Here is a 114368-nt window from a genome sequence, read left to right as displayed (position 1 = left end):
CCAGGCAGGCCCAGGCGGCGTTCGGTGATCAGGTCGACCGCTACATGCTGCTCCAGCAGCTGGATGTTCGGGCGCAGGCGAGCCTGTTCCAGCAGCGTCGTGAAAATGGCCGCGCCGGTCGCATCGGCGGCGTGGATGATGCGCCGGTGGCTATGGCCGCCCTCACGGGTGAGATGGAACTCGAAACCACCGTCATCAACGCTGTAGTGCTCGTCGCGGGTAAAGGGCACGCCTTGCTCGATCAGCCATTGAATGGCTTCCCGGCTGTGCTCGACGGTAAAGCGCACCGCCTCTTCGTTGCACAGGCCGCCGCCGGCATTGAGGGTGTCCTCGACATGCGACTGCACGGTATCGGTGTTGTCGAGCACCGCAGCGACCCCGCCCTGGGCCCAGAAGGTCGAGCCGTTGGCCAGGTCGCCCTTGCTGAGCACGGCAATGCGCACGTGGCTGGGAAGGTTAAGTGCCAGGCTGAGACCGGCGGCACCGCTGCCGATCACCAGGACATCATGTTTGAATTGTTGGCTCATGTCGGGACACTAGTAATCTTTGGAAAGGGCGCGGCACAATAGTCACGCGCAGATGGCATTGTGAAACTATCGTTAAACTTGGCCGGGATGCCTTTATAGCAGCCCGGGGTGGCCAATTTCCATGCCACTTGCCAGGTTGCGGCAACCTTTGTGGGAACTTTCCGACATGGCCGGAAATCCTATGAAGGCTGCCCGCACGCCACAATTTGCCGCGGCGACGCAGGGTGGCAGGCCTGTCCGGGCTGTCTCTGCGTATTCGAAACCTGATTATCGACGTAGCCGGCCGTGACCGCGCCGCGTCTTCCGTGCAAGCCGACCAAGGGCTGCAGGAAACTTGCTTGGAGGGGAGAACTTTTGCGTAAAGCCCGAGTCTATGGTTGCAAGCCTGAACGATGGCTGTTGCAACGCTCCTTCGAGTTCACCGAGGAGTGTTCATGCTAACCCAGGAAGAGGATCAGCAGCTTGTCGAGCGCGTTCAGCGCGGTGACAGGCGAGCGTTCGATCTGTTGGTGCTGAAGTATCAGCACAAGATTCTCGGGTTGATCGTGCGGTTCGTTCACGATACCCACGAGGCCCAGGATGTGGCGCAGGAAGCCTTTATCAAGGCCTACCGTGCGCTTGGCAATTTTCGCGGTGACAGTGCGTTTTATACCTGGCTGTACCGTATAGCCATCAACACGGCGAAGAATTATCTGGTGTCCCGTGGAAGACGGCCGCCAGACAGTGATGTGAGCTCCGAGGATGCGGAGTTTTACGACGGCGATCATGGCCTCAAGGATCTCGAGTCCCCAGAGCGCTCGTTGTTGCGGGATGAAATCGAAGGCACCGTCCATCGCACCATCCAGCAACTGCCCGAAGACCTGCGCACGGCACTGACCCTGCGCGAGTTCGACGGACTGAGTTACGAAGACATTGCCAGTGTCATGCAATGTCCGGTGGGTACCGTGCGCTCTCGAATCTTCCGCGCTCGGGAGGCCATAGACAAAGCCCTGCAGCCGTTGTTGCAGGAAACCTGAGACAGCGGCGACAGCCAAGAGAGGAACCGCCATGAGTCGTGAAGCTTTGCAGGAATCGCTGTCCGCGGTGATGGATAACGAAGCGGACGAACTGGAATTGCGTCGGGTGTTGAACGCCGTCGACGATGCCGAAACCCGTGCCACCTGGTCGCGTTACCAGGTTGCCCGTGCAGCCATGCACAAGGAGCTGCTGCTGCCTAACCTGGATATCGCCTCGGCGGTGTCTGCCGCGCTGGCTGACGAAGCGGTGCCGGCCAAGGTCAAGAAAGGCCCGTGGCGCAGCATTGGTCGGCTGGCTGTAGCGGCTTCGGTCACCGTTGCGGTGCTTGCCGGTGTACGCATGTACAACCAGGACGAAATCACCGGTGCCGAGCTTGCAGCCCAGCAGCCTGTCCAGCAAGGCCTGAGCGTGCCACAAGCACAAGGCCCGGCCGTTTTGGCAGGCTATAGTGAGAGCAGTGAGCAACCGACCGGGCCAATGGCCAACGGTGTGCTGCAAAACCAGGCCGGCTGGGATCAGCGTTTGCCAGGCTACCTGCGTCAGCATGCCCAGGAATCTGCGCTCAAAGGCACTGAAACCGCATTGCCTTATGCCCGCGCCGCCAGCCTGGAAAACCGTTAAGTAAGGAGGATCATGCGCGCGCTACCTCTCCTGTCGCTGCTGATTGGCAGCTTCATGATGGTGCCAGCATTGGCGGCCAACTCCTCGCCCCAGGCGAGTGAGTGGCTGAACAAGCTGGCACAGGCCGAGCAAAAGCAGAGCTATCAAGGCTCTTTCGTCTACGAACGCAACGGCAGCTTCTCTTCCCACGATATCTGGCACCGGGTCGAGGACGGCAAGGTCAGCGAGCGGCTGCTGCAGCTCGATGGTGCCGCCCAGGAAATCGTGCGCGTGGATGGGAGGGTGGCGTGTGTCAGTGGGGCCTTGGTCAGCAGTGTCGCGGCACCGCCAGATACCGCGCCGCGTGTGCTTGATCCGCTGAAACTGATGGGCTGGTACGATTTGAGCGTGGCGGGCAAGTCACGGGTCGCCGGGCGCGACGCCGTGATCGTGACGCTCACGCCCCGCGACCAGCACCGCTATGCCTTCGAACTACACTTGGACCGTAATACCGGCCTGCCACTGCGCTCGTTGATGCTCAACGACAAAGGGCAGTTGCTGGAGCGCTTCCAGATGACCCGCCTCGATACCGACGAGCCGCCTGGCGACGATGACTTGCGCCCCAGCGCTGCCTGCAAGCCTGTGCAGCATGGCGCGCCCGTCAGCAATGACAGCGTTGCTGGCTGGCGCTCGGACTGGCTACCGCCCGGGTTCGAGCTGGTCAACAGCTCGGTGCGTCGCGACTCCAAACACAACAGTTCGGTCAGCAGCCTGATGTATGACGATGGCCTCGCACGTTTTTCCGTGTTCCTCGAACCGGTGAACGATGACGGCGGCACCGACATGCGCACCCAGCTCGGCCCGACTTCGGCTGTTTCGCGTCGCCTCAATACGCCAAAGGGCAAGGTGATGGTGACCGTGGTGGGCGAAATTCCGCTCGGTACGGCAGAACGCGTCGCTTTGTCGATGCGCCCTCAGGATGCCCAGGCGCGCCAGTGATGGCGCGCGTTTGCGGGCCGTGCGAAGGCAGGCGAACATACGGCTGAAATGAAATTAAAGCATTGTCATTTGCAATCCATCGGCAAATTTTCTATAGGTCAGGCTTTCAGGAGCCTGGCCTTTCCTGCTTTGTGCAGGGGTCTTTCTAAACTACCGCTCGTTGTGACGGGAGCCGTATGTCAATACCACGCTTGAAATCCTACCTAACGATGTTCGCCGCCGTGCTGATGCTTGGCCAGGTGCTCACCGCCCAGGCCGAGGAAGCCCTGCCGGACTTCACCACCCTGGTCGAGCAGGCCTCGCCGGCCGTGGTCAACATCAGTACCAAGCAGAAGCTGCCCAACCGCGTCGCCGCCGGGCAGATGCCGGACCTGGAAGGCCTGCCGCCGATGTTCCGCGAGTTCTTCGAGCGCAACATGCCGCAGCAGCCGCGTTCGCCGCGTGGTGACCGCCAGCGCGAGGCGCAGTCGCTGGGCTCGGGCTTCATCATTTCCAGCGATGGCTACGTGCTGACCAACAACCATGTGGTGGCCGATGCCGACGAGATCATCGTCCGTCTTTCGGACCGCAGCGAGCTGCAGGCCAAGCTGGTCGGCACCGACCCGCGCACCGACGTGGCCCTGCTCAAGGTCGAAGGCAAGAACCTGCCGACGGTCAAGTTGGGTGACTCCGAGAAGCTCAAGGTGGGCGAATGGGTATTGGCCATCGGTTCGCCGTTCGGCTTCGACCATTCGGTGACCAAAGGTATCGTCAGCGCCAAGGGCCGTACCTTGCCAAACGACACCTATGTACCGTTCATCCAGACTGACGTGGCCATCAACCCGGGTAACTCCGGCGGCCCGCTGTTCAACATGAAGGGCGAAGTGGTGGGTATCAACTCGCAGATCTTCACCCGCTCCGGTGGCTTCATGGGCCTGTCGTTCGCCATCCCGATCGATGTGGCGATCGATGTGTCCAACCAGCTGAAGAAAGACGGCAAGGTCAGCCGCGGTTGGCTGGGCGTGGTCATCCAGGAGGTCAACAAGGACCTGGCGGAATCCTTCGGCCTGGACAAACCGGCCGGTGCCCTGGTGGCCCAGGTGCTGGAAAACGGCCCGGCAGCCAAGGGCGGCCTGCAGGTGGGCGACGTGATCCTGAGCATGAACGGCCAGCCAATCGTCATGTCGGCCGACCTGCCACACCTGGTCGGCGGCCTCAAGGATGGTGAGAAGGCCAAGCTGGAAATCATCCGCAACGGCAAGCGCCAGACCCTGGACATCAGCGTCGGCGCGCTGCCGGACGATGATGCCGACATCGGCACCGGCACCGGTGCCGATGGCAGTGCAGAGCGCAGCAGTAACCGTCTGGGTGTGTCGGTCGCCGACCTGACCGCCGAGCAGAAGAAATCCCTGGAGCTCAAAGGCGGTGTGGTCATCAAGGAAGTGCAGGATGGCCCGGCAGCGCTGATCGGCCTGCGTCCGGGTGATGTCATCAGCCACCTGAACAACCAGGCCATCGGTTCGGCCAAAGAGTTCACCGAAATCGCCAAGGAGCTGCCGAAGAACCGTTCGGTGTCGATGCGCGTGCTGCGTCAGGGCCGTGCCAGCTTCATCACCTTCAAGCTCGCTGAATAAGCGGCCTGGCAAGGGAGAAAGGGCAGCTACGGCTGCCCTTTTTCATGATTATTCACAATTGGACGGTGGATTGCTGTGTACAGTCGGACAGAGGAATCTCCCATATCCCGGCAGCTTGAGGTACAATTCCCGGCTATTTTTCGGCGGGCGTCCGGCTCGCAGCCTTTTCGAGTGTTGACCCGTGAGTGATTTGAGTCATATCCGCAATTTCTCCATCATCGCCCACATCGACCATGGCAAGTCGACGCTGGCCGACCGTTTCATCCAGATGTGCGGTGGCCTGTCGGCACGCGAAATGGAAGCCCAGGTGCTTGATTCCATGGACCTGGAGCGTGAACGCGGTATTACCATCAAGGCCCACAGCGTCACGCTTCACTACAAGGCGCAGGACGGCAAGACCTATCAGCTGAACTTCATCGACACCCCCGGCCACGTTGACTTCACCTATGAAGTCTCGCGCTCGCTGGCGGCCTGTGAAGGTGCGCTGCTGGTCGTCGACGCCGGCCAGGGCGTAGAGGCCCAGTCCGTGGCCAACTGCTACACCGCCATCGAGCAGGGCCTGGAGGTCATGCCGGTGCTGAACAAGATGGACTTGCCCCAGGCCGACCCGGACCGCGTCAAGGACGAGATCGAGAAGATCATCGGCATCGACGCTACCGACGCTGTGGCCTGCAGTGCCAAAAGCGGCATGGGCGTGGACGAGGTGCTCGAGCGCCTGGTGCACTCCATTCCTGCACCCGAGGGCGAGATCGATGCGCCGCTGCAAGCGCTGATCATCGATTCCTGGTTCGACAACTACCTGGGCGTGGTCTCGCTGGTGCGCGTGCGCCAGGGCCGCGTCAAGAAGGGTGACAAGATCCTGGTCAAGTCCACCGGCAAGGTGCACCTGGTCGACAGCGTCGGTGTATTCACGCCGAAACACACCCAGACCGCAGACCTGAAAGCTGGCGAAGTAGGCTTCATCATCGCCAGCATCAAGGACATTCACGGTGCCCCTGTGGGTGACACCCTGACCCTGTCCTCGACCCCTGAGGTCGAAGTGCTGCCAGGCTTCAAGAAGATCCAGCCGCAGGTATACGCCGGCCTGTTCCCGGTCAGTTCCGACGACTTCGAAGACTTCCGCGATGCCCTGCAGAAGCTGACCCTGAACGACTCGTCGCTGCAGTACATGCCGGAAAGCTCTGACGCTTTGGGCTTCGGCTTCCGTTGCGGCTTCCTTGGCATGCTGCACATGGAGATCATCCAGGAGCGCCTGGAGCGCGAATACGACCTGGACCTGATCACCACAGCACCTAGCGTGATCTACGAGCTGGAACTGAAAACCGGCGAAACCATCGTTGTCGACAACCCGTCGAAGCTGCCAGACGTATCGGCTGTGGCCGACTTCCGTGAGCCGATCGTCACCGCGACCATTCTGGTCCCGCAAGAGCACCTCGGTAATGTCATCACCCTGTGCATCGAGAAGCGTGGTGTGCAGCGCGACATGCAGTTCCTCGGCAGCCAGGTTCAGGTGCGTTACGACATGCCGATGAACGAAGTGGTACTGGACTTCTTCGACCGTCTCAAGTCCACCAGCCGCGGCTATGCTTCGCTGGACTATCATTTCGACCGCTACCAGTCGGCCAACCTGGTCAAGCTGGATGTACTGATCAACGGCGACAAGGTCGATGCTTTGGCATTGATCGTGCACCGCGACAACGCGGCCTACAAAGGCCGTGCGTTGACCGAAAAGATGAAGGAACTGATCCCTCGGCAGATGTTCGACGTGGCGATCCAGGCAGCTATCGGCGGCCAGATCATCGCGCGGACAACCGTCAAGGCGCTCAGAAAGAACGTACTGGCCAAGTGCTATGGCGGTGACGTCAGCCGTAAGAAGAAACTGCTGGAAAAGCAGAAGGCCGGTAAGAAACGCATGAAACAGGTGGGCAACGTGGAGATTCCACAAGAAGCCTTCCTCGCCGTGCTCAGGTTGGATAGCTAGGTCCTATGTCGCTAAATTTCCCGCTGTTGCTAGTCATCGCCGTCTTCGTCTGCGGTCTGCTGGGCTTGATCGACCTGCTGTTCCTGGCCCCGCGCCGGCGCGCAGCAATCGCCAACTACCAGGGCAGCGTCAGCCAGCCCGAGATGGCGGTGGTCGAGCGCCTGAACAAGGAACCGCTGCTGGTCGAGTACGGCAAGTCGTTCTTTCCGGTGCTGTTCATCGTGCTGGTGCTGCGCTCGTTCCTGGTCGAGCCGTTCCAGATCCCTTCGGGGTCGATGAAACCGACCCTGGAAGTGGGCGATTTCATCCTGGTGAACAAGTTCTCGTACGGCATTCGTTTGCCGGTGATCGACAAGAAGGTCATCGAGGTCGGTGACCCGCAACGCGGTGATGTAATGGTGTTCCGCTACCCGAGCGACCCGAACGTCAACTACATCAAGCGTGTGGTTGGCTTGCCGGGTGATGTGGTTCGCTACACCAACGACAAGCGGCTGTTCGTCAACGGCCAGCCGATTGCCGAACAACTGGTGGGCACCGAGCCGGGTACCTTGGGCAGCGCCGAGCTGTACAAGGAAAAACTCGGTGAGGCCGAACACCTGATCCGCAAGGAAATGAGCCGTTATCGCATGCCGCCGGATCAGCAATGGACCGTGCCGGCAGGCCATTACTTCATGATGGGCGACAACCGCGACAATTCCAACGACAGCCGTTTCTGGGATGACCCGAACATTCCCAAGGAGCTGCACGGCATGGTTCCGGACCAGAACATCGTCGGCAAGGCCTTTGCAGTGTGGATGAGCTGGCCAGAACCCAAGCTCAGCCACCTGCCCAACCTGTCGCGGGTTGGCCTGATCCATTGATACCCATCGGCGCTGTCCAGCAGACAGCGCCGAATGCATTTCTGACATAGGCTGTGTTCTCAGGGATCGGGAGATTCGCCGCACATCGCGTGGCGAACCACAGCCAAACAGTCTTTCAGGATGTTGATTTGAACAACGCGTTGAACAACGAACGGGTGGCCGCATGAGTGCTTCCCTTGCCCGTCTGGAGCGAAAGCTCGGTTATACCTTCAAGAACCAGGACCAGATGCTCCTGGCGCTGACCCATCGCAGCTATGCCGGGCGCAACAACGAGCGCCTGGAGTTTCTCGGTGACGCCATTCTCAACTTCGTCGCCGGCGAAGCGCTTTTCGAGCGTTTTCCGCAGGCCCGTGAAGGCCAGCTGTCGCGCCTGCGTGCGCGGCTGGTCAAGGGCGAAACCCTGGCCCGGCTGGCCCGTGGCTTCGACCTGGGCGAATACTTGCGCCTGGGTTCGGGTGAGCTCAAGAGCGGCGGTTTTCGCCGCGAGTCGATCCTGGCCGACGCCCTGGAGGCACTGATCGGTGCCATCTACCTGGACGCCGATATGGAAACCGCACGGGAGCGCGTCCTGGCCTGGCTTGCCGATGAGTTCGAAGGCTTGACCCTGGTCGATACCAACAAGGACCCGAAAACCCGCCTGCAAGAGTTTCTGCAATCGCGCAGCTGTGAGCTGCCGCGCTACGAAGTGGTGGATATCCAGGGTGAACCGCACTGCCGCACGTTCTTCGTCGAATGCGAAGTGGTGCTGCTGAACAACAAAAGCCGTGGTCAGGGCGTTAGCCGGCGTATTGCCGAGCAAGTAGCTGCCGCGTCTGCACTGATCGCCCTGGGCGTGGAGAATGGCAATGACTGATAACAACCCGACTCGCTGCGGCTACGTCGCCATTGTCGGCCGCCCCAACGTCGGCAAGTCGACCCTGCTTAACCACATCCTCGGCCAGAAGCTGGCGATTACCTCGCGCAAGCCGCAGACCACCCGCCACAACATGCTTGGCATCAAGACCGAGGGTGACGTGCAGGCGATCTACGTCGATACCCCGGGTATGCACAAGGCCAACGACAAGGCCCTGAACCGCTACATGAACCGTAACGCCTCGGCGGCCCTGAAGGACGTCGACGTGGTGATTTTCGTAGTTGACCGCACCAAGTGGACCGACGAGGACCAACTGGTGCTGGAGCGTGTGCAGTACGTGACTGGCCCGCTGATCATCGCGGTCAACAAGACCGACCGCATGGAAGAGAAAGCCGAGTTGATTCCGCACCTGCAGTGGCTGCAGGAGCAACTGCCGAACGCCGAGGTGATGCCGATCTCTGCGCAGCAGGGGCACAACCTCGAGGCGCTGGAAGCACAGATCGCCAAGCACTTGCCTGAAAACGATCACTTCTTCCCGGAAGACCAGATCACTGACCGCAGCAGCCGTTTCCTGGCCGCCGAGCTGGTGCGCGAGAAGATCATGCGCCAGCTGGGTGCGGAGCTGCCGTACCAGATCACCGTGGAAATTGAAGAATTCAAGCAGCAGGGCCATGTGCTGCACATTCACGCGCTGATCCTGGTTGAACGTGATGGCCAGAAGAAGATCATCATTGGCGACAAGGGCGAGCGCATCAAGCGCATCGGCTCTGAGGCGCGCAAGGACATGGAAGTGCTGTTCGACTCCAAGGTCATGCTCAACCTGTGGGTCAAGGTGAAAGGCGGCTGGTCCGACGACGAGCGCGCCCTGCGTTCGCTGGGTTACGGCGACCTGTAAGCAATATTGTTGGGGCTGCACAGCAGCCCCACTATGCGGTTATTCCTGGCTACAGGGAACGAGTGATCTCCCATGGAACAACCTGTCGGCCAGCCAGCCTATGTGCTGCACAGCCGTGCCTACAAGGAAACCAGCGCGCTGGTAGACTTCTTCACCCCGCAGGGCCGCATGCGCGCTGTACTGCGCCGTGCGCGCGGCAAGGGCGGCAGCCTGGTGCGGCCGTTCGTGCCGCTTGAGGTGGAGCTGCGCGGGCGTGGCGAGCTGAAGAATGTCGGTCGCATGGACAGCGCCGGGATTGCGGCCTGGCTACACGGTGATGCCCTGTTCAGCGGCTTGTACCTCAACGAGCTGCTCATGCGCCTGCTGCCGGCTGAAGCGCCGTTCCCGGCCCTGTTCGAGCATTACACATTGACCCTGCAAGCCTTGGCCGCCGGGCGCCCGCTGGAGCCGCTGCTGCGTTCGTTCGAATGGCGGCTGCTGGACGAGCTTGGTTATGCGTTTTCCTTGAACCATGACGTCAACGACCACCCCATCGTGGCTGACGGCCTTTACCGCTTGCGCGTGGATGCCGGTCTGGAGCGGGTCGAGCTGGTGCAACCCGGCCTGTTTCGCGGCACCGAGCTCATGGCCCTGGCAGAAGCTGACTGGAACGCCCCAGGCGCCTTGCTCGCCGCCAAACGCCTGATGCGCCAGGCATTGGCCGTTCACCTGGGCGCAAAACCGCTGGTCAGCCGGGAACTGTTTCGCAAGCGCTGATCACGACGTATGCTGTGGGGCTCAATTTTCAGGAGAGCCTTTCGTGACTCACAGCAACCGCATGCTTCTTGGCGTAAACATCGACCACGTGGCGACCCTGCGCCAGGCCCGGGGCACGCGTTACCCTGATCCGGTCAAGGCTGCCCTGGACGCCGAAGAGGCGGGCGCCGATGGCATCACCGTGCACCTGCGCGAAGACCGCCGGCACATCCAGGAGCGTGACGTGGTGCTGCTCAAGGATGTGCTGCAGACGCGCATGAACTTCGAGATGGGCGTCACCGAAGAGATGATGGCCTTTGCCGAGAAGATCCGCCCGGCGCACATTTGCCTGGTCCCCGAAACCCGTCAGGAGCTGACCACCGAAGGGGGCCTGGACGTTGCCGGGCAAGAGGCGCGGATCAAGGCCGCCGTGGAGCGCCTGTCGCGCGCCGGTGCCGAAGTGTCGCTGTTCATCGATGCCGACGAGCGGCAGATCGAGGCTTCACGCCGCGTGGGGGCACCGGCCATCGAACTGCACACCGGGCGTTATGCCGATGCCGAAACCCCGACTGAAGTGGCTGAGGAACTCAAGCGTATCGTCGATGGCGTGGCCTTTGGCGTGGGGCAGGGACTGATCGTCAATGCCGGTCACGGGCTGCATTACCACAACGTTGAGGCGGTGGCGGCGATCAAGGGTATCAATGAGCTGAACATTGGCCATGCGCTGGTGGCGCACGCCTTGTTCGTTGGTTTCAAGGCCGCAGTGGCCGAGATGAAGGCGCTGATCGTGGCGGCTTCGCGCTGATTTGATGATCGCCTGTACCGGCCTCTTCGCGGGCACGCCCGCTCCCACAGGTATTGCACAAATCTCAAGGCCTGTGGAGTCCCTGTGGGCGGGCTTGCCCGCGAAGAGGCCAGTACAGACAGCTGATTACTCGGCAGGAAACACCAGGGTAAAGCGGGTAGGCCCTGGGGGGCTGCTAATCAATTCAACACGCCCACCATGTAATTGCATGATCGACTTTACGATCGCCAACCCCAACCCGGTCCCGCCCTCCAGCCGCGAGCGCCCCGATCCTACCCGGTAAAACCGCTCGAACAACCGCGCGTGGTGCTCGGCAGCAATGCCAGGCCCCTGGTTCTCCACAGATAGCCGTACTTCGCTGCCAGAGCGTTCGATACGCAGTTCGATGGGCTCACCCTCAGGGCCATGCCGTATCGCATTGCTCAGCAGGTTCGACAACGCCCGCTGCAACATCAACCGGTCACCCAGCGCTGTGCCCCAGCCCTGAACCCGCAACTCAACGGCTTTCACTTCGGCGCTGAAGGCAAACAGCTCGACCACCCTTGCAGCCTCGTCGGCCATTGCCATCGGCTTGAGCGTGATCTGCACTTGAGGCTGGCTGACCTGGGCGAGAAACAGCATGTCGTTGATGATGCGGTTGAGCCGCGTCAGTTCCTCGATGCTGTCTTCCAGCACTTCCCGGTAGTTGGCGTTGTCCCGCTCACGGGCCAGGGTCACCTGCGCCTTGCCCATCAGGTTGCTCAATGGGGTGCGCAGTTCATGGGCCAGATCGTCGGAGAACTGCGACAACTGGCTCACGCCCTGATCGAGGCGATCGAGCATGACGTTGATACTGCTGGCCAGTTCTGCCAGCTCCTGTGGCAACCCAGTGGCGGGCAAACGATGCTGCAGGTCCTGGGCCGATACCTGCCCGGCAATGCGCCGGAAGTGCCGCAGGGGTTTCAGGCCGCGCTGCATCAGCCACCAGGCGCCCGCACCAATCAAGACCAGCAGCAGTGGCAGAGCGAGCAAAGTGGAATGCAGGTAAGCCTGCAGCAGGGCGTTGTCGTCGGCGCGGTTGAGCGACATCATCACCTTCACCGGCGTGTTGTCGCGCAGGCGCATCAGCCGGGTCACGGTGAGGATCTGATTGCCGCTGCTGTCGCGCCAGGCGTGAAAGCTCAGACGGGCATCGGTGTGCAATTCGCCCACCTGCGACTCCAAAGCCGGGCCGAGGCTGAGCAGGTGCGGGTGGCGGCCCTCTAGGGCCATTACGCTGAGGCTGAGGTTGTCATGCCCCATTACCAGGTCGAGCAGGGGGTGGGCGCGGCTGCCCAGGTCCTCGCTGCGCAGGTCAACGCGCAGGTTGTGCTCGACCTGCAGCATCTTGCGCGCCAGGTCTTTGCGTGCGCGGTTGTCCAGTTCGTGATCCAGCGCGAACACCGCCAGGCAGGCAAGCAGCAGCACGAGTGCGGCGCCCATCAGTGTGACGCCCAGGCCCAGGCGCATCGACAGGCTGGGGTTTTTCAAAAGCGCGCCTCAAGTACATAGCCTACGCCACGTAGGGTGTGGATGAGCTTGTTGTCGAACGGGTCGTCTATCTTCGCCCGCAGGCGCCGGATCGAGACCTCGACCACGTTGGTGTCGCAGTCGAAATTCATGTCCCAGACCAATGAGATGATCTGTGTGCGCGACAACACTTCGCCGGTCTGACGCATCAGCAGGTGGAGCAGCGCGAACTCCTTGGCGGTCAGGTCGATGCGTTGCCCGGCGCGGTAGGCGCGGTGGCGGCCAGGGTCCAGCTCCAGGTCGGCGACGCGCAGGGTGCTGGGCTGCAGTTGCTGGTCGTTGCGCCGCAGCAGGCTGCGGATGCGGGCCAGCAACTCGGGGAACTCGAAGGGCTTGAGCAGGTAGTCATCGGCGCCCAGGTCCAGGCCTTTGACCCGGTCGGCGAGGCGGCCGTGAGCGGTGAGCATCATGATGCGCGTGGCCGACTCGGCACGCAGCCGCTGCAGCACGGTCCAGCCATCGAGTTCTGGCAGGTTGACGTCGAGGATGACCAGGTCGTACGGCTGCTGGCGGGCCAGGTGCAGGCCGTCGGTGCCCGTGTGGGCGCAGTCGACCACATAGCCGTTTTCGCGCAGGCCCTGTTGCAGGTAGTCGGCGGTACGCAGTTCGTCCTCGATGATCAGTAGGCGCATGAAGGGGCTCGGTGTGATGAAAGGGGGCGATTCTCGACCCTGTAGTGGCATCAGGGTCAAGTGGCGGGATGTTACGACATGAGAAAGCAATCGCGGCGCAGATAACGGATTTGTAATGCTGCGGTTATCTGGCTGTCTGTTCTGCGCAGATTGCAGGACTGTAATCCCCGCCTCACCTTGCTGTTAGCTACCTCTCACTAGGATGGCCGTGTCTGATCGGTTATCACGAGGCAACCACGATGAACCTGACCAAATACCTGCTGTTGGCCACCCTTGCCCTGGGCAGCGCCAGTGTTTACGCCGAGGGCGGTGCGGAGCGTTCCAGGCAATTCTGGCAAGCGTTCCGCGAAGACCAGCAGCGCCTGCACGGCGACAAGCAACAAGCCGTTGCCGAACGCGAGCGCAAGGCACAAGAGAAGGCCCGTGAGGTGGCCAAGGACTGAGGTAACAGCACCTGCGCGCGACAGCTCCTCGGCGCAGGTGTATTCAGGCGCCCAACCGGGCGCCTTTTTTATTTGCGCGCCAGCAGGGTGGCGCGGCGTGGGGCCGGCAGCCCTTCGATGGTCTTGCTGTGGTCGTTCGGGTCGAGGAAGTCACCCAGCGACTGGTAGCGCATCCACTCGGTACTGCGCTGTTCCTCGACGCTGGTCACGCTTACATCGACGCAACGCACATCGCTGAAACCGGCACGGCGCAACCAGCGCTCCAGGGCCGGAACCGATGGCAAGTACCAGACGTTGCGCATCTGCGCGTAACGGTCTTCAGGTACCAGTACCTGGTTTTCGTCGCCTTCGATCACCAGGGTTTCCAGCACTAGCTCGCCACCTTTGACCAGGCAGTCTTTCAGCGCCAGCAAGTGTTCGATGGGGGAGCGGCGGTGGTAGAAAACGCCCATGGAAAACACCGTGTCGAAACCTTCCAGGTTAGCGGGAAGGTCCTCCAGGGCGAACGGCAAATGCCACGCCGGCAGCTCCGGCAGGTATTGCTGCACGGCCTGGAACTGGCAGAAGAACAGCCAGTTGGGGTCGACGCCAATCACCATGTCGGCCCCGGCACCGAGCATGCGCCACTGGTAGTAGCCGTTGCCGCAGCCCACGTCGAGCACGCGCTTGCCTTTGAGGTCCAGGTGCGGCGCAACGCGTGACCATTTCCAGTCCGAATGCCACTCGGTGTCCACATGCACGCCAAACAGGTCGAACGGACCTTTGCGCCAAGGCGACAGGCCCATCAGTGCCTGGCGCATTTGCGCACGGGTGGCGTCGTCGCAGTCGCAGTCCAGACGCAGCCCGTTGACCAGGTCGATATCGCTGGGTTGCAGGGCGGGCAGGGCATCGAGCGCACCACGCCAGCGATCGAGGTCACCGTGGCCTTTCTCCAGCTTGGCTTCCAGTTGCGCTTGCAGGCCTTGCGACCAGGAAGCCAGGGGCGTGCCCGCCAGGCGGCGGACGAGGGGGGACAGATCGATCATGGCAGGGCTATCAACGAGGCGAAGTTAAGGCATTGGAACCAGGGCACCACTTTCGAGAAACCGGCGGCGCGCAGGCGCTGCTGGTGAGCTTCGAGGGTATCGGGGCGCATCACGTTTTCAATGGCGCTGCGCTTCTGGGCGATTTCCAGTTCGCTGTAGCCATTGGCCCGCTTGAAGTCCAGGTGCAGTTCATTGAGCAGGTCCTGCTCTTGCTCATCGGCGAACCGCAGCTTTTCCGAGAGGATCAGCGCGCCACCGGGCAGCAGTGCCTGGCGGATGCGGCCGAGCAGTTCCAGACGCTGGTCGGGGGCGATGAACTGCAGGGTGAAGTTCATCGCCACTACCGAGGCAGGCTCGAAAGGCAGGGTAAGGATATCGGCCTCCAGCACGTGCACCGGCAGCAGCTCCTGGAACATCGAGTCCTGGGCGGTGAGGTACTGGCGGCAACGCTCGACCATGGCGGCGGAATTGTCCACTGCGATCACCCGGCAGCCGTCGCTGCGCACATGGCGGCGCAGCGACTGGGTGACTGCCCCCAGCGATGCGCCCAGGTCGTACAGCGCGGTATTTGGCTGGGCGAAGCGCGCGGCCAGTACGCCGAGGTTCTCGACGATGGTCGGGTACCCGGGCACCGAGCGCTTGATCATGTCCGGGAACACACGCACCACGTCCTCGTTGAAGACGAAATCAGGCACCTGCTCCAGGGGCTGGGAGAAGAGGCGGTCGGGTTGTTTGCTCACGGCACGCTCGATACAGGGTGAAACGGGGGCGCATTTTATCCAATGGCCGCGCATCTTGCCATGGCAATGCTTCAGGGTCGGAGCGTTCAGACCGGGAGCAGTGAACTTTCCCACAGCGTTAAGTTATCAAGATGAATGAATTAAGCCGGTTGAAGAAGGACACTTCGAGTGCAGGATTACTGGATTTGAAAAAGGATATTGGGTTAAGTGATGAATGCCAATGCTCGGCGGGAAGAAGTTACCGTAGATGAACTGGACCCGGTGTCCAAGGTCAAGATGTTGCCGGAACGTTATTTTACGTTCATCGAGAACCGGCTTGAGGGTGGCCAGCATGTTGGCAGCTTATTGACGGCTGATAACCTGAAGGTCATCAAACGATACGCCAATACTGTAAACCAGTTGCCACGCACGCGAGCTGAAATCGAACGCGAAGTCGATTATGCGGCACTCGGCCTTGACGCCTCGATGGTTCATGACCTGTATAAGGCACTGCACAGGCATGTGTACGAATGGGACATACTGGAGCGTAGCATCAAGCAACTGGGCCCTGAAATTGAACTGTTCGCTGAAAGCTTGGTACAGCGTGGCGGCAGCCTGCTTGCGCATCTTGAGAACAGTGATGTCTTTGTGGCAATCAAGCAGCGACAGGCCGAGCAGGGCGATGATGTTTATACGTCGGAACTGAGTGAAGAAGATCAAGCGCAGATCGCCAGTGTGCTGACACTTGGCATCAACGAACTGGTCAAGGAAATTGAAGGCACTCGCCGGCGAATTGATGATGTCGACGCACGTGCCAATTGGTTCAACAGTGAGATCAAACGCGAGCTGAAGCCGCGAATGGTACGGTTGTTGAAACACTTCGACGAGAAGGTTTCCCATGAAGACATCCTGATGAAACGGCGGCAGCTGGATCAATGGGACGAACAGATTGACCAGTTGAAGTCCGAGTACGATGCCAACGTGGGCTACGCGTTCACAGGCATCTTACTGGGGCCGATTGGCCTGATCATCACCGGCGGTGTATTCGGTGACAAGGCAGAAAAAATCCGGGCCAGAAAAAACGTGTTGATCCAAAAGCGCGAAGAATTGGCGGATGCACTGGGCAGGATGGCCCCCGCGCTGAACGACTTCGAGCGTATCTCGACATTGGTCAGGGACCTGCAGTTCAGGTGCAAGGACCTGTCGGCAGCGACCCGGCGCCTGGCAGATGTATGGCTGTTTCTGGCCTCGTACGCCAATAACTCCGTGAACGAAGCCAAAGAGTTGAGCACCCTCACTCAACTTGAATCGTTTGTGCACGATTTCTCTGAGGTTATCAAGCCGTGGAGAAAGATAGGCAATATTTGCCACACATTGTCTGAGTTATTTAATGAATTGATTGAAGAATATGAGGACGTTTGACATGGACGTGACCAACGTTAATGTGGCCCTGCCGGATTTCGTGCAAATGCAAACCGTGCAAGATCAGGTATTCCACCTGATACAAAGCTGGGACATGAACGTGTTACCCGGGGCGCGTGAGCAACTGGGTGAGCTGCGTACATTGTTGCTGGGTGTCGAACGCGCCTTCAAGGAGAGCCTGATAGGCGCTATCGTTTTACTGGAAGACCGCGATTTCATCCCGAGCAAACTGGGGGCCGATACCCATTACCGGCTTGCCAGTGTGCTAAGCCGTTTGAGCCAGCTTCATTCACTGTTATCCAGGCAGAATCTGCGGTTGGAACTTTTCACCCTGTCTGCTTTGGTAGAGCCGTTATCGGAACTGGACAAACGAATCGTCAGCCTCCAGAGCCAGGCGTCAGCCTTCGATCAACGATTGGCCCAGTTGCGCCAGCAGCGGGCAGATATTGGCCAGGCTATCGAATTGTTCGAAAGACCGTCCGTTGCCAGCGCACTGAAGGGCTTGATCCCGAGCGATGATGAAATTGACCAGCTCATCGGGTTGATCGCGGACCCGAAGGTCGATGCCAGCCTGTTGAAGGCTGTGACTGGCAAGTTAGCCAAGCATGCTGATGCACTGGAGGGGGCCAAGACGTTCAGTGACTTGAGCAAGGTTCGCACCCGGCTTGATGCAAAAATAGAGGAAGCGCTGGGCGACCAGCGGCACCTACAGCGAGCGCTGCAAACTGCTCAGGATGAGCAGGAGGCACTCAAGGCCTTGTCCGGCCTTGAGCCGCTCAAGAACGAGTGGTTGCACGAACTGCGCAAGGTCGAACTGGAGTGGCAGGCGCAGGCTGCGAAGCTCAGCGCGACGACGGGGCTGGATGCTGCCACGGTCGCGCTGAAAGACCTCTGTGACTACCTGAAGGTCGTGCAGATGGCGTATGACCGCAGCTGATCGTGCTCAGCGGACGATAATCTTGCAGTCGAAGGTTTGCACCGGGGCGACGTCTGTGGCCCACGGCTGCTGGTAGACCAGCACCAGTTGGGCGTCTCCGGTGTTGCTGGCCTGGAAGCGCCAGGTGGAAACACCGGCGCTGCCGACCACGTCTTCTTCTTCGGGGGCGCTGTACACCTCCGGGCCGAGGCTGCGCAGGATGCTTGAGGCTGGGTTTTCGACACGCCAGCGATAGCCGGTGGACGGGTTGCTGGGCAAGCTCAGGGTGAGTGCCTGGCCTACCTGCAGCCGGGTTGGGCATTCACTCTCGGCATCCAGTTCGACGGGCTGTGCGGGGTGCTGGGCGCAGGCACAAAGCAGGGCGAAGCTCAGGGGAACGAGCAGACGAGGGGCGGTCATGTTGGCTCCGGGGGCTGGCGATGGCCCGAGGATAACCGATGCTGCTGGGTTTTGTGTTGTCAGTGCCGGCCTCTTCGCGGCTGAAGCCGCGAAGAGGCCAGTGCAGGTTAGAACAGGACCTTGGCCACATCGGCAAAGCGCTTGGCGAAGTGAACCGTCAGGCCTTCGCGCAAATAGTCCGGCAGTTCTTCGAAGTCCCCTCGGTTAGGCTCTGGCAAGATCAGCTCGAAGATTTTCTGCCGCCGCGCCGCAATCACCTTCTCGCGCACACCACCAATCGGTAGCACCTGGCCGGTGAGGGTCAGCTCGCCGGTCATGGCCACGCCTTTTTTCGGCGCCTGGTCGCGGGCCAGCGACAGCAGGGCACTTGCCATGGTGATGCCAGCGCTCGGGCCATCTTTGGGCGTAGCCCCTTCAGGTACATGCAGGTGGATGAACGCTTCGTTGAAGAAGCCTGGGTCACCGCCAAATTGCTTGAGGTTGGAGCTGACATAGCTGTAGGCAATTTCGGCCGACTCCTTCATCACGTCACCCAGCTTGCCCGTCAGCTTGAAGCCACGGTTGAGGGTGTGAATGCGGGTCGCCTCGATTGGCAGCGTGGCGCCGCCCATGCTGGTCCAGGCCAGGCCCGTGATCACGCCTTTGCCAGCCAGTACCTGCTCGCTACGGAACACCGGCGTGCCGAGCGCGGCCTCCAGGTCCTTGGTGCCGATCTTCAGTTTGGCTTCAGGGTCTTCCAGCAATTTGACCACGGCCTTGCGCACCAGCTTGCCCAGTTGCTTCTCCAGCTGGCGCACGCCGGCTTCGCGGGCGTAGCCTTCGATCACCATACGCAGGGCGCTGTCGCTGATGCTGAGGCTGGTCTTGGCCACGCCGGCCTTTTCCAGCTGCTTGGGCCACAGGTGGCGTTTGGCAATGGCCAGTTTTTCCTCGGTGATATAGCCGGACAGGCGGATCACTTCCATGCGGTCGAGCAGTGGGCCGGGGATCGAGTCGAGGGTGTTGGCAGTGCACACGAACAGCACCTTGGACAGGTCCAGGCGCAGGTCGAGGTAGTGGTCGAGGAAATCGACGTTCTGCTCCGGGTCGAGGGTTTCCAGCAGCGCTGAAGCCGGGTCGCCCTGGTAGCTCTGGCCCATCTTGTCGATTTCGTCGAGCATGATCACCGGGTTCATCACTTCGACGTCTTTCAGGGCTTGCACCAGCTTGCCGGGCTGGGCGCCGATGTAGGTGCGGCGATGGCCCTTGATCTCGGCCTCGTCACGCATGCCGCCAACGCTGAAACGGTAGAACGGCCGGCCAAGCGACTCGGAGATGGACTTGCCGATGCTGGTCTTGCCCACCCCGGGCGGGCCGACCAGCAGCACGATCGAGCCGCTGATCTCGCCTTTCCAGGCCCCCACGGCGAGGAACTCGAGGATGCGTTCCTTGATGTCGTCGAGGCCGGCATGGTACTGGTCGAGGACCTTGCGCGCATGCTTGAGGTCGAGCTTGTCCTTGCCGTAAACACCCCACGGCAGGGCGGTGGCCCATTCGAGGTAGTTGCGTGTAACAGCGTACTCGGGCGAGCCGGTTTCAAGAATGGCCAGCTTGCCCATCTCTTCGTCGATGCGCTTGCGTGCCTGGGGTGGCAAGGTCTTGCCTTCCAGGCGCTGCTCGAACTGTTCGAGGTCGGCACTGCGGTCGTCCTTCGTCAAACCCAGCTCTTGCTGGATGACCTTGAGCTGTTCCTTGAGGAAGAACTCGCGCTGGTGTTCGCCGATCTGCCGGTTGACCTCGGCCGAGATCTCGTTCTGTAGGCGCGCGACTTCCACCTCTTTGCGCAGCATCGGCAGCACCTTTTCCATGCGTTTGAGCATGGGTACGCAGTCGAGCACTTCCTGCAACTGGTTGCCGGTAGCCGAGGTGAGCGCGGCGGCGAAATCGGTGAGCGGCGACGGGTCGTTGGGGCTGAAGCGATTGAGGTAGTTCTTCAGCTCTTCGCTGTACAGCGGGTTGAGCGGCAGCAGCTCTTTGATCGCGTTGATCAACGCCATGCCGTAGGCCTTGACCTCGTCGGTGGGCTCGGCGGGCTGGCGCGGGTATTCGACTTCAACCAGGTAGGGCGGGCGGTGGTGCTTGAGCCAGGTGCGGATGCGTACCCGGGTCAGGCCCTGGGCAACGAACTGCAGCTTGCCGTTCTCACGGCTGGCATGGTGCACCTTGACCAGCGTGCCGTACTGCGGCAGCGCGGCGGTGTCGAAGTGGCGGTGGTCTTCTGGCGGGGTGTCCATGAAGAACAGTGCCAGGCAGTGGTCGGGCGACTTGGCCACCAGGTCGAGGGTTTCGGCCCAAGGTTCTTCGTTGACGATGACCGGCAGTACCTGGGCCGGGAAGAACGGGCGGTTGTGGATCGGGATCACATAGACCTTGTCCGGCAGCTGCTGGCCGGGCAGGGCGAGGGCATGGCCAGTTTCGGCCTGCGTGGTGGTGTGTTCGACTTCGCTGTGTTCGTCGGGGTGTTCCGGGAAATCCTGCTGGTCGCTCATGGGGCACCTGCGTGAATGACTATGGTGCTTAGATGGGGCAGAGGGGGATGGGTTTCAAGCTTCAAGTTTCAAGCTTCAAGCTGCAAGAAAAAAGCGGGACCGCATTGGCCCCGCTTTTTTCTTGCAGCTTGAAGCTTATGACTTGCAGCTTATTCAGCCAATTTGTAAGCGATGATGTAATCGCCCATTTTGGTGCCCAGCGAACCATGGCCGCCGGCAGTCACCAGCACGTACTGCTTGCCATCCTTGCCGGTGTAGGTCATCGGCGTGGCCTGGCCACCTGCTGGCAGGCGCGCGCTCCACAGTTCCTTGCCGTTGTTCACGTCATAGGCGCGCAGGTACTGGTCGAGGGTGCCGCTGAGGAAGCCGACGCCACCCGCGGTCACGATCGAGCCGCCCATGCTCGGCACGCCAACCGGCAGGCCGATCGGGACCGGGGTGCTGTCGCGGGTGGTACCGTTTTTGTGCTTCCACACCACCTTGTTGGTGAACAGGTCGATAGCGGCAACGTAGCCCCAGGCCGGGGCCTGGCACGGTACGCCCAGTGGCGACATGAACGGGTGCATGGTCACGGCGTACGGTGCGCCGGTGTTCGGCTGCACACCGCTGGTCTCGCTTTCGCGTTTGCTGCCTTCGGCAACTTGCTCACGCGGGACCATCTTCGACACGAAGGCCATGTAGTTGGGCGAGGTGAACAGCAGCTGGCGCACTGGGTCAACCGACACGCTGCCCCAGTTGAACACGCCGACGTTGCCTGGGTAGATCAGCGAGCCCTGCTCGGACGGCGGGGTGTACTGGCCTTCGTAGCGCAGCTCGCGGAACTGGATGCGGCACAGCATCTGGTCGAACGGCGTGGCGCCCCACATGGCCTGTTCGGTCAGCTCAGGGCCAAGCAGGTTGAGGTCGGAGCGCGCCTGGGTCGGCGAGGTGTGGTCGCCCTTCACCGCGCCTTGCGGGGTAGGGATTTCGCGAATCGGTACGATCGGCGTGCCGTCTCGGCGGTCGAGCACATACAGGCTGCCTTGCTTGGTCGGTACGATGATTGCCGGTTTTACCCCATCGTCGGTCTTCAGGTGCACCAGGGTCGGCTGGCTGCCAACGTCCATGTCCCACAGGTCGTGGTGGGTGAACTGGTAGTTCCAGCGGGCTTTGCCGGTGGCCAGGTCAAGCGCGACCACGCCGGCGCTGTACTTCTCGGCGCCCGGTGTGCGGTCGGCACCCCACTGGTCCGGGGTCTGGTTGCCCAGCGGCAGGTAGATCATGCCAAGGTCTTCATCGACGCTGGCGATCGACCACATGTTGGCCGAGTTGCGGCTGTACTGCTTGCCGGGGGCCAATGGCTTGGTGTCGTCCGGGTTGTTGCTGTCCCAGTTCCATACCAGGTGGCCGTCGTGCACGTCGTAGGCGCGGATCACGCCGGACGGCTCGTTGGTCGACTCGTTGTCGGTCACGTGGCCGCCGATGATCACCAGGTCACGGGTGACTGCAGCAGGCGAGGTGGAGTAGTAGCCGCCGGCGGTGAACGGGCCGATGCCGGTGGTGAGGTCGATCACGCCCTGGTTGGCGAAGCCTTCGCACACCTTGCCGTTGTCGGCGTTGATGGCGATCAGGCGGGCATCCGCGGTAGGCAGGTAGAGGCGGCGCGGGCAGGCCTGGGCCACGGCCTGGCCTGCATCGGTGATTTTCGGTGCCGGGCTGCCGTCGCGGCTGACGTAGCGGTTTTCGTCATAGTACGAAACGCCACGGCAGGTCATGTGGGCAAAGCCCTTGAAGGTGCCGACCGGGCTTTTGACCTGAGGGTCGTAGCGCCAGATTTCGGCGCCGGTGTCCGGGTCCAGGGCCAGCAGGCGGCTGTGCGCGGTGCAGGCATAGAGCATGCCGTTGACCTTCAGCGGGGTGTTCTGGTTGGTCAACTCCACCGGGTCGTTCTCGGTCGGCAGGTCACCGGTACGAATACGCCAGGCTTCTTCCAGGCGGTAGGCGTTCTGCGGGGTGATCTGGCGCAGTGGCGAGTAGCGGTCGCCATGTTCGGTACGGCCGTAGGCCTGCCATTCGCCGTCGGGCATGGCCGGGGCGGCACTGGCCATTTCGCTGCTTTCGCGGCCCAGTTCGCCGAACACTTCACCGGGGTGGGTGAACTGGCTGGCGATCGCGCAAGCGCCGGATGCGACCACGGCAACGCTCAGCAGCGCAGTGTTGGCTTTGCTGGCCGGGCCGATCAGCGGGCGACGTGCCCATGGCAGCAGCAGCACCACGCCGATGGCGAACCAGATGGCCAGGCGTGGCACCAGTTGCCACCAGTCCAGGCCCACTTCGAGCAGGGCCCAGACGGTGCTGGCCAGCAGCACCACGCCATACAGGCCCAGGGCGATACGGCGCTGAGCCAGCAGCAGGATGCCCGACAGGGCAAAGCCGATACCGGCGATCAGGTAGTACAGCGATCCACCCAGCTGGCTCAGCTTGATGCCGCCGGCCAGCAGGGCCAGGCCCATCAGCAACAGCAGCGCGCCCATCAGGCGCGGTAGCCAGCGGCTTCCATTGTTGGCACTTTCAGTGCTCATCGTAGGTTCTCCGTCAGGTCAAAAAGGGGTTAGAAACTGCTCTGGATCTTCAGGCCGCCGACCAGGGCGCCATCGACCTGCGACACCCCGCCCGGGTGGCGGATGTACTGCAGGTTGGGGCGAACCGTGAGCCAGTCGGCCAAATGAATGCCGTAGTACAGCTCGGCGCTGTATTCGGTGTCCTGCACGGGCAGGAAACCGGGGTTGTCGTAGTCATCGAGGCCGGCGGCCTGGTTGGCCAGGCGGGCGTTCTTGCGGTAGGCAGGGTTGACGTGCACGCGGGCCAGGGCGAAGCCGATGTCGTCCTTGGCGCGGGCGTCGAAAGGCCCTTTGTATACCAGTCCTGCCTGCACATAGTTGTCGATGGCATTGGTCTTCTTGTCATGCACCGTGGCGTTGGCGAACAGGCTCAGGCCACGCGACTGGTCGGAGGCCAGCGAAGTCACCTGCTGCTGGGCGCCGAGCCACATGCCGTGTTTGCTGGAACTGCTGCGGTAGGCGGCGCCGCTCAGGGCTGCCGGCTGGCCGTTACTGTCCTTCAGAACATCCTGTGCCTTGGCATTACTGTAGTAGTAGCCGGCGCGATATTCCCCTTTCAGGCCTTGGATACGTGGGGTCCATACCAGTTCGACTGGCATTACCGCGCCCTGGGTGCCGCTGCCGCTGAGCTTGAAGCCGTTGCCGGATTCGAGGTTGGAAGGGTTCTGCTCGAACACGCCGACCTGCGCGTACAGCTCCGGGTTCAGGTTGTAGCGCACGCGCAGGGCCCACTGGCTGACCGGCCAGTTGTACCAGATACCGCCCACCCAGTTGCCCACCTGCGAGCCGCAGAAGGCCAGGTTCTGGAAGTCGCAGGGGAAGCTGTTGAAGTCCTCGCCTTCGCCGAAGCGGCCGAATTTCACATCCAGTGCGCCGTCGAAGTACTTCTGCTTGATCCACATCTGCGTCAGCCGCCAGGTTTCGCCACGGCCCCAGACTTCCTGGGCCGAGGTGAAGCCGCCGACGCGAGGGTCGTTGATGCGGTCGTTGCTGATGTTGTCGCCGTGGCGTTCGGTGATGGTCAGCTGGAACTCGGTGTCATGCCAGCCCAGGATCTTTTCCAGGTCGAGGTGGCTGCCAAAGGTGAACTGGTCGCTGTAGCGCGCCGTGCGGTCGTGGTCGTAGCCCCCGTGCAGGTTGCTGCCCATCTCGCCGGTGTAGCCGAGGGTGAAGTCGTAGCCTTTTTCCAGCAATTCGCTGCGTTTGCCGCCCCAGTCGCCGAGCATCCAGGGGGAGTCGTTGGCGAACATTTCGCTGGCACTGGCGGGTGTCGCCAAGGCACTGAGGGCAAGGCCGATGTAACAGGGTTTGGGCAGTTGAAACATGAGATAGCGCTATCTTTTGATTATTGAAAAAACCGGCAAGCGCATCGAAGGGCGGGGCCTTCAATGGATATGGCGACAAGAGGGTTGCGATGAAGCGTTTCAGCTTGCGGCGAGGAGGATATAGGGGAAGTTGTAAGAAAAAAAGACAAAATGTCGCAGGGCATTATTGTTTGTCTGGTAACAATGGTCTGTAGGGGGCGCAAAGCGCCCCCGCGATTTCAGAAGGTAGTACGCAGGCCGACTTCCACACTGCGTCCTGGCGCCGGGGCAATGTCGCGCAGAATAGAGCTGGCATAACGCACGGTCTGGTCGGTCAGGTTTTCACCGCGCACAAACGCCAGCCACTGGCTCTGGCCAACCTCGAAGCGGTAGCCAACGCTCGCCCCCAGTGTGGTGTAGCCATCGGTGCTGGTTTCGTTGGCCGGCTTGCGGTGTTGCGATGCCGCATGGTGCACATCGACCCGTGCCTGCCAGCGGTCCAGTTCCCAGACCAGCCCGCTGTTCAGGCGCAGCGGGGCGATGCGTGGCAGCGGCTCGCCACTGTCGAGGTTCTTGGCCCGGGTGTAGTCGCCGGAGAGTTCCAGCGCGAAGCTGCCGTAACGGTTCTCGGCCAGTTGCCAGCGGTCCTGGGCTTCGATGCCATAGAAGCGCGCACGCACGCCCTGGTACTGGTACTCCGGGAAGCCGTCGTGGTCATGATCGTGGTCATGGTCATCCTCGCCATGGTCGTGGTCATGCCCACCTTCGCGGGTGTTGCCAGTGCCGATCAATCCGATGTAGTTGCGGAAGTGGCTGTAGAACACCCCGACACTGCCTTTGTGCGTGCCATTATCGAAGCGTAGTGCCAGGTCGGTGGAAATGGCCTTTTCCTTGTTCAGGCTGGCATCGCCAACTTCAAAGGCGCCAGTGGCCACGTGTGCGCCATTGGCATACAGCTCGTAGAAGGTCGGGGCGCGTTCGGTGTAGCCGAGGTTGGCGGCCAGCGACCAGATCGGGTCAAGCTGGTACACCGCACCTGACGACAGGCTGAAGGCGTTGAAGCTGCTGGCGCTGTCGGCATCGACGAAGTTTTCGTTGCCTTTGGCGTCTGGGTCTACCCGGGTGTGCTCCATGCGTGCACCCAGGCTCAGGTTCAGGCGCTCTGTGGCCTGCCACTGTTCTAGCATGAACAGCGCCAGGCTGTCGGTATCGGTGTGCGGGACAAAGGCTTCTTCGCCCAGGGCAGAGAACGCGTTGCGGCTGACCTGGGCGCCAATCACCCCTTCCACCGGCCCGAGCGGTTGGTGGCGGGCTTCGATGCGTGCTTCGTAGCCTTTGTTCTTGAAGGTGGTGTGCACCTCGCCTTCTTCAATCTCCCTGTGTTCGTAGTCGGTGTAGCCGGCATCGACCTTGACCGAGCTGAACGGGCCGTCGAGGTCGCGCAGTTCGGAGGCGAAGGCGTAGTGGTCCTGCTTCATGTCCAGGCGCACGCCGGATTCGGCCACCGAGCCGTAGTTGCTGTCATAGCCGCTGTAGGACAGGCCAGCGTAGCCGTGATCCCAATGGTACGCGCCACCGACCGCACCGCCATCCTGGCGACCGTCGCTGTTTTCCAGGCGGTGCTTGCTGCCGGGCTCGTCAGCGTCACGTACCTTGGAACTGCGGGCATAGCCGGGGATGCGCAGGTCGTTGAACTGGCGACTGTTGGCATCCAGGTGCAGGGCAAAGGCACCGTTGCCGGCCTCCAGCTTGCCAGCGCTGCTGCGGGTGGTGTCGGCGCCGCCGTAGCGCAGCTCACCGGCACCGTGAATGCCCTCGATGGGCGTATCCGGGATGCGGTTGTCGAAGGTGTTGACCACACCGCCGATGGCGTTACCGCCGTACAGCAGGGCGGCAGGGCCACGGACGATCTCGACACGGTCGACGGTGACCGGGTCCAGCGGCACGGCATGGTCGTAGGACAGCGACGAGGCATCCAGCGCGCCGACGCCATTGCGCAGGATACGAATGCGGTCGCCGTCCAGGCCACGAATCACCGGGCGGCTGGCGCCCGGCCCGAACCAGGTGGAGGCGACACCGGGCTGTTTGTTCAGGGTTTCACCGAGGCTGCCGTGCTGTTGCTGCAACAGGTTGTCGCCTTCAAGCACGGTGCTGGGAGCGGCCAGCTGGCGATTGCCCAGCGGGTTGGCGGTGATGACCTGGGGTTCGAGTTCCACGGCCTGGCTGGGCGATGCAGCCAGCCAGAGCGCGACGGCAAGTGGGGAGAGGCGAAGCGGTGAGTACAGCATGGGGATGGGGCGTTCCTTGGCAGAGGCTTCTGTAATGTTACAACATAACATATTTATTTCAGCACAGAGGTTTTGCCCATGGCCAGCGGTTTTTCTGTCGAGTCGACTGATCCCACCCACCACTACACTCGTGTAAGGTGCGCATCTTTCCTACGGAGCACAGCATGAGCACGGCCCAACACAACGCGCTACACGGCAAGACCCTTGAGCAGATCCTTACCGAGCTGGTGGCGCACTACCAATGGCAAGGCCTGGCCGAACGCATCGATGTGCGCTGCTTCAAGAGCAACCCGACCATCAAGTCGAGCCTGACCTTCTTGCGCAAAACACCGTGGGCGCGGGAAAAGGTCGAGCAGTTGTATGTGAAGCTGCAGCGCCAGGCCTGACATGGCACAGCGTCCATGGCTGAGCGGTATGGCTGTACTGGGCTGGTTCGGTCTGACTGTGCAGGTGTACCTGGTGCTGGTGGCGCGCTGGCAGGAACAGGCCAGCCTGATTGGCGGCCTGATCAACGTGTTCGGGTACTTCACCGTGCTGAGCAATACCTTGGTGGCGACGGTGCTCAGTTATGCAGCGTTTGGGCGGGAAGGGCGTGCCAAGCGTTTTTTCCTGTCTCCTTCGGTGAGTTCAGCCATTGCTGCCAGCATCCTGCTGGTTGCGTTGGCCTATAGCCTGTTGTTGCGCCATTTGTGGCAGCCGCAAGGCTGGCAGTGGCTGGCGGATGAACTGCTGCACGACGTGATGCCGGTGCTGTATGCCTTGTATTGGTGGTGCGAGGTGCGCAAGGGCACGTTGCGGCTATGGCACCTGGCGGTCTGGGCGATATACCCGGCGGTGTACTTTGCCTATGCGCTGTGGCGGGGGAGCGAAATTGGCGTGTATGCCTATCCGTTCATCGATGTGGCGAGCCTGGGGTATGGGCAGGTGATGCTCAATGCCTTGGGCGTGTTGGCGGGGTTCTGGGGGATTGGTCTCGTTTTGCTGGGGCTGGATCTGTGGCGTGGGAGGTACAAGTTTGCTTAGCCTGTCCCGGCCTCTTCGCGGGCTGCCCGCGAAGAGGCCGGACCTGGAAACGACAGTTTATTCGTCGTCCGCAGTCCCGTCAGCACGCCAGTAGGCCGCAGCCTTCAGCGCATCTTCCGGCACCCCTTTTTCCAGCAGCAGCGCCTTGGCCTGGCGGGTCAGGGCTTTTTCCAGCGCCACCCAGCCATACAAGCGGCCTTGCGGCAAGGTCAGGTTCTTCACCAGTGCCAGCAAATCTTCCTGCTGGCGGCGCACCCAGATCACTTCAACCTGAGCCTTGCTCGGCAGTGGCTGGCGCTCCTGCTCATCTTCGATCTGAATCACCGCCAGCACCTGGCGGCCCGCTGGCAACGCTTCCAGCCGACGGCCAATTGCCGGAATGGCCGTTTCGTCACCAATCAGCAAATAGCTGTCGAAAATGTCCGGCACCACCATTGAGGCCCGTGGCCCGGCGATATGCAGGGTTTGCCCCGGCGCGGCCTGCGCAGCCCAGGTGGAGGCAGGGCCGTCACCGTGCAGCACAAAGTCGATATCCAGCTCATTGGCCACCAAGTCGATACGCCGTGGTGTGTACTCGCGCATGGTGGGCCGTGCACCACCGTCACGCCCCAGATTACGGGCCTCGATAGCCTGCTGTTGTTCTGGCGTTTCGGCGAATAGCAGCTTGATATGGTCGTCGCTGCCCACGCTGGTGAAGCCTTGCAGCTCGGTACCACCCAGGGTGATGCGGCGCATGCGCGGGGTGAGGTCGGTGACCCGCAGTACCTGCAGGCGGCGTTGGCGGATCTCGTGATTGACGCGGTGGATGGTGTCACTCATGGGGGGGCTCCCTGACAGGTTCGGCCGGCCCGGAGGCAATGGCCTTGGCGGTATGGTTGAGCAGGTCGCGAACCCGTTCGATCTCTTCCGGTGTCCAGCGGCCGCTGTGCATGTGCAGTGCGTGGCGCAGGTTGCCGACCGCTTCGTGAATTTCTGGCGGGCGGTCATGGCCGCGCAGGGCGCGTTTGCTGACTTCGATGCGCATACGCACGCCATCCAGCGCGACAGCTTGCTCGGCCAGCGCATGGCGGCCGGCATCGGTGATGGCGTAGAGGCGTTTGCTGCCCTGTATCTGGCCGCTGATCAGCTCGGCTTCTTCAAGGAAGTTCAGCGTGGGGTAGATCACCCCGGGGCTTGGGCTGTAGCTGCCGTCGAACAGGTTTTCGATCTGGCGGATCAGGTCGTAACCGTGGCCGGGCTGTTGGGCCAGCAGGTCGAGCATCAATAGCTTGAGGTCTCCGGGGGCGAAAACGCGTGGGCCGCGCTCGCCACGGCCAGGGCGCCGTTCGAAGGGATCATGGGGGGTGTGTTCGCGCATGGGGACAGGGCTCCGTCGTTTGCGATATATCGTAAGATATTACTCAAGATATATCTAAAGACAAGCCCTTTAATGCCAATGATTATCATCTATTCATTCGATACGTTCCCAGCTGCGGGTGTGTGCACGGCAACCTGCGGCGGTTTGCATTCATTCGGATTGCCCGGCTGCAGGTACGGCATGAGGATCGGGGCCATGCCCTTAAGCACCTGCACCGGCAGCGCCGAGGTGAATTTGAACGCCTCTGCCGAGCGCCCCGGGACGAAGGCGGTGAGGGTGCCGAAGTGGTTGTCGCCCAGGAAGAACACGAAAGTGGCGGTACGGTTCAGCGAGCGCGAGCCAATCAACCGGCCGCCGGCGCCGAAGCTTTCGATGCGGTTGTCACCGGTACCGGTCTTGCCACCCATCACCAGTGGCGTGCCGTCCTGCAGCTTGAAACTGCCGGAAATACGCCGTGCGGTACCTGCGTCTACCACTTGCGACATGGCGCCTTTCAGGGCACGCGCGACTTCAACCGGCAGAATCCGCACACCCCGGTCAGGGTCGGTGATCAGCTTGGTTTCGTAAGGTGTATTGGCCGCAAAGTGCAGGGTATCGATACGCAAGGTTGGCAGGCGAACGCCGTCGTTCTGGATGATGCCGACCAGTTCGGAAAGGGCAGCAGGGCGGTCGCCCGAGCTGCCGATGGCAGTGGCCAGCGAAGGCACCAGGTGGTCGAATGGATAGCCCACGCGTTTCCAGCGTTGGTGGATGTCGAGGAAGGCTTCGATCTCGACCATGGTGCGGATGCGGCTGTCGCGTGCGCCTTGGTGGCGGCTCTTGAACAACCAGCCGTACACCTCCTGGCGCTCGAAGCGGCTGGCGTTGACCATCTCGGTCAGGGTCGAACTGGGGTTCTTCAGCAAGTAGCCGAGCAGCCACAGGTCGAGCGGGTGGACTTTGGCGATGTAGCCTTGATCAGGCAGGTCGTACTTGCCTGGGCCATAGGCGTCGTACATTTCCGACAGGCGACCGTCGGTCAGCTTGCCCAAGGCAATCTTGTCGCCCTTGAGGTGGGCACGGACGAAGGCATTGAAGGTTTCCTGGCCGGCTTCGGGGAACAGGTAGCGGTGCACTGCCGCCAGCCGCTGCGGCGTTACGCGCATGCTGTCGAGGAAGGTGTCCAGGCGCTGCTGCGAGGTCTTGCGTTGGTATTTCTTCCAGAAGCGCATCAGGTAATTGGTACCTTCCTTGTCCGCGAAGCGGGCCAGGTATTCCTGGCGGCGCGGGTCGGCGTCGTCCTTTAGCAGCGGCACGCGGTTGTACGGCTGCTGGTAGGTCACGTAGCGCACCAGGTCGCGCATCAGGCGGATGAACGGCAGGTTGATCGATTCGCGCAGGGCATCCTTGAGCGTCGGGTTGCGGTTGTTGTCTTCCTTGCGGAAGTTGTTGAACACGTGCATGCCGCCACCGGTGAAGAAGGCTTCACCGGTGTTGGCGGAATACTTGCGCTCCAGCGCCGCATCAAGCATGGCATCCAGGCTCTGGTTCTTGCTGTTTTGTGCAAGCCACTCCAGCGACCACTGGGTAATGCGGTCGAGTTCGGCGACTTCGACCTTTTTCAACTCGGCGGCGGGTTTGCCCGCGTACTTGTCGTGCAGCTCGGCGATGATTTCCAGGTAGGTGGTCAGCACCCGCAGCTTGGCAGTCGAGCCCAGCTCCAGCTTGCTGCCTTCGTTGATATCGAAAGGCTGGTTGGTGCTGTCGGTCTGCACCCGCACCCGTGAGCCGTCGCCGGTGCGCTCGAACAGGGTAAAGCTGTAGCTCACCTGGTCGGTGGTCTTGCTGGTCAGCAGTCGCTCGCCGATCAGGCCGATCTGCGCTGCGAATTCGGGGTCGGCAAGGTTCTTCAGGTACTGGCTCACTTGCAACTGCAAATCTGCCTGCAAGGTGCTGGTGGCCGACAGGTCGAGGCGGTCGAGGTCGTACAAAGGGCGGTTGAGCATGGCGGCCAGGCGGTTGCGTGCCAGGCTGATGCCCTTGTTGGTCACAATCGGCACGATGGTCGGCTGCGCGACCCAGTCGCGGTACACCGCCTTGCTGGCCAGTGCGGCATCGGCCAAGGGCTGTTCGATCACCTTATTGGCGGCCAGCACGCGGATGTGCGAATCGGTGAGTTCTGCCAGCTCGCCCCGGCCCTTGGACAGGTAATGCGAGGGGCGGCGCTGGGCAATCATCAGTGACAGCACCTGGCGCAGGGCCAGGCCGCGTGCGGCCATGCTCTCGGGGTCGCTGGCCGTGGAAGTCAGGGCCTGGTTGACCTGGTCGAAGTCGGCGCCGTACCACACCCGCAGGCCTTCGGCCATGCCATGCACTTCGCCATGCCCCGGTACAGCCGAGAGAGGCACGCTGTTGAGGTAGTCACGCACGATACGCTGACGAGCCGCAGTCGTGTCAGGGCCGCCTTGGTAGGCGCGCACGCTGGCGGAAATCATCTGGCGGATTTTCTCGGCCCCCGAGACCGTCAGGCCGTCTGGTGAGTGGCGGTACTTTTCCAGCTGCGTGGCCAAGGTACTCCCGCCAGCGGACTGGCCGGGCAACGCCAGGTGCTTGGCCACCTGGCTGTAGGCTGCCTTGGCAAAGCGTGGCCAGTCCACGGCCGGGTTGTTGCGCGGGTCCTGGGTGTCGAGCAGGTCGCGGTTTTCGATGAACAGCAGGCTGTTGACCATCACCGGCGGGATCGCCGCAAAATCAGGGTACAGGTGCTGCGGGTAGTTGTACTGGTACAGCGTGTCGCCACGGCAGTCAGTGATCGACAGGCCGGCCTGGATTTTCTCGATGTAGGGCACGAACAGCCCGTGATCGACGTAGTTCATCAACGCTGGCGAGAACTTCACCTGCTCGCTGATCAGGTAGTCGCGCTTGAGCAGCCGTGGCAGGAACTCGCCCAACGCGCTGTAGCCCAGGCGTTTGTCGAACGGCCCTTCACCCGGGTACACGATGGCATCGCTGGGGCCTGGCTGCAGCGAATAGGTCAGCGTGCCGGCCAGTTTGCTGAACTCTCGCGATTGCAGCTCGGACGTGCGGAATTCGTCATACGCCGCAAAGCCGATGGCAACCAGCGCCACCAGCAGGATAAGGATGATCAGCCGCCACCATAGCCGACGCTGACGGGGTGACTTGGGTTGTGGCGTCTCGGCCGGAGGTATCTCGGGTGCTTCCGTTCTGGTTGGTTCCGATTGCCACAGTGCGCCCATAGTCTTCTATCCGGCCAGGTATTTTCGTCTTGCTTGTCTGAAGCTTAGACGTTGAGCGGGTGGGGTGAAAAATTTGTAGGAAGGGAAGAAAGACGAGGTAGGGCTATGCGGCTTTGGTGTGGGTTTCTTCGTACCGGGATGTTGCTATGGTGCCCGCGCGATCGTGATGAGTGCGACGCGATCCCGGGGTTCTCGCCAAATTTCTGCACATATACAGTGAAAACCCCTACAACGCTCTTCCTATACTGCTCGCCCCCTTCGACCTGCCGGGCGCTCTATTCCGGCATACGGGCCGGCCCACAAGGCCAGCCTGGCAAGCCAACGCCACGCCTATCGGCATGGCGGGTGCTGCACGAAGGTCAAATCCAATAACAAAATGAGGTTGTATTGCTATGCCAGTCGGCAACCACCCTGCCCACGGCCCTGCCACTGAAGGCGGCCCGCTCAAGCGTGAACTGGGCGAACGGCACATCCGTCTGATGGCGCTGGGCGCCTGTATCGGCGTCGGTCTTTTCCTGGGTTCGGCCAAGGCCATCGAAATGGCCGGCCCTGCGATCATGCTGTCCTACATCATCGGTGGCCTGGCCATCCTTGTGATCATGCGCGCCCTTGGCGAAATGGCCGTGCACAACCCTGTCGCCGGCTCCTTCAGCCGTTATGCCCAGGACTACCTGGGCCCGCTGGCGGGCTTCCTCACCGGTTGGAACTACTGGTTCCTGTGGCTGGTGACCTGCGTTGCCGAAATTACCGCAGTGGCCATCTACATGGGCATCTGGTTCCCCGACGTACCCCGCTGGATCTGGGCCCTGGCGGCGCTGAGCAGCATGGGCGCGGTCAACCTGGTAGCGGTGAAGGCCTTCGGTGAATTCGAGTTCTGGTTCGCCCTGATCAAGATCGTCACCATCATCGCGATGGTCCTGGGCGGTATCGGCATCATTGCCTTTGGTTTTGGCAATGACGGTGTGGCTATGGGCATTTCCAACCTGTGGAGCAACGGTGGCTTCATGCCCAATGGCGTGACCGGCGTGCTGATGTCGCTGCAGATGGTGATGTTCGCTTACCTGGGCGTGGAAATGATCGGCCTGACCGCCGGCGAAGCACGTAACCCGCAAAAGACCATCCCGCAGGCCATCGGCTCGGTGTTCTGGCGGATCCTGCTGTTCTACGTGGGTGCGTTGTTCGTGATCCTGTCGATCTACCCGTGGAACGAGATCGGCAGCCAGGGCAGCCCGTTCGTGATGACCTTCGAGCGCCTTGGTATCAAGACTGCTGCCGGCATCATCAACTTCGTGGTCATCACAGCGGCACTGTCGTCGTGCAATGGCGGCATCTTCAGCACCGGGCGCATGCTCTACAGCTTGGCGCAGAACGGCCAGGCGCCAGCGGCCTTCGCCCGTACTTCGAAGAATGGCGTACCGCGCAATGCGCTGCTGCTGTCGATCGGCGCGCTGTTGCTGGGTGTACTGGCCAACTACCTGGTGCCGGAGAAGGTCTTTGTATGGGTCACCTCGATCGCAACCTTCGGTGCGATCTGGACCTGGGTGATGATTCTGCTCGCACAGCTCAAGTTCCGCGCAGGCCTTACCACTGCCGAGCGCAAGGCACTGAAGTACCGCATGTGGCTGTGGCCGCTGAGCTCCTACCTGGCGCTGGCGTTCCTGGTGCTGGTGGTTGGCTTGATGGCGTACTTCGAGGATACCCGCGTGGCCCTGTACATCGGCCCGGCGTTCCTGGTGCTGTTGACGGTGCTGTATTACGCGTTCCGTCTGGCGCCGAAAGAAGTTCAAGGTGTAGCAAATACCGCGTCCTGACCTGAAATAGCCGGGGCTGCACAGCAGCCCCGGGGCTTTCCTCAGGCAGCTACTTCACTGTGCGGTTCAAAACTGTCCGCCCGCGCCAGTTGCCACATGCGTGAATAGAACTGCCCGTTCACCTCGCCCGTCAGCAACTCCCCCGGCTTCAAGAACACATGCATCTGCGAGAACAGCTTGATCTCGGTGGCCGAGATGCGCCGCACCAGGTGCTTGGCCTCCAGTTGCGCAGGGTGCTCCAACCCTGCCGCGGCAAGCATTTCAGCCAGGGCACGCAAGGTGTTGTGATGGAAGTTCAGCACCCGTTGGGCCTTGTCCGGCACCACCAGCGCACGCTGGCGTAGTGGGTCTTGTGTCGCCACCCCAGTCGGGCACTTGTTGGTGTGGCAGCTCTGCGACTGAATGCAACCGATGGCAAACATGAAGCCGCGCGCCGAGTTTGCCCAGTCAGCGCCAATCGCCAGTACGCTGGCGATGTCGAAGGCGCTGACAATCTTGCCGCTGGCCCCGAGCTTGATCTTGTCGCGCAGGTTCAGGCCCACCAGGGTGTTGTGCACGAACAGCAGCCCTTCGCGCAGCGGCACACCGATATGGTCGGTGAATTCCACCGGCGCCGCGCCGGTGCCGCCTTCCTTGCCATCGACAACAATGAAGTCGGGCAGGATGCCGGTTTCCAGCATGGCTTTGGCGATGCCCATGAACTCCCAGGGGTGGCCCAGGCAGAATTTGAAACCGACGGGCTTGCCCCCGGACAATTCACGCAGCTGTGCGATGAACTGCATCATCTCGATTGGCGTAGAGAAAGCGCTGTGGCGCGACGGCGAGATGCAGTCCTCACCCATCAGCACGCCACGGGTCTCGGCGATTTCCTGGGTGACCTTGTGTTTGGGCAGGATGCCGCCATGGCCGGGTTTGGCGCCCTGGCTCATCTTGATCTCGATCATGCGCACCTGCGGGCTGCGCGCCTGGGCGGCGAAGCGTTCGGGGTCGAAGCGCCCGTCTGGCGTGCGGCAACCGAAGTAGCCACTGCCCAGTTCCCAGACTAGGTCGCCACCGTGCTCGCGGTGGTAAGGGCTGATGCTGCCCTCGCCGGTGTCATGGTGGAAATTACCCAGCTTGGCACCCTGGTTGAGGGCGCGGATGGCGTTGGCACTGAGCGAGCCAAAGCTCATTGCTGAAATGTTGAAAATCGATGCCGAGTACGGCTGGCTGCACTGCGGCCCGCCGACAATGACGCGGAAGCTGGACGGGTCGGCCAGTGGCGCCGGGCGCATGGAGTGGCCGATGAACTCGAAGCCGGACTCGTACACGTCAATCAGGGTGCCGAACGGCTTGTCCGAGGCCTCGTTCTTCGCCCGGGCATACACCAGCGAACGCTGGGCGCGGGAGAACGGCAAGGCGTCGCTGTCCGATTCCAGCAGGTACTGGCGAATTTCCGGGCGAATGGCTTCGACCAGGTAGCGGATGTTGCCCAGGATCGGGTAGTTGCGGCGCACCGCATGGCGTTGCTGCAGCAGGTCGAATACGCCGATCAGGCTGAGGATGCCAGTGGTCAGGGTGAACGGCCACAGCCATTCGTGGTGGGTGAAGGGCAGGCTCGCCAGGGTGAACAGCACACAGGCGGCGAAGAAGGCATAGCGACTGAGAAGTGACAGGCTCATACGGGGTCCTTACGATGGCGCGGTCAGGCTCAGGGCCTGGGGCAAACCCCGACCATAGCCAAGTTGCGGGGCGCTGCAAATTAAAATCGGGGTAGCGAAAATCATTCTCGAGTCGAGGGCATGACCACAGCCGGAACACATGCCCTGTGGGAGCAGCGGTCTTCTTGTGGCGCTGGCCTTGTCAGGCCAATGATCCTCATGGGATCCTCCCCGGCCATTGTTTCCAGCGAGCCCTCCCATGCCCAACATCATCCGCATCGCCGCTGCCCTGCTGATCGACCCCCAGGGCCGTACCTTGGTGGTGCGCAAGCGCGGCACCGAGGCCTTCATGCAGCCAGGTGGCAAGATCGATGCCGGCGAATCACCGGTGCAGGCGCTGGTGCGTGAGCTGTATGAAGAGCTGGGGCTGAGCATCAACGCGGACCAAGCCGTGCACCTGGGCCGGTTCAGTGCACCGGCCGCGAACGAACCAGGTTTCGAGGTGCAAGCCGAACTGTTCCGTGTCGACAGCGCCGCGCCGGTAACGCCGGCTGCGGAGATCGACGAGGTGGTGTGGCTGGCCGCCGATCAAGCACCAGCCCTAACGCTGGCGCCTTTGACCCGGGACCTGATACTGCCGCTGTACCGCCAGGCAGTCAGCGCACCGCGCTGACGCCATCAAGCGTGGCGAACGAGGTATCTTTGGCGGTCAACAGGAAGTCGCGCATGTACGGCGCATCGAGCATGTCGGTGCGCACGGCAGCATAAAGGGTGGCGAACAGGCCTTTTTCACCCAGGCGCTTGCCCTTCACATAGCCGCGTGAGCTGTACTCGTGCAGCGCCCAGTGCGGCATGCCGCAGACCCCACGGCCGCTGGCCACCAGTTGCATCATCATCACCGTCAGTTCCGAGGTGCGCACCGCAGCCGGCTCGATGTCGGCCGGTTCCAGGAAGCGGGTGAAAATGTCCAGGCGGTCGCGCTCCACCGGGTAGGTGATCAGCGTCTGGTCGAGCAAGTCTTGCGGCACGATGTAGGATTTGCTGGCCAGCGCGTGCTGGTTGGCCACGGCCAGCATCGCTTCGTACGTGAACAGCGGTACATACGTGATACCTGCCAGGTCCACCGGGTCGGAAGTCACTACCAGGTCGAGGTCGCCGCGTGCCAGGGCCGGCAGCGGGGCGAAGGCAAAGCCGGAGGCCAGGTCCAGCTCCACTTCCGGCCAGGCATCGCGGAACTGGTCGATGGTCGGCATCAGCCACTGGAAGCAGCTGTGGCATTCGATGGCCATGTGCAGGCGTCCGGCGGTGCCACCGGCCAGGCGCGCAATGTCGCGCTCGGCGCCGCGCAGCAGGGGCAGGGTGGCATCAGCCAGTTGCAGCAGGCGCAGCCCGGCACTGGTGAAGCGGATCGGCTTGGTTTTGCGCACGAACAGCGGCAGGCCCAGGCGTTCTTCCAGCTCCTTGAACTGATGCGACAGCGCCGACTGGGTCAGGTGCAGGCGCTCGGCGGCTTCCACCAGGCTGTCGGCTTCGCGCAGGGCATGAAGGGTTTTCAGGTGACGGATCTCCAACACAGCTGACTCCGGGGTGTAGGATTGAAGAAACAGGGAATGAGTTGAGTTTCTCTCATGTTGCCGTGCCTGTCGACTGGGCGTTCAGCCGCACCGTCTGGCGGGAGTCATGAAACTGTCACCGAACTGTGGCAGCGCGCCCGAACAGAATTCATCAGACTCGCGCTCTACTGGGGATCTGCATTCTGGTGTTTCTTTCATGCGGGCTTATTGGCTTTTTCTTATCTTCCTTTTCAGCGTACCTGCCAGCTTCGCCGGACAGCGTTGTGACGCCCGTGTACCGGTGCAGCGCGCCGAGCTGGGCGCGGTCAGCCTGGTGTACCAGAGCGTGGGCGCGCCGCGTGATCCGGCCTTGCTACTGGTCATGGGCCTGGGCGGGCAACTGATCCACTGGCCGGACGATGTGGTCGAGGCATTGTGCCGCCAAGGTTTCAGGGTTATTCGCTACGACAACCGCGATGTGGGGCTGTCACGCTGGAACCAGATGCCGCCGTCGGCCAACCTGACGGTGGAGCTGCTGAGTTACAAGCTGGGCCTGCCAGTGGCGGCGCCTTATACGCTGACCGACATGGCAGACGATGGCTTACGCCTGATGGACGCCTTGGGGGTGCGCCAGTTTCATGTGCTGGGCGTGAGCATGGGCGGCATGATCGCCCAGCACCTGGCGGCCATGGCTCCCGAGCGCGTGCGCAGCCTGACGTTGGTCATGTCCAGCTCAGGCGCGGCGGGGCTGCCAGCGCCGGATCCGGCGCTGGTGCAGTTACTGGCCCGGCGCAGCGCGCCCAGCCGCGAGGTGGCCATCGAGCAGCAGGCAGACTTGTTGGCGGCGTTGGGCAGCCCTGAGGTGCGGGACGACCGTGCCGTGTTGCTGCACCAGGCAGCGGTGGCCTACGACCGGGCGTTCAACCCGGACGGGGCCAAGCGCCAGATCATGGCGATTCTGGCCGAGCCAAGCCGCGTCGAGCTATTGAACCAGTTGAGGGTGCCGACCCTGGTGGTGCACGGCACGGCTGACCCGTTGCTGCCGGTGATGCATGGCGTGCACCTGGCGGCGCATATACAAGGCAGCCAGCTGCGCTTGATACCAGGGCTGGCGCATCGCTTCCAGGAGCCGTTCAAGGCACCGCTGCTGGGGGCTGTGTTGCCTTATCTGCAAGCGCATCGGCAGGACGTGACGCATATTGCCGGGCTTTGAACTGCTATGCGTCAGCCGGCCTGTTTCAGTGCATCCGCACCCACAAGGTCACCAGCACGGTCGCGGCCATCAGCCAGGCCACCGTGGCCAGTGCCAGCGATGCCTCCAGGCGCAGGCGGTCAACCAGTACATACAAGGTTGCCAGGTACACGAAATACGGAATGATCGACCACATGCCGAACAGGATGGTGGTCTTCAGGTCGGTAATGCTGCGCACCTTGCCAACAATGTAATGGGCAATCAGGGCAAAGGTGGGGAACAGCGGCACCAGCCCGGCGATGTAGTAGTTACGCGTCTTTGACAGCACCGCTAGCAGCAGTACCACGCCAGCGCCCAGGGCCGCTTTGAATACCAGGTCCACGTTGTTATTCCCGTTTGGGTTGAGGTCATCCGAGGCCGTATTTCTTCACTTTGTCGAACAACGTGGTCTTGGCCATGCCCAGCTCCTGGCTGGCCTGGCTCAGGTTGCCCCCGGTGCGTTGCAGGGCATCGCTGAGCAGGTTGCGTTCAAACGCCTCCACCGCCTCGGCAAAGCCCAAACCCTGGCTGGCGCCGCTGCTGGGGCCTTTCTTGAACGCCGGCAGGCCAAGCGCATAGCGTTCGGCCACGTTGCGCAACTCGCGCACATTGCCTGGCCAATCGTGGGCCATCAGGCGCGACAAAGTCTGGCTGTCCAGCGTCGGGGGTTCTCGGTCAAAGCGCAGGGCCGACTGCTGCAGGAAGTGTTCGAACAGTTGCAGGATGTCTTCGCGGCGTTCGCGCAGTGGCGGCAGCTCCAGGGTGACCACGTTCAGCCGGTAATACAGGTCGCTGCGGAACTGGCCGCTCTGGCCCAGGCTGTCGAGGTCGGCCTTGGTCGCGGCAATTACCCGGCAATCCACCGGGATGCTCTGGTTAGAGCCCAATCGTTCCAGGGTACGTTCCTGCAGCACGCGCAGCAGCTTGATTTGCAGGTTGATCGGCATGCTCTCCACTTCGTCGAGGAACAGCGTGCCGCCGTTGGCGTGCTCGATCTTGCCGATGCGGCGTTTGCCGGCGCCGGTGAAGGCGTTGGCCTCATGGCCAAAAATCTCGCTTTCGAACAGGTTTTCCGGCAAGCCGCCACAGTTCAGCGCCACGAACGGTTGGCTCTGGCGGCGGCTGAAATCGTGCAGGCAGCGTGCGACCAGCTCTTTCCCAGTGCCGGTTTCGCCTTCGATCAGCACGTTGGCTGAGGTATCGGCGACGTTGGCGATCAGTTCGCGCAAGTGCTCCATTGCGGGGGAACGGCCAATGATGCGGCCCTCAAGGCTGCTCTGCTCGGCCAGTTGGCGGCGTAGGGCCACCACTTCTCGCGACAGCCCGCGTTGCTCCAGTGCGCGGCGCACCACATCGACCAGGCGCTCGGGGGAAAACGGTTTTTCCATGAAGTCGTAGGCGCCGTTACGCATGGCGCCGACGGCCATGTCGATATCGCCATGGCCGGTGATCAACACCACCGGCAGGCTGCGATCACGGGCCTTCAGGCGGTTGAGCAGTTCCAGGCCGTCCATGCCCGGCAGGCGGATGTCACTGACGACAATCCCGGCGAAATCGTCGCCGATGCGTTCCAGCGCCTGCTCGGCGCTGCCCACGCCTTCGCAGGCGATATCTTCCAGCGCCAGCGCCTGCTGGCAGCCGAGCAGCACATGCGGGTCGTCTTCGACGATCAGGACGGTAAGAGGCGCTTGGTTCATGGGTGCTCTGCCGATTCGCTAGGGGGAGAAACCAGGGGTAGGGCCAGGACGAAGGCCGTGCCGCCAGTGGCGGGGTGCTCGACGTTGAGGCTGCCCTTGGCGGCGGCGGCAAGGCTCGCCGACAAGGTCAGGCCCAGGCCCAGGCCATGTTCGCCCGGTTTGGTGGTAAAGAAAGGTTCGAACAGGTGCTTGCGCGCCTCGGCATCGATGCCGTGGCCATTGTCGCGCACCTGCAAGCGGTACTTGTCGCCCTGCAGTTCGCCTTCCAGCCATAGCTCGGGCAGTGGTTGCGCGGCCATGGCATCAAGCGCGTTGCCGATCAGGTTGACCAGAATCTGTTCGAGACGCGTCTGGTCGATAGCCAGTTGCTGGTCGTCGAACTGGTGGTGCAGCTGCAAATGGCAGGCGCTGATGCGGTTGGCCAATACTTGCAAGGTGGCTTCCACTGCCTTGGCCAGCGAGGCCTGGCCGCTGTCATCGCCGCGCCGGGCGAAGGAGCGCAGGCTCGCAGTAATACGGCCCATGCGGTCGATCAGGTCGTTCATGGTGCGCAGGTTGGTGCTGGCGGTTTCCAGTGCCCCACGTTCGAGGAAACGCACCGTGTTGCCAGACAAGGTGCGCAACGCGGCCAGCGGCTGGTTCAGCTCATGGGCGATACTGGTGGACATTTGCCCGATGGCCGCCAGCTTACCGGCCTGCACCAACTCATCCTGGGCGTGGCGCAAGGTTTGCTCGGCATGCCGGCGCTCGCGAATTTGCCCCTTCAGGCGTTCGTTGCTGGCGCGCAGGTCGGCGGTGCGCTCGGCAATCCGCCGCTCCAGCTGGCTATTCGCTTCCTCAAGGGCTTCACGGGCTGCCAGGCGGGTGGCGATGACCTTGCGTCGTTCGTTCCAGGCGATGCCGAGGATCGCCAGCAAGGCGAACGCCACGCCCACCAGAATGCCCTGCACCATGGACTCGCGACGCAGGTCCTGCAGCGGGGTCAGCAGGGTGAAATGCCATGGTGTATCCACCAGGCGACGGGTCTGTGCCAGGTAGGCAACCTCGTGAGGTTTGCCTTTTGCGGTTTCGCTGTTGGCCGGGAAGGTCAGTTTTTCCACGCCATCGGCCAGGGTTTCCCGGGCCAGTGGCTGCAACTCGTTCAGCGGCCACCAGTAGTATTGCAGGCTGCGCGCCAGGCGCTCCTTGATTTGCGGGGTCAGCGGGCGCACCGACTTCAGGCGTCTGGCCGGGTCGCTGGAAAGGATGATGATGCCGTTCTCGTCACTGACGAACGCCTCCAGACGGGCACGTTGCCAGCGCTCCTCAAGCGTGTCCAGGCGCACCTTGATCACGGCCACGCCAATGATCTTGCCGTGCTCCTCCAGGCCATGAGCCAGGTAGTAGCCAGCCTCGCCAGTGGTGCTGCCGATGCCATAGAAACGCCCAGGCTCACCGCGCACGGCTGTCTGGAAGTAGGCGCGGAACGACAGGTCTTCACCCAGGAACGAGTCGGCGTCGCGCCAGTTGCTGGTGGCCTGTACCCGGCCATTGGTATCGAGAACGAAGATGGCCCGGCTGCGGCTGCGCCGATTCAGGCCCTCAAGGTATTCGTTTACCGTTTGCCGTGAGCCGCCGTCCGGGTCGGTGAGCAGGTGCGAGACGCTGTCTTCCAGCTCCAGCAGGCTCGGCAGGTAGGTGTACTTGCTGATTTCGCTTTCGACCGCGCGCGCGTGCAGCTCCAGCTGGCGCTCACCGTTTTCGCTGAGGGTGCGAATGCCGTTGCTTTCGCTGATCAGGTAGCCAGCCATTCCCAGGCCGACCATCAGCAGGATGATCAAGGGCGGCAGCAGCAATTGACGGAGCAGGCGGGAATTCACGGCAGGCTTGGCAGGGAGAAGAAGCGAAGGGTCGCATTTCATCACAGTGGCCTTGTCACGACCAGCGCCAACTGCCCGAAAGGGCAGCGGCGCCGACCGGTTCAGTGAAGCAAAATCAGTGTTGCAGGATCTTGCTGAGGAAGTGCTGGGTACGCTCGTGGCGGGCCGACGGGTTGCCGAAGAAGTCTTCCTTCTGGCAGTCCTCGATGATGTTGCCCTTGTCCATGAAGATGACGCGGTTGGCCACTTTGCGGGCGAAGCCCATTTCGTGGGTCACGCACATCATGGTCATGCCTTCGTGGGCCAGTTCGACCATGACGTCCAGTACTTCGTTGACCATTTCCGGGTCCAGCGCCGAGGTCGGTTCGTCGAACAGCATGACGATCGGGTCCATCGACAGGGCGCGGGCAATGGCCACACGCTGCTGCTGGCCACCGGACAGCTGGCCGGGGTGCTTCTTGGCGTGGGCACCGAGGCCGACGCGGTCGAGCAGGGCCAGGCCCTTCTTGGTCGCTTCGGCTTCGCTGCGGCCGAGCACCTTGCGCTGGGCAATGGTCAGGTTCTCGGTGATGGACAGGTGCGGGAACAGCTCGAAGTGCTGGAACACCATGCCAACCCGGGAGCGCAGCTTGGGCAGGTTGGTCTTCGGGTCGGCAATCGAGGTGCCATCGACCACGATGTCACCTTTCTGGAAGGGTTCCAGGGCGTTCACGCACTTGATCAGGGTGGACTTGCCCGAACCCGACGGGCCACACACCACGACCACTTCACCCTTCTTGACCTCGGTGCTGCAGTCGGTCAGTACCTGGAAGTCCCCGTACCACTTGTTGACGTTCTTGATGGAAATCATACGGTGATCCTTTTTTGCAGGCGCTTGACCAGCCACGAAGCGGAGAAGCTGATGAGGAAGTACACGACACCGGCGAAGATCAGGAACTCATGGGAGCGCCCGATGATGTCGCCGTTGGAGCGTGCCGAGTTGAGGAAGTCCACCAGGCCCACGGTGTATACCAGCGAGGTGTCTTGGAACAGGATGATGCTCTGCTGCAGCAGCAGCGGGGTCATCTTGCGGAAGGCCTGGGGCAGGATGATCAGGCGCATGGTCTGGCCGTAGGTCATGCCCAGGGCCTGGGCGGCGCCCATCTGGCCCTTGGAAATCGACTGCACGCCGGCGCGGACGATTTCGCAGAAGTAGGCCGCCTCGAACATCATGAAGGCCACCACACACGAGGTGAAGGCACCCACGGGGGTGTCCTCGCCGGTGATCCAGCGCAGCACGAACGGCACCGCCAGGTAGAACCAGGTGATCACCAGCAGCAGCGGGATGGAGCGGAAGTAGTTGACGTAGGCACCGGCCACGTTCGACAGCAGTTTGTTCGACGACAGGCGCATCAGCGCCAGAATGGTGCCCAGCACGATGCCGCCGACTACGCCCATGACCATCAACTGCAGGGTCATGACCATGCCGTCCCACAGGGCCGGCAGGGCCGGGATGATTTCGCTGAAATCCATGTCCATTTATTTGCCCCCTACGGAAATCAGGCCAGGCACCGAGACTTTCTTCTCGACCATGCGCATCAGCAGCATCAGGCCCATGTTCAGGGTGAAGTAGATCAGCGTGGCCAGGGTAAAGGCCTCGAACAGGTTGGCCGAGAACTCGGCGGTTTGCTTGGTTTGTGCCAGCAGCTCCATCAGGCCGATCAGCGAAGCCACAGAGGAGTTCTTGAACACGTTCAGGAATTCTGAGGTGAGCGGTGGAATGATGATCCGGTAGGCTTGCGGCAGCAGCACGTTGGTGTAGATCTGCGGCAGGCTGAAGCCCATGGCACGGGCAGCGGCTTCCTGGCCGCGGGGCAGCGCCTGGATACCGGTACGTACCTGTTCACACACGCGGGCGGCGGTGAACAGGCCCAGGCAGATGACCACGCTGATCAGTGCCGAGGTCGTGGGGTTGAGGTCTTGCTTGAACCATTCCTGCAGGCCTTCGGGCAGCAGGTCCGGTACCAGGAAGTACCAGATGAACAGCTGCACCAGCAGCGGCACGTTGCGGAACAGCTCCACATAAGCGGTCGCGATGCTGGACACCAGGCGGTTCGGCACGGTACGCATCACACCGAGGACCGAGCCCAGCAGCAAGGCGATGATCCAGGCGGAAATGGCGATGGCGATGGTCCAGCCCAGACCGGTGACGTACCAGTCCAGATAAGTTTCGCTGCCCACGCCGGTGGACTTGAAGAACACGCCCCAGTCCCAGTTGTAATTCATCGGGATTTCCCCTCAGACGGTTGTTTCACGGGCACCTTCGAGCATCCGGGGGCGCTGGGCGCCCTCGGATGAAAGGGTAGACACTAATGCGTGGCCTGTGGGTTCAATCGTGCGCGGATGCGCACCAGGCCATTAAACGCTGAGGATCAGGACTTCTTCTCGTCCGCCGCCTTGTCGGTCGGCTCGGCGATCAGTTTCTTCAGCTCGTCGCTCATCGGGAACTGTAGGTTCAGGCCCTTTGGCGGGATCGGCTGCTGGAACCACTTGTCGTAGCTCTTGTTGACTTCGCCTGACTTGAAGTAACCGACAATGGCGTCATCGACCGCTTTCTTGAAGGCTGCGTCATCCTTACGCACCATGCAGCCGTAGATTTCGTACGACTGCGGGGTGCCGGTGATGACCCAGTCCGACGGTTTGCGGGCTTTGGCCATTTCGCCGGCGAGCAGGGCGTCGTCCATCATGAATGCCACGGCGCGGCCGCTTTCGAGCATGTTAAAGGCTTCACCGTGGTCCTTGGCGGAAATCACGTTCATCTTCATCTGCTTGTCGGCGTTCATCGCCTTGAGGATGCGTTCGGACGTGGTGCCCGCGGTGGTTACCACGTTCTTGCCGGCCAGGTCCGGGAAATCTTTGTATGCAGGCGCACCGTCCTTGACCTTGGTCAACAGGCGGGTACCGACTTCGAAGATGCCGACCGAGAAGCCGACTTGCTGCTGGCGTTCGACGTTGTTGGTGGTGGAGCCGCACTCCAGGTCGACGGTGCCGTTCTGCACCAGCGGGATGCGGGTTTGCGAGGTGACCAGGTTGTATTTGACCTTGATGTCAGTACCCAGTTGCTTCTTCAGGGCGTCGACGACAGCCAGCTGGATGTCATGCGAGTAGCCCACGGGCTCGGGTTTGCCGGCCAGATAGGAAAACGGGATGGAGGAGTCGCGGTGGCCCAGGGTGATGGTGCCCGAATCCTTGATCTTCTTCAGGGTGCCAGTCAGTTCTTCGGCCATGGCCGGCGAAGCGATTACAGCGGCCGCGATGGCGGCGCCCAGCAATTGACGAACGATACGCATCAAATTTTCCTCGACGTGTTTGTTTTTTTTATGGAGCCGTTGGCGGACTCTTTCGTTCAACGAATACAGCAAGAAGCGAGTGCATTCGGCTACCAAGTGTAGAGCATGAGTCGTGCCAAGCTCTGTGTTTGATCATAACGCCGCGAAAAACCTGGGGATTAAGCTTTTCTGACATTATTGTCAGATGGTTTTGCGTACGGCTTTCCGAATGAGTGACAAATGTTCATTCGTAAATCCGAACGAGTTGCGGAGTTCGCCCGTCGTCTCGTGGTACATAGGTGCCGCGTGTTGGTGTCATGGTCGTGATGTCCTGATGTGCTGTCATCAGGAGATTCAGACATGCCCACCCGCCATACCCCAGACGACTCCATCGACTGGCTGATCGCCGAACGTTTACCGGGCTGGTTACGCGTCGCTCGGCCAGACCAGGTCCGTGCCCTGCAGCGCGCCCTGGCCAGGCAGGAGCAGGTCAACCAGCAGTTGGGCGAGCTACTGGCCGCGATCCCCAGGCTAGATGTTTTCGCCGAGCGTCTGCTACTGGCCGCCCTGCGCGAAGCAAGGGTGGCCGATACTGATGTGCGCAACAGCACTGTGACGATCACCGAACAGGTGTACTACCCCTCGGTCGCAGAGAAACTCTACCGGCCCAAGGGGACGCGTGTGACGAGGCAAAGCCTGCTGGCGGCGGCGCTGCACAATTATCACGTATCCGAGACCAGGCCATCGGCCGGTCGCAAAGGGGTGCTCACGGATGCCCATGGCACCGTGCTGGGGCTCGGTATCGAGGCCTTTGCGGGGCGTTGCCGGGCCTTGGATGTGGGCGGGCAATACCAGACGTTGCTGCAACGGCAGCTCGGCACAGGTGATGCGCAGGGCAAAGGCTCGCCCGCCGTACGCGGGCTTATCGAAGAAAGCCTGCGGGCACAGTTGGAGGTAGCGGTACGTCTGGCGACATTGAAAGGTGAACTGAGCGAGCGTCACTACCTGCAGTTGCTCCCGTTGATGGCATCGGTCCCTATTGTCCCGCCTGTGGCCGATGCTGTGGTCGCTCGTCAGTTGTATCTGCTGGGTAAGTGTATCCACGGCGTGTTCACGTTCGAAGTGCAACATGGCGACAACCCAGCTGAGGTGATTGCCTACGTGCCTGGGATGGCGCAACAACCGGTGCGCATGCACGCCTCCTGGCAGGCGTTTTACGACTGGGTGGCACAGTGGTTGAACGAAGCTGGGCCGAGGGCATTTTTTGCCCGGTTTATTCTGGAGCGTGATCGGCTGTCGTTCTTCCAGGCCCTGAATGAGCGCCTGCACTCTCGACCTGTGGGCGGTGCGGCGAACCTTGATGGGCGCAACCTGGCCATTGATGGTGGCCTGTTCGCCCATCTGCGTGGTTTGCAGCTCAGCAAGCTGTTTGATGATGCCCGCATGCTTGCAAGGCCAACCGGGGATGAAGACCAGGCGGACCGGCAAGCACGCCTGCAGGGCTATGAGTCACTGGCCTTCGATGTGTTGGGCGTTGCCGGGATGTTCGTGCCGCTGCTAGGCGAAGTCATGACCGTGGTGTTCGCGGCGCAGATCGCTACCGAGGTATACGAGGGTTACGAGGACTGGCGCCTGGGTGATCGCAAGGGGGCGCTGGAGCACCTGTTTGGCGTGGCAGAAAATGTGGCCGCTGGCTTATTGATCAGCGGGGGGGTGTCGGCCGGCATGCGGGCGCTGCAGCGAGTGCCATTCGTCGACGAGCTGCGGCCAGTGGTCGACAGTGCCGGGCAATTGAAGCTCTGCTCGTCAGAGCTCCCAGGCTATGCGATGGATGCCGTGCAGCAGCCACTACTGGGCAGCGACTTTTGGCAGCTTCCCGAGGGCGGCGGGCTCTATCGTGTCGAGAGAGAGCCTGGCAGCGGCTCCTCGTTCATTCGTCACCCCATCCGCAGCGAGGCTTACGCACCCAGGATCGAGCGCACCCCCAGCGATGGTTGGCGCCACGCCCTGGAAAGCCCCCAGGAGTGGCAAGGTGTGGGCTATCTGATGCGGCGTCTGAGCAGTCGCCTGGCCGGGCTATCCGATGCCACTGCCACGCACTTGGCGCAGATCACTGGTTTTGATGAGTCGCACTTGCGCGGCCTGCACCTGGAAAACGCTCCTGTGCCGGCGCGGATGCTCGATGTGATGGAGCGTTATCAGCTGGCAACTGAACTGGCGCCGCTACGTGGTGAAGCGCTGGAGGCGCGTTTCAACGAGCGTCAGCCAGCGTTGACCAGCGATGAACAGTTGCTGATTCGAGACTTTCCGGGGTTGTCCGTGCGGGGCGCCAGGGAGATTTTCAGTGAGGCCAGCGGCACCCAGATTGACCAGCTCAAGCGCTCGCGGCGCGTACCGCTGGCGCTGGCGGAGCGGGCGCGCTGGTGGTTGCGTGACAGCCGCCTGGACAAGGCCTGTACTGGCCTGCTGCTGCCGCAGTGGGCGAGCGAGGACACCGCACGGTTGGCGTTGGGCCTGATCGACCTGCGGGCGCCCTGGTCGCCAGAGGTGCGAATCGAGTTGCGCGCGCAAAGTGCGCAGGGGCGTGTGCTGGTTGCGCAAGGCAGCGAGCAGGCGCCCCGGGTCAAGCGCATCGTACGCCAGGCTGAAGGTTATGCCCTCGCTGGCAGTGAGGCAGAAATTCTGCCTTTGCTCGATGTGCTGGCGTCATGCCTGGACCCGCAGCAGAAAACCCTCCTGGGCAGTGGTGCGCCGTTTACCACGACCAGGTTGCGTGACAACCTTATCCAAGCGGCTGCCAGTGATCGCGACCAGGTTGCCAGGTTGCTCGGCCTGGCACCGGTCGGCCTGGGTATCCGCCCACCCAGGCGTATTGCCGATGGCCGAATCGGCTATCCGCTGAGCGGGCGAGGCGATAGCAGCCGGTGTGCAATGAGGCGGGGTATTCATCAGATCTTCCCAACCCTCAGTGACGAACAGCTGCAGGCCTATGTGCTGGAGGTCATCACCCGCCGTGAGGGGCTGTGGGCGCATTACCGTGGCCTGCAGGAACAGCTGGCGGCATTGCGACAAAACTTGAACGCCTGGCAGCGAGCAGGCGGTACTCCGCTGGAAGTCCTGCAACGGCGCCGGGTGGCCACCCACATTCGGCGCAGTTGGCGGCGCAAGATCAGCAACGATGGCGGTGAGTACGTACTGATACTCGATGGTGAGCGAGTAGGCAGCCTGCCGCAGCTGCCGGCGGGTGTGAGTTTTTCCCACATCAGGCGCCTGGTGTTGAGAAGCATGGAGCTTGCTGCGCTTGATGAAGCGTTTCTCGAGCGTTTTCCCAACCTGGTCGAGCTGAACCTCAGCGATAACCGCCTCGTGCAGGTGCCTGCTGGCGTAGAACGCCTGGAGCAGCTCAGGCAGTTGCACCTTTCGCGCAACAGCATTGTGTTGAACAGCGTTGGCGAACAGCGGCTGCGCGCGTTGACGCGGCTGCAGGTGCTGGACCTTTGCCACAACCCATTGGGCCGTGCGCCTGAGCTGATGGAGTTGCGTAACTTGCGTGATGTGCGGCTACGCTCCACGGGGTTGGCGACGATCCCTGAGAGGGTCACCTGGCGCGCGCTGGTCGACCTGCGCGACAACCAGATACAGACGGTACGCCAGGACCTTGAGGTCTTGCGAGCGCGCTTGGACCAACTGGCCTTGCATGACAATCCGCTCGACAGTGCCGGTGAGCAGCGCCTTGATGATGCCGCTGAAATGGCGCAAGCCGGCGCGCGTGGCAGTATTGCCTATCGTCATCACCCGCTGGACGACGCGGTGCGTGATCAATGGCTGGGCACCACGTTGGACGACCTCTACACCCGCCGAAAACAGAGTTGGAATACGTTGCGTCAGGAAACCGAAGCGGCGGGGCTGATGCGTTTTCTGTCGGACTTTGCCTCCTCAGAGGACTTCCAGTCGCACCCTGGGCACTTCAGGAAGCGTATCTGGCATATCCTGGATGCCTGCGAGCAGCACGAGCAGCTGCGGCTGCGGGTGTTCCAGGAGGCCTCTGGGCAACGGACCTGCGAAGACCGGCTGCTGCTGGTGTTAGAACAGTTGGAGCTGGCCGTGCTGGTGGAACGGGCGACGGCAAACGTTCCCCCGGCCCACGTCGAGGGCAAGCTGCTGCGCCTGGCGCAGTCACTGTTCCGGCTCGACGAGGTGGACCGGATAGCCACGCGACACATCGAGCGCATGCACCGCAGCGGCGAGGCACTGGTGGATGAAGTCGAAGTGCGGCTGTACTACCGGCTCAAGCTCAGGACCATGCTTGACCTGCCCATCGAAGCCGACGAAATGCATTACGAGAGCTATGCCAACGTCACCACCAGCGACTTGCTCCGAGCCAGAAGTGACGTGCTGGCTGCGCAAAATCCCGCCAGCGAGATTGCCGCGCTTTCCCAGCGCCCGTTCTGGGAGGCCCATGTCCGCGAGCGCTACCCCGAGCGGCTCGAGGCTCAGTTGCAGCCGGTGCAGTTGCTACATGAGCAGAACGAGGCGGACCTGGAGGCCGGGCATATCGACGAATGGACCTATGTGAAGCGCAGCAACGGCCTGATGCACGAATACGAGCTGGCCGAACGCAGGGTATTCACAACCCTCGCCAGAGAAGTGTACGAACGCTTGAACGCGTAAAGGGAAGCCCCGGCTTTGCCTGCCGGGGCCTCTTTCAGGCAGCGCGGTTTTGGGCGCGATCGGCTTGGGCTTTCTGCAGGTAGTCGCGCAGCACCTGCTGTTCGGCGGGGCTGGTGAACAGGCCGAGCTTGGTGCGGCGCCAGAGGATATCGTCGGCGCTGGTGGCCCACTCTTCACGGCAGAGGTAGTCCACTTCTCGGCCGAACAGGCCACCGCCGATCGATTGGCCGAGGTCCTCGGGGCCGTTCACACCTTCCAGTAGGCGCCATACCCGGCTGCCATACGTCACGGCCCAGCGCTTGGCGATATCAACCGGCAACCAGCCATGGCTGGCCAGTACGTTATCGACCAATGCCTGCGCACTGGTCATGTTTTCGCCGCCGGGCAATGGCGCGCTGGCGGTCCAGCTGCCACGCATCTGGGTGAAGAACGGTTGGAGTTCGCCCATCGCCGACTCGGCCAGCTTGCGGTAGGTGGTCAACTTGCCGCCGAACACCGACAGCAGTGGCGCCTGGCCTTCCTCGGCAGACAATGCCAGGGTGTAATCGCGGGTGACCGCAGAAGGGTTGTCTGATTCGTCGTTGCACAGCGGGCGCACGCCGGAATAGGTGTGCAGGATATCGCTACGGCTGAGCTGATGATTGAAATGTTCGTTGACCACCTTGAGCAAGTAATCGGTTTCGCCTTCGGTGATCGCTACGTTGGCTGGGTCGCCGCTGTATTCGCGGTCGGTGGTACCGATCAGGGTGAAACGCTCCAGGTACGGAATGCAGAAGACGATGCGCTGGTCTTCGTTCTGCAGGATGTAGGCATGTTCGCCTTCGTACAGGCGCGGCACGATCAGGTGGCTGCCCTGGATCAGGCGAATGCCATACGGCGCGTCGAGCTTGAGATCATCCTTGATGAAAGTGGCGACCCAAGGGCCGGCTGCGTTGACCAGCGCACGGGCGCGAATGCTCTGTTGGCTGCCGTCGGCATGCTGCAGTTCAACCTGCCACAGGCCGTCTACACGCTCGGCGCGCAGGCAACGGGTTTGAGTGTGGATGTGCGCACCGGTCTCGCGAGCGGCCATGGCGTTGAGCACTACCAGGCGGGCGTCGTCAACGGCGCAGTCGGCGTATTCGAAACCGCGGGTGATCGCAGGCTTAAGCGGGTAACCCGGGCCAAAGTGCAGGCTGCGCGAGGCGCCCAGGCGCTTGCGCTTGCCCAGGTGGTCATACAGGAACAGGCCGGCGCGGATCATCCAGGCCGGGCGCAGGTGCGGGCGGTGCGGCAGCACGAAACGCATGGGCTTGACGATGTGCGGGGCCTTGGCCAGCAGCACTTCACGCTCGGCCAATGCTTCGCGAACCAGGCGGAACTCGTAATGCTCCAGGTAGCGCAGGCCACCGTGGATCAGCTTGCTGCTGGCCGACGAGGTGTGCTGGGCTAGGTCGTCCTTTTCGCAAAGGAATACCTTCAGGCCACGACCAGCGGCGTCGGCAGCGATGCCCACGCCATTGATGCCACCGCCAATCACGGCGAGGTCATAGCAGTCGGCGAGTGGGGGCTGGGACGAAACGGGCTGGGACACGGGCAAGGCCTCCTGGGGCTGTTCACATCGAATATGAACATTGATGTTCGTTTCCGAAAATACTAGCGCAACAGAAAGCCGGTCGCCAGTCAGTCTTTATAGAAAAAACTGATCATGACAATAAAGTGAACATTTACGAAAATGGCGGGTTGCTTGGCAGCCCGCATGCGGTTCACACCACCTCGAGGCGGATCTTGTACTGGTTGAGCAACTGGGTGAGGGTGGTCGTCGGCGCCTGGTCGGTTACCAGGCAATCGACCAGGCTGATCGAGCCCAGACGCACCATAGCGTTGCGCCCGAACTTGCTGGAGTCGGCGGCAAGGATCACTTGCCTGGCATTGGCGATGATGGCCTGAGACACCCGAACTTCCTGATAGTCGAAGTCGAGCAGGCTGCCGTCTTCATCGATGCCGCTGATGCCGACCAGGGCGAAGTCGACCTTGAACTGGTTGATGAAATCGACACTGGCCTGGCCGACCACCCCGCCATCGCGACGTACCGTGCCACCGGCCACCAGCACTTCGAAGTCATCCTTCGCGGCGAGGATTGCAGCCACATGCAGGTTATTGGTGATGACCTTCAGGTGGTTGTGATTGAGCAGTGCCCGGGCGATGGATTCGGTGGTGGTGCCAATGTTGATGAACACCGACGCATGGTCGGGAATCTGCCGGGCTACGGCTTCGGCGATGCGTTGCTTTTCGTCGCGCATCTGGTCGGCACGCATGGCGTAAGCGGTGTTTTCCACGCTCGAGTCGTAGGCCGCGCCACCGTGGTAGCGACGTAGCAAATTGAGTTCGGCCAGCTGGTTGATATCGCGGCGGATGGTTTGCGGTGTCACGACGAACAGCTGCGCCATTTCTTCGATACTGACGTAACCGCGCTCACGCACCAGTTCGAGGATTTGTTGTTGGCGGGGGGGCAGATTCATGGGGCGGTCCTTTGGGGCTGCCGGACAAATTCTGCAATGATGCCGTAGGACGCGGATGACGGCCAGTAGACGATTGGGGCCGCGTGGCGGCCCCGATAGGCATTACGCCTCGTGATCTTCCCAGTCACGGGTGCGCTCGACCGCTTTTTTCCAGCCGGCATACAGCTTCTCTTTCTGCGCTTCATCCAGCTGTGGGCTGAATTCGCGCTCGATGATGGCTTTATCTCGCAGCTCGTCCAGGCCACTCCAGAAGCCACAGGCCAGGCCAGCCAGATAGGCGGCGCCCAGCGCTGTGGTTTCGCGCATCTTCGGCCGCTCTACGCAGGTGCCAAGGATATCGGCCTGGAACTGCATGAGGAAGTTGTTGGCCACCGCACCACCGTCCACACGCAGCTCGGACAGGCGCTGGCCGCAGTCCTGCTGCATGGCATCCAGCACGTCGCGGGTCTGGTAGGCGATCGACTCCAGTGCGGCGCGGATGATGTGGTCCACCTTCACGCCACGGGTCAGGCCGAACAGCGCGCCACGGGCATACGGGTCCCAGTACGGGGCACCCAGGCCTGTGAAGGCGGGCACCAGGTAGACGCCGTTGCTGTCCTTGACCTTGCTGGCGAAGTACTCGGTATCCAAAGCATCGTTGACGATTTTCAGTTCGTCACGCAGCCATTGCACGGTGGAACCACCGTTGAACACCGCACCCTCCAGTGCATAGGCCACCTCGCCACGCGGGCCGCAGGCGATGGTGGTGAGCAGGCCATGGGACGACGTTACCGCCTTGTCGCCGGTGTTCATCAGCAGGAAGCAGCCGGTGCCATAGGTGTTCTTGGCCTGGCCTGGCTCCACGCACATCTGGCCAAACAGTGCCGACTGCTGGTCGCCAGCGATACCGGCGATGGCGATGCCGCTCTTGGTGTGGCCGTACACTTCCGAGGACGGGCGCACCTCTGGCAGCATCTGGTGCGGGATGCCCAGGATCTCCAGCAGCTTTTCATCCCACTGCAGGCTGTGGATGTTGAACATCAGCGTGCGCGAGGCATTGGTGTAGTCGGTGACGTGTACCTTGCCGCCGGAGAACTTCCAGATCAGCCAGGTATCGATGGTGCCGAACAGCAGCTCGCCACGCTCGGCACGTTCACGCGCGCCTTCGACGTTGTCGAGGATCCATTTCAGCTTGGTGCCGGAGAAGTAGGGATCGGTGACCAGGCCGGTTGTTTCGCGAATGTAGTCTTCATGCCCGTCACGCTTGAGTTGGGCACAGATTTCGGTACTGCGGCGGCACTGCCAGACGATGGCGTTGTACACCGGGCGACCGGTTTCCTTGTCCCATACCACGGTGGTTTCGCGCTGGTTGGTGATGCCCAGTGCGGCGACCTGAGCATGGCTGATACCGGCCTGGGCCAAGGCTTCGACCATGGTCGCGCTTTGCGTGGCGAAGATCTCCATCGGGTCGTGCTCGACCCAGCCCGCCTGCGGGTAATGCTGGGCGAACTCACGCTGGGAGGTACCCACCACATTGGCGTCGCGGTCGAAAATGATCGCCCGCGAACTGGTGGTGCCCTGGTCCAGGGCGATGATGTAGTTCTTATCCTGGGTGTCTGTCATGGTCGTAGGCCTTGCAAAAATAGGGGGTCAGGGCTGGGCGTGATGCCGGCATCAACTGGCTTGAGTATCGCCCTGGCGGATGTCATTTGTCTCAGGGTTCGCGGCAGGTGCCGTTGGCAAGTTGCGGGCGATAAGGCTGCGATAGGTCGCGCCACCCACGCAGGCGCCAAGGATCGGTGCGAACACCGGAACCAGGAAATAAGGAATATCCCGCCCGCCAGTGAAGGCGATTTCGCCCCAGCCGGCCAGGAAGGTCATGAGTTTTGGCCCGAAGTCGCGGGCCGGGTTCATCGCAAAGCCGGTCAAGGGGCCCATGGCACTGCCGATCACGGCAATCAGCAGGCCGATCAGCAGCGGTGCCATGGCGCCGCGTGGCAGGCCGTTGTTGTCGTCGGTCAGGGCCATGATCACAGCCATCAGGATGGCGGTGATCACCACTTCCACCAGAAATGCCTGGCCGGTGGACAGCGACGGGTGTGGGTAGGTGGAGAACACCGAGGCCAGCTCCAGGCTGGCTTCGCTACCGCGCAACATGGCGTGGGCCTGTTCGAAATCGAAGAACAGGTTGCTGTACAGGGTATACACCAGCGCTGCGCCACAGAACGCGCCGCACACCTGGGCCAGCATGTAGAAGGGCAGCTTGCGCTTGTCGAAACCGGCAAACAGGGTGAGGGCGATGCTCACGGCCGGGTTCAGGTGCGCGCCGGAAATGCCGGCGGTGAGGTAGATCGCCATGCTCACGCCGACGCCCCAGATGATACTGATTTCCCATAGGCCGAAGCTGGCGCCGGCGACCTTGAGGGCGGCAACGCAGCCGGTACCGAAAAAGATCAACAGGGCGGTGCCGAGGAACTCGGCCAGGCATTGGCTGGACAGCATGGGTTGGCGTAGAGCAGTCGTCATGTATGACCTCGTTTTTTTTGTTGTGAGGCGCGTGGCGCTCGACAGCAAAGCCCGGTGTCTATCCCCATTGACCCCGGGCAGATGTAGGAAATGCACCTTATAAGTGCACCATTTATTCAAAAGCGAAAAAATATAGACAAGAAACGCTGATGTCAAAGGTCGAAAGTGAACGACCAGTCACGATATGGCCGCTAAAATCAGCTGCGGATCCCCGTGCTAGAGGCGCCCAATTGCGGTGCGCTGGCTGGGATGTGGGAATTGTCCTAAAGTAGCCGCCGAGCCGTCCAAGACCGGAGCCCCTGCATGACCCCCGCCCTAGACCTGTTGAAGAAGCACCGTGCCGAGCACCGCGTGCACAGTTATGAGCATGACCCGAAGTCGGCGTCGTATGGCCTGGAGGCAGCGGAAAAGCTCGGGCTTGACCCGCAACAAGTGTTCAAGACCTTGTTGGCGAGCAGCGAGAAGGGTGAATTGTTGGTGGCGGTGGTCCCTGTGGTGGGCACTTTGGACCTGAAGGCCCTCGCCCATGCTGCCGGGGTAAAGAAGTGCGAAATGGCCGACCCCGCGGCGGCGCAGCGTGCCACAGGTTATCTGGTCGGCGGGATCAGCCCGTTGGGGCAGAAGAAACGTCTGCGGACGTTCATTGATGATTCAGCGCAGAACTTTGCAACCATCCATGTCAGTGCTGGACGGCGTGGGCTGGAAGTGGAGTTGGCTGCAGCGGTGTTGGCCGAGCATACCCAGGGCAAGTTTGCCGGGATCGGTCGAGGCTGAGACTTCCGGGGCCGCAAAGCGGCCCCAAGTATCTAAAGTCAGGTCGCCGAACTGTACCGACGGACCCCGTTCTCCTGGCGCGGCAATTGCGCCGCCACACTGCCCGGCACCGGGAACAGCACCAGGTGATCGGCCTTCACCGCAATCCCCACATCTCCACCCACCTGATGGTCGACATGGCTGGGGAAAATCGCTTCCAGCTGGCTGCCGGTCGGCAATTGCAGGCGATACAAGGTCGATGCCCCCAGGAAGCTCTTGCCGACGATAACCGCCCTCAGCGGGCTGTCCGGCGCATACACGATATCGTCCGGCCGCAGCAGCACGTCCACCGAACTGCCCGGCGCCATGATGTACGCACGGTTGCCGCGCAGTTCACCCAGCTCGGTATTGACGGCCTCGTGGCTGCTCATCTGCCCACGGATGAAGTACCCCTGGCCAATGAAGCTGGCCACGAACGGCGTCTGCGGTTCGTGATAAAGGTTGTAGGGCGTGTCCCACTGCTCCAGGCGGCCTTCCTTGAACACACCGACGTGATCGCTGACGGCAAAGGCTTCTTCCTGGTCATGGGTCACCAGGATGGCGCTGGTGCCACGGCTCTTGAGAATATCGCGAACCTCATGGCTCAGGCGCCGGCGCAACTCCACGTCAAGGTTGGAGAATGGCTCGTCGAGCAGCAGCAACTGCGGTTCTGGCGCCAGCGCGCGGGCCAGGGCGACCCGTTGCTGCTGGCCGCCAGACAGCTCATGCGGGTAACGCCCGCCCAGGCCGCCCAGCTTGACCAGTTCCAGCATCTCTTCGATGACGGCGGCCTGGCGTGGGTGCTTGGCGATGCCAAAGGCAATGTTCTGCGCCACGGTCAGGTGCGGGAACAGCGCGTAGTCCTGGAACACCATGCCGATGCGGCGCTTTTCCGGGGCCAGGGTGAAGCCGGCGCGGGAAATGACGTCGCCGGCCAGCTGGATTTCACCGTCATGCACCGGCTCGAAGCCGGCAATGGCGCGCAGGGTGGTGGTTTTGCCACAACCGGATGAACCCAGCAGGCAACCGATATCGCCTGCGTTCAGGTGCAGGTTGAGGTTCTGGACGATGCGCTGGTCGCCATAGCCGCAGGCGAGGTTGCGCAGGTTGAGCAGTAGGGGTTGACTCATGCGTGGTGGTAAGCCGGTTCTACAAGGAATTCGAGAAGCGCCTTCTGTGCATGCAGGCGGTTTTCAGCCTCGTCCCAGGCGACCGAGCGAGGGTCGTCGAGCAGGTCCTGGCTGATTTCCTCGCCACGGTGGGCGGGCAGGCAGTGCATGAAGAGGACATCGGGTGCCGCCAGGTCGAGCAGTTCGCGGGTGACCTGGTAAGGCGCGAAATGCGCCAGGCGCCGCGCAGTTTCCTCCTCCTGGCCCATGGAAGTCCAGACATCGGTGACCACAAGGTGTGCGCCACGTACGGCTTCCTTGGCGTCACGGATGATCTGCACGCGGTCACCGCCCAGCGCCATGAAGCGTTCATCCGGCTCATAGCCTTCGGGGCAGGCGATACGCAGCTTGAAATCGAACTGCCGGGCAGCCTCGATATAAGAGTTGCACATGTTGAAGCCATCGCCGATCCAGGTCACGGTCTTGCCCTGGATCGAGCCGCGGTGTTCCAGGAAGGTCTGCATGTCGGCCAGCAGCTGGCACGGGTGCGACTCGTCGGACAGGCCGTTGATGACCGGTACGCGCGATTTGGCGGCGAATTCGGTCAGGGTACTGTGTGCGTGGGTACGGATCATCACCACGTCGACCATGCTCGACAGCACGATGGCGCTGTCGCCGATCGGCTCGCCACGGCCCAGCTGGGTATCGCGCGGCGACAGGAAGATGGCCTGGCCGCCGAGCTGGATCATGCCGGCTTCGAACGACACCCGGGTGCGGGTCGAGGACTTCTCGAAGATCATGCCCAATACGCGGTTCTTCAGGGGCTCGAACAGCACGCCTCGCTTGCGCAGGTCCTTCAGCTCGATGCCGCGGCGGATCACCCCGAGCAATTCGTCGGTGGTGAAGTCCAGCAGGGAGAGAAAGTGCCTAGCGCTCATGATTGACTACCTTATCTGCAACGGTATGCAGGTCGACCGTATGGTTTTTTTTGACAACGGGAGTGACCTGCGGCGTAAGCCGCACGGGGCGGACGAAATAGGGAAAGGCGCAATACTATAAGTAAATGTCGCCTCAAGCCAAGGGGGGAAACAGCGGCCTGTTCGAAAGGATGTTGCAAAGGGTGTCTTTACCCGCGGGCCGGTGCTGTTTTTTATTTACTACACAGGGTTGTACACGGCTTGCTGGCAATTTGGCAAATGGCTGTCGCGAATCGTGCGCCTGATGTCGGTGGATTCACACGGCGAAGGGCGCTGGCCCGGGGGAGGGGCCGGGCGCATAGTCACTGTTCGACAACAACAAGGCAGAGGCGGCCATGACTAAGACCCTGCACCACCGTGCCTGTCACCTGTGCGAAGCGATCTGCGGGTTGAACATCGAAGTCAGCCACGAAGACGATGGGCGGGCGCTGATCAGCTCAATCAAAGGCGACCCCGAAGACCCTTTCAGCCGTGGCCATGTCTGCCCCAAGGCTGTGGCTCTGCAAGACATCCAGACCGACCCCGACCGCCTGCGCCAGCCGCACAAGCGGGTGGGGCAGCGCTGGGAGGCCATTGGCTGGGACGAGGCCTTTGCCCTGGCCGCCGACAAGCTGTGGGTGATCCAGCAGGCGCACGGGCGCAATGCCGTGGCGGTGTATCAGGGTAACCCGAGCGTGCACAACTATGGCCTGATGACCCACAGCAACTACTTCCTTGGCTTGCTCAAGACGCGCAACCGTTTCTCGGCCACGTCGGTGGACCAGTTGCCACATCATCTGGTCAGCCACCTGATGTATGGCCATGGTCTGCTGCTGCCGATCCCGGATATCGACCAGACCCGCTTCATGCTGATTCTCGGCGGCAATCCGTTGGCCTCGAACGGCAGCATCATGACCGTGCCCGATGTAGAGAAGCGCCTGAAGGCCTTGCGCGCGCGGGGAGGGCGTCTGGTAGTGGTGGACCCGCGGCGCAGCGAGACGGCGGCCATGGCCGATACCCATCTGTTCATTCGCCCGGGTGGCGATGCGGCCTTTTTGTGCGGCTTGCTCAACACCCTGTTCGAAGAGGGCCTGGCGCAGGGCTCGCACTTGCCGGTCAACGGCCTGCAACAAGTGCGCGAAGCACTCGCGCCGCTCAGTGCCGAGGCCATGAGCGTGCATTGTGGTATTGCCGCGTCGGAGATCCGCCAGCTGGCACGGGATTTCGCCGCTGCAGGCAAGGCCGTGTGTTATGGGCGCATGGGTGTCTCTACCCAAGCCTTCGGTACACTCTGCCATTGGCTGGTGCAACTGATCAACCTGGTGACCGGCAACCTCGATCGTGAAGGCGGCGCGTTGTGTACGGAGCCTGCCGTCGATCTGGTGGCGACCACCTCGGGTGGCCATTTCAACGCCTGGCAAAGCCGGGTATCGGGCTTGCCCGAGTACGGTGGCGAGTTGCCCGTGGCGGCCCTGGCCGAAGAGATGTTGACACCAGGCGAAGGGCAGGTTCGCGCGCTGGTGACAGTGGCCGGCAACCCCGTGCTATCCACCCCTAACGGCCGCCAGCTGGATGCAGCGCTGGAGGGGCTTGAGTTCATGCTCAGCCTCGACCTCTACATCAACGAAACCACCCGGCATGCCGACCTGATCCTGCCTTCCACCAGCGCGCTGGAAAACGACCACTACGACAGCACCTTCAACCTGCTGGCCGTGCGCAACGTCACCCGCTTCAATCGGGCGATCCTGGCCAAGCCGGAAGGGGCGCTGCACGACTGGGAAATCTTCGTCGGCCTGGCGCGGGCATTCGCCAGGCGCGCCGAGCTTGAATTGAAACCAACCGTGGCGCCTGCGCAGATGATCGACCTGGCCTTGCGCAAAGGGCGCTATGGCGACGCAACACCGTGGCGGTTATCCCTGGCAACACTGGATGAGCACCCGCACGGCCTTGATCTAGGGCCTTTACGCAGGAACCTCGCGGCACGCCTGGCGACGGTCAGCAAGGCTGTTGAAGCTGCACCTCAGGTATTGCTGGACGACCTGAGTCGCCTCGTACAACTGGCGCCCCCTGTAGCGGGTGAACTGCTGCTGATCGGCCGCCGCCATGTGCGCAGCAACAATTCATGGATGCACAACTTCCATCGCCTGGTGAAAGGCAAGCCACGCCATCAGTTGTTGATGCACCCGCAAGACCTGCAAGCGCGGCACCTGCAGGACGGCCAGCGGGTGCGTATCCGTTCGCGTACGGGTGATCTGGAAATCGAGGTGCAGGCCTGCGAAGACATGATGCCGGGTGTGGTCAGCCTGCCCCATGGCTTCGGCCATGGCCGCCAGGGCGTACACATGCAGATCGCCCAGGCACAACCCGGCGTGAGTGCCAATGACCTTACCGACGAGCGCTTTCGGGACGCTGTTTCCGGCAACGCTGCACTCAATGGCGTGCCCGTGCAGGTAGAGGCCGCATGAGCAATGGTAAGGCCGAGCACGCCGCTCGGCTTTCCGTTACAATGCGTCACCGTGCCGACGACCGCGTCGGAAAGTTCAGCTGAGGTGCTAGATGGATATCATCGATACGATCAAAGAGCAGATTGCCAACAACACCATTCTGCTTTACATGAAAGGCTCGCCGAATGCCCCGCAGTGCGGGTTCTCGGCCAAGGCATCGCAGGCTGTGATGGGTTGTGGCGAGAAGTTCGCCTACGTCGACATCCTGCAGAACCCGGAAATCCGCGCCAACCTGCCAAAGTACGCCAACTGGCCGACCTTCCCACAGCTGTGGGTAGCCGGTGAGCTGGTTGGCGGCAGCGACATCATGCTGGAAATGTTCGAGAAGGGTGAGTTGCAGACCCTGATCAAGGAAGCGGCTGCCAAGGCCAAGGCGTCCGAAGCCTGATTTTCCGGCAAGCATAAAAAAACCCGCGGATCGCGGGTTTTTTTATGCGGTGAAGAATTACTCTTCGCCCATTTGCGACTGCAGGTAATTCTCGATAGTGATCTTGTCGATCAGACCCAGTTGGGTTTCCAGCCAGTCGATGTGCTCTTCCTCGGACTCGAGAATATCTTCAAGCATGTCACGCGAGCCGAAGTCGCCAGCCGTTTCGCAATGCGCAATGGCCGCCTTCAGGTCTACCAAGGCTTTCTTCTCGAGCTTCAGATCACACTCGAGCATTTCCTTGGTGTGCTCGCCGATCATCAGCTTGCCCAGGTCCTGAACGTTCGGGATACCTTCGAGGAAGAGAATACGCTTGATCAGTTTGTCAGCGTCTTTCATCGCGTGGATGGATTCCTTGTACTCGAGCTTGCCGAGTTTGTTCAGGCCCCAATCTTCGTACATGCGTGCGTGCAGGAAGTACTGGTTGATCGCGACCAGCTCGTTTCCGAGGATCTTGTTGAGATGCTGGATGACGCTTACGTCGCCTTTCATTGCGGGTTCCTGCCCTGAAGAAGTGTGCCAATACAGTGAAGTTTGAGCCCGATACTTAGGAGTGTCAAACCTAAGTTATTGAATAATAAGTGAAAATTAATAGGAATAAGAATGTTTGTGAACCGCGTTGCGGCGCTAACTTATTGAATTGCAGGCATAAAAAAACCGGACACAGGGTCCGGTTCTTTGAATTCTGGGGTTTCAGGCTGCGGTAAATTCTACGGGGTAGGGCAGGGCTGCCTGGCTCACCTGAAGCTCTGCCAGGGTCTCACGGACCACCTGCTTGGCCAGGCAGGCGCATTTGCCACACTGGCTTGCGACATTGGTCGCGGCTCGCACTTCCTTGTAACTGCAGCATCCTTCATAGATCGCATCGCGGATCTGTCCGTCGGTAACGCCGACACAAAGACACACATACATAAGGGCTGACCATCGCGGGTTGAGTCGATGGGTTGGAGCTTAATGTTAATGAGAATGCTTGTCAAAGGACTTTCTGGAAGGGCCGTGCTTGAGCGACCGGCGGTTGGCTGCCTGATGGATTCGGCCTGTCATCAGAAGCCGTGTATGATGGTCGGCCTTTGTTGGATGTCGGGCAAGCCCGTCTGGCCCGGCAAACGGTTTTTCACCCTCATCAGGAGATTACAATGAGCGTACTCGTTGGTAAGAAAGCCCCCGATTTCACCGTTCCGGCCGTGCTGGGCAATGGCGAGATCGTCGACAGCTTCAACCTGGCTTCGGCCATCAAGGGCAAGTACGGCCTGGTGTTCTTCTACCCGCTGGACTTCACCTTTGTCTGCCCGTCCGAGCTGATCGCCCTGGACAACCGCATCCCGGACTTCCAGGCCCGTAACGTAGAAGTGATCGGCGTGTCGATCGACTCGCACTTCACCCACAACGCCTGGCGTAACACCCCGGTCAACAACGGCGGCATCGGCCAGGTGAAGTACACCCTGGCTGCCGACATGACTCACGAAATCTGCAAAGCCTACGACGTCGAGTCCGAAGGCGGCGTGGCTTTCCGTGGCGCCTTCCTGATCGACACCAACGGAGTTGTCCGTTCGCAGATCGTCAACGACCTGCCACTGGGCCGTAACATGGACGAGCTGCTGCGCCTGGTTGACGCCCTGCAGTTCCACGAGGAGCACGGCGAAGTCTGCCCTGCCAACTGGAAAAAAGGCGACAAAGGCATGAACGCTTCGCCAGAAGGCGTTGCTGCCTACCTGAGCGAGAACGCCGGCAAGCTGTAATTGCTGCGTGCATGAAAAAACCGGCCCTGGTGGCCGGTTTTTTTTGCTTCAAGTTTTAAGCTGCAAGCTTCAAGAAAAAACGAGCGCGTGCTGTCTGCCCTTTCTTGCTGCTTGAAGCTTGTGGCTTGCAGCTGCTTAGTCGTTGAAGTCGCGCCAGCCGCCCATTTCTTTCCAGCGGTTGACGATGCCGCAGAACAGCTCTGCCGTCTTCTCGGTGTCGTATCGCGCCGAGTGCGCTTCACGCCCGTCGAAGTCGATGTCCGCACTTTGGCAGGCGCGCGCCAGCACGGTCTGCCCATACGCCAGGCCCGCCAAGGTAGCGGTGTCAAAGCTGGAGAACGGGTGGAACGGGTTACGCTTCAGGTCGTTGCGCGCTACCGCTGCATTGAGGAAGCCCAGGTCGAAGCTGCTGTTATGGCCGACCAGGATCGCCCGCTTGCAGCCATTGGCCTTGAGCGCCTTGCGCACGCCACGGAAGATGTCGGTCAGCGCGCTTTCCTCGCTGACGGCCATGCGCAGCGGGTGGTCCAGCTTGATACCAGTGAACTCCAACGCCGCGGCTTCGATATTGGCACCCTCGAACGGCTCCACCCGGTGGAAGTAGGTGTGCTCGGGGAACAGGAAGCCTTTCTCGTCCATGCCGATGGTGACGGCGGCAATTTCCAGCAGGGCATCGGTGGCGCTGTTGAAACCACCGGTTTCCACATCCACCACGACCGGCAGGTAGCCACGGAAACGCTCGGCCATCGGGTGGCGCGAACCGCTGCTGCCCTGGGAGTCCAGGTCGTCTTCGTAGAGGTCTTCGCTCACGCGTTGTCCTCCAGCAGGCGCCAACGCAGTTTTTCACCCGCGCGCAGCGGGATTACCGTCTGCTCGCCAAACGGCAGGCTGTCCGGGGCGGTCCACTCTTCGCGGACCAGGGTAATGGTGTCGGTGTTTGCAGGCAGGCCATAGAAAGCCGGACCGTGCAGGCTGGCAAAGCCTTCCAGCTTGTCCAGTGCGTTCCGTTGTTCGAACGCTTCGGCGTACATTTCGATGGCCGCATAGGCGGTGTAGCAACCGGCGCAACCGCAGGCGGCTTCCTTGGCGTGGCGGGCGTGAGGTGCCGAATCTGTGCCGAGGAAGAACTTCGGGTTGCCGCTGGTGGCCGCATCCAGCAGCGCCACCTGGTGGGTGTTGCGCTTGAGGATCGGCAGGCAGTAGAAGTGCGGGCGAATGCCGCCAACCAGCATGTGGTTGCGGTTGTACAGCAGGTGCTGGGCGGTGATGGTCGCGCCAACGTTGGCCGGGGCCTCGGTGACGAACTGCGCGGCATCGCCGGTGGTGATGTGTTCGAACACCACTTTCAACGTAGGGAAGCGCTCGACCAGACGGCGCATATGCTCGTCGATGAAGCGCTTCTCGCGGTCGAACACGTCGATTTCGCTACGGGTCACTTCGCCATGCACCAGCAGGGGCATGCCAACTTCCGCCAGTGCCTCGATGGCCGGAAAGATGTTGTCGATGCTGGTTACGCCCGAGTCGGAGTTGGTGGTGGCGCCGGCCGGGTACAGTTTGGCAGCGTACACGATGCCGCTGGCCTTGGCCGCGCGGACGTCCTCGGGGCTGGTACGGTCGGTGAGGTACAGCACCATCAGCGGCTCGAAGCGGCTACCGGCCGGGCGCGCGGCAAGGATGCGCTCACGGTAGGCGCCAGCCTCGGCGGCATTGCGCACCGGGGGAACCAGGTTTGGCATGATGATGGCACGGGCGAAGGTGCGCGCCACGTCGCCAACGGTGTGGGGCAGGACGGCACCATCGCGCAGATGGATGTGCCAGTCGTCGGGGCGCAGGAGGGTCAGGCGATCGGACATTGGGGATTCCAGGCGGGTCGAACTCAAGCCCCAATGCTACCGGAAAACCCTGGGTCGAGCACGGCTATCAAGTTTTCCGGCCAGCGTCCGATAGCTTGCAGGTAAGCCGTCAGAATTTGTGGAGCCGCCCGTGCGCCAGCGTTACCTAGCCCTGTTGACCCTGTTCGCCTGCCTACCGGCCGGTGCACTGACTTTCCAGACGCGCATGGAGAACATCGCCTGGAAGGTCGAGGGTGACCAGTTCGAGTGCCGCCTGATCCAGCCGATCGAAGGTTTCGGCAGTGGTGAGTTCGTGCGCCGTGCAGGTGAGCAGCCGGTGTTCCAGTTGCGCTCGGACATCAACGTACTGGGTGCAGGCACCGCCAACCTGCTGGCGGCCGCGGCCCCATGGCAACCCGGGCGTGGCGACATCAACCTGGGCAGTGTGCGCATGGCCCGTACAGGTGTGCTGTTCAGCTCCTCCCAAGGCCAGGCCAGCCGCCTGATCAATGGCCTGCTCGACGGGCGCAGCACGGTGGTGCGCAACTATGCCGGTGAGGCGGGCAGGCCGATGGAGGTGCGGGTGTTGCCTGTCAGCTTTGCCAAGGCTTACAGCGACTATCAGGCCTGCGCGGGCAAGCTGCTTGCGATGAACTACGACCAGGTGCGTCAGACTCAGGTGGGCTTCCCGGGGGGCGGCATTGAACTGGATGAAGCCGCCAAGGCGCGTCTGGACCTGATCCTTGACTACATGAAAGCCGACCCGACGGTTAACCACATCGAGCTCGACGGCCATTCGGACAATAGCGGCAACCGCCTGACCAACCGCGACCTGTCGCGCCGTCGGGCATTGTCGGTGGCTGATTACTTCAAGGCCCATGGCTTGAAGGAAGAGCAGATCATCGTGCGCTTCCATGGTGAGCAGTACCCGGTGGCGAAAAACAACAGCCCTGCCAACCGGGCGCGCAACCGGCGAGTGAATATCGAACTGGACCGGGTTGCGGTGGTTGAGAAGCCGGTGGAGAAACCCGCCGAAAAAGCCCCTGAGCCAACGGCTCCTGCGCCAGCGGCTAAGTAAACCGCATTCTTTTCTTACGGCCTCCTCAAACGTTGGGAGCCTGCGCAGTCCCTGTGGGAGCGGGCAAGCCCGCGAAGCAGTAGATGGCACCGGCTGCGCCGGTGTTCGCGGCGGTTCGGCGCCCCGACAAGCCCGCTCCCACAGGTTCGGCGTCATGCTCAGTGGCGCCGTCGCCCTTCCGACAGTTCCTGTCGCTTTGTCGTCAGAAGCTGTCGCCCCACTGTAATTTTATCTGCAAGGCCGTTAGAATCGATCCCTTTCCGTACAACCCCGTGGAGTGATGGCATGGCGGACGTAAAAAAGGTCGTACTGGCGTATTCCGGCGGCCTTGATACTTCGGTGATTCTCAAGTGGCTGCAGGATACCTACAACTGCGAAGTGGTGACCTTCACCGCTGACCTGGGTCAGGGCGAAGAGGTCGAGCCGGCCCGTGCCAAGGCTCAGGCAATGGGCGTTAAAGAGATCTACATCGACGACCTGCGCGAAGAGTTCGTGCGTGATTTCGTGTTCCCGATGTTCCGCGCCAACACCGTCTACGAAGGCGAGTACCTGCTGGGTACTTCCATCGCCCGTCCGCTGATCGCCAAGCGCCTGATCGAAATCGCCAACGAAACCGGTGCTGACGCCATTTCCCACGGCGCCACCGGCAAAGGTAACGATCAGGTTCGTTTCGAGCTGGGTGCCTATGCCCTCAAGCCTGGCGTCAAGGTCATCGCCCCGTGGCGTGAGTGGGACCTGCTGTCCCGCGAGAAGCTGATGGACTACGCCGAAAAGCACGGCATCCCGATCGAGCGCCACGGCAAGAAGAAGTCGCCGTACTCGATGGACGCCAACCTGCTGCACATCTCCTACGAAGGCGGTGTCCTGGAAGATACCTGGACCGAGCACGAAGAAGACATGTGGAAATGGAGCGTCTCGCCTGAGAGCGCCCCGGACCAGGCGACCTACATCGAGCTGACCTACCGCAACGGCGACATCGTTGCCATTGACGGCGTCGAGAAAACCCCGGCCACCGTCCTGGCCGACCTGAACCGTATCGGTGGTGCCAACGGCATCGGCCGCCTCGACATCGTGGAAAACCGTTACGTCGGCATGAAGTCGCGTGGCTGCTACGAGACCCCTGGCGGCACCATCATGCTCAAGGCGCACCGTGCCATCGAGTCGATCACCCTGGACCGCGAAGTCGCTCACCTGAAAGATGAGCTGATGCCGAAGTACGCCAGCCTGATCTACACCGGCTACTGGTGGAGCCCTGAGCGTCTGATGCTGCAGCAGATGATCGACGCTTCCCAGGTCAACGTGAACGGCGTCGTGCGCCTGAAGCTGTACAAGGGCAACGTTACCGTGGTTGGCCGCAAGTCGGACGATTCGCTGTTCGATGCCAACATCGCGACCTTCGAGGAAGATGGCGGCGCCTACAACCAGGCCGATGCCGCAGGCTTCATCAAGTTGAACGCACTGCGCATGCGCATTGCCGCCAACAAGGGCCGTTCGATGCTCTGATTGCGCGCTCGTGCAATGAAAACCCCGGCTTAAGCCGTAATGCTGTTCACTTAAGCATTTGAGTCCAAGCTGGGGTTTCTAGAAAAACCGATACCAGCCCTCTGGTATCGGATTTTTTATGCCCATTCAGCAGCAATTGCTCGACCTCGGCGATCTCTTCAATTTCTCTGACCTAAGTACCTTCACTCAGAACATCCCAGTTGAGTGGGGCACCAGTGCGCTGAACCTCTCGGCACAAGCCACCATAAGACGTCGCCGCCTGCCCAGCGACCAGGTGCTCTGGTTGGTCGCCGAGGGTGGCAGCAATCGTCACTGGCTGACCCCAGCTCGCAAGAATCTGGTCACGGAGGAAGTCGAGCGCTATGGCGAGCACGATCGGCGTGTGCGGATGAAAGGCTCGCCTCAGGCTCGGAAAAAAAATCCGAACTTGCCCACACATTGGGAAATACGTGAAGTCAGCTATAAAGCCAAGGGCACGTCAGGTCGCTGCTCACTTTGCTGCCGGTTGAAGGTTACAGTGCAGAGGCTGTCGCCGAGCTGTACCTGGAACGCTGGGAGATCGGGCTGGGCTTTCGGGACATCAAAAGCTCTATGCAGCAGAACGCGGTGACGCTGCGCAGCAAGAAGGTCGAACTGATTTATCAGGAGGTCTGGGGGCTGTTGCTGGCTTACAACATCATTCGTCGCGAGGCCAGCCAGGCCGCGGTGGCCTTTGGGCGAACGCCCTCGGACATACGCTTCAAGCCTGCCCGTCAGTACATCGCGGTGCAATTGATCGTGATGGCAGCTGCCAATCCGGTGTCGGCAACGGGCAGAAGGTTGGCTGAACTGAGAGGAGGTATAGCAGGGATGTTTCTGGATCACCGCCCAAGGCCAGGAAGGCCAAGGACGGTGAAGATTTCCAAAACCCGGTATCCGGTGGATCGTAAGGCTGCTCCGCTTAAGTGAACAGCATTACGGCCAGGTGCCGGGCTTTCTTGCATCCTGCGTTTGGAACCCGTTCCGGTTAGTCCTCTCGCGCACATCGGCATAGCCTCCTGATCGCGACACTGCATGCAGCTGACTGCCCGTTGAACACCTTCGACAGCATGACCGCGGCAAAGTGGCACTAGCAAGCCCTCTGACCACACCCGGGTACGCCGTGGACGGCGCCGGTACACTGGGCGTACTTGATTGTTCCGACAAGGATTGAAACCTCGGTCAAGAACTGGGGCTGGTCGCTTTCGAGAAATCTTCTGCTGCCCAACCTCTGGTGCTCTATTTCCGGCACAGTGAAGCCGGCTACCGCCTGTACGTTCGCAGCGGAGACCATTTTGGTAAGGGGTTATTGCAACAACACATGGTCTGGTGGAAGTAAAGCGCATCAAGCAGCAAGACCCCACAGCGTGGAGAGTCACACAAGCATCGAGCGGTAATGCCTTTGATCTGACAGCCTGCGAAGGCGACCAGATCGATATCAAACTGCAAAGCAAGGCAGGGCCATGGGGACGCAATGCGCTATACCCTGTTGGCGACTATTCGGTATGCCACGCCAATGCAACTGGCTCTACGTTCAAACTGGTCATCCAAGCGCGGAATGTAGATTGGCTGAATCCGGCGTAGCGTCCTGGATGATCATCGCTGGCTGAATGCCGGTAAGATGCCCAGCGAGAAGCTGGTTTTTGTTCGACGCGTACCCAATTGTCTGTACGCCCCGCTTACGGCCACGCACCCGCTTTCCAACTCCCTAGCCTGGCACAGACCCTCGCTACTGAAATTGCCTGGATTCGATACAGTAAGTCAGCAAGTCCTGGTCACTGTCGACATTGAGCTTGCGCATTGCCGATATTTTCTGCGCGCTGACTGTCTTGTTGCTGCGCGACAGTTGCCGCGCGATATCACCTACGGTCATGCCAGTGACAAACAGGCGGACGACTTCGAGTTCCCTGGGGGACAGCTGATTGAAGCGTGCCTCGACCTTCACGGCTTCGCGCACTACGGATGTGGGTGCCGGCAGGGGGCTTCGGTACCGACGCCGCTTGCGGATGGCACTCAACGCTTTTTCGATTTCATCATGCAGGTGATTTTTTTGAATGACCCCTGCCACACCCAGTTCCTGAAGCCGGGAAAGAATCAACCCATTGGAAATCATGGTCAGAATGAGGACCTGGGTGTCCGGGAAGTGGCGCAAAATGTACTCGATGAGCTTGAAACCATCCCCGTAGGTGCAATCGCCCGGCATATTGAAGTCGGTGATCAGGGTGCGAGGGTTGTGCAGGCGCAGTTGATCGATCAATTCAGATGAGTTGGTGGCTTGACCGACGACTTTATAACGCCCGATGCGTTGAATGACTTCACGCACCCCCAGCAGGACGATGGGATGATCGTCAGCGATGACAACCTTGTGATGAGGCATGCAGAAATACTCCAATAGGGGACAAGGCTCATCCGGGAATCTCGTCTGACAAGCGTTGCGCGACCTGGGCAAGCCGCCCACACAGCGCACGGACCTGCCCGCCCAGGCGTGCATCCAGCGGCAACTCCTGCAACATGTTTTCCAGTCGTTGGCATGCGCTGTACAAAGCGGATGCGTTGATGCTGGCCAGTGCACCGCTCAAACTGTGCAACCGTTGCTGGACCAGAACCGCGTCGTGCTCGACGACCCCTTTTTCCAACTGCTCAATATCGCTTGCCAACGTCTGGGCAAGCAATTGACGCATGGGCTGGGACAATTGAATGCAGCCTGAAAAATCCTCTTTGCCCGGGTCGTTTGCAGCATGAGTATCGGTCGATCCGGGGCAGTGTTTCATCAATACCTGCCGCAGGGTACCAAGGCTCAGAGGTTTGACTATCCACGCGGTCATGCCCGCTTGCAGGCAACGTTCACCTTCTTCGCGCAGCGCATTGGCGGTGATGCCGATGATGGGTACTTCGACACCTGCCTCTCGCAGCGTGCGGGTCAGCGCGTAGCCGTTCATCCTGGGCATGTTGATGTCGGTGATGACCATGTCGAAACGCTTGGATTGCCAGAGTTGAAGTGCCTGGTGGCCATCAGCCGCGACGATTGGATAAGCCCCAATGGCTTCGAGCTGCTCACACATGACCGCTTGGCTGACCGGGTTATCCTCGGCTACCAATACGCTCAATTTCAATGGCGCAGACGGCGCCTGCGAACCCTCTTTTGACGCTGGTACCATGGCCGGCGGGGAGGTCCCAATGGGCAAGCGTATGAACAGGGAAAAGCTGCTCCCAAGGCCAGGCTCACTGACCACGCGCATGGTACCGCCCATCGACTCGCTCAAGCGTGAACAGATGGAAAGCCCGAGTCCAGCCCCCCCACCTTCCTGCCCTGCGGACACCTGAAAGAACGGTTTGAACAAATGCTCCAGGTCTTTTTCAGGAATACCTTTTCCGGTGTCCGTCACTTGCCATTGCATCAACACGTCCTGCTCGCTTCGTTCTTGAACAATCAGGCGCAGGCGTACGCGTCCGGAGGGGGTGAACTTGATCGCGTTGCCTAGCAAGTTGTGCAGGATCTGCCTGATCCGCCCGGCATCCCCTTCTACCTGTGCAGGCACCTGGGCGTCGATTTCAGCCTCAAGCTGCAGCCCTTTGCCCTGCGCTGTGGCCTCGAAACTGGCGTGCGCGTCGTCAACCAGCTGACGCGGATCGAAAGCGGCATGCTCGAAAGCCACCCAGACTCGATCTTGGTCACATCCAGAACATTACTGATCAGCTGGAACAGCACTGTCGACGAGTTTTCGATGATTTGCAGGTAATGCCGCTGGCGCTCACTGAGCTCGGTCAGCGACAGCAGTTCAAGATTGCCCAGCACACCGTAGAGCGGGGTTCTAATTTCATGGCTCATGGTAGCCAGGAAAACGGTCTTGGCCTCATTGGCAGCCGTCGCACGCTGGTGGGCCTGGTTGAGCTGCAATTGTTCGTCGACATGGCGAGTGATGTCATTGCAGCCGCACAGAAACACGTCTTCTCCGTCGTAACGGGTAGCGACCGCCATCACCTGGACGTAACGCCCATCCACCAGCAGGCACAGTTCGCCGGGCGCCTGGTCACCGTGATTATCGCGCAGCAGTTGCAGCACCGCTGCGGTAACGCCCAGTTGTACCGCGCATTCGTTTTCCAACAACACCCTGTGATCGTGGCGCCTCACGACGCACAGCCCGACCGGCACGTTGTGAAGTATGATGCGGCTAAAGGCCTCGCTTTCAGCCAGCCGGATTTGTGCTCGTTGTGCGGGCCTAACGATGCGCGACTTGTACCAGTGATTGACCCAGAGCCCCAGCAGGATCGCAGCGATGATTGTCAGCGCCAGGCCAAGCAGCGGCCATTTGGCGTAGCGCAGAAAGTCCCCGTAGCTGATGGCATACAGCCCAGTCCACGCGTCTCCCGACGACGACATCATCTTGAAACGCAAGCCGCTCCGGTTGAAGCTCAGGCCAAGCGGGGCCAGATCACCCTTGCCGCGCTCTCCCATCAAGATCTTGCCATCTGGGGAGATCAGGGTGAACTGGTTGTAGACCGATAGCCGGAGCACACGCTCGAATTCATCGACCTGCTCCGTATCCATTACCGCAGCCAAAACCATTTCCCTATCGCCCGTCGCACTCGGCTTGAGGGTGTGCTCGGGCGCCAGCTTCAAAAGCGAGACCATGCGCAGGTTGTCGTTGTAAAGGCGTGCTGGCGCTCGCACCCAATGGACACGCTGGTCGGGCAGCACGTCGGGTTGAGCCAGCAAGTGCACCAAGCGATCGACCACGGTTACATAATGGCGAGGCAGCAGCGGCTGATGCTGACGCTGGTCGCCAGCAGCAGGCACGGCAATGCTTGCGCCCGTTCCCCGTTCGAGCACGAACAGTTGTGGCGATGCGTAGAACGAGCGGGCCCAGAACCCCCCGTAGTAGTCGGTCAGACGCAACCCCAACCCCAAGGCGCCGCGTACCTCCTGGTCCCGGAAATCGCCGGTGTAGGCCAGGGTGAAGGGTAAGGAGAGTTCGAATCCCTTTGCCTTGAGCAGTGTCTTGCCGTCGATGCTCGTTGAATCGAGCATTGTGACGCCCTGCTGCACGGGTGGAGGAAGCTCGCCACCGGCTGGCATGCTGTTGGCCAGATTCTGCAGGAAGATCTCGTGCTCATGGATGATTTCGATCACCCGGGCAAAATGCAGCTCCAGCCGCTGCTGCTCCGATTCGAGCAGGCGCGATACTGCCCAGTAACACGTACTGGACAACAGTAGCATGAGCCCACTAAGTAGCAGGATTGCCTTGTTCAGGCGCTGAGAGCTGCGCGCAAGTTTGTCCATGCGCAAGCTTGCATTTTTCATGGTGTTGATCGTCGACATCACTCTATGACGGTGAGAGTGCTCTAACAGACACAAAATTCATGACATATAGCGACATACTTACGCGACTGAAACGTTTCTTCGAGTATTTTATTACTCGACGCTCTGCCCATTGAGCAAGCAGAGCATGTTGTCTCGGTCCACGGCTGGGGAGATGATGAACCCCTGCACTTGGTGACACTGAGCCTTGCGGACAACCTCCAACTCATCTCGCGTTTCAACACCTTCTGCTACTGTCACCAGCCCCAACGCGCGTCCGAGGTGGACGGCACTGGCCAAGGCGATGGCCATGTCGGGGTTGCCTGCACAACCATGGACCAAGGAGCGATCGATCTTCATTTCGGTGAAAGGCGTGGAGATCAGGTTGGAATAGGAACTGTACCCCTTGCCGAAATCATCCTGTGCCAGGCCAAAGCCCATCATGCGCAGCCGGCACGTTCCTGCAAAGTAATCGCTGGAGCGCCGGGTGGTCGACGTTTCTGTCAACTCGAAGGTGATGGTCCTGGGGTCGGCGCCTTGTCCTCGAACCTTTCGGTGCAGGGCGTCGACCAGATCGGAACGGTCCAGCAGGTGTGTAGGCAGATTGATCGAGACCGGCAGCCTGTATCCTTCTGCGGCCCAAAGCGATTGAGCGGTGAGCGTTTGCTCAAGCATGTTGTACAGCAATTGCAAATCGAGCCTTGCAGACTCCAAGTCGGGCAGAAATGCCCGCGGCAGCAAGAGCCCCTCGGCCGGATGCAGCCATCTGGCCAGAGCTTCAGCACCGACGATCCTGCCGTCGAGCATGGATTTTTTGGGCTGAAACCACGCCTGGATCTCGCCCGTCTGCAGTGCACGGGTAAGCGTGCTGGCCGAATGACCACCTGAACAGGATCGAGGTTTCAGGTGGCCTTGAGCGCAGGCGCTGTCCATGTAGCGACGCAGCGCAGTGACATGATGCGTCAGCACGGGCTTGCTGATCATGCCGGCCAGGCGGATACCGAGGTTTTCGGCGACCTTGCCAACACCGGCGAGCACGCGCGCAGAAGCCGCGGTCATCAACCCCAGCGCCGGAGGCGTCGGTAGCAGGCTCATCTTCTGGATGAACTGTACCCCGTCCAGTTCCGGCATCATCAAGTCAGTGACAACAAGGTGGTAGGCCTGGTTGCGCAACTGCTCGATCGCCAGGTTGGCATCGGCCTGCAGCTCGACGTCGAACCCACCGACGGACCTGAACAGCTTTGCCAGGTGCTGGTGTTGAAAAGGGTGATCCTCGACGATCAGAACGCGATAGAGCATCAGGCCGCGCCCTTGCGATACGGCAGCAGGCACTGATAGAGCGCGTGCAACGTGAAGGGTTTGACCAGAAACTGATCCATTCCGGCGCCCAGGCAACGCTCCGCCTCATCAAGCATGGCGTTGGCGGTTGCGCCCACAATGGGTATGGTATGGCCCTGTTGGCGCAGGTTCTGCGCCAGGTGGTACCCGTTGATCCTGGGCATGTTCACATCGGTCAGCACCAGGTCGAAGACTTCCTTCTGACACAGCGCCAGCGCTTGCTCGCCATCATTGGCAAGGGTGACCGTGCAGCCGAGCTTCTCCAGTTGATCCCGCAGGATCAGCTGGTTGATGACATTGTCCTCAGCCACCAGCACATGAATGCACAGTTTGGTTTCGATCATTGCCTGACGGGCTGTCGCGCTGTGTCGGGCCTCGATGCCCTGGGCCTGGCTCACCGCCTGGTTAAGGCACTGAAGATTGTTCAGCCCCACCTGCCAATATTGAGCCGAAGGGCGAGAAAGCGCGTGCTCATCGGCGCAGGCCAGTACCAATGGGCCAGGCCATTGCCTGATGACAGCCGAGCTGGCAGGCCCTGGACATAACTCGACCAGCACGATGCCCGGTTCATGACGGACGTCCGGCACGGCAATCACCTGCGCCCGGGCGCCCCAGCGACGCAGCCAGCCAGCGGCATGATCGGCCAGTTCGGGAACAGGTGAATAAACCATCACACCTTGGTTGAGCAAAGGCTGGACCCAGCTTTGATCCTCGTCGAGCGCCAATTGCCCGAGCGGCAGCGTGAACGAGAAGCTGCTGCCCAGACCAGGCTCGCTGAACACACGAATAGACCCGTTCATCAACTCGACCAGCCGCTTGCAGATGGACAGCCCCAGGCCGGTCCCTGGCACCGTGTTGGTACTGGAACCACTTTGAAAGAAGGGCTCGAACAGGTGTTGCTGGTCCTGCTCGGGGATGCCCTGCCCCGTGTCCACTACCTGCCAGCGCAGCATCATGCGCTCTCCTTCGACCCCAACCAGGTGAAGCCTGACCATGATTCGGCCACTGCGGGTGAACTTGACCGCGTTGCTGAGCAGGTTGCCAAGGATCTGGCGGGTACGCGTCGTGTCGCCCAATACCTGCTCAGGAAGCTGCGGGTCCATGCAACTGAGCAACTGCAACCCTTTGGTGTGTGCAGCACCCATATAGCCCTGCATAACGTCCCGGGTCAGCTCGACAGGTGAGAACGCACAGACTTCCAGCGCCAGTTGCCCAGCCTCGATCTTGGATACATCCAGCACATCGCAGATCAGCTGCAGCAAGGTAGAAGATGAGCCTTCGATGGCATTGAGGTACCCCCTTTGCTGGCTGTCAAGGTGGGTGCGTGAAAGCAGTTCGAGCGTTGCCAGCATGCCGAAGAGCGGGGTGCGGATTTCATGGCTCATCGTAGCCAGAAACAGCGTTTTCGCTTCATTGGCAGCATCAGCCAGCGCCCTGGCCTGTTGCAGCGAAAGCTCGGCGGTTTTTCGTTCGGTGATGTCGCTGAAGGCGCAGATCAGAACCTCTTCACGTCGATAGCGGGTCGGTGCGTAACTCAGGCACAGGTGACGACCATCGGCCATTTGCAGCTCCTCTGTGCAACTGGTCTGCGCAGGCTTGCCGAACGCACGGGTAATCCAGTCCTGGCAGGCTCGGGTTCGCTCATCACCCATCACAAGCCACTGCTCGCTCAGCCGATTGGCCAGCACCACTGCACCGTCACTGCGACGCAACACGCACAGCGCAACCGGGGCGGTGCGGATGACGGCACTGCTGAACGCTTCGCTCTCAACCAGTGCCTCGATTCGAGCAGCTGCCGGGCGGATGAGCCGCACGTCGACCCGGCGGACCAGCCACAGCATCAACAGTGTGACAGCGACACTGATCGACACTGCCAGCCCGAACGGCAGAATCAGCGCTGGGACGATAGAGGCCAAGGGCGTGCTGTAGATGATCTGCCAATCCGAATGCTCGAGCTGTTTGCGAATGGTCAGGCGGTCCGGAAGCCAATGGCCGCCCTCCCAACCAAAACCGTCATCCACACGCGTTGCCGTATGGCGCTGGGAGGTCAGTTGCTGCTCGCGGTCCCTGCTGGCGATGATCTGGCTTGCGCTGTCGACCAGTTGGAAGTCACCCGCCTGCTCATGGCGCAACGCTGCGACCAACTGCGGGCCTTCGACTTCAAGCCCTAGCCAACCTGAAGCGCGGTCGCGCTCATCCATGGCAATGAAAATGTAGAGCGAGGGCGGTTTATCGTCTCCAGGGTCCGCCAGCCAGATTTCCTCGTTCCCAGGTTCGCCGGTCGATCCGCGCAGGCGTTGCAACACGGCGTTGGGAACAAGGGGGGGAACCTCAGGCCGGCTGTAGAGCCACTGCACCGGCGCATCCGGGGCGTGCGGCACGTATACCAGGTTGGTCTGCTTGGTGCGCAGAAAATCCAGCATGCGCGGCGTCAGCCACAAGCTCCAGATACCGCTGGGCTGACGTAGAACAATATGGACTTCCTCGCCCGGAATATATGTCTGGCTACCGTCCGACGTGGCAGCGTGTTTGACCGTCGAGAGCCCCAGCGACTTGAGCAAGGTCTGACGGCTGACAAAGAAATCCTGGGCGCTGAAGATGGCCTCGTTCATGTACCTGCGCCGGGACGAAATCTCCTCGTTCAGGGTCATGCGCATGTGACCGTAGGCACCGACATAGACACCCGCTACGAGGGTGATCGCAAGCAGGCGTAAAAGATTACGCGCTGCAATAGGCGTCGACAGGTTCCACTGGGCGGCAGGTAACAGGTTGGCTAGCTTCATGCAGCCAGCCTAGGGGCGGGACAGATGGATCTGAATAAGACGAGTCTCAATCTTGCGAGAAGGCAGGCGGCCCTGCTACATCACTGATGGGCAACAGATGTTTGATGGGCCGCTCACCATCGTGGGCATTGCCATCATCGTCCAGCCATGAAAAGCGCAATGTCGCTCCGCTGGGTACGGTGGCTGGCGCTGTTAGCTGTTGCGTGCTGAACGGCGCCAGCATAGGCGTATCCAGAACGATCGAGCGCTTGCCTTCGCCGATCTCTGCATGGGACAACGAGATGTAGAAAGGCGTCGGATTTTGCAACCGCACATGACGACCTTGGGCAGTGACCTGCACATGCGCAGCCGCTTGCTCAGCCATTTTCGACAGGCCCTTTGGCCGGTAGATGACTTTCAGCTGAGTGCGTAGCGTGATCGTCAGGCGCGTCGCGCCCTCGTCGAGCACCTCGGTTGGCCGAGGTGGAATCTCGTACACATTAAGCCAGTACAACGATTCTCGATCCTGGGCAAGCACCTGCCCGGTCGTCACGAGGCGCACGCTCCGCTGCTGTTGGGCTTCAAGCCTGAACACCGGGGGAAGCGGCATGATCGGTGCGCTTGCGGTGTCGGGTGTGACAGCCAGATCCCCATTGTCGACCCAGGTCTGGACCACGACCGGATAGGCGTTTTGATTGACAAGTGCCAGTGAGGTTTCGCGCTGGCCCTCATGCACGATGACCCTCGTGCGCTCGGCAGTGACCCCAGCGTCGGCGAGCGTGCTACTCAGCATAGCGACCAGCAGCAGCAGACGCTGCCCGCAGCTACTGAACACGTATCACTACCTGCGCTGTGGCCTCAACCCGGCCAGGCCTTACGGTAGGCCGGGTGCCGGTGGAGAGTTTTTCCAGACGCGCTCGGAATGTCTCGGTGTATTGGCCGATGCCATTGACAGTGCCGGTCAGGTTGGCAGCGCTACTGATCACCGGGTACCAACCCCGGCCAGCCGCACCACTGCCATTGGCAGAATCCTCATTGGCCAGCAAGTTGATGGGCGCACCGCCGCGCAGCATCCGTATACCTACTCCCTGGGCCACACCTGCCTGGCCATAACGGTCCGCCAGCAGGTAGGTCAGGCCGCCTTGAGCATTGACCAGGCCCAAGGAAGACGACGCAGCCAGGGCGCCGGAAGACACCTTGATGCCAATGGCCGTCCCGTTGGCGCTGGTGCTGTTCACGATGTTGCTCTGGCAGCGAAAGTTGATCTGGAAGGGCATCTCGCGGCTACCCCCGGCATTGATCTCGCTCACGCTGATCGATGGAAACACGACGTAGGGTGTAACGCTCGACACGCTGCAGGTGGGGTAACGCTTGAGCGTGACCTTGTTATAGAGGCCAAGCGCGCCAGGCCAGTTCTCGTACCAGCCACTATAGTTGCCATAGTGTGTGTGTCCTACCCTGGGGTAGAGCAGGCCCGGGCCCTTGATGGCGATGTAGGCGGCCGGTTGTGCATAGGCATACAACTGCGAAGCTGCGGTGGCACTGTAGTAGTTGTAGGTGGGGTCTCGCGGCGCACTGAACACTTCTGCGCGCACGGCGCTGAGGTTCTTGGCCTTTACCAGCTGATAGCCGCGCGAATCGATGTCCAACCCAGTGAGCTGCCGCTCACGCCAGACGTGGCTGAACGCCTCGCCGGTGTCCAGATGCGTCAGGCGCAATAGCAGATTTGGCCAGGCCGTCCGGTAGGCATCGTGCAGGCCCAAGCTGTTACCAACGCTATCGCCACCGTCGTACCAGCCGCTGTAGACATTGTCACCGTTGGTGGACCACATCTCATAGACCGCATCCCCTGCCTGGCAGCGAAAAAACACATACTCTGGGTTATACCCGGCGGTCGATCCGTATTGAGTGAAGGGCACGACTGCACTGGCGATCAGTGTGCCATAAGGCTGAAAGCTGGGGGCGCTGACATTGATCACGCTGGGTATACCCAAGGAGCCGTTGCAGGTGTCGCATGCTCCGGCCCAGGAACCAGCAGAGCCTTCACCGGGCCTGATGGCTGCGTTAGCCGTGGTGTTCGCAGCGCCCACGGATGTAACCTTGTAGCAAGTTGCCCAGACATGTTGAGCGGGGATAAGTGTAATGGCCATCAGCAGCCAAGCCCTGAATGTCATGAAGGTTCCTCGATAGGCGTGCACGTACTTTTCAGATGAATGAAGCCCTGGCTGTCGTGGGCGTTGCTGCTGTTGACATCGAACGGCAACAGGCATGCCTGGTCATGGCCTGAGCCCCAGCGGACCTGCAGGCGACCGCTGTCGGCCTGGGCGCGTGCATACACCTGCCCGCCCTGCCCCACCATGCCAATGAGGGTGCCCTGCTCGTCCAGTACATCGGCGCCCAGGGCCATGGCCCCACCGCCTGGCAAGCTGGCCTGGATCAACAGGGCATGGCCGATCAAGGTCTTGAAATCGACCAGCACCGCAGCACCGGCGTAGGGCGCAACCTTTCGCTCCGTTTCGATCAGCTCGGCCTGGTCACCCATGCCGCTGGAGTCGAGCGCTACCGGGTTGTACCGGTAGGGTGACAACGAAGGCACCACCGCATAGCCATCCGCGTTCACACGAGCCCCCTGCCCGCCCCGAATGATCGCGCCACCTGCGCCCTTGGCCCGCACCAGCGCGAAGGTGTCGCCCACGTAGGGCCCCAAGGTCAAACCGCCTCCATGCAGGACGGCTGCCCCGCGAATGCCACCGTTGACCTGCCGGTAATCGGCGCTTTGCGAGTAACCGCCATTGAATGTGGCAACGGCGCTCTGTGCCTGGAGATTGCCCGTCCAGTCCGTTCCGCGTCCGGCGCTGTCACGACTGGCCGCGATCGCGTAGCTCATGTCGCGCTGGGCTCCCAGGGTGCCGTTGATGCCCGTCTGGAAACTGCTGCCTTTGGTATCACCTGAGCGCCGCGTCAGCATTGAGCTGATACTCGGTGCCCGGGTCGAGCTGCCCAAGGGCATGGAGAACGTCAGCGTCAAGGTATTGGTGCGATTGCTGGTGTCGTGCTGGTCTGCCTGGTTCGCGAAATCTGGCACGGCACTGGTCACCGTGTCCCGGTACCACGTCGTGCGCTGCCGTGAATAGGCCAGGCTGTAATTGAGTTGCCGCCAGGTGTTGGAATAACCGAACTGAACCTGCGTATCACGGCTTTTGCCGTCGTAGTAGTCGCTGCTCGAGCCAGACAAATACAAGTTTCCGTATCCCGCCAGCCCTTGGTTGACCAGCAAGGTCAACTGATTGCGTTGCTTGAAACTGGTCGAGTCCCAACTGTCACCCTGCTCGGAGGCCTGCCGCGCACCCAGCGCATCGGCCAGATCCCGGTACCCTTGGGTTGAGTATCGATACCCGGCAAGGTTGAGAGTGGTGTTAGTTGGCTGGAAGGTCCGGCTGTAGCTGAGCCCCATGCGCCAGCCTTGCTTGCGCTGTTGGTTTTCAACGGTGGCACTGGAAAACGTACTGTTGACCCCAAAGGCGCCATAGGGCGTTGCCAGTACGCCACCGCCCAGCACGGCGAGGTAATCCTGGGCTACCCGAGCGCCCAGATTGGCCGAAATTGCATTGTTAAGGCCCCGTTGGTAAGTGGCCTCGGCAAAAGCCCCTTGGTTCGCACCGGTCTGGCGTACCTCACCCAGCGTGGCGCTGTAGCGAGAGATACCCGGGCGGATGGAGTCGGGCACCGCCGCATAGGGGACAGTGAAGCGTGTGATGCTGCCGTCAGCCTCGATTACCTGCACGTCTAGGTCACCGTTGTAAGCCGTACCGTACAGATCGTCGATAACAAAAGGGCCCGCCGCCACCGTGGTTTCATGCACCTTGCGGCCATTCTGGCTGATCACCACGCGAGCGTTACTCACCGCTGTGCCGCGCACCTGCGGAGCATATTGACGCTGTGAGTCGGGCAGCATGCGATCGTCGCTGGCCAGGCGCGCGCCCCGAAAGCCGATGCTGCCGAGAAGGTTGCCTTCGGTGAAGCTGTCGCCGACCGTCAGTTCGCTCTGCCAAGGGACAATAGCACGCTGTGCATAGGTGCGAATGCTGTTCCAACGGCTGACCGCGGTGCCGCCGAAGCTTGAGTAGCTGTAGTTGGACTGATGCCGCAAGCGCCACAGCCCGACGTTCACGCCCGTGTTCAGACCCAGGTAGCCATAGTTGGCCGCCTGGCTTGCTGATGCTTCGTAGCGAGAGTTGTAAAGGCTTGCGTCGTAGTTGACGAAGCCCATCGTGCCGCCTGCGTCCCAGTCCTGCGGATCGACGTAGCCGCGTGGCTTGATGTCGAGCAATGCCTGGGGCACGGAGAGGTCGAGGCGCAAGCGAGCTGAATGGTATTGAAACGTTGCCCCCGGTAGCCGCTTGCTCAGGGGCAGGCACTGGGCTGCGTCGGCGGTCGGCGTTTCAAGCTTGCGGGCGTTCATGTGTTGATGCAGGAACCGTTCGGAAAAACAGGGCTCGACAACATCGTCTTGCAGTCTGAAACTCACTTCGCTTCGGTTGACGTAGTGCGTGTTGACGTACACATCGACCAGGTAAGTACCCGGATCGATATGCTGCGCACGATTGAAACGCTCCAGGCTGCCACCGGCCAGACCCGAGCCAAGCAACAGGTTGTCGTCGAAGCGGTAATCACCTTCGCCATGGGCCAGCCGGGCCATCATCCAGGCGACGCCGCCCAGCAGGACCGAGGTGCGCCGCAGATTAGCGCTGCAAGCCATGAGTGATGCCCACGCGTGCACCGTAGTCATTGATCAGCTGCGCGTTGAGCTGCGCCGTTGTACCTGTGAGCGCACCTGTGGCCTCTGGCGTCCACTGCACCGAGCCGTAGGGCTGCACCATGGCAGCATGCAGTTTAACCTGTCTGTTGCCGACAGTGATCGTCGCCGCCCCGAACGAGGCATGGAAGCCAGTCGGATTTTCAACGAGCACGTGCCAGTTGGCGCCGTTCTCGACCAGGCTGAAACGTAGCTTTTCCGGCAGCTGCTCGACCGTGCCGACGATGCCAGCAGGCCGGTAGAACAGCTTCAGGCGATTGCGAAAAATCAGCAGCATCTGGCTTCTGTCGGCCTGTGCGGCGTTGCGCGGGGGAATCTGGAGCACGTTCAGATAGAACACCGACTCGCGGTCCTGAGGGAGCGCCGCGCCGGTGTAGATGAGCCTCAGGGATTGTCCGCTGCCAGGGGCCACGCGTGATACGGCCGGATTGACCATGAACGGCGCCTTGGCGGTTTCGGGCGTTGAAGCAGGGTCATCGATGTCCACCCAGGCTTGCACGACATTGGCGAAGGGGTCCTGATTGGTGAGCTGCAGGGTTTTTTCCTTCGCACTCCCGGGGTAAATGATCCGTGTACCCGTCACGACCACACTGGCCTGGACGAGGATCGCGCCCGTCATACCGAGCACGAAGGCAAGCGCAATGGCGACCAGTCTGAGCCGGCCCACTGGCAAAATTCTCATTCAGATACCTCAAACCTGCCGCCCTGGATACGAGCCCCGTGGCGGCAGTTGAAAAAGTGGCGTGCGCCAATTACTCGTAACGCAGGGTATAGGTAACCGCGCCAAGCACAGGGCCCGCGATAACGGCGTCGGCTTCGGACACGTAACGCACGGCATAGTCGTAGCTTGTGGAGTCCTGGCCGGAACTCAGGGTGATTTGTCCGGCACTGACGGCCGCCCCCCCTGCGAGGTTCACCGGGCTACCGCCGGGTGCGTCAAGCAACTGCAGTGCGACGCCAGTCGCGCCATTGGCGGCGGTGTTGGTCAGGTTGCCCAGCGATGTCGGATTGGTGGCCTGGAACAGCGTTGTGAATTGCTCGTTGGCGTCGGGTTTTGCGCAGCCGGTCAGGCGCAGGGTGAACTTGGTCTCCCCGGCGCTTTTGCCGGTGGCGCCACTCAGCGCAGTGGCTGGCACGCTTTGCATGACGACTGTTGGCTCGGTGTTGCCATCGACGATAGCAGAGCAGGTCTGATCGGTAACTTCTCCGTTGAACGTGATGGTGTTGGCCGCGTTCGCCAGGCCAGGGACGGCCATGCTTGCAGCTGCAGCAAAAGCGATAGCGCGTATCTTCATTACAGAGTCCTGTGGTTGTTTTATGGGCTGCGCATAGAATGCAGCCCTGGCGCTGTTGGATAACTCAGACGAGTCTTAAAACGGTCACACCCGCTCGACCGCCGCATCGCACTGCAGCGCTTCACCTTTTCCAAGCAGGTACGTTCTTGACCAAAGACCAACTCGAAACCCGGCAGACACCCCTGTATTTCGCCACCGTGCTGGCAGCCATCGCCTTCGGCGTTCTAGCCGAAGCCGGTGCCCCTGTTCTGGAAGCACTGATCACGCCAGCCATCGCCGGGCTGATGTACGCCATGTTCCTGCAGATACCCTTGCTGCACGGGCGCGCAAGCCTGGCCAATCGGCGCTTCATGGCTGCCTTGCTCCTGGCCAACTTCGTGCTGGTGCCCGTCCTGGCGTGGGCGTTGACCCATCGGCTGACAACCCACCCGGCCTTGCTGATCGGCGCCCTGCTGGTCCTGCTGGCGCCCTGCATCGACTACGTGGTGGTGTTCACGCACATGGGAAAGGGCGATGCACGGCTCATGCTGGCCGCCACACCCGTGCTGTTGCTGCTGCAACTGGTGCTTCTACCGCTTTACCTGGCGCTCATGCTTGAAGACGGCCACCACATAAACCTGAAGCCCGGGCCTTTCGTGCAGGCGTTCGTGCTGATGATCGTCGTGCCGTTGGTGCTGGCGGTACTGACCAGTGCACACGTGGCCAAATCAGAGCGGGTCAGCTGCTGGAACGACGCCTGGGCCTGGATGCCCGTGCCGGCGATGGCACTGGTGCTGTTCGTGGTGATCGCTTCGCAGATCGGCAGCGTGTTGCAGGCGCTGGATCAACTGCTGCCCGTGGTGCCGGTGTACCTGGGCTTTGCGCTTTTGGCACCAGTGATTGGCTGGGTGACGGCACGGCTGATGGGCTTGCCTGTACAACAAAAGCGCGCCGTGATGTTCAGTGCGTCGACGCGCAATTCGTTGGTGGTGTTGCCGTTGGCGCTTGCCTTGCCCGAGCAGATGCGAACGCTGGCGGCAGCGGCGGTGATCACGCAGACGTTGGTCGAGCTGATCTGCGAGCTGGTGTACGTGCGGGCGATTCCAGTGGTCGCCCGCACGTAGGCCGGTTCAGCTGACCACGTGCAGGTAGTGCAGGTGGCGCTCGTTTTGGTCGAGGATGTCGCCGATCACGTCTTCACGGCTCCAGCCCATGACGTCGTAGTCTTGCCCGCCTTCGCGCAGGTACACCTCGGCACGGAAGTACTTGCGTGCATCGCTGTTGTCATCGGCATCGCGCATGACGAAGCTTGGCGTATTGAAGGCGCGAGGGTTGAAGGCGCGAGGGCGAACCTCGTATTTGAAGCGGCCCTCACCGGCATGGGAAAGCTCCAGCGCGATGCGGCCGTCTTCGCGCTCATCCACCGTCACCTCGTAGCCTTGTTTGCGCAGCTCCTGTGCCACTTCCTCGCACGCGGGCTTTACCACCTCTCCAATGAAGCGAGTGACATGAGCCCTGCGCGGCATCATCGCGATATTGCGCAACCGACGCTGCCAGCCGCCGTGGTTCTGACGGCACTGCCGCTGGCCCGGCAACGCCTGGGTTCGCAAACCACGCCGTGTGGCATCCAGCCCCAATGCCTTGAACAGCCCCCACATGGAAAACAGCAAGATGATCGCGAACGGCAGGGCGCTGGCGATGGTGGCAGCCTGCAAGGCCTTCAAACCGCACGACTGCTTTCGCAAACTGAGTAGATCAAGGGTCTCGCCAATAGCCGCTTTGGATCGAAGCTATGCGAAGAGCTGACGGATCTTTGCAAAGCGCGGGCGCACATGAAATCTGTAAAAGCTTCGCTGTTCAGCTGACGCTGAGTTCGCGTAACAGCGCAAAATTTTGGTTGTTTACTACCCAGCCGGATCGTGTCAAAAACTCCCGCACAGCCTGTGTCCAAAGCGGTCAGTCGTGAAAAACGATCAGATCGCAGCTTGGAATTTGAAGCGACACGGCTTTTCTAAAAGACGAGCTAGCAGCTGCACCGTTAGCAGGTACGAGCCATAAAGATAAACCCCAGTATCGGATCGACTTTATCCCAAACGTTACCCCTGAATCGGCTGGCAGCTATGGGATTCCGACGGAACGCCATAACGAAAAAACCCGCCACAAGGCGTAATGCTGTTCACTTAAGCATTTGAGTCCAAGCTAGGGTTTCTAGAAATTCCGATACCAGCCCTCTGGTATCGGATTTTTTATGCCCATTCAGCAGCGGAGGTATAGCAGGGATGTTTCTGGATCACCGCCCAAGGCAGGAAGGCCAAGGACGGTGAAGATTTCCAAAACCCGGTATCCGGTGGATCGTAAGGCTGCTCCGCTTAAGTGAACAGCATTACGGCTTAAGCCGGGGTTTTTTTTGCGTGCAGAAAAGTCAGGGCATTGAACTGTGTTGGCTCACAACATCGCCCTCGAGCGCACTGATCGACAGCTGCGCACATTGACGTTTGTCCAGGTTGCAAAAGCGCCATATTCGGGGCGGCACGGGCGGTTGGGCAAGTGCATGCAGGAGTTGTTGTTCCATCATGCGATAGGCGTCGGGGCCGGAAAACATGAACGTGACAGGCCCGCCTTGCGCCGCCTCAGGGGCATCACTGATGACACTGCTCAGAGCTGGGGTTTTGTCGAGTGCCATCTTATTTGGTGGCGGGCTGTAGAACGACTTGTAATTGAAGTTGAGCGTGAGAAAAAACAGTGCCGTCAGAAAGAACGGAAAGCCTACCAGGAACCAGGTGTAAAGCTTTTGGCTGGACTCGCTGAGAAAAGGCAGTGTGGCAAGGGCGGAGGCTTCGATAATCCCCGCAAAGATGGCAATGATCGTCAGCGGGGCAACAGGTTGTGCTTGGGTCATGTGGGCCATCTCCAGCGGTTTTGCCCATCATTACCTTACTGCGATACTCAACTAAAGACTGGATTGTTTTCCCGGTGAGGAATAATCGACATAAAGCCACTCGGCTTTGTTTTTTCAGCGCGTTTGAGTTGGACGTTTCGCCAGCAGATGTTCAGTTTTCAACTGGTGCGTTTTTGCAGGCGGGTGATACCGTTGTTTTGGTACTAAGGAACGCGTTTGTTACAACCTTGGTCTTGAAGTGTAGGAAATTTCTGTAAGTGTTGTAAGTTTTGTCTGTCCATGAGTTTCGTCAGTAAATCGCCGCGCCAGCAAGCGTCCTGTCGGTTATCGTGGCGTGCCAAAGCAAAACAATGAATGAATGGATATCGCATGAATAAAGTGCTTATCGTGGATGATCATCCGGTCATACGCCTGGCCGTACGCATGCTGATGGAGCGGCATGGGTATGACGTCGTGGCGGAGACCGATAATGGGGTGGCTGCGCTGCAGCTTACTCGGCAACACCTGCCGGATATCGTGGTGCTGGATATCGGGATCCCGAAACTGGATGGCCTGGAGGTGATCGCCCGCATGACGACGTTCAGCCCGGCTAGCAAGGTCCTGGTGCTGACATCGCAGGCCCCGGGCAACTTCTCGATGCGTTGCATGCAGGCGGGCGCTGCGGGATACGTGTGCAAGCAGCAGGAACTTACCGAGTTGTTAAGCGCCATCAAGGCAGTGTTGTCGGGTTACAGCTACTTCCCCAACCAGGCCTTGCATGCGTCACGTGGCAGGGGGGCGGGAAGCGAGGTGGACATGGTCAATCGCCTCTCCGCGCGTGAAATGACGGTGCTGCAACAACTGGCGCGAGGGCGTTCGAACAAGGAGATTGCCGACAGCATGTACCTCAGCAACAAGACGGTCAGTACCTACAAGTCGCGGCTGCTGCTCAAGCTCAATGCACGGTCGCTGGTCGACCTGATCGAGTTGGCGCAGCGGCAAGGACTGAACTGACTGCCAAGCCTTGAAGCCTCCAGTCAGGAGGCTTTGCCAAGGCTACAGGTCTGGCTTTACAGGTCGTAGTCGAAATCGGCCAACTGCTTTTGCAGGCGCCGTTCTTCCAGCATGTTATCGATGGTGCGGCGTTTGCTCAGGTTGGTCTTTGCTGTTTCCACCTGAGGCTCCGCGTCGTCGTCTGCGGCAACAAAATCATCTTCGATCGACAGGTCGTCTTTATCGGTACTCATGAGTCGCTCCAAGCCAAGGGGCCATTGGCCGTCCTTATAACCAGAAAGCAGACGCCGGTAAAAAAGATTTTTTCAATCGTGGTGAGGGGTTTCCAGCTATCGCCTCAATCGTCGGAGGTTTTGTGCTTGTACTCGCACAAATCTTCGATCCTGCAACTGCCGCACCTTGGCTTGCGCGCCTGGCATACGTAGCGCCCGTGCAGGATCAGCCAGTGGTGGGCATCGAGCAGGTAATCTTTTGGCACGAACTTGACCAGTTTCTTTTCCACTTCCAGCACCGTTTTGCCAGGCGCAATACCCGTGCGGTTACTCACCCGGAAGATGTGGGTGTCCACCGCCATGGTCGGTTGGCGGAACGCTGTGTTGAGCACCACGTTGGCGGTCTTGCGGCCCACACCGGGCAACGCCTCCAAGGCTTCGCGGGTTTGTGGCACCTGGCTGCCGTGGCGTTCGATCAGCAGCCGGCAGGCCTCTATGACATTCTTGGCCTTGCTGTTGTATAGCCCGATGGTCTTGATGTACTCGCTAAGGCCTTCAACGCCCAAGGCATAGATGGCCTCGGGCGTATTGGCGACGGGGAACAGGCGGGCAGTGGCCTTGTTGACGCCGACGTCGGTGGATTGCGCGGACAGTGTCACGGCGACCAGCAGCTCGAACGGGGTGGTATAGGCCAGTTCTGTCTTCGGGTCTGGGTTGTCTTCGTGCAGCCTGCGAAAAATCTCCAGGCGTTTGGCGGCATTCATGAAATCAGAGCTTTCCTTGACGACGTGGGTGGGCAGGGCCCGGACGCAAGCGATTGTACAAGGCCAGCAGCAGTCCGAGCAGTAGCAGGGCGCCCGGGGCCAGGTTGGCCACGTGCAGGTTGGCAACGTTGGCCAGCCATTGGCGGCTGGCGCCGAGCACCAGGCAGAGGGCAAATACCGCACAGAAATACCCGGCGAGCATGCGCCAGCGGCCTTGATCGGGCAGCAGATGATCGCAGGCCAGGCACTGCAGGCACAGCAGGGCAGGATAATGGCCCAGGGCAAGTGCCAAAGGCAGCGACCCTGCGCGCAAGGCCATTTGCAGGCAACTGGCCAAGGCTGCCAGCATCAGCAGGCTGGCTGGCACATAGGCCCAGCTGGCCAGGCGCTGGCGCAGCGGTGTCAGCAAAAGCTGATGCAGGCTGCCCATCACGACTGCGCACAGGCCAATGGCGATGCCCTCATGCAGCGTTCGGGTCGCACCCAGCAGGGGTGTCAGGCTTACGGCCAGCAGGCAAAACCTATTCATGTGCCGCACCCTCCAGCAGTGCGCTGCGCTGCTCATCGAAATAGCTCAGCGCCTCTTGCAGCGCGGTGATCACCGCCCGTGAAGTCACGGTCGCGCCGGCCAGTTGGTCAAAGTCACCCTGGTCCCGCTTCAGCGCCCAATGGTCGCCCTGATGGCGGTTGTCGAACTGCCCCAGCCAGTGCAACTGCGGGTCGCCCAGGCGTGCGCCCAGACCGGGGCTTTCCTGTTGCTCCATGACCTGGCTGCCGATCAGGCGGCCATCTGTGGCGATGGCCACGCTCAGTACGATGGGTCCGGCATAACCTTGGGTTTGAGTGACCAGGACGATCGCGCTTGGTTTGCCTGCCATCGTGGCACGGTAAGCCGCCAGGATGCGGCTGTTGGGCCGCTGCGCCTCGGGCTTCGCGAGCGGGCTGTCCAACGGTTGGTTGTCATAACTGCCCTCGGGCAGCACGGCCAGCCGTTGACGGCTTTGCAGTTGCTTCTCGGCACCGGTGATGGCTGGGCCGGTCAAGTGCCGCCATGCCAGCGTGGCGGACACTGCCAATACCCCAATCAGCACCAGCAGGCTCACATCATGCGTCAGGCGTTTCATCGGGCGGCCTGTTGGGGCTTTGCCGCAAGGCGTTCAAGCGTTGGTGCCATGAGGTTCATCAGCAGGACGGCGAACGCGGTGCCATCCGGGTAGCTGCCCCAGGTGCGAATCAGGTAGATGAGTAGCCCGGCACCCAGGCCGAAGTACAGCCTGGCCCATTCGTTCCTGGGCCCCGACACCGGCTCGGTGGCAATGAAAAAGGCTGCCAGCATGGTCGAGCCGGAGAACAGGTGCAGCAAGGGTGAGCCGTTGGAGTCCGACCCAGAGCCGTTCCAGCCCAGCAGGCTGAACACGAACAGCCCTGTCAGCAGGCCCAGTGGTGCATGCCAGCTGATCACCTTGCGTTGCAACAGGAACAGGCCGCCGAGCAGGAATGCCAGGTTGACCCATTCGCTGCCGCGCCCGCCGATGTTGCCGAAGCCTGGATGGCTGGCGAACAGCTCCTCGATGGTCAGGCTGCGGTTGTGGCGCAGGCCGTCGAGCAACGTCGGCCGGGCCCAGGCGTCGATCTGTTCGCCTGCGGTGAATACCTGCTGCAAACTGTCGAACAGGCCTGGGGGGTGCCCCGGCCAATGGTTCATCTGCAACGGGAAGCTCAGCAGCACGAAGGCATAACCGACCATGGCCGGGTTGAAGGGATTGCGTCCGACGCCGCCAAAGGCCTGTTTGCCGAAACCGATGGCAACGCTTGCCGCGACCACCGGCAACCACCACGGGGCCAGGGTGGGCAGGGCGGCCGCCAGCAGCACGGCGGTTACCAGTGCGCTGCCGTCGCCTAGCGCCGTGCTCAGCGGTTGGCCGCGCAACGCCAGCAGCACAGCTTCGCACAGCAATGCGGCGGTGGCACTTAGCAACAGGTTCAGCAGCATGCCCCAGCCATGCAACCACAACAACGCCAGCAGGCCAGGCAAACAGGCCAGCAGGACCAGGCCCATACTCGTGCGCAGTCGCGGATCGGGCTGGCTGATCATTGTCCGAACATACCGTTAAAGCCAGAAAATGCCATGGCCATCACCCCGGCGCCGATCAACTCGAGCGGCAGGCCGCGCAGTGCGCCGGGGATATCGGCATGGGCACTGCGCTGGCGCAAGTCGGCGAACAACACCAGTGCCAGCCAGAAGCCGCCGCCCGCCAGTAAACCTTGCAGCAGCGTCGAGGGCCAGGCGCTGTCATCGCCTGCCTGCTGCAGGGCGAGCCCCAGCACTGCGGCATTGCTCGACAGCAGCGCTGGCAACCCGACTACGGGCCAGGCCGGGCGCCACTTGCCCAGCAGCCACGGCAAGCCCCAGGCGAGCAGTGCCAGCCAGTGCAATAACAGGAACAGGGCAAGGTCGGGGATGTGCAGCGGGGCAAGTACCCCCCGCATCAGCAAGTGTGCGCCGATCGTGCCCAAGGCAATACAAAGAGCGCAGGCCAGGCCATGCACATGCAGGTTCAGCCGGGGGATTGGCTGCTGCAACAGGCACAGGTGATTGACCAGCGCGGCGCCGATCAGGACCAGAAGGTAATCGCTCATGAGATGACGATAGCCGGGAATGCGGGTGATTGTCCGGTAATCAAGGCGCAGAAGAAACTGCCCCGGCACGAGGGCCGGGGCAGGGGGTGTCACTTGATGCGCTGGCCTGGCTTGGCGCCGCTGTCCGGGCTCAGCAGGTAGATTTCTTCACCGCCAGGGCCGGCAGCCATGACCATGCCCTCGGATACGCCAAAACGCATTTTCCGGGGCTTGAGGTTGGCGACCATCATGGTCAGGCGGCCTTCCAGTTTGGACGGGTCGGGGTAGGCCGACTTGATGCCGGAGAACACGTTGCGGCGCTCGTCACCGATGTCCAGGGTGAGTTGCAGCAGTTTGTCGGCGCCCGGCACGGCTTCGGCTTTGACGATCAGCGCCACGCGCAGGTCGACGGCAGCGAAGGTGTCGAACTCGATTTCTGCCGACAGCGGGTCCTTGGTCAGCTCGCCGTTGCCGGCCGGGGCCTTGGCTTCGGCAGCCAGCAGGTCTTCCTTGCTGGCGGCGACCATGGCTTCGACCTTGGCCGGTTCGATGCGGCTCATCAAGGCCTTGAACGGGTTCAGTTTATGGTTTTCCAGGCGCGACAGGTGGTCGCTCCAAGCCAGCGGGGCAACGTTGAGGAACGCCTCGGCGTCTGCTGCCAGCACCGGCAGTACCGGCTTGAGGAAGATCACCAGCTGGCGGAACAGGTTGATGCCCTGGGCACAAATGGCCTGCACTTCATCCTGTTTGCCTTCCTGCTTGGCCAGCGACCACGGTGCCTTGTCGGCGATCCAGGCGTTGGCGCGGTCGGCCAGTGCCATGATTTCACGCATGGCGCGGCCAAAGTCACGGCCTTCATAGGCTTCGGCGATGGACGGAGCGGCAGCCAGGAAGGCTTCGGTCAGCTCAGGCGCGGCATCACCGCTTACCATCACGCCTTCGTTGCCTTTGTGGATGAAGCCGGCGCAGCGGCTGGCAATGTTCACGACCTTGCCCACCAGGTCGGAGTTGACCTTCTGCACGAAGTCTTCCAGGTTCAGGTCCAGATCGTCGACGCCACGCCCCAGCTTGGCTGCGTAGTAGTAACGCAGGTATTCCGGCTGCAGGTGATCGAGGTAGGTACGGGCCTTGATGAAGGTGCCGCGCGATTTCGACATCTTCGCGCCGTTGACGGTCAGGTAGCCATGCACATTGACGGCAGTCGGCTTGCGGAAACCGGCACCTTCGAGCATGGCTGGCCAGAACAAAGCGTGGAAGTTGACGATGTCCTTGCCGATGAAGTGGTACAGCTCGGCCTTGGAGCCTTCGTTCCAGAACGCATCGAAGTCGAGTTCCGGGCGGCGTGCGCAAAGGTTCTTGAAGCTGGCCATGTAGCCGATTGGCGCGTCCAGCCACACGTAGAAGTATTTACCCGGTTCACCGGGGATTTCGAAGCCGAAGTACGGCGCATCGCGGGAGATGTCCCACTCTTGCAAGCCGGAGTCCAGCCATTCGGCCAGTTTGTTGGCTACCGCGTCCTGCAGGGTGCCGCTGCGGGTCCACTGCTGCAGCATGGCCTGGAAGTCTGGCAGCTTGAAGAAGAAGTGCTGGGAGTCACGCAGCACCGGGGTGGCCCCGGAGATCGCCGATTTGGGGTTCTTCAGCTCGGTAGGCGCGTAGGTGGCACCGCACTTTTCGCAGTTGTCGCCGTACTGGTCTTCCGCCGCGCACTTGGGGCAGGTGCCCTTGATGAAACGGTCGGCCAGGAACATGCCCTTTTCCGGGTCGAAGTACTGGGTTACCGAACGGGTGGCGATGTGCCCGGCTTCACGCAGGCGCGTGTAGATCAGGCCCGACAGCTCGCGGTTCTCTTCGCTGTGGGTAGAGTGGAAGTTGTCGAAATCCACCAGGAAATCGGCGAAGTCGCTACTGTGCTCGGCCTGGACGTTGGCGATCAGTTGCTCCGGGGTGATGCCTTCCTTCTCGGCGCGCAGCATGATGGCCGAGCCGTGGGCGTCGTCGGCGCAGACATAGATGCACTGGTTGCCACGCATTTTCTGGAAGCGGACCCACATGTCTGTCTGGATGTACTCGAGCATATGGCCTAGATGGATGGATCCATTGGCATAGGGCAGTGCGCTGGTGACGAGAATCTGACGTGGCTCGGACATGGTGGCTCGGCTACTTATCTGGCTACGGGGTAAAAATTAAGGGTGATCGGCCACTATAAAGGGCTGGCGAAGATATTTCACCCCGCATGCGCATCTACTGACGATTGACGGGTTAGGATAGGCGCCTGTTTCACATTCAGTTTGCCAATGGGAGTCTCCATGAGTGCCGTCACCCGTGCCGCCGTCGAAGGCGTGCTTCGCCAGTACACCGACCCCTACCTGAACCAGGATCCGGTCAGCGCCGGTTGCGTGCGCGCCATCGACATCCAGGGCGGGCAGGTCAGCGTGCAATTGCAGCTGGGCTATGCCGCCGCTTTGTTCAAGAATGGTTGGGCCCAGGTATTGCAGACGGCCATCGGCAACCTTGAGGGCGTCAGCAGCGCCCAGGTATCGATCGACTGCGTGGTCGCCGCTCACAAGGCCCAGGCCCAGGTGCCGGCCATGGCCAACGTCAAGAACATCATCGCCGTGGCCTCGGGCAAGGGCGGTGTGGGCAAGTCGACCACTGCGGCCAACCTGGCGCTGGCGCTGGCCCGCGAAGGCGCACGGGTGGGTATTCTCGATGCCGATATCTACGGCCCTAGCCAAGGGGTGATGTTCGGTATTGCCGAAGGCACCCGCCCGCAGATTCGCGAGCAGAAGTGGTTTGTGCCGATCAAGGCCCATGGCGTGGAGGTCATGTCCATGGCCTTCCTCACCGACGACAACACACCGATGGTCTGGCGCGGCCCGATGGTTTCCGGTGCGCTGCTGCAACTGGTCACCCAGACCGCCTGGAATGACCTGGATTACCTGGTCATCGACATGCCGCCGGGTACCGGCGACATTCAGCTGACCTTGGCGCAGAAAGTGCCGGTGGCGGGCTCGGTGATCGTCACCACGCCGCAGGACCTGGCGTTGCTGGATGCCAAGAAGGGTGTGGAGATGTTCCGCAAGGTCAACATCCCGGTGCTGGGCGTGGTCGAGAACATGGCCGTGCACATCTGTTCGAATTGCGGCCATGCCGAGCATCTGTTCGGCGAAGGCGGCGGTGAGAAACTGGCCAGCCAGTATGGCGTTGACCTGCTGGCGTCGTTGCCATTGTCGATGTTGATCCGCGAACAGGCCGACAGCGGCAAGCCGACGGCGATTGCCGAGCCGGAAAGTCAGATTGCCATGGTCTACCAGGAGCTGGCCCGCCAGGTGGGTGCGCGGATTGTGCTGCAAGAGGCGGCGGCGCCGGCGATGCCGAGCATTACCATCAGCGAAGACTGACCTGAAACCGAGTTGCCTGCTTCGCGGGTAACTCGGTTTTTCAGGCAGGCATAAAAAAACCCGCCAGAAGGCGGGTTTTTTTGAAAGCTAGAAGCTAGATCGACTTAGGCGATTTGAACTTCTTCAGCCTGCATGCCTTTCTGGCCGCGGGTAGCGACGAAAGTAACAGCCTGGCCTTCTTTCAGGGTTTTGAAGCCGTCAGCTTGGATGGCTTTGAAGTGCACGAACAGGTCGTCGCCCGACTGAGGGGTGATGAAGCCGTAGCCTTTCTCATCGTTGAACCACTTAACAACACCGGATTGACGGTTGGACATTTTTCTGTCTCCTTGGACAATTTGATAACGGTCAGGAAAAACCCTGCCCGGGACTGAGCGCAAAGAGAGCAGAAAATTCAGCGATGGGCCGATCAGGATCGTGCATCAAACTAGAGATTCTCGGTGTCACGTGCAGCACAGTGGCGCCACCTTACCCCACTTTCCGCAACCTGCCAATGGTCAGAAGGCGCTTTAAGCAAATTCGGATCGACGGCGGCTGCAGCCCCCGCCCGGCGCGGGATGAGGCATAGAACTTTAACCTGGGCGCCGGGACCGGTAAGATGCGCGTCACGATTTTCACCACGCAACTCTTCAGGACACCCCCGCCATGAGCATAAAATCGGACAAGTGGATTCGCCGCATGGCGCAGGAACACGGCATGATCGAACCGTTCGTCGAGCGCCAGGTGCGCGGCGAACAAGACAGCCGGGTGATCTCCTTTGGCGTCTCCAGCTATGGCTACGATGTCCGCTGCGCCGACGAATTCAAGGTGTTTACCAACATCAACTCGGCTACCGTCGACCCGAAAAACTTCGATGCCGGCAGCTTCGTCGACATCAAGAGCGACGTGTGCATCATCCCGCCAAACTCTTTTGCCTTGGCGCGCACCGTCGAATACTTCCGCATTCCGCGTGACGTGCTGACCATTTGCCTGGGCAAGAGCACCTACGCCCGTTGCGGCATCATCGTCAACGTCACCCCGCTCGAGCCCGAGTGGGAAGGCCACGTGACGCTGGAGTTCTCCAACACCACCACGCTGCCGGCGAAGATCTACGCCAACGAAGGCGTGGCACAGATGCTGTTCCTTCAGTCTGACGAAGAATGCGAAGTGTCCTACAAGGACCGTGGCGGCAAATACCAGGGCCAGCGCGGCGTCACCCTGCCGCGTACCTGAGCCGACAAGCGCGGGGAATTACCCGCGCCTTTGGCACTCCAACAAAGTAACGCCGGTGCGCATGATGTGCATCGGCTTTCGTCAGGAGCAGCCAATGAAACTCCATCCCGCAATCAGTGCCAAGCTGGCAGGCCTGCAGCCCAACCACGTGGGGTTGTTGCCCTGGTCATTGCTGGCGCACCCGCTGCCCATGCAGGCGGGGGGCGTGCCCCATCAGCCTGACCCCGATACCCCGCGGCCCCCAGAGCCTGGCGAGAGGCCACCCATGGAGCCGGGCGAGCCGACCTTGCCGGATGAGCCGCCGCCAGCACCTGTCGCCTGAGCGCCGTTACAGCGGCCAGACGCGCCCGGCGCCAGCCAGGTATACCCGGCTGGTGCCGGATGGCGCGATCTTCCAGCCGCCGGTGAACTCGCCGAATGCCGGCAGCAGGCTGACGTGAGCGTCGATCAGGAAGCACGGCAGTCGCAGGCGCTGGCGGGCCGTACCGCGTAGCACAAAGACCGGGTGCACATGGCCGGCCAGCACTGGGTAAGCCGGGTGAGGCGCTGGTTCGTGTTGGAGCGCGAAAGGTTCCAGTATCCAGGGCTCGTCCTTGACCTCAATGCGAAGCGATGCAGGTGGATCGCCTGCGTTACGATCATGATTACCGCGTATCAGTACAATGTTCAGGTGCGCGTGGCGCTGCCGCCACGCATGCAGCCTGGCCAGCGTTGCTGGCGCCCGGGCAGTGCGTGCATGCAGGAAGTCCCCGAGGACGATCAGCTGGTCGCAGTCATGGGCTGCCAGCAAGGCATCCAGCCGGGTGAGCGTTGCGTCTGTGGTGCCTCGCGGCACAGGCTGGTGCAGGGCACGATAGCTGGCAGCCTTGCCGATGTGTACGTCGGCCACCAGCAATGCTCGGCGGCTGGGCCAATAGATGGCCTTGTCGGCAAGCAGCCAGAGCACCTGGCCTGCGTGTTCGATGGGCTGGTGACTCATGCCTTGCCTGCCGCTTGTTCCAGTTCTGCAACCATTCGCGCAATCCGGTCTGCCAGCTTCTCGGTGCTCAGCGTCTCGCGCATGCCCTCTACCAGTAAAGCGAAGGCCAGCGGCCCCGGTCGCTTCAATACCTGCAGGTCCAGCTTCAGGCTGGCCATTTTCAGCAATTGCCGACGCAGCCGCTCGATCTCCAGCTCCTCGCCCAGCACTTCGTCCCGTGCCTGGCCGAGTAGCAGGTTACCGGCGTCATGCTTGCGAAATACTTCATAGAACAACCCGCTGGATGCCTGGATCTGTCGAGTGCTCTTCTGTGCCGCTGGGGACCCGCCAAACACCAGCCCGGCAATCTGGGCAATTTCGCGAAAACGCCGCAGTGCCATTTCCCCTGCATTCAGGCTGGCCAGCACATCTTCCAGCAAGTGCTCGGTACCCAGCGCTTTTGGCAGGTGCGTTGTCCAGTCCACCGGTGCAGGGCTGAGCAGTTCGAACCCGTAGTCGTTGACGGCAATCGATACCGACAGCGGTTGTACGCGGCTGACCCGCCAGGCAATCAGGTTGGCCAGGCCCAGGTTGGCCAGGCGCCCGGCAAAGGGGTACAAGAACACGTGCCAGCCCTGGCGGGACTTGAAAGTCTCGGCCAGCAGCGTGCCGATGGTTGGCAACGCCGACCACTGTGCCTGCAACGCCAGCAGCGGGCGCACGGTTCGCATCTCCGGGCCGTCAAAGCGGCCATGGGCCGCAGAATCGAGCTGCTCGACCAGGGCATCGGCCAGTTCGCTCGATAGTGGCATGCGCCCACCGTTCCAGCGTGCCACCGCAGCCTTGCGTGCGGTGCTGCGGCGCACATAGGCGGTCATGTTTTCCACGCGTACCAGTTCCAGCACCCGCCCGGCAAACACGAGCGTGTCGCCGGGACGCAGGCGGGCGATGAACGCTTCTTCGACACTGCCCAGCGTCTTGCCTCCGCCGCCCTTGCTCCAGTATTTCAGTTGCAGGTTGGCGTCGCTGACGATGGTGCCGATGCTCATGCGGTGGCGCCGTGCCAGGCGTTCGCTGGCAACCCGGTAAACGCCGTCGGGCTGGGGCTCGACGCGCTGGTAATCCGGGTAGGCGGAAAGTGAACTGCCACCGTGGCAGACGAAGTCCAGCGCCCACTGCCACTGGCTGTCGCGCAACGTGCGGAAGGCCCAGGTGCTGCGCACTTCGGCCAGTAGCTGCTTGGGTCGAAAGCCACTGCCCAAGGCCATGCTGACCAGGTGCTGCACCAGCACGTCCATGCACAGTTGCGGCGAGCAGCGGGCTTCGATGTGCCCGGCCATCAGTGCTTGTCGGGCTGCAGCTGCCTCCACCAGTTCCAGGCTGTGGGTAGGTACCAGGGTGATTCGCGAGCGCCGCCCCGGTGCGTGCCCGGAGCGCCCGGCCCGTTGCATGAGGCGGGCGATGCCTTTGGCCGAGCCGATTTGCAGCACCCGTTCCACGGGTAGAAAGTCCACGCCAAGGTCAAGGCTGGACGTGCAGATCACCGCTTTCAGGCTGCCCTGCTTGAGGCTACGTTCCACCCAGTCGCGGGTATCGCGGGCCAGCGAGGCATGGTGCAGGGCGATCAGCCCGGCCCAGTCAGGGCGGGCTTCAAGCAGGGCCTGGTACCAGAGCTCGGCCTGGGCGCGGGTGTTGGTGAACACCAGGCAACTGGCACTGGCCTCGATTTCCCGGCTGACCTGGTCGAGCATCTTCAGGCCCATGTGCCCGGCCCAGGGGAAGCGATCGATCGCTGTTGGCAGCAAGGTGTCGACTTGCAGCGCCTTGTCCTGTCGGCCCTGTACCAGCAGGCCGCCTTGCGGCAGCAGAACGTCCAGCGCATGTTGCAGGTTGCCCAGGGTGGCGGAGAGGCCCCAGGTCGGCAGGCCTGCATGCCAGTGGCGCAGGTGGGCCAGGGCCAGCTGCAGTTGTACCCCGCGCTTGTTACCCAGCAGTTCGTGCCATTCATCCACCACCACCAGCCGCAGGGTGGCGAAATCTTCGCGGGCCTGCGCGCGCGTCAGCAGCAGCGTCAGGCTCTCGGGTGTGGTGACCAGCACACTTGGCAGGCGCCGAGCCTGTCGGGCTCGTTCGGCGCTGCCTGTGTCACCGCTGCGTACCCCAACGCTCCACGGCAGCGCCAGTTCATCCACGGGCACCTGCAGGGCGCGTGCGGTGTCGGCAGCCAGGGCGCGCATGGGCGTCACCCACACCACCTGCAATGGCGCCGGTTGGCTGCCTTGGGGCTGGGGCTTGAACGCACGAAGCGCGGCGAGCCACACGGCGTAGGTTTTGCCGGCACCGGTACTGGCGTGCAGCAGGCCGGATTCGCCGCGTGCCACAGCAGCCCAAACGCGGCGCTGGAAAGCGAATGGCTTCCAGCCACGCCTGGCAAACCAGGCATTGGCAAGGTCGGTGGCAGCGGGCATGAGGCGAGTGGTCCTTCGAAGGCTGTGCTTCTACAGACCGCCCGCCAGGTGCAATGGTTTTACCGAATCAGTTGCCCAGCAGGTAGCCACTGCGACATACCTGCTCGCCAGCAACATGGGCGATGACCATACCAGAAGTGGCCATGCGCCTTACGCTGCGGGCATATAGCAGGCCCGGTTGGCTGTTGCGCACTGCCGTTACCCGATCACTGAGCGGGTCGATGACTTCGGCAATCAACTGCCCGGCTTCCAGGTACTGTCCGGGTTTGGCGTGATACACCAGCAACCCGCCCAGTGGCGTCACTACCGGTTCGACAGCAGCCAGCGGCGTGGCCGGGCTGGGCAAGGGTGGCAGGGCAGGGCTGGCGCCTTCGATAACGCCCGCGTGGGTAAGGAAGTCGAGTATCGCCTGGCAGTCTTTGCTGGCCAGGTCATGGCTGACATCGGCCTGGCCGCGCAGTTCTACAGTTACCGAGCAGCAGCCCAGCGGGATCGGGAAGCGCTTGCCGAAGCGTTGCTGCAACTGCCACCAGACCAGGCTGAAGCACTCATCGAACGACTGCCCGCCCGAGTCGGTGGCCAGCAGGCTGGCCTGGGCGCCCAGGTAGCGGGCCAGCGGCTCGATGTGTGGCCAGGCATCGGGTGTGGTGTACAGGTGTTCGACCGCCTCGAAGTCGCAGTGCAGGTCCAGCACCATGTCGGCATCGCAGGCCAGGCGCTGCAGGATCAGGCGCTGGGCTTGCAGCGGTGTGCGGGCCGGGTGCGCGTCCAGCCCACGACGCAGGTATTCGCGGATCAGCTCGACGTTGTGCGCCGGGTTCTGGGTAAGGTGTTCTTCTATCTGGTCGCCGATGCTGTCCGACAGGTCGACGAAGTTGCGGTTGAAGTTCTCGCCGCTTTGCAGCTCGAAGCGCCCCAGCGGTGCATCCAGCAGCACTTGCTCTAGGCCGACCGGGTTGGCCACCGGCACCAGGATGATCTCGCGCTGCAGGCGGCCTTGTTCTTCCAGTGCTGTCAGGCAGCGCTTGAGGTGCCATGCCACCAGCATGCCGGGCAGTTCGTCGGCATGCAGGGAGGCCTGGATATAGACTTTGCCGCCACTGCGAGGGCCGAAGTGGAAGCTGTGCAACTGGCGGGTGATGCCCGGAACGGGTGAGAGCAGGTCGTGGGTTGAATGGTGCATGGTGGTCCTGGATGCGTGGCGAATACGGTCTGCGACACAGGTCGGCACACTGATAGAAGCATAGTTTTCAGCGTTGCGCCTCAATGGAGTCGCCACCTTTTCAGGCCAGCAGTGCCTGCAAGGTGGCCAGGTCATCGGCCTCTTCCACCGGCTTGTCCAGCCGCCAGCGCAGCATGCGCGGAAAGCGCACGGCAATACCGCTCTTGTGGCGCCTGGACAAGGCAATGCCTTCGAAGCCCAGTTCGAACACCAGCGTAGGCGTTACGCTGCGTACCGGGCCGAAGGTTTCCACCGTGGTCTTGCGGATAATGGCATCCACCTTGCGCATTTCTTCGTCACTGAGCCCCGAATAGGCTTTGGCAAAGGGTACCAATGCTCGCCCCGGGGTGCCGGCCGGTGCGTCCCATACGGCGAAGGTGTAGTCGCTGTACAGGCTTGCACGCCGGCCGTGGCCGCGTTGGGCATAGATCAGCACGGCATCGACGCTGAACGGGTCGATCTTCCACTTCCACCAGGTACCCATATCCTTGGTGCGCCCCACGCCGTAAAGGGCCTCGCGCTGCTTGAGCATCAGGCCCTCGACACCCAGGCTGCGCGACTGTTCTCGCTGGTGGGCAAGGTCGGCCCAGTCCGGGCCTGTCAGCAGCGGCGACAGCAGCACGGGGGCAAGCGGGTGCGCATCGACCAAGCGTTCCAGTTGGCTGCGGCGCTCGTGCTGCGGCCGGTTGCGCCAGTCTTCGCCTTGCCACTCCAGCAGGTCGTAGGCCTGCAACACCACCGGCGCGTCGGTCAGCAATTTCTTGCCCAGCGTTTTGCGCCCCAGGCGCTGCTGTAGCAGGGCAAAAGGCTGCACGGCCAGTTCAGCCCCCGTATCACCTGGTTTCCAGACCAGAATCTCGCCGTCGAGCACCACGCCATCGGGGAGCGTCTGCGCCAGGGTGTGCAGTTCGGGGAAGCGCTCGGTCACCAACTCTTCGCCGCGCGACCACACCCACAGCTGGCCCTCGCGCTTGACCACCTGGGCGCGAATGCCGTCCCACTTCCACTCGATTTGCCAGTTGCCTGGCGGCCCGAGCAGGGTATCGAACTGATCGGTAGAGGCTTGTAGCGGGTGGGCCAGGAAGAATGGGTAGGGCTGGCCGCCGCGCTGGCGATGCTCATCGGCGGACTCCGGGGCGATCAGCTTCTGGTAGCTGGCTGCGGTAGGGCGATGGCCAATGTCGGTGTAACCGACCAGGCGCTGGGCCACGCGCTTGGCGTCCACCCCGGCCAGTTGCGCCAGGGCGCGGGTGACCAGCAACTTCGATACGCCCACGCGAAAACTGCCGGTGATCAGCTTCAGGCACAGCATCAGGCTGGGGCGATCCAGCTGCGCCCAGAGCGGCTGCAGGCGCTGCTGCACCTGCTCAGGCGGTAGCCCGCGCAGGGGCAGCAAATGCTGCTCCACCCAGGTGGCAAGGCCTTCATCGCTGCCATCGGCGTGTATGGGTAGCAACAGCGAAATGGTTTCGGCCAGGTCACCCACTGCCTGATAGCTTTCTTCGAAGAGCCAGTCCGGCAACCCGGCCTGAGCCGTTGCCTGTGCGCGCAACACGCGAGTGGGCACCAGCTGGCGCGGGCGCCCGCCGGCCAGAAAGTACACGGCCCAGGCGGCATCCTCGGCGGGGGCATTGGCGAAATAGTCGCGCAGGGCCTCAAGTTTGGCGTTGCTGGACGTGGTCGCATCCAGGCGCAGGTAAAACGTGGCGAAGGCTTTCATGGTGTGGGTTCGGCCGTGACGACGTCGTCTTCGTCGCCGTATTCGGTGGCGAAGGCGCGGGCATCGAGGCCTTGTTCGTTGAGGTAGCGCACCAGCACGTTGACCGAGCCGTGGGTGACCATCACCCGTTCGGCGCCGGTCTGGCCGATTGCCCACAGCAGGCCGGGCCAGTCGGCATGGTCCGAGAGGACGAAGCCCCGGTCCACACCGCGCCGCCGGCGGGTGCCGCGCAGCAGCATCCAGCCACTGGCGAAGGCATCGCTGTACTCGCCGAAGCGGCGCATCCAGCTACTGCCGCTGGCCGACGGGGGGGCCAGGACCAGCGCTTGGCGCAGCAGTGGGTCGTTGCGCGGTATATCCCCGGCGTAGAGGGTTTTGGGCAGGTGGATACCGGCGTCCCGGTACACCCGGTTGAGCGGCTCGACGGCGCCATGTACAAGGATTGACCCGATGCTGGCGTCCAGCCCATGCAAAATCCGCTGGGCCTTGCCGAAGGCATAGCAGAACAGCACGCTGGCCTTGCCCTGGTTGCTGTTGGCCCGCCACCAGGCGTTTATGTCGGCAAAGACCTCAGCCTGGCTGGGCCAGCGATAAATGGGCAGGCCGAACGTCGACTCGGTGATGAAGGTGTGGCACGGCACGGGTTCGAAGGGCGTACAGGTGCCATCGGGCTCTACCTTGTAGTCACCGGACGCGACCCAGACTTCACCTTGGTACTCCAGGCGCACCTGTGCCGAACCCAGCACGTGCCCGGCCGGGTGCAGGCTCAGGGTCACCCCATGGTGAAGCAGGCGCTCACCGTAGGGCAGGGTCTGCAAATCGATGCCCTGGCCCAACCGGCTACGCAGGATGCCAGCACCTGGGCTGGCGGTCAGATAATGGCCATTGCCGGTACGTGCATGGTCACCGTGGCCATGGGTGATCACGGCGCGGTCCACGGGCCGCCAAGGGTCGATGTAGAAATCACCGGGCGGGCAGTAGAGGCCTTCGGGGCGGGCGATGACAAGGTCCATGGCGCGGGCGCTGGTTTGGAGTTACCAGTTATGAGCCATGCAGGAGGAAGGAAGTTCGACCGGAAATGGCTGGGGCTGCAATGCAGCCCCAAAACAGGCGATGCCCGTTATTTGCCAGGTACCAGCGTGAGCCGCTGGCTGCCATACGCCCGCCCGAAGTTCTGCTGCTGCAGCGGCAGGCTCATGAACCGGCCTTTGAACCAGGCATCCAGCCCGTCGCTGTAGTGCGTGCTTGCCGGGTTACCGGACTGGCCGCTGCTGGTCAGCACCTGCAAGGGTTCGGCCTGGCCGAAGTCGACGATCATCCGCGCCGAGGCCGGCAGGCGGGTGTCGAAGTCGCTGCCCCAGGCGTATGGCGTCAGGGCCAGGGTGGTGAAGTCGCCACCTGCAGCCAGCGGTGAGCGGCTGATGGCTTCGCCCAGGCCATGGTAGGCCGGTGCTGGCCAGCGGTACTGGTGCAGCTTGCCCCATTGCCAGGCGCGGCGGTCGGCGCCCAGTTGCGCGATCCCGGCGTCCATTGCTCCCGCCAGGCTGCGGGCGAGAATGGCAGGCTTGTCTTCTTTTTGTGGGGTGTTGCGGTCATCCCAGAACGGGCTGTCGTCGCGGCCCAGCAGGTGATCGGCCTGGGCCGAGAACGACAAGCGGGCATTGCTCACGAACGCCTGCCAGGCCGGGCCGGATTCCGGACCCAGGTCGTCGAGGAAGGTTTGCCGCGTTACCTCCTGCAGAAACAGCTCGTACAGCGCGGCATCCGCCGACACCGGGCTCAGGCGGCCATCGAAGGCCTTGAGACGGGCCAGCGTGTCGCGGGCTTTGTCCCGTTGGGCGGCGGGCAGGGCATCAATCGCCTGCTTCAAGGGCTGGGCCATGCCGGGGGCGTCGAACATCTGCTTGAGCTTGTCGGCCAGCAGGGTTACCTGGTCGTTCTGCAGGGCCATCAGGCTGCGGCTGTCGTGACGGCCATTGCCGGCCAACTGGGCCAGGCGTTCGGCGCGTTCGGGGTAGTACCAGGTGCTGGACAGCTGCATGCCGTAGCCGCGCGGCAGGCTGCGCTGGTTGGCGTGGCCGATCCAGCCAGCGGTGGGGTCCTGGTCGTACGGGTGCAGCATCGGGTCGGCATAGCCGTCCCAGTCGTAGCGCCCGTCCCAGCCCGGCGAGGGCAGCAGGCCCTGGCCTTCGCGGCGGTTGGGGTAGCGGCCACTGACTTGCCAGCCGATGTGCTCCGGCTCGGCGAAGACAAAGTTGAGGGCCGCAGCGGTCACTTCGCGGGTGTTGTCGAAGGCGCGTTCCACATTCCTGGCCCGGGTCAGGTCGAACAGCGCATCCAGGCTGCGGTCGCCCTTGAACTGCGGCAGGTTCAGCGCCAGGCCCAGGCTGGCGTTGTCTGGCTGGGACAGCAGGGTGCCGTGGCGGGTGTCATACATCACCTCGCGCAGCGGGCGCTGGCCTCGGATGAAGAACGTTTCGCTACGGGCGCGGGCCGGCAGCCATTTGCCGTCGGCCAGGTAGCTCAGCTGGCTGCCTTGACGACGCAGTTGTTCCAGGAACAGGTCTTGGTTGTCGGCCATCACGGCGCTGCTGCTCCAGGCCAGTTTGCCGTTGTAACCGGCCAGCACGATCGGCAAGCCCGGCAACGACAGGCCGGCAACCTGGTATTTGCTGGTGTGGATCTGTATCGGGCTCAGGGTCCAGGCAGCGCGGCTGTCGCTGGCCAGCAGGCTCTTGCCACTGCGGCTGCGCTGCGGGGCCAGGGCCAGGTTGGCCGAGCCCGGGCTGCCGAGCAGGTCGAGGTCGGCCAGTTTCTGGCTGGCGGCTGCCAGCGCTGGCAGGCCAGGCAGCTGACTGGCCAGGTTCAGGCCCTTGAGCTTGTCCACCTCGCCTTCGGCCAATGGCTCGTCCGGGGCGCCTGGCAGCAGCCAGGCCAGCTTGTCGCTGCCGGCTTTCTGCGCCAGGGTCAGGGCACTCAATTCTTCCTGCAGGTTCACTGATTGGCTGAACGCGTACAGGTTGAAGATCAGCGCCGAGTCTTCGGGCTTCCAGTATTCCGGGCGATAGCCACTGCTGGCCAGGCCGGCCGGCAGCTTGTCGCGATAGCGGAACAGGTAGGCGTTGACCCCGCGTGCGTACACTTCGAAAAAGCGCTTGAGCCGTGGCGAGGCGTCGGCGTACTGCTGGGCGGCGCTTTGCTTGAGGTTGGCCGCGCGCATCAGGCGGTCGATGTCCAGCGCTTCGCTGCCGGCCAGTTCGGCCAGGCGGCCTTGGGCCAGCAGGCGCATGGCGACCATCTGCTCGATGCGGTCTCCGGCATGCACATAGCCCAGGCTGAAGAGCGCATCATGGAAGCTGCTGCTTTCGATCAGTGGCGCACCCATGGCATTGCGGCGTACTGAAACATTCTGCGCCAGGCCCTTGAGCGGTTGCACGCCACGGGTCGGTGGCACGCTGTCCTGGTAGCCGCCCGTCTGGCAGCCGGCCAGCCCGAGCATGCCGAGCAGCGTGGCAGCGGTTGCGAACCGCGGGCGGAAGGGAGGAAAGGCGGGGGCGGCCATGACAAGGGCTCCTGCAAGGCGTGGCGGGTTTCGAAAGGCGCTAAGGTAGTAAGCGCGCAGGCGCCATGCAAGGTCCCAGGTCGGTTTATTTGCCAGCGCTGCCTCAAACGTTGAAGTGGTCTGCCAACGTCTCGGAAAAGTGCGTGCAATTGATGCGGGCATAGCGCCGGTAGTCACGGGTAACGGCGAACGCCGAGCCGGGCATCAGCAGGATCTTGTTTTGTTCCAGTTTGCGCACCAGCGGTTGCAGGTCTGGCAGGTCCGGGTGGTAGACCCAGAGGAACATCCCCCCTTGCGGTGCGATTTCAAACTGCCAGCCTCGCTCGATCAGAAGCCGCTGGGTCTGGACCTGCTGCCTGATCAGGCGCTGCTGCACATCATTCATGTGCCGGGCATAGGTGCCATCCGACAATATGGTGTTGACAAAGCGTTCGCAAAACGCCGGTACGGCAACACAGGTCAGCAGTTTCAGGCGTGTCAGCGGTTCGATCAGGTCTTGGGAGCAGGCGATGAAACCCACGCGCAGCGATGCTGACAGGCATTTGGAGAAACTGCCGATGTAGATAACCCGGTCAAGGTTGTCCAGTTCGGCAAAGGTCTGGCGTACGGCCGGGCTGAAGTCGCCATACACATCGTCCTCGACCACGAAGAACTCGTGCTCTACCGCCAGGCGCAGGACGCTGAAGGCGTTGTGCGGGCTGATGTTGCTGCCGGTCGGGTTGTGGAAGGTGCTGTTGCAGAAAAATGCCTTGACCTTGTGCCTGGCCAAGTAAGTTTTCATCTCTTCCACGTCCGGCCCGTCCTGGGTTCGCCGTATGCCGACAACGTGCCCGCCCGCCAGCTGGATCAGCTTGATCAGGTTGCCGTTACCCGGCTCGTCGACGAAAACGTGGTCGCCTGGCTTGATCAGCAGCCGCGCAACCAGGTCCAGGCCTTGTGTAGCGCCCAGTGTGGTCAGCAACTGGTTGGGGCGAACATCGACACGGGTCAGCCGTTTCATGTGTACGCACAGCTGTTTGCGCATGGGCAAGTAGCCCTGGATGTCGCCGTATTCGGCCAGCGAGCTTTGCTCCAGCCGCGCCGTGCGGCGAATGGCCTTGGCCAGCAGCTCGGTGTCACGCCAGGCGGGGGGGAGCCAGCCGCTGCCCAGCTTGGTGTAGTGCTGGCCACCTTGCAGCAGCTTGAAGAGCGGGTCGCCCGCCATGCAGTCGGGCTCGTGGATCACACTGGTTTGCCGTGACCGGGTCGCGACGAAGTAGCCCCTGCCCGGTGAAGCCGTCAACACACCTTCGCTGACCAGCTGGGCGTAGGCCGAAACAACGTCGTGGTAACTGAAGTCGACCGCAGCCGTCAGTTTCCGGATGGAGGGCATGCGCTGCCCAGGCAGCCACTCCCCTGCATCCAGGCGTTGTCTTAACTGGTGATGAAGGCTGCTGGCGTTCATGGCAGGTCTCAAACCGTTAGAAAAAAAAGCCTAACAGTTAACGGAAATGCATGTCGACTGTTCGTTTTCAAATGGCCAGTACATGCCACTATTCCCTTGTCGGAAGTGTTGGTTGCCCGCAAAGGCAACACCTTAAGCGTCTGTTCAACCAGACAACTGGATATCGAGCCCATGCACTCTATGGATATGCAATCAGCCGTCATTGCCAGGCTACCTGTGCCTGATGAACCGGAAACATTCAAGGTTGTAAGGAACCTTGTTACATCGGCGCTGTTGGAGTGTTGTTCAGTTGAAGAATTCGAAGCGTTAAAAGAAACTTCGGTTATTCAGTGTGTCACCGAACAAGCCCATGCCGATTTGCAGGCCTTTGCCCTGAAAGATCCGGCAGCTGGCCGCGACCTGGTATTCATTGCAAGAACGTACACCTCTTATTCTGCCGTTCTGCATTATCGGCTCGCCCATTGGATCTACACCAATACCGCTGCTGCCTATGGTGCCGGCGGTCAATGCCTGGCGGCCATGATCTCCAGGCGCGGCAAAATGCTCTCCGGGGCGGAGATCCACTTCCGCAGCCGTATTGGCGCGCGCTTCATCATCGATCACGGCATGGGCACCGTCATAGGCGAAACCTCGACCATTGGTGACGATTGCTACGTGCTGGGCGGCGTCACCCTGGGCGCCCGTGGTATCAGCGGCAACCCTTCAAGCCCCAGGCACCCGACCTTGGGCAACCGGGTACAAATCGGCGCGTTCGCCAGTGTGCTGGGCGCTATCCATGTGGGTGACGGCGCATTTATCGGGCCGGGCTGCATTATTACCAAAGATGTTCCCGCTGCTGCCCGGGTACAGGTTAAAACATCATTGCAGGTGGTACTGGAATCATGAGCGCTCTGAACTATGAAGTGTTACGCAATACCGAAAAGCTGTATTACAAAGACCAGTACCTGGCCGGCGTTGATACGCAAGTAGCACGCGTGCACAGTGATGGCATTGAATTGCAGAGTACCGTGGCTTACCCGGAAGGTGGCGGCCAGGAAGCGGACTTCGGCACCATTGAATTACCGGTGGGAACTGTGCGGTTTGTCTGGGTGAAAAAACTGTATGGCAGCCCGATTCGCCTCGAAGGTTTCAAGGGCGGGAAACTGGGCGGCATCATTATTCACAGCCTGCACCCTGATGACCTGCACTTGCTGGATGACGTCACGCCAGGCATGCCGGCCCGCATCACCATCGATATCGAACGGCGCGAACGGCTGACGCTGTCTCACAGTGCCAGTCACTTTCTGTATGCCGCTGCTATCGGGCTGCGTGAAGAGCTGCAGCAATGGACCATCGGCTGCCACATCAAAGAGGATTCGGCACGTTTCGACTTCCTGGTCGAGGACGCTTTCACGGCCGAAGAGGTGGATGAAATAGAGCGGCGGGCCAACGAACTGATCGGCTGCGATGCACCCATCGAGCACTACGCGGTCGAGGGCCTGGAAGACGCACGTTTGTGGACCTACAACGGCATCGAAATTCCGTGCGGTGGCACACACCTCGATTCACCAGGGCGTATCGGGCGCCTGAGCGTCAGGCGCAAACGCCTGGGCAAAGGTAAGGAACGGCTGATCTGCGCGTTCCCCGATGCCGAAATCGACCTGTCCACCTACCACGGGCACGCACTATGAACAGCACGTTACCGCGGCGCACGTACCTCTATTTCACCGCACAGTCGATCAACCTGACCACCGCGGTCATGTCCGTGACCATGGCCGCCATTGTCGGCGCGGCGCTGGCGCCTGATGCCGCGTGGTCCACGGTGCCGTACGGGTTTCAGTTTCTGAGCCTGATGCTGGCAACCTACCCGGTCTCCAGGCTGATGAGCCGCATCGGCCGCAAGAAGGCTTTCATGCTGGGCGCGATTCCTTTGGCATTGTCGGGCGTCAGCGGCTTTCTGGCTGTGGAGCACCAGCATTTTGCAACCCTGGTCCTTAGCCATTCTGCGTTGGGTGTGTATATCGCCTTCGCCAACTTCAACCGCTTCGCGGCCACCGACAATCTGTCTCAGGCCCTGAAACCCAAAGCCCTTTCCCTGGTTGTGGCGGGGGGCGTCATCGCCGCGGTGGTCGGGCCGACGCTTACCGAGTGGCTGCGAGATGTGGGCGGCTATCCACTGTTTTCGCTCTGTTATGCCGCGTTTGTCGGCCTGGCGCTGCTGTCACTGCTGATTGCCCTTTGCCTGCCAGACGATGGCGGTGTGACCACCACGGTCAACGGCGCCGCCCAGTCGGCCCGCCCACGCACCGAGCCGTTAAGCCCGAGTGTGGTGGTAGCAATGGGCGTTGCTGCACTGAGCTACGGGATCATGAACCTGCTGATGATCCAGGCCTCGATGCACATGAAGCACATGCACGAGGACTTCTCGGACGTACGCCTGGCGATCCAGTGGCATGTGATTGCCATGTTTGCTCCGTCGTTCTTCACCGGTGCGATCATCCAGCGGTTGGGTATCAGGACCACCATTTGCGCGGGCCTGGCCCTGCTGATCGGCTGCTCGGCCCTGAATATCTGGTCGCACAGCTACGCCATGATGACCCTGGCACTGATTGCCCTCGGGCTGGGTTGGAACCTGACGTATGTAGGCGGCGGCGCCTTGCTGGCCCAGTCGCTGCAGAACAGCCCGGCAGCGATGCAGATGCAGGGCAAGAACGACCTGGCCATTGCCATCTTCGCCACCCTCGGCGCGTTCAGCCCTTCGCTGTTGCTGAGCACGGTCGGCTGGGATGGCACCAACGCCATCTGCATGGCCCTGTGCATCGGGCTGCTGGTTGCCACTGCCGGCCTGCTGCAGAACAAGGCCTGCCTGCATACTTCAATGGAAGGTAGCCGCAAATGAGCGAGCTCATCAGTGTCAGCGATCGCATCTACACCAAGCTGGAAATGAACAACCCGGGGGGAAGCCACAAATACCGGGCGGCCCGGCGCATCGTCGAGCATGCCGTAAGCAACGGCGACATCATTCCCGGTGTGACAACCGTCATCGAGAAAACCGGTGGCAGTTTCGGCTTCGGCTTGCTGGCGGCCTGTCACAAGTACCAGGTCGCGGTGGAGCTGGCGGTCGGGCTGAGCTTCAGCCAGACCAAGCGGGATCTGCTCGAGTGTTTCGGTGCCCGGCTGATCGGCAAGGAAATGCTGATGGCCGGTGCCACCCCCAAGGATGTGGTCATGCACCACCTGGATAACCAGGTCGCGTTGGGCAAGTCATACTTCTACACCGACCAGTTCAACAACCCGGTGGGTATCGAGGCCCACCGTTACCAGACGGCCAGCGAGCTGGCCGTGCAACTGACCAACGCTGGGGCAGGGCGGGAAGTCCTGTTTGTTGGCTGTGCGGGTACGGGTGCAAGCTTCACGGGCATTACGCTGGGGCTGAAAGATCACGGTTTCGAGGTGTCGACGGTGTTGGTCGACCCCTGTGGGTGTGACTCAAGGACAGGTGTGTTTGCCGACCATCGCTTCGAAGGCATGGCGGTGGGGGTTTGCCCGCCCTTCATGGACTGGTCGCTGGTGGACGAGCGGGCCCAGGTACAACACGCAGAGATGCTGGCTGCGCAGCGCTGGTTCTACATGCAAAGTGGCATTTTCGTGGGCAATACCGCTGCCGCCTGCCTGGCTGTTGCTCAGCGCATGGCCCAGCATCCGCGGTATGCCGGGACCACTGTGGTGACCATCGCCTATGACGCCGGCCTGTGGTACCAGGACCTGCTGGGGGCGACCCGGCGCAAGGCCGCATAGGCCAAGGCCCTCAGCAGGGGGCAACGTCAGATCAGGCGCCGTGGCACTTCTTGAACTTCTTCTCGCTACCGCATGGGCACGGGTCGTTACGGCCAACGTCCTTCAGGGCGTTACGTACCGGCTCCTGGTGGCCGTGGTTGCAGTGCGGGCCGTGAACATGGCCATGGTCATGGTGGTGATCATGGTCGTGGTTGCAGTCAGGGCCATGAACGTGGGGTTGCTGGGACATTGCAGGGTTACTCCGGGATGTTATCGCCGGGGATTATCTCACCACTGCGCGATAAGTGCAGGTCCCGCTGGATAAGCAGCCCGGTCGCTAGTTCGCCCTGCAGGGTGTAGTGCAGCGGTTGCTTGCTTCTGAGCAGCTTGGCCAGCGGCTTGAGGTGCTGCCATAGGTTGGTACGCGCGGTGATCTTGAAGGTACGCTGGGCATGCCCGCCCACGCTGCGCCATACGCTGGTTTCATCCTGCACCAGCAGCAGGTCGTTCAGGCGCACGGCATACGACAGGTTGCGGATGAACAGACGGCTGTCATTGGGGTTGTCGACTTGCAGGTGCAGCACGAACTCCTGTTCCAGCAACCTGGCCTTGACCGTTTCGACTTCGACCAGGCGCACCTCGGGTTCGCGCCAGTCTTCACCGCCCCAACTGCTGCAGCCCGCCAGCCATGCCATCAGTGTACCGAGCAGCAGCAGACGGGCGCGGGCGTTCATGTTCAGCTCCCGACGTAACTGGCGCAGCATTTCTTGAACTTCTGCCCGCTGGCGCAGGGGCAGGGGTCGTTGCGCCCGGCCTTCAACCCGACCGTAGGGTCGATGAAGTACCAGCGCCCGGCATGCTGGACGAACGCCGAGCGTTCACGCTGCTGGTGGTCGCCCTCCTGGTCGTGCCAGCGTGCGGTGAAGGTGACAAAGCCGTGTTCCGGTTGGCCGCCGAGTACTTCAGCGCTTTCTACCTCCAGGCCCAGCCAGGTGCTCTGGGCGCTCCAGGCGGCCATGGCGGCACGGTCCAGGTCGGCTTGTTGCGCGGGCAAAGTGGTGGCCACCAGGTAGTCGACCAGGCCCAGCACGTAGGCACTGTAGCGTGAGCGCATCAGCGCCTGGGCATCGGGTGCCGGGGTGCCGGCATGGTAATGCCCACAGCAGGCATCAAGCAGGTTGCCACTGCCACAAGGGCAGACCGAGACACTCATCATCACCACCAGTACTTGCCGAAGTTTTCAGGGTTGGCCCAGAACCTGGCGTTGAGCCAGTCCGGGACCTGCTTGTAGTCATGTAGATCATAGGTGAACAGGCTCAATACCTGTTGGTCACGGCAGAATTTCTCGCTGGCCGACAGGGCCAGGGCGAAAAAGTCGGTGTCTTGCCAGCCGCAGGCGGCCAGGTCGGCCAGCACGGCAACCCGGCTGGCATTGAGGTTGCGGATGCCGCCGAGCAGTTCCAGGCCCGTGCGTTTGGGCAGGTGCTCCAGGCAGTCCACCAGCACCGCCAAGTCAAAACGCTGGGCCGCAAGTTCGGCCGGAAGCGGGCCAGGGGCCGCCGTGGCGATGCTCACCTGCGGGTGTGCCGCGGCGAAGGCGTCGAGCGCTGGGAAGCGTGTGCCCACCAGCAGCAGGCGTTGCGGGGTGAAGCGCTCCAGCAGGGCTGCCAAAGCCTGCTGCGGCGTACGTTGGGAGAAACCTTCGGTCATTGCCAATCCTCGTTCAAGTCGTCCAAGACTAGCGGGCCGCAGCCTGCGGTCAAAGAGGCATGTGACCGCGACGTGGCTTATTGCTGGCAGGGTTGGAATGCGCGGTCTTTACTCCCAGAGATCGGCCTTATGCCGATTCCCCCTAGGAGAAGCAATGAAATGAGCATAGTACGCACAGCGATACCCCTGGTACTGCTCACCAGTGTGTTGACTGGTTGTGCAGGTTTGCAAAAAACCGACTGGCCGAAATGTGCCGCCGTCGGGGGTGTAGGCGGCGCCGCCTTGGGCGCTATTGAAAGTTCCAGCTGGGCTGGCTGGGGCGCGTTGCTGGGCGGTGGCCTGGCGGCGGGTTACTGCTGGGCCCATGGAGATGGCGACGAGGATGGCGACGGCGTGCCGGACAGCCGTGACAAGTGCCCTGGCACCCCGCGTGGGGTGCAGGTCGATGCCAACGGGTGCCCGCCTGAGCCGGCAGCCGTGGTCGAGGAAGTGGTGGTGCAGAAAGAAGAGGTCATCGTCATCCGCGATGTGCACTTCGAATTCGACTCTGCGAAGCTGACCGCCCGCGACAAAGAGCGCCTCAACACCATTGCCACGCGCCTCAAACAGGAAGCGCCATCCGCCCGCCTGAGTGTCAGCGGCCACACCGACAGCGTCGGTTCCGACAGCTACAACCAGAAACTGTCCGAACGTCGTGCCCACTCGGTGACCGATTACCTGGTCGAGAGCGGCGTACCGCGCAGCAGCTTCGTTTCGGTGGTCGGTGCCGGTGAAACCCAACCGGTGGCTGACAATGCCACGGCCGAAGGGCGTGCCATGAACCGTCGTACCGAGATCAAGATCCAGCGGTAACACGGCATGCGCCCGTGCCTTGAGCGGTGGCACGGGCGCGTGTTGATGCCGGTCAGCCGTTTGTGGCCAATGACACAGGAGCATTCAGCATGAGTGTGACGTCGAAGGCGGCATTGCCGCTGTTGGTGGCTGCCAGCCTGCTCGCGGGCTGCGCTACCCATAGCGATGGCAGCGCGCCCCTCAACCAAAGGACCTGGCCCATCTGCAGCCTGTTGGGCGGCCTGGTCGGTGGCGGCCTGGGCGCTATCGAAAGTTCTGCCTGGGCCGCAGGTGGCGGCGCCCTGGGCGCCATTACCGGGGGGCTGATCTGCTATGCCCAGGACGGTGACGAAGATGGCGATGGTGTTTTCGACCGCCGCGATCGTTGCCCCGACACCCCAGCCAACACGGCGGTCGACCACATGGGTTGCCCGTTGAAGGTGTATCCGGCAGCCCCCCCTGCTACCGCACCCGAACCGGCACCTGAAGTCATCATCCTGGATGACAACGGCGCGGTGATGTTCGCCTTCGATTCCGCCGACCTGACCCCGGCGGCCCAGCAACGGCTGCAAGGCCTGGTGGCGAAGCTCAACTCACCGACGGTAGCCAAGGTCGCGGTGATCGGGCACACCGACAGCGTGGGCTCCGACACCTACAATCAGGCGCTTTCCGAGCGCCGTGCCAGCAGTGTTGCTGAGTACCTTATCAGCCAGGGCCTGGAGCCCGGCAAGGTCACCAGCCAGGGGCGTGGGGAAAGCGAGCCGGTCACCGACAACGAAACCGAGGAAGGCCGCGCGCGCAACCGACGGGTGGAGCTGCACCTCAACTGAGCGGTGCTGGCGCCTGCCTTGGCATTGCAGTTAATGTGGGGCGCACGGCCCGCTCGATCGGGCCGTCTCGACATAACAACAATTGATAGGGGCGGGGTATGAAGTTCATCCTGGGCCTGGGCAAGGTCCTGACGGTCGCTTTCTGGGGTGTGGTGTTGTTCAATCAGCTGTTGCCACAACCTTTGCCCTTCAATCTGCTGATCAATGCCGCTGGTATCTTCCTGCTCGGCCTGCACCTGCTCGAAGTACTGTTCTTCAATGGCAGCCTGCGTGGGCGCAGCCACCGCTGGTTCGACCGATTGCAGATCCTGTTGACGGGTATCTTCCATGTCATGTCCATTCCCCGTGCGCAGGAGGCGCCTCGAAATGCGTAATCTGATGTTGCTGGCCATGTTGGCCACTCCCCTGGCTCAGGCAGAAAGCCTGGAAGTCGCCGCCAATTCCATGCTGCGCCTGCCCGACAAATCGGCCAGCGTGCACTTCACGCACTTGCGTGTCGCTGATTCGGCAACCCTGCTGCTGCCTGCTTCGCTTGCGCAATTGAAGGTCGATCAGCTGGAACTGGGGCGTGATGCGCGTATCGCCATTGCACCTTCCGATAGCCCGTTGCTGATCGAGGCGCGCAGCGCCAGGTTGGGCGAAGGCAGTGAGTTCAGTGCTCCAGGGGCCGCCGGTAGCTACCAGCGGCCAGCCCGCTCGGGCCGCAGTCTGGACCTGAAACTGGCTGAGCTGGATGCCGAGCGGGTGGCGATCGATGCCCGTGGCGGCGCCGGTGCGCCGGGGTACGTGGGGCTTGATGGTGCCAATGGCCAGGCAGGTGGTTGCACATGGGGCCAGGCCAGTCGCGGTGCCAATGGCGATAATGGCGGCAACGGGCACGATGGTGCCCCGGGTGGGCGCATTCGTCTGAGCCTGCCGCAAGGGTTCCCGCAGGAGCACATTGTGGTGCGCCTGGATGGCGGCGCACCGGGCAAGGCCGGGGCGGCAGGCAAGGCGGGTAAAGGCGGAGCGAGTAAAGGTTGCCTTGTGTACAGCACCGACGCCGGGGCCAATGGCCGGCCGGGGCAGCCGGGCCAGCCAGGGTTGGCGGGGGCCGCGGGTGAGTTGATCCTGCAGCGCTTGTGAACCTTTTTGAGATGCCTCTCGGCCGCGAAGTGCTCGCCGGGGCGTTTGCAGCGCCTATGCGATCGAGCGCCGC

The 114368-nt window shown here is 61.7% G+C and carries 100 protein-coding genes and 2 pseudogenes (1 of these 102 running past the window's edge); 39 read left to right on the top strand and 63 right to left on the bottom strand.

Annotated features, from left to right (window positions below; all coding sequences use genetic code 11):
• Positions 1-527 carry the 5' portion of an L-aspartate oxidase gene (gene nadB / locus APH36_RS06300; RefSeq protein ID WP_060497925.1) on the bottom strand. The gene continues 1078 nt to the left of window position 1, outside the view, so 527 of the gene's 1605 nt are visible here — the first part of the coding sequence; its start codon is at positions 525-527; the stop codon falls past the left edge of the window.
• A gap of 434 nt (positions 528-961) precedes the next feature.
• On the opposite strand from nadB, the gene rpoE reads away from it, so the two are divergent.
• The 10 genes from rpoE to pdxJ all read left to right on the top strand — a co-directional run bounded on the left by rpoE (position 962) and on the right by pdxJ (position 10885).
• Positions 962-1543 carry an RNA polymerase sigma factor RpoE gene (gene rpoE, locus APH36_RS06295; RefSeq protein ID WP_003252049.1) on the top strand — a complete coding sequence of 194 codons (582 nt, stop codon included), beginning with the start codon at positions 962-964 and terminating at the stop codon, positions 1541-1543.
• 31 nt (positions 1544-1574) lie between these two features.
• Complete coding sequence (locus tag APH36_RS06290; protein WP_003252050.1) at positions 1575-2165, top strand: sigma-E factor negative regulatory protein; 591 nt, start codon at positions 1575-1577, stop codon at positions 2163-2165.
• Between the two features lie 12 nt (positions 2166-2177).
• Positions 2178-3143, top strand: a complete 966-nt coding sequence (locus tag APH36_RS06285) for a MucB/RseB C-terminal domain-containing protein (protein WP_060497924.1) — start codon at positions 2178-2180, stop codon at positions 3141-3143.
• 209 nt (positions 3144-3352) lie between these two features.
• Entirely contained in the window at positions 3353-4756 is a 1404-nt protein-coding gene (locus APH36_RS06280) for a DegQ family serine endoprotease (RefSeq protein ID WP_374754785.1), read from the top strand.
• A gap of 181 nt (positions 4757-4937) precedes the next feature.
• A complete protein-coding gene (lepA, locus tag APH36_RS06275; RefSeq protein ID WP_025754588.1) occupies positions 4938-6737 on the top strand; it encodes a translation elongation factor 4 in 1800 nt (599 codons plus the stop codon).
• A gap of 5 nt (positions 6738-6742) precedes the next feature.
• Positions 6743-7597, top strand: a complete 855-nt coding sequence (gene lepB / locus APH36_RS06270) for a signal peptidase I (RefSeq protein ID WP_060497922.1) — start codon at positions 6743-6745, stop codon at positions 7595-7597.
• A 163-nt stretch (positions 7598-7760) separates the two neighbouring features.
• The gene (gene rnc / locus APH36_RS06265) at positions 7761-8450 is read left to right on the top strand and encodes a ribonuclease III (RefSeq protein WP_016713699.1); all 690 of its coding nucleotides are present in this window, start codon (positions 7761-7763) and stop codon (positions 8448-8450) included.
• Positions 8443-9345, top strand: a complete 903-nt coding sequence (gene era, locus APH36_RS06260) for a GTPase Era (RefSeq protein WP_016498176.1) — start codon at positions 8443-8445, stop codon at positions 9343-9345. Before rnc ends, era begins: the two co-directional genes overlap by 8 nt.
• Positions 9346-9417: 72 nt before the next feature.
• A complete protein-coding gene (recO, locus tag APH36_RS06255) occupies positions 9418-10101 on the top strand; it encodes a DNA repair protein RecO (protein WP_060497921.1) in 684 nt (227 codons plus the stop codon).
• Positions 10102-10162: 61 nt separating this feature from the next.
• Entirely contained in the window at positions 10163-10885 is a 723-nt protein-coding gene (gene pdxJ / locus APH36_RS06250) for a pyridoxine 5'-phosphate synthase (protein WP_156867696.1), read from the top strand.
• Between the two features lie 126 nt (positions 10886-11011).
• Here the strand turns inward: pdxJ and APH36_RS06245 are convergent, their stop codons facing one another.
• Positions 11012-12394 (bottom strand): heavy metal sensor histidine kinase, encoded by a 1383-nt coding sequence (locus APH36_RS06245; protein ID WP_060497919.1) that lies wholly within the window; start codon positions 12392-12394, stop codon positions 11012-11014.
• A complete protein-coding gene (locus APH36_RS06240; RefSeq protein WP_003258489.1) occupies positions 12391-13065 on the bottom strand; it encodes a heavy metal response regulator transcription factor in 675 nt (224 codons plus the stop codon). Before APH36_RS06240 ends, APH36_RS06245 begins: the two co-directional genes overlap by 4 nt.
• 239 nt (positions 13066-13304) lie before the next feature.
• Here APH36_RS06240 and APH36_RS06235 point away from each other — a divergent pair, with 239 nt between their 5' ends.
• The gene (locus APH36_RS06235; RefSeq protein WP_009684756.1) at positions 13305-13508 is read left to right on the top strand and encodes a hypothetical protein; all 204 of its coding nucleotides are present in this window, start codon (positions 13305-13307) and stop codon (positions 13506-13508) included.
• A 68-nt stretch (positions 13509-13576) separates the two neighbouring features.
• Here the strand turns inward: APH36_RS06235 and cmoB are convergent, their stop codons facing one another.
• Both cmoB and cmoA read right to left on the bottom strand, forming a co-directional pair.
• A complete protein-coding gene (gene cmoB, locus APH36_RS06230; RefSeq protein WP_060497918.1) occupies positions 13577-14533 on the bottom strand; it encodes a tRNA 5-methoxyuridine(34)/uridine 5-oxyacetic acid(34) synthase CmoB in 957 nt (318 codons plus the stop codon).
• Positions 14530-15273: a carboxy-S-adenosyl-L-methionine synthase CmoA gene (gene cmoA, locus APH36_RS06225; RefSeq protein ID WP_016713706.1), complete on the bottom strand. Its 744-nt coding sequence runs from the start codon at positions 15271-15273 to the stop codon at positions 14530-14532. Before cmoA ends, cmoB begins: the two co-directional genes overlap by 4 nt.
• A 210-nt stretch (positions 15274-15483) precedes the next feature.
• Here cmoA and APH36_RS06220 point away from each other — a divergent pair, with 210 nt between their 5' ends.
• Positions 15484-16674 carry an alpha-xenorhabdolysin family binary toxin subunit A gene (locus APH36_RS06220; protein WP_060497917.1) on the top strand — a complete coding sequence of 397 codons (1191 nt, stop codon included), beginning with the start codon at positions 15484-15486 and terminating at the stop codon, positions 16672-16674.
• A gap of 1 nt (position 16675) precedes the next feature.
• Complete coding sequence (locus APH36_RS06215) at positions 16676-17611, top strand: alpha-xenorhabdolysin family binary toxin subunit B (protein ID WP_060497916.1); 936 nt, start codon at positions 16676-16678, stop codon at positions 17609-17611.
• Positions 17612-17617: 6 nt separating this feature from the next.
• Here APH36_RS06215 and APH36_RS06210 read toward each other — a convergent pair whose 3' ends face one another.
• The 5 genes from APH36_RS06210 to APH36_RS06190 form a co-directional block, all read right to left on the bottom strand.
• Positions 17618-18010 carry a protease inhibitor I42 family protein gene (locus APH36_RS06210; protein ID WP_060497915.1) on the bottom strand — a complete coding sequence of 131 codons (393 nt, stop codon included), beginning with the start codon at positions 18008-18010 and terminating at the stop codon, positions 17618-17620.
• A 107-nt stretch (positions 18011-18117) separates the two neighbouring features.
• Entirely contained in the window at positions 18118-20538 is a 2421-nt protein-coding gene (gene lon / locus APH36_RS06205) for an endopeptidase La (RefSeq protein WP_060497914.1), read from the bottom strand.
• Between the two features lie 149 nt (positions 20539-20687).
• On the bottom strand, positions 20688-23099 hold the full coding sequence (locus APH36_RS06200) for a glucose/quinate/shikimate family membrane-bound PQQ-dependent dehydrogenase (RefSeq protein ID WP_060497913.1): 2412 nt from the start codon (positions 23097-23099) through the stop codon (positions 20688-20690).
• A 29-nt stretch (positions 23100-23128) separates the two neighbouring features.
• The gene (locus APH36_RS06195; protein WP_060497912.1) at positions 23129-24463 is read right to left on the bottom strand and encodes a carbohydrate porin; all 1335 of its coding nucleotides are present in this window, start codon (positions 24461-24463) and stop codon (positions 23129-23131) included.
• Positions 24464-24681: 218 nt separating this feature from the next.
• Positions 24682-26730, bottom strand: a complete 2049-nt coding sequence (locus APH36_RS06190; RefSeq protein WP_060497911.1) for a TonB-dependent receptor — start codon at positions 26728-26730, stop codon at positions 24682-24684.
• A 164-nt stretch (positions 26731-26894) separates the two neighbouring features.
• On the opposite strand from APH36_RS06190, the gene APH36_RS06185 reads away from it, so the two are divergent.
• Positions 26895-27116 (top strand): VF530 family DNA-binding protein, encoded by a 222-nt coding sequence (locus tag APH36_RS06185; protein WP_003252112.1) that lies wholly within the window; start codon positions 26895-26897, stop codon positions 27114-27116.
• A 1-nt stretch (position 27117) separates the two neighbouring features.
• Positions 27118-27753, top strand: a complete 636-nt coding sequence (locus APH36_RS06180; protein WP_060497910.1) for a Pr6Pr family membrane protein — start codon at positions 27118-27120, stop codon at positions 27751-27753.
• A gap of 57 nt (positions 27754-27810) precedes the next feature.
• On the opposite strand, the gene APH36_RS06175 is transcribed toward APH36_RS06180, so the two are convergent.
• From APH36_RS06175 to APH36_RS06165, 3 genes are all read right to left on the bottom strand, one after another.
• Positions 27811-28572: a siderophore-interacting protein gene (locus APH36_RS06175; protein WP_060497909.1), complete on the bottom strand. Its 762-nt coding sequence runs from the start codon at positions 28570-28572 to the stop codon at positions 27811-27813.
• Positions 28565-29110, bottom strand: a complete 546-nt coding sequence (locus APH36_RS06170; protein ID WP_060497908.1) for a PadR family transcriptional regulator — start codon at positions 29108-29110, stop codon at positions 28565-28567. The genes APH36_RS06175 and APH36_RS06170 overlap by 8 nt, the downstream gene beginning before the upstream one ends.
• 89 nt (positions 29111-29199) lie before the next feature.
• Positions 29200-32346: a transglycosylase domain-containing protein gene (locus APH36_RS06165; protein WP_060497907.1), complete on the bottom strand. Its 3147-nt coding sequence runs from the start codon at positions 32344-32346 to the stop codon at positions 29200-29202.
• A gap of 392 nt (positions 32347-32738) precedes the next feature.
• Here APH36_RS06165 and APH36_RS06160 point away from each other — a divergent pair, with 392 nt between their 5' ends.
• The gene (locus APH36_RS06160; RefSeq protein ID WP_060497906.1) at positions 32739-34157 is read left to right on the top strand and encodes an amino acid permease; all 1419 of its coding nucleotides are present in this window, start codon (positions 32739-32741) and stop codon (positions 34155-34157) included.
• Between the two features lie 41 nt (positions 34158-34198).
• Here the strand turns inward: APH36_RS06160 and APH36_RS06155 are convergent, their stop codons facing one another.
• A complete protein-coding gene (locus APH36_RS06155) occupies positions 34199-35818 on the bottom strand; it encodes an FMN-binding glutamate synthase family protein (protein WP_016713720.1) in 1620 nt (539 codons plus the stop codon).
• A gap of 238 nt (positions 35819-36056) precedes the next feature.
• Here APH36_RS06155 and APH36_RS06150 point away from each other — a divergent pair, with 238 nt between their 5' ends.
• Positions 36057-36470: an NUDIX domain-containing protein gene (locus tag APH36_RS06150; protein WP_060497905.1), complete on the top strand. Its 414-nt coding sequence runs from the start codon at positions 36057-36059 to the stop codon at positions 36468-36470.
• On the opposite strand, the gene metR is transcribed toward APH36_RS06150, so the two are convergent.
• Positions 36454-37371 carry a transcriptional regulator MetR gene (gene metR, locus APH36_RS06145; RefSeq protein WP_060497904.1) on the bottom strand — a complete coding sequence of 306 codons (918 nt, stop codon included), beginning with the start codon at positions 37369-37371 and terminating at the stop codon, positions 36454-36456. The two genes, APH36_RS06150 and metR, sit on opposite strands and share 17 nt — an antisense overlap.
• Before the next feature lie 196 nt (positions 37372-37567).
• Here metR and APH36_RS06140 point away from each other — a divergent pair, with 196 nt between their 5' ends.
• Positions 37568-38563, top strand: coding sequence for an alpha/beta fold hydrolase (locus tag APH36_RS06140; protein WP_060497903.1), 996 nt, complete (start codon positions 37568-37570; stop codon positions 38561-38563).
• A gap of 25 nt (positions 38564-38588) precedes the next feature.
• Here APH36_RS06140 and APH36_RS06135 read toward each other — a convergent pair whose 3' ends face one another.
• The 7 genes from APH36_RS06135 to APH36_RS06105 form a co-directional block, all read right to left on the bottom strand.
• On the bottom strand, positions 38589-38924 hold the full coding sequence (locus tag APH36_RS06135; RefSeq protein ID WP_060497902.1) for a GlpM family protein: 336 nt from the start codon (positions 38922-38924) through the stop codon (positions 38589-38591).
• A 25-nt stretch (positions 38925-38949) separates the two neighbouring features.
• Positions 38950-40278, bottom strand: a complete 1329-nt coding sequence (locus tag APH36_RS06130) for a sigma-54 dependent transcriptional regulator (protein WP_060497901.1) — start codon at positions 40276-40278, stop codon at positions 38950-38952.
• Positions 40275-42179 carry an ATP-binding protein gene (locus APH36_RS06125; RefSeq protein ID WP_060497900.1) on the bottom strand — a complete coding sequence of 635 codons (1905 nt, stop codon included), beginning with the start codon at positions 42177-42179 and terminating at the stop codon, positions 40275-40277. Before APH36_RS06125 ends, APH36_RS06130 begins: the two co-directional genes overlap by 4 nt.
• Before the next feature lie 73 nt (positions 42180-42252).
• Positions 42253-42987, bottom strand: coding sequence for an amino acid ABC transporter ATP-binding protein (locus tag APH36_RS06120; protein ID WP_003258023.1), 735 nt, complete (start codon positions 42985-42987; stop codon positions 42253-42255).
• The gene (locus APH36_RS06115; RefSeq protein ID WP_060497899.1) at positions 42984-43655 is read right to left on the bottom strand and encodes an amino acid ABC transporter permease; all 672 of its coding nucleotides are present in this window, start codon (positions 43653-43655) and stop codon (positions 42984-42986) included. The genes APH36_RS06120 and APH36_RS06115 overlap by 4 nt, the downstream gene beginning before the upstream one ends.
• Positions 43656-44402 (bottom strand): amino acid ABC transporter permease, encoded by a 747-nt coding sequence (locus tag APH36_RS06110; protein WP_060497898.1) that lies wholly within the window; start codon positions 44400-44402, stop codon positions 43656-43658. It abuts the gene before it with no gap.
• 146 nt (positions 44403-44548) lie between these two features.
• Positions 44549-45466 carry a glutamate/aspartate ABC transporter substrate-binding protein gene (locus tag APH36_RS06105; RefSeq protein ID WP_060497897.1) on the bottom strand — a complete coding sequence of 306 codons (918 nt, stop codon included), beginning with the start codon at positions 45464-45466 and terminating at the stop codon, positions 44549-44551.
• Positions 45467-45805: 339 nt separating this feature from the next.
• Here APH36_RS06105 and APH36_RS06100 point away from each other — a divergent pair, with 339 nt between their 5' ends.
• Positions 45806-50116: an NEL-type E3 ubiquitin ligase domain-containing protein gene (locus tag APH36_RS06100; protein ID WP_060497896.1), complete on the top strand. Its 4311-nt coding sequence runs from the start codon at positions 45806-45808 to the stop codon at positions 50114-50116.
• A gap of 34 nt (positions 50117-50150) precedes the next feature.
• Here APH36_RS06100 and glpD read toward each other — a convergent pair whose 3' ends face one another.
• The 4 genes from glpD to APH36_RS06080 form a co-directional block, all read right to left on the bottom strand.
• A complete protein-coding gene (glpD, locus tag APH36_RS06095; RefSeq protein WP_060497895.1) occupies positions 50151-51689 on the bottom strand; it encodes a glycerol-3-phosphate dehydrogenase in 1539 nt (512 codons plus the stop codon).
• Between the two features lie 172 nt (positions 51690-51861).
• On the bottom strand, positions 51862-52617 hold the full coding sequence (gene glpR / locus APH36_RS06090; RefSeq protein ID WP_016713733.1) for a DNA-binding transcriptional repressor GlpR: 756 nt from the start codon (positions 52615-52617) through the stop codon (positions 51862-51864).
• A gap of 102 nt (positions 52618-52719) precedes the next feature.
• Positions 52720-54219: a glycerol kinase GlpK gene (gene glpK, locus APH36_RS06085; protein ID WP_060497894.1), complete on the bottom strand. Its 1500-nt coding sequence runs from the start codon at positions 54217-54219 to the stop codon at positions 52720-52722.
• A gap of 51 nt (positions 54220-54270) precedes the next feature.
• A complete protein-coding gene (locus tag APH36_RS06080; RefSeq protein WP_060497893.1) occupies positions 54271-55122 on the bottom strand; it encodes an MIP/aquaporin family protein in 852 nt (283 codons plus the stop codon).
• Between the two features lie 303 nt (positions 55123-55425).
• Here APH36_RS06080 and ybaK point away from each other — a divergent pair, with 303 nt between their 5' ends.
• Entirely contained in the window at positions 55426-55896 is a 471-nt protein-coding gene (gene ybaK / locus APH36_RS06075; protein WP_016488787.1) for a Cys-tRNA(Pro) deacylase, read from the top strand.
• A 38-nt stretch (positions 55897-55934) separates the two neighbouring features.
• Here the strand turns inward: ybaK and APH36_RS06070 are convergent, their stop codons facing one another.
• Both APH36_RS06070 and argF read right to left on the bottom strand, forming a co-directional pair.
• Positions 55935-57044 (bottom strand): ABC transporter ATP-binding protein, encoded by a 1110-nt coding sequence (locus APH36_RS06070; protein WP_060497892.1) that lies wholly within the window; start codon positions 57042-57044, stop codon positions 55935-55937.
• Positions 57041-57961, bottom strand: coding sequence for an ornithine carbamoyltransferase (gene argF, locus APH36_RS06065; RefSeq protein ID WP_060497891.1), 921 nt, complete (start codon positions 57959-57961; stop codon positions 57041-57043). The genes APH36_RS06070 and argF overlap by 4 nt, the downstream gene beginning before the upstream one ends.
• Before the next feature lie 374 nt (positions 57962-58335).
• Between argF and APH36_RS06060 the strand changes: the two genes are divergently transcribed.
• Complete coding sequence (locus APH36_RS06060) at positions 58336-60444, top strand: molybdopterin oxidoreductase family protein (protein ID WP_060497890.1); 2109 nt, start codon at positions 58336-58338, stop codon at positions 60442-60444.
• A gap of 91 nt (positions 60445-60535) precedes the next feature.
• On the top strand, positions 60536-60871 hold the full coding sequence (gene grxD, locus APH36_RS06055) for a Grx4 family monothiol glutaredoxin (RefSeq protein ID WP_016713741.1): 336 nt from the start codon (positions 60536-60538) through the stop codon (positions 60869-60871).
• Between the two features lie 57 nt (positions 60872-60928).
• On the opposite strand, the gene bfr is transcribed toward grxD, so the two are convergent.
• Together bfr and APH36_RS06045 are read right to left on the bottom strand one after the other, a co-directional pair.
• A complete protein-coding gene (bfr, locus tag APH36_RS06050; protein WP_060497889.1) occupies positions 60929-61402 on the bottom strand; it encodes a bacterioferritin in 474 nt (157 codons plus the stop codon).
• A 201-nt stretch (positions 61403-61603) separates the two neighbouring features.
• Positions 61604-61822, bottom strand: a complete 219-nt coding sequence (locus APH36_RS06045; RefSeq protein WP_060497888.1) for a bacterioferritin-associated ferredoxin — start codon at positions 61820-61822, stop codon at positions 61604-61606.
• A 224-nt stretch (positions 61823-62046) separates the two neighbouring features.
• Here APH36_RS06045 and APH36_RS06040 point away from each other — a divergent pair, with 224 nt between their 5' ends.
• Positions 62047-62649, top strand: coding sequence for a peroxiredoxin (locus APH36_RS06040; protein WP_003254945.1), 603 nt, complete (start codon positions 62047-62049; stop codon positions 62647-62649).
• A 135-nt stretch (positions 62650-62784) separates the two neighbouring features.
• Here the strand turns inward: APH36_RS06040 and rnt are convergent, their stop codons facing one another.
• Together rnt and pyrC are read right to left on the bottom strand one after the other, a co-directional pair.
• Entirely contained in the window at positions 62785-63396 is a 612-nt protein-coding gene (gene rnt / locus APH36_RS06035; RefSeq protein ID WP_225917480.1) for a ribonuclease T, read from the bottom strand.
• A gap of 59 nt (positions 63397-63455) precedes the next feature.
• Positions 63456-64502, bottom strand: coding sequence for a dihydroorotase (pyrC, locus tag APH36_RS06030; RefSeq protein ID WP_016713746.1), 1047 nt, complete (start codon positions 64500-64502; stop codon positions 63456-63458).
• Positions 64503-64632: 130 nt separating this feature from the next.
• Here pyrC and APH36_RS06025 point away from each other — a divergent pair, with 130 nt between their 5' ends.
• From APH36_RS06025 to APH36_RS30585, 3 genes and pseudogenes are all read left to right on the top strand, one after another.
• Complete coding sequence (locus APH36_RS06025; protein ID WP_060497887.1) at positions 64633-65559, top strand: OmpA family protein; 927 nt, start codon at positions 64633-64635, stop codon at positions 65557-65559.
• Between the two features lie 285 nt (positions 65560-65844).
• Positions 65845-67062 (top strand): argininosuccinate synthase, encoded by a 1218-nt coding sequence (locus APH36_RS06020; RefSeq protein WP_060497886.1) that lies wholly within the window; start codon positions 65845-65847, stop codon positions 67060-67062.
• 124 nt (positions 67063-67186) lie between these two features.
• A pseudogene (locus APH36_RS30585) lies at positions 67187-68010 on the top strand (transposase).
• Positions 68011-68809: 799 nt separating this feature from the next.
• On the opposite strand, the gene APH36_RS06005 reads toward APH36_RS30585, so the two are convergent.
• The 10 genes from APH36_RS06005 to APH36_RS05965 all read right to left on the bottom strand — a co-directional run bounded on the left by APH36_RS06005 (position 68810) and on the right by APH36_RS05965 (position 82590).
• Positions 68810-69457, bottom strand: a complete 648-nt coding sequence (locus APH36_RS06005) for a response regulator (RefSeq protein WP_060497884.1) — start codon at positions 69455-69457, stop codon at positions 68810-68812.
• A gap of 28 nt (positions 69458-69485) precedes the next feature.
• Positions 69486-70619: an ATP-binding protein gene (locus tag APH36_RS32575; protein WP_256219116.1), complete on the bottom strand. Its 1134-nt coding sequence runs from the start codon at positions 70617-70619 to the stop codon at positions 69486-69488.
• Positions 70604-72400: a histidine kinase dimerization/phospho-acceptor domain-containing protein gene (locus APH36_RS32570; RefSeq protein ID WP_256219110.1), complete on the bottom strand. Its 1797-nt coding sequence runs from the start codon at positions 72398-72400 to the stop codon at positions 70604-70606. Before APH36_RS32570 ends, APH36_RS32575 begins: the two co-directional genes overlap by 16 nt.
• 93 nt (positions 72401-72493) lie before the next feature.
• The gene (locus tag APH36_RS05995) at positions 72494-73678 is read right to left on the bottom strand and encodes an EAL domain-containing protein (protein ID WP_060497883.1); all 1185 of its coding nucleotides are present in this window, start codon (positions 73676-73678) and stop codon (positions 72494-72496) included.
• Positions 73678-76500 (bottom strand): ATP-binding protein, encoded by a 2823-nt coding sequence (locus APH36_RS05990; protein WP_060497882.1) that lies wholly within the window; start codon positions 76498-76500, stop codon positions 73678-73680. Before APH36_RS05990 ends, APH36_RS05995 begins: the two co-directional genes overlap by 1 nt.
• 46 nt (positions 76501-76546) lie before the next feature.
• Entirely contained in the window at positions 76547-77272 is a 726-nt protein-coding gene (locus tag APH36_RS05985) for a molecular chaperone (RefSeq protein WP_060497945.1), read from the bottom strand.
• Between the two features lie 31 nt (positions 77273-77303).
• Positions 77304-78653 carry a fimbrial protein gene (locus APH36_RS05980; RefSeq protein ID WP_060497881.1) on the bottom strand — a complete coding sequence of 450 codons (1350 nt, stop codon included), beginning with the start codon at positions 78651-78653 and terminating at the stop codon, positions 77304-77306.
• Entirely contained in the window at positions 78650-81238 is a 2589-nt protein-coding gene (locus tag APH36_RS05975) for a fimbria/pilus outer membrane usher protein (RefSeq protein ID WP_060497880.1), read from the bottom strand. The genes APH36_RS05980 and APH36_RS05975 overlap by 4 nt, the downstream gene beginning before the upstream one ends.
• Positions 81222-81977 (bottom strand): molecular chaperone, encoded by a 756-nt coding sequence (locus APH36_RS05970; protein ID WP_060497879.1) that lies wholly within the window; start codon positions 81975-81977, stop codon positions 81222-81224. The genes APH36_RS05975 and APH36_RS05970 overlap by 17 nt, the downstream gene beginning before the upstream one ends.
• Positions 81978-82047: 70 nt before the next feature.
• A complete protein-coding gene (locus tag APH36_RS05965) occupies positions 82048-82590 on the bottom strand; it encodes a fimbrial protein (protein WP_082426347.1) in 543 nt (180 codons plus the stop codon).
• A 146-nt stretch (positions 82591-82736) separates the two neighbouring features.
• Between APH36_RS05965 and APH36_RS05960 the strand changes: the two genes are divergently transcribed.
• Entirely contained in the window at positions 82737-83693 is a 957-nt protein-coding gene (locus APH36_RS05960; RefSeq protein ID WP_060497878.1) for a bile acid:sodium symporter, read from the top strand.
• 6 nt (positions 83694-83699) lie between these two features.
• Here the strand turns inward: APH36_RS05960 and APH36_RS05955 are convergent.
• Together APH36_RS05955 and APH36_RS05950 are read right to left on the bottom strand one after the other, a co-directional pair.
• Positions 83700-84296 (bottom strand): annotated as a pseudogene (locus APH36_RS05955) (choline transporter); the annotation flags it as partial.
• Between the two features lie 695 nt (positions 84297-84991).
• Complete coding sequence (locus APH36_RS05950; RefSeq protein WP_060497876.1) at positions 84992-85468, bottom strand: hypothetical protein; 477 nt, start codon at positions 85466-85468, stop codon at positions 84992-84994.
• Between the two features lie 369 nt (positions 85469-85837).
• Here APH36_RS05950 and APH36_RS05945 point away from each other — a divergent pair, with 369 nt between their 5' ends.
• Positions 85838-86461 carry a response regulator transcription factor gene (locus tag APH36_RS05945; protein WP_019096559.1) on the top strand — a complete coding sequence of 208 codons (624 nt, stop codon included), beginning with the start codon at positions 85838-85840 and terminating at the stop codon, positions 86459-86461.
• A gap of 56 nt (positions 86462-86517) precedes the next feature.
• Here APH36_RS05945 and APH36_RS32060 read toward each other — a convergent pair whose 3' ends face one another.
• The 7 genes from APH36_RS32060 to metG form a co-directional block, all read right to left on the bottom strand.
• Positions 86518-86694, bottom strand: a complete 177-nt coding sequence (locus APH36_RS32060; RefSeq protein WP_012273877.1) for a PA3496 family putative envelope integrity protein — start codon at positions 86692-86694, stop codon at positions 86518-86520.
• Between the two features lie 104 nt (positions 86695-86798).
• The gene (gene nth / locus APH36_RS05940; RefSeq protein ID WP_009684568.1) at positions 86799-87437 is read right to left on the bottom strand and encodes an endonuclease III; all 639 of its coding nucleotides are present in this window, start codon (positions 87435-87437) and stop codon (positions 86799-86801) included.
• A gap of 4 nt (positions 87438-87441) precedes the next feature.
• A complete protein-coding gene (locus tag APH36_RS05935) occupies positions 87442-87966 on the bottom strand; it encodes an Rnf-Nqr domain containing protein (RefSeq protein ID WP_060497875.1) in 525 nt (174 codons plus the stop codon).
• Positions 87959-88561, bottom strand: a complete 603-nt coding sequence (locus tag APH36_RS05930) for an RnfABCDGE type electron transport complex subunit G (RefSeq protein ID WP_060497874.1) — start codon at positions 88559-88561, stop codon at positions 87959-87961. The genes APH36_RS05935 and APH36_RS05930 overlap by 8 nt, the downstream gene beginning before the upstream one ends.
• Positions 88558-89532 carry an RnfABCDGE type electron transport complex subunit D gene (locus APH36_RS05925; protein ID WP_060497873.1) on the bottom strand — a complete coding sequence of 325 codons (975 nt, stop codon included), beginning with the start codon at positions 89530-89532 and terminating at the stop codon, positions 88558-88560. The genes APH36_RS05930 and APH36_RS05925 overlap by 4 nt, the downstream gene beginning before the upstream one ends.
• Positions 89529-90077: an Rnf-Nqr domain containing protein gene (locus tag APH36_RS05920; protein ID WP_060497872.1), complete on the bottom strand. Its 549-nt coding sequence runs from the start codon at positions 90075-90077 to the stop codon at positions 89529-89531. Before APH36_RS05920 ends, APH36_RS05925 begins: the two co-directional genes overlap by 4 nt.
• A gap of 89 nt (positions 90078-90166) precedes the next feature.
• Positions 90167-92206, bottom strand: coding sequence for a methionine--tRNA ligase (metG, locus tag APH36_RS05915; RefSeq protein ID WP_060497871.1), 2040 nt, complete (start codon positions 92204-92206; stop codon positions 90167-90169).
• 159 nt (positions 92207-92365) lie between these two features.
• On the opposite strand from metG, the gene apbC reads away from it, so the two are divergent.
• Positions 92366-93460 (top strand): iron-sulfur cluster carrier protein ApbC, encoded by a 1095-nt coding sequence (apbC, locus tag APH36_RS05910; protein ID WP_060497870.1) that lies wholly within the window; start codon positions 92366-92368, stop codon positions 93458-93460.
• 104 nt (positions 93461-93564) lie between these two features.
• Here apbC and APH36_RS05905 read toward each other — a convergent pair whose 3' ends face one another.
• Positions 93565-93774 carry a cold-shock protein gene (locus APH36_RS05905; RefSeq protein WP_003254922.1) on the bottom strand — a complete coding sequence of 70 codons (210 nt, stop codon included), beginning with the start codon at positions 93772-93774 and terminating at the stop codon, positions 93565-93567.
• A gap of 328 nt (positions 93775-94102) precedes the next feature.
• Here APH36_RS05905 and dcd point away from each other — a divergent pair, with 328 nt between their 5' ends.
• Both dcd and APH36_RS05895 read left to right on the top strand, forming a co-directional pair.
• Positions 94103-94669 (top strand): dCTP deaminase, encoded by a 567-nt coding sequence (gene dcd / locus APH36_RS05900; RefSeq protein ID WP_003258001.1) that lies wholly within the window; start codon positions 94103-94105, stop codon positions 94667-94669.
• Positions 94670-94763: 94 nt separating this feature from the next.
• A complete protein-coding gene (locus APH36_RS05895) occupies positions 94764-94991 on the top strand; it encodes a hypothetical protein (protein ID WP_060497869.1) in 228 nt (75 codons plus the stop codon).
• Positions 94992-94997: 6 nt separating this feature from the next.
• Here the strand turns inward: APH36_RS05895 and pdeM are convergent, their stop codons facing one another.
• The 7 genes from pdeM to APH36_RS05860 all read right to left on the bottom strand — a co-directional run bounded on the left by pdeM (position 94998) and on the right by APH36_RS05860 (position 106043).
• Positions 94998-95648 (bottom strand): ligase-associated DNA damage response endonuclease PdeM, encoded by a 651-nt coding sequence (pdeM, locus tag APH36_RS05890; RefSeq protein WP_060497868.1) that lies wholly within the window; start codon positions 95646-95648, stop codon positions 94998-95000.
• Positions 95645-98095 (bottom strand): ligase-associated DNA damage response DEXH box helicase, encoded by a 2451-nt coding sequence (locus APH36_RS05885; protein WP_060497867.1) that lies wholly within the window; start codon positions 98093-98095, stop codon positions 95645-95647. The genes pdeM and APH36_RS05885 overlap by 4 nt, the downstream gene beginning before the upstream one ends.
• A 67-nt stretch (positions 98096-98162) precedes the next feature.
• Entirely contained in the window at positions 98163-99278 is a 1116-nt protein-coding gene (locus APH36_RS05880; protein WP_060497866.1) for a succinylglutamate desuccinylase/aspartoacylase family protein, read from the bottom strand.
• 100 nt (positions 99279-99378) lie between these two features.
• Entirely contained in the window at positions 99379-101037 is a 1659-nt protein-coding gene (locus APH36_RS05875) for an ATP-dependent DNA ligase (RefSeq protein WP_060497865.1), read from the bottom strand.
• Positions 101034-102050: a ligase-associated DNA damage response exonuclease gene (locus tag APH36_RS05870; RefSeq protein ID WP_060497864.1), complete on the bottom strand. Its 1017-nt coding sequence runs from the start codon at positions 102048-102050 to the stop codon at positions 101034-101036. Before APH36_RS05870 ends, APH36_RS05875 begins: the two co-directional genes overlap by 4 nt.
• A gap of 107 nt (positions 102051-102157) precedes the next feature.
• Positions 102158-104599 carry a penicillin acylase family protein gene (locus APH36_RS05865; protein WP_060497863.1) on the bottom strand — a complete coding sequence of 814 codons (2442 nt, stop codon included), beginning with the start codon at positions 104597-104599 and terminating at the stop codon, positions 102158-102160.
• Positions 104600-104702: 103 nt separating this feature from the next.
• Positions 104703-106043, bottom strand: a complete 1341-nt coding sequence (locus APH36_RS05860; RefSeq protein ID WP_060497862.1) for a PLP-dependent aminotransferase family protein — start codon at positions 106041-106043, stop codon at positions 104703-104705.
• Between the two features lie 171 nt (positions 106044-106214).
• On the opposite strand from APH36_RS05860, the gene APH36_RS05855 reads away from it, so the two are divergent.
• The 4 genes from APH36_RS05855 to APH36_RS05840 are packed head-to-tail and all read left to right on the top strand — an operon-like array spanning position 106215 to position 109820.
• Positions 106215-106928, top strand: coding sequence for a serine O-acetyltransferase (locus tag APH36_RS05855; protein WP_060497861.1), 714 nt, complete (start codon positions 106215-106217; stop codon positions 106926-106928).
• Positions 106925-107713, top strand: a complete 789-nt coding sequence (locus APH36_RS05850; protein ID WP_060497860.1) for an alanyl-tRNA editing protein — start codon at positions 106925-106927, stop codon at positions 107711-107713. The genes APH36_RS05855 and APH36_RS05850 overlap by 4 nt, the downstream gene beginning before the upstream one ends.
• Positions 107710-108921 carry an MFS transporter gene (locus APH36_RS05845; protein ID WP_060497859.1) on the top strand — a complete coding sequence of 404 codons (1212 nt, stop codon included), beginning with the start codon at positions 107710-107712 and terminating at the stop codon, positions 108919-108921. Before APH36_RS05850 ends, APH36_RS05845 begins: the two co-directional genes overlap by 4 nt.
• Positions 108918-109820 (top strand): pyridoxal-phosphate dependent enzyme, encoded by a 903-nt coding sequence (locus APH36_RS05840; protein WP_060497858.1) that lies wholly within the window; start codon positions 108918-108920, stop codon positions 109818-109820. Before APH36_RS05845 ends, APH36_RS05840 begins: the two co-directional genes overlap by 4 nt.
• 31 nt (positions 109821-109851) lie before the next feature.
• On the opposite strand, the gene APH36_RS05835 is transcribed toward APH36_RS05840, so the two are convergent.
• The 4 genes from APH36_RS05835 to APH36_RS05820 are packed head-to-tail and all read right to left on the bottom strand — an operon-like array spanning position 109852 to position 111509.
• Positions 109852-110049, bottom strand: a complete 198-nt coding sequence (locus APH36_RS05835) for an SEC-C metal-binding domain-containing protein (RefSeq protein ID WP_009684590.1) — start codon at positions 110047-110049, stop codon at positions 109852-109854.
• 7 nt (positions 110050-110056) lie between these two features.
• A complete protein-coding gene (locus tag APH36_RS05830) occupies positions 110057-110533 on the bottom strand; it encodes an LEA type 2 family protein (RefSeq protein ID WP_060497857.1) in 477 nt (158 codons plus the stop codon).
• A 2-nt stretch (positions 110534-110535) separates the two neighbouring features.
• The gene (locus APH36_RS05825) at positions 110536-111012 is read right to left on the bottom strand and encodes a YchJ family protein (protein WP_060497856.1); all 477 of its coding nucleotides are present in this window, start codon (positions 111010-111012) and stop codon (positions 110536-110538) included.
• Between the two features lie 2 nt (positions 111013-111014).
• A complete protein-coding gene (locus tag APH36_RS05820; protein ID WP_060497855.1) occupies positions 111015-111509 on the bottom strand; it encodes a DUF6231 family protein in 495 nt (164 codons plus the stop codon).
• Positions 111510-111668: 159 nt separating this feature from the next.
• Here APH36_RS05820 and APH36_RS05815 point away from each other — a divergent pair, with 159 nt between their 5' ends.
• The 4 genes from APH36_RS05815 (at position 111669) to APH36_RS05800 (ending at position 114295) form a co-directional block, all read left to right on the top strand.
• On the top strand, positions 111669-112361 hold the full coding sequence (locus APH36_RS05815; RefSeq protein ID WP_016713781.1) for an OmpA family protein: 693 nt from the start codon (positions 111669-111671) through the stop codon (positions 112359-112361).
• Positions 112362-112450: 89 nt separating this feature from the next.
• Positions 112451-113170: an OmpA family protein gene (locus tag APH36_RS05810; protein WP_060497854.1), complete on the top strand. Its 720-nt coding sequence runs from the start codon at positions 112451-112453 to the stop codon at positions 113168-113170.
• 98 nt (positions 113171-113268) lie between these two features.
• Complete coding sequence (locus APH36_RS05805) at positions 113269-113544, top strand: DUF1145 domain-containing protein (RefSeq protein WP_060497853.1); 276 nt, start codon at positions 113269-113271, stop codon at positions 113542-113544.
• A complete protein-coding gene (locus APH36_RS05800) occupies positions 113537-114295 on the top strand; it encodes a hypothetical protein (protein ID WP_060497852.1) in 759 nt (252 codons plus the stop codon). The genes APH36_RS05805 and APH36_RS05800 overlap by 8 nt, the downstream gene beginning before the upstream one ends.
• Positions 114296-114368 lie beyond the last annotated feature (73 nt).

The sequence above is a fragment of the Pseudomonas sp. NBRC 111133 genome, assembly GCF_001320605.1.
Taxonomy (GTDB): Bacteria; Pseudomonadota; Gammaproteobacteria; order Pseudomonadales; family Pseudomonadaceae; genus Aquipseudomonas; species Aquipseudomonas monteilii.
The sequence above is the reverse complement of the archived record's forward strand: the minus strand, read 5'-3'. Positions and strand labels throughout refer to the sequence as shown.

Excerpts from the sequence above, each read along its gene's own strand:
- APH36_RS05860 (WP_060497862.1), bottom strand. The coding sequence starts at position 106,043 with ATGAACGCCAGCAGCCTTCATCACCAGTTAAGACAACGCCTGGATGCA.
- APH36_RS05945 (WP_019096559.1), top strand. The coding sequence starts at position 85,838 with ATGAATAAAGTGCTTATCGTGGATGATCATCCGGTCATACGCCTGGCC.
- APH36_RS05820 (WP_060497855.1), bottom strand. The coding sequence starts at position 111,509 with ATGACCGAAGGTTTCTCCCAACGTACGCCGCAGCAGGCTTTGGCAGCC.
- APH36_RS06200 (WP_060497913.1), bottom strand. The coding sequence starts at position 23,099 with ATGAGCACTGAAAGTGCCAACAATGGAAGCCGCTGGCTACCGCGCCTG.
- APH36_RS06170 (WP_060497908.1), bottom strand. The coding sequence starts at position 29,110 with ATGCGCGAACACACCCCCCATGATCCCTTCGAACGGCGCCCTGGCCGT.
- APH36_RS05830 (WP_060497857.1), bottom strand. The coding sequence starts at position 110,533 with ATGAACGCCCGCGCCCGTCTGCTGCTGCTCGGTACACTGATGGCATGG.
- rpoE (WP_003252049.1), top strand. The coding sequence starts at position 962 with ATGCTAACCCAGGAAGAGGATCAGCAGCTTGTCGAGCGCGTTCAGCGC.
- pyrC (WP_016713746.1), bottom strand. The coding sequence starts at position 64,502 with ATGTCCGATCGCCTGACCCTCCTGCGCCCCGACGACTGGCACATCCAT.
- APH36_RS06040 (WP_003254945.1), top strand. The coding sequence starts at position 62,047 with ATGAGCGTACTCGTTGGTAAGAAAGCCCCCGATTTCACCGTTCCGGCC.
- APH36_RS06045 (WP_060497888.1), bottom strand. The coding sequence starts at position 61,822 with ATGTATGTGTGTCTTTGTGTCGGCGTTACCGACGGACAGATCCGCGAT.
- APH36_RS05920 (WP_060497872.1), bottom strand. The coding sequence starts at position 90,077 with ATGAGCGATTACCTTCTGGTCCTGATCGGCGCCGCGCTGGTCAATCAC.
- APH36_RS05865 (WP_060497863.1), bottom strand. The coding sequence starts at position 104,599 with ATGGCCGCCCCCGCCTTTCCTCCCTTCCGCCCGCGGTTCGCAACCGCT.
- cmoB (WP_060497918.1), bottom strand. The coding sequence starts at position 14,533 with ATGATCGATCTGTCCCCCCTCGTCCGCCGCCTGGCGGGCACGCCCCTG.
- APH36_RS06125 (WP_060497900.1), bottom strand. The coding sequence starts at position 42,179 with ATGAAATGCGACCCTTCGCTTCTTCTCCCTGCCAAGCCTGCCGTGAAT.
- APH36_RS06220 (WP_060497917.1), top strand. The coding sequence starts at position 15,484 with ATGAATGCCAATGCTCGGCGGGAAGAAGTTACCGTAGATGAACTGGAC.
- APH36_RS05885 (WP_060497867.1), bottom strand. The coding sequence starts at position 98,095 with ATGCCCGCTGCCACCGACCTTGCCAATGCCTGGTTTGCCAGGCGTGGC.
- APH36_RS05870 (WP_060497864.1), bottom strand. The coding sequence starts at position 102,050 with ATGGACCTTGTCATCGCCCGCCCCGAAGGCCTCTACTGCCCGCCCGGT.
- lepB (WP_060497922.1), top strand. The coding sequence starts at position 6,743 with ATGTCGCTAAATTTCCCGCTGTTGCTAGTCATCGCCGTCTTCGTCTGC.
- APH36_RS06070 (WP_060497892.1), bottom strand. The coding sequence starts at position 57,044 with ATGAGTCAACCCCTACTGCTCAACCTGCGCAACCTCGCCTGCGGCTAT.
- APH36_RS06175 (WP_060497909.1), bottom strand. The coding sequence starts at position 28,572 with ATGAGTGACACCATCCACCGCGTCAATCACGAGATCCGCCAACGCCGC.
- APH36_RS06210 (WP_060497915.1), bottom strand. The coding sequence starts at position 18,010 with ATGACCGCCCCTCGTCTGCTCGTTCCCCTGAGCTTCGCCCTGCTTTGT.
- APH36_RS06160 (WP_060497906.1), top strand. The coding sequence starts at position 32,739 with ATGCCAGTCGGCAACCACCCTGCCCACGGCCCTGCCACTGAAGGCGGC.
- APH36_RS05975 (WP_060497880.1), bottom strand. The coding sequence starts at position 81,238 with ATGGCTTGCAGCGCTAATCTGCGGCGCACCTCGGTCCTGCTGGGCGGC.
- APH36_RS06120 (WP_003258023.1), bottom strand. The coding sequence starts at position 42,987 with ATGATTTCCATCAAGAACGTCAACAAGTGGTACGGGGACTTCCAGGTA.
- pdxJ (WP_156867696.1), top strand. The coding sequence starts at position 10,163 with ATGCTTCTTGGCGTAAACATCGACCACGTGGCGACCCTGCGCCAGGCC.
- APH36_RS06185 (WP_003252112.1), top strand. The coding sequence starts at position 26,895 with ATGAGCACGGCCCAACACAACGCGCTACACGGCAAGACCCTTGAGCAG.
- APH36_RS06235 (WP_009684756.1), top strand. The coding sequence starts at position 13,305 with ATGAACCTGACCAAATACCTGCTGTTGGCCACCCTTGCCCTGGGCAGC.
- APH36_RS05875 (WP_060497865.1), bottom strand. The coding sequence starts at position 101,037 with ATGAAAGCCTTCGCCACGTTTTACCTGCGCCTGGATGCGACCACGTCC.
- APH36_RS05850 (WP_060497860.1), top strand. The coding sequence starts at position 106,925 with ATGAGCGCTCTGAACTATGAAGTGTTACGCAATACCGAAAAGCTGTAT.
- APH36_RS06165 (WP_060497907.1), bottom strand. The coding sequence starts at position 32,346 with ATGGGCGCACTGTGGCAATCGGAACCAACCAGAACGGAAGCACCCGAG.
- APH36_RS32570 (WP_256219110.1), bottom strand. The coding sequence starts at position 72,400 with ATGTCGACGATCAACACCATGAAAAATGCAAGCTTGCGCATGGACAAA.
- grxD (WP_016713741.1), top strand. The coding sequence starts at position 60,536 with ATGGATATCATCGATACGATCAAAGAGCAGATTGCCAACAACACCATT.
- APH36_RS06280 (WP_374754785.1), top strand. The coding sequence starts at position 3,353 with ATGTTCGCCGCCGTGCTGATGCTTGGCCAGGTGCTCACCGCCCAGGCC.
- APH36_RS06130 (WP_060497901.1), bottom strand. The coding sequence starts at position 40,278 with ATGAACCAAGCGCCTCTTACCGTCCTGATCGTCGAAGACGACCCGCAT.
- glpR (WP_016713733.1), bottom strand. The coding sequence starts at position 52,617 with ATGAATCTGCCCCCCCGCCAACAACAAATCCTCGAACTGGTGCGTGAG.
- APH36_RS06140 (WP_060497903.1), top strand. The coding sequence starts at position 37,568 with ATGCGGGCTTATTGGCTTTTTCTTATCTTCCTTTTCAGCGTACCTGCC.
- APH36_RS05895 (WP_060497869.1), top strand. The coding sequence starts at position 94,764 with ATGAAACTCCATCCCGCAATCAGTGCCAAGCTGGCAGGCCTGCAGCCC.
- APH36_RS06195 (WP_060497912.1), bottom strand. The coding sequence starts at position 24,463 with ATGTTTCAACTGCCCAAACCCTGTTACATCGGCCTTGCCCTCAGTGCC.
- glpK (WP_060497894.1), bottom strand. The coding sequence starts at position 54,219 with ATGACAGACACCCAGGATAAGAACTACATCATCGCCCTGGACCAGGGC.
- APH36_RS06290 (WP_003252050.1), top strand. The coding sequence starts at position 1,575 with ATGAGTCGTGAAGCTTTGCAGGAATCGCTGTCCGCGGTGATGGATAAC.
- APH36_RS05880 (WP_060497866.1), bottom strand. The coding sequence starts at position 99,278 with ATGCACCATTCAACCCACGACCTGCTCTCACCCGTTCCGGGCATCACC.
- APH36_RS05840 (WP_060497858.1), top strand. The coding sequence starts at position 108,918 with ATGAGCGAGCTCATCAGTGTCAGCGATCGCATCTACACCAAGCTGGAA.
- APH36_RS06285 (WP_060497924.1), top strand. The coding sequence starts at position 2,178 with ATGCGCGCGCTACCTCTCCTGTCGCTGCTGATTGGCAGCTTCATGATG.
- nth (WP_009684568.1), bottom strand. The coding sequence starts at position 87,437 with ATGAATGCCGCCAAACGCCTGGAGATTTTTCGCAGGCTGCACGAAGAC.
- APH36_RS05805 (WP_060497853.1), top strand. The coding sequence starts at position 113,269 with ATGAAGTTCATCCTGGGCCTGGGCAAGGTCCTGACGGTCGCTTTCTGG.
- APH36_RS05995 (WP_060497883.1), bottom strand. The coding sequence starts at position 73,678 with ATGCTCTATCGCGTTCTGATCGTCGAGGATCACCCTTTTCAACACCAG.
- APH36_RS06150 (WP_060497905.1), top strand. The coding sequence starts at position 36,057 with ATGCCCAACATCATCCGCATCGCCGCTGCCCTGCTGATCGACCCCCAG.
- APH36_RS06215 (WP_060497916.1), top strand. The coding sequence starts at position 16,676 with ATGGACGTGACCAACGTTAATGTGGCCCTGCCGGATTTCGTGCAAATG.
- APH36_RS06155 (WP_016713720.1), bottom strand. The coding sequence starts at position 35,818 with ATGAGCCTGTCACTTCTCAGTCGCTATGCCTTCTTCGCCGCCTGTGTG.
- recO (WP_060497921.1), top strand. The coding sequence starts at position 9,418 with ATGGAACAACCTGTCGGCCAGCCAGCCTATGTGCTGCACAGCCGTGCC.
- APH36_RS06180 (WP_060497910.1), top strand. The coding sequence starts at position 27,118 with ATGGCACAGCGTCCATGGCTGAGCGGTATGGCTGTACTGGGCTGGTTC.
- ybaK (WP_016488787.1), top strand. The coding sequence starts at position 55,426 with ATGACCCCCGCCCTAGACCTGTTGAAGAAGCACCGTGCCGAGCACCGC.
- APH36_RS05855 (WP_060497861.1), top strand. The coding sequence starts at position 106,215 with ATGCACTCTATGGATATGCAATCAGCCGTCATTGCCAGGCTACCTGTG.
- APH36_RS05925 (WP_060497873.1), bottom strand. The coding sequence starts at position 89,532 with ATGATCAGCCAGCCCGATCCGCGACTGCGCACGAGTATGGGCCTGGTC.
- pdeM (WP_060497868.1), bottom strand. The coding sequence starts at position 95,648 with ATGAGTCACCAGCCCATCGAACACGCAGGCCAGGTGCTCTGGCTGCTT.
- apbC (WP_060497870.1), top strand. The coding sequence starts at position 92,366 with ATGAGTGCCGTCACCCGTGCCGCCGTCGAAGGCGTGCTTCGCCAGTAC.
- APH36_RS06005 (WP_060497884.1), bottom strand. The coding sequence starts at position 69,457 with ATGCCTCATCACAAGGTTGTCATCGCTGACGATCATCCCATCGTCCTG.
- APH36_RS06020 (WP_060497886.1), top strand. The coding sequence starts at position 65,845 with ATGGCGGACGTAAAAAAGGTCGTACTGGCGTATTCCGGCGGCCTTGAT.
- APH36_RS06190 (WP_060497911.1), bottom strand. The coding sequence starts at position 26,730 with ATGCTGTACTCACCGCTTCGCCTCTCCCCACTTGCCGTCGCGCTCTGG.
- APH36_RS05990 (WP_060497882.1), bottom strand. The coding sequence starts at position 76,500 with ATGAAGCTAGCCAACCTGTTACCTGCCGCCCAGTGGAACCTGTCGACG.
- APH36_RS05835 (WP_009684590.1), bottom strand. The coding sequence starts at position 110,049 with ATGTCCCAGCAACCCCACGTTCATGGCCCTGACTGCAACCACGACCAT.
- APH36_RS06080 (WP_060497893.1), bottom strand. The coding sequence starts at position 55,122 with ATGACGACTGCTCTACGCCAACCCATGCTGTCCAGCCAATGCCTGGCC.
- APH36_RS05845 (WP_060497859.1), top strand. The coding sequence starts at position 107,710 with ATGAACAGCACGTTACCGCGGCGCACGTACCTCTATTTCACCGCACAG.
- APH36_RS05980 (WP_060497881.1), bottom strand. The coding sequence starts at position 78,653 with ATGACATTCAGGGCTTGGCTGCTGATGGCCATTACACTTATCCCCGCT.
- dcd (WP_003258001.1), top strand. The coding sequence starts at position 94,103 with ATGAGCATAAAATCGGACAAGTGGATTCGCCGCATGGCGCAGGAACAC.
- APH36_RS05970 (WP_060497879.1), bottom strand. The coding sequence starts at position 81,977 with ATGAGAATTTTGCCAGTGGGCCGGCTCAGACTGGTCGCCATTGCGCTT.
- APH36_RS06115 (WP_060497899.1), bottom strand. The coding sequence starts at position 43,655 with ATGGACATGGATTTCAGCGAAATCATCCCGGCCCTGCCGGCCCTGTGG.
- APH36_RS05965 (WP_082426347.1), bottom strand. The coding sequence starts at position 82,590 with ATGAAGATACGCGCTATCGCTTTTGCTGCAGCTGCAAGCATGGCCGTC.
- lon (WP_060497914.1), bottom strand. The coding sequence starts at position 20,538 with ATGAGCGACCAGCAGGATTTCCCGGAACACCCCGACGAACACAGCGAA.
- APH36_RS32060 (WP_012273877.1), bottom strand. The coding sequence starts at position 86,694 with ATGAGTACCGATAAAGACGACCTGTCGATCGAAGATGATTTTGTTGCC.
- APH36_RS05935 (WP_060497875.1), bottom strand. The coding sequence starts at position 87,966 with ATGAATAGGTTTTGCCTGCTGGCCGTAAGCCTGACACCCCTGCTGGGT.
- APH36_RS05800 (WP_060497852.1), top strand. The coding sequence starts at position 113,537 with ATGCGTAATCTGATGTTGCTGGCCATGTTGGCCACTCCCCTGGCTCAG.
- metG (WP_060497871.1), bottom strand. The coding sequence starts at position 92,206 with ATGTCCGAGCCACGTCAGATTCTCGTCACCAGCGCACTGCCCTATGCC.
- APH36_RS05985 (WP_060497945.1), bottom strand. The coding sequence starts at position 77,272 with ATGCTGAGTAGCACGCTCGCCGACGCTGGGGTCACTGCCGAGCGCACG.
- APH36_RS05825 (WP_060497856.1), bottom strand. The coding sequence starts at position 111,012 with ATGAGTGTCTCGGTCTGCCCTTGTGGCAGTGGCAACCTGCTTGATGCC.
- rnt (WP_225917480.1), bottom strand. The coding sequence starts at position 63,396 with ATGGCCGAGCGTTTCCGTGGCTACCTGCCGGTCGTGGTGGATGTGGAA.
- APH36_RS05950 (WP_060497876.1), bottom strand. The coding sequence starts at position 85,468 with ATGACCCAAGCACAACCTGTTGCCCCGCTGACGATCATTGCCATCTTT.
- APH36_RS06100 (WP_060497896.1), top strand. The coding sequence starts at position 45,806 with ATGCCCACCCGCCATACCCCAGACGACTCCATCGACTGGCTGATCGCC.
- rnc (WP_016713699.1), top strand. The coding sequence starts at position 7,761 with ATGAGTGCTTCCCTTGCCCGTCTGGAGCGAAAGCTCGGTTATACCTTC.
- APH36_RS05905 (WP_003254922.1), bottom strand. The coding sequence starts at position 93,774 with ATGTCCAACCGTCAATCCGGTGTTGTTAAGTGGTTCAACGATGAGAAA.
- APH36_RS05815 (WP_016713781.1), top strand. The coding sequence starts at position 111,669 with ATGAGCATAGTACGCACAGCGATACCCCTGGTACTGCTCACCAGTGTG.
- APH36_RS06240 (WP_003258489.1), bottom strand. The coding sequence starts at position 13,065 with ATGCGCCTACTGATCATCGAGGACGAACTGCGTACCGCCGACTACCTG.
- argF (WP_060497891.1), bottom strand. The coding sequence starts at position 57,961 with ATGAGCGCTAGGCACTTTCTCTCCCTGCTGGACTTCACCACCGACGAA.
- bfr (WP_060497889.1), bottom strand. The coding sequence starts at position 61,402 with ATGAAAGGCGACGTAAGCGTCATCCAGCATCTCAACAAGATCCTCGGA.
- APH36_RS05930 (WP_060497874.1), bottom strand. The coding sequence starts at position 88,561 with ATGAAACGCCTGACGCATGATGTGAGCCTGCTGGTGCTGATTGGGGTA.
- era (WP_016498176.1), top strand. The coding sequence starts at position 8,443 with ATGACTGATAACAACCCGACTCGCTGCGGCTACGTCGCCATTGTCGGC.
- APH36_RS05810 (WP_060497854.1), top strand. The coding sequence starts at position 112,451 with ATGAGTGTGACGTCGAAGGCGGCATTGCCGCTGTTGGTGGCTGCCAGC.
- APH36_RS06110 (WP_060497898.1), bottom strand. The coding sequence starts at position 44,402 with ATGAATTACAACTGGGACTGGGGCGTGTTCTTCAAGTCCACCGGCGTG.
- APH36_RS06105 (WP_060497897.1), bottom strand. The coding sequence starts at position 45,466 with ATGCGTATCGTTCGTCAATTGCTGGGCGCCGCCATCGCGGCCGCTGTA.
- APH36_RS06060 (WP_060497890.1), top strand. The coding sequence starts at position 58,336 with ATGACTAAGACCCTGCACCACCGTGCCTGTCACCTGTGCGAAGCGATC.